The following is a 115343-nucleotide window of genomic DNA, read 5'->3' on the forward strand; positions in this document are numbered from 1 at the left end:
AGGGCCGTTTCAGTTTTAATGTGAAAGGCGGGCGTTGTGAGGCATGCCGCGGAGATGGAATCATAAAAATTGAAATGCACTTCTTGCCGGATGTTTATGTACCATGTGAAGTTTGCCACGGTAAACGCTATAATCGTGAAACATTAGAAGTAAAATACAAAGGAAAAAGTATTGCAGATGTATTGGATATGAGGGTGGAAGAAGCACTGGATTTTTTTGCTCCGATTCCTAAAATAAAACGCAAAATCCAAACTATTGCAGATGTGGGATTAGGCTATGTTCGTTTAGGACAACCAGCAACCACACTGTCTGGTGGGGAAGCGCAGCGAGTAAAACTGGCCAGTGAACTTCATCGACGATCTAATGGAAAAACATTATATATCTTGGATGAGCCGACAACAGGATTGCATGTAGATGACATTAAACGATTGCTTTCCGTGCTGCAGCGTCTAGTGGAAAATGGAGATTCCGTTTTAATCATTGAGCATAATTTAGATGTTATTAAATGCGCGGATAATATTATTGACCTTGGCCCTGAAGGTGGGGATCGTGGTGGACAAATTATCGCTACTGGTACACCAGAAAAAATTGCCGAAGCTGCAGACATTTCCTATACCGGCCGTTACCTCGGAAATGTGCTGGAACGAGATCGCGAACGCATGGAAAAGTTAATTAAAGAAAAGGAAAAGGCAAGTACGAAATAGAAGACCAGCATACCTGTTAAACAGTAGGTATGCTGTTTTTATACATTGGCTCTTTTCGTTGTTTTTTTCCCTTTCGCGTAGATATAATATCCGACTTAGTGAATTACTATTGCGGTTCTCACTTGTTCTAATGATGATGTGTGCTTGCATTCTCCGCAGAATACTTACTGTCTTCTAGTAACGCATCGTAGTAGAATTCATTGGCGTAAGGAACAAAGAAGATTACTCAAGTAGTACCCTCGTTGCTAAGGTCTTTGGATATGTGCTATCCCCATAGGACAAGAAACTCGGTCTGCAGCTATACATCGCAAAAAAAGAAGATATTATTGTATTCTAGAGAAATAAACCCTTTCTTTAATCTAAACAAGCATCGATTAGCAACAATCAGATAGAAAATGAATAGCACAAAACCAGCGGAGGATATACACGGAGACTCCTTGAAAAAGAAAACCGCTTTTTCTGCGTGCGATGTAACGCTGCCGAAATCTTCCTTGTGCTGTGGGAAAAGAGGCATCGGTGAGTCCCCTAAAGAAGACAGTACGAGGAGGCTCACCAGCCGCCCATGGAAGCGAAGTGTATTTCCGGAACGGTATGAGAGTAGTATCATACGTCGAATTTTATAGATTCTGCCAAAGCAGCAAATCTATTAGGTGGGGTGAGTAACCATAGTCTTGTTTTTTTAAAAACAGCCTAATAGAAATTATATAAATACGAGTCAATTTTTTGACTGAAAATGACTACTGGGGTAGAGTTATAATAAGAAGGTATTGGAGGAACGATAATGAAGCCTATTGAAATGGAAAGAGTTCAGCAAACTCTAGACGAATTAAAAAATAAAGAGGTATATGTCCATTTAGAGACAACGAATGGTGCATACGCCAGTCATTTTAATGATAAAGCATATAATGTTGGAGCGTACATACGTAATGCAAAGGTTAGTTTTAATCAGGCAAAAATTGTTGGAGATGGAAAATCGTATCGTGTCGGCCTGAAAATGGAAATGGGCTGGATCTATGCGGAAGGGTTAACAGACTGGACAATGCATGAAGGTTCCAAACTGCTTATGGCAGGACATGATCAAGAGGGTCGTTTAATGGTTTCATTGGAAATTAGTGAAACCCCATTTAGTCATTAATTCGAAAATGGTTTGAAGGAAGGTTATTATCATGGAAAAACATGTCGTTGTTATTTACCCTCATCCAGATGATGAATCATTTGGTGCGGCGGGTACGATTGCGAATTTTCGGCAACAAGGTGTACCTGTTACATATTTATGCGGAACATTAGGTGAAATGGGAAGAAATATGGGTTCGCCTGCTTTCGCAAATCGCGAAACATTGCCTCAAATTAGAAAAGAAGAGTTAACAAATGCTTGTAACGTACTTGATATCGAATTAGAGATGTTGGGCTACAGGGATAAGACAATTGAGTTTGAAGACCGAATGGAAATTGCTAAAAATCTAAAAGGATATTTAGATAAGATTAAGCCAAGTCTTGTCATCACACATTATCCCGCTTATGCTGTTCACCCTGATCATAATGCTTTAGGTGCAGCGGCAATTGAAGCGGTGCGCTTAATGGACCCTGAAAATCGCCCAACAGTTTGGGCTCAAGCGATTTCCAAAGATTTTCCGCAAGATCTAGGTGAACCAGATGTTACAAATGACATAACAGATACTTTTGATAAAAAGTTTGAAGCAATCCTTGCTCATAAGTCTCAAGCAATGGGAGTTTTGGTCCAGCATAAACAAAAACAACCGGAAATGGATGACCTGAAAGAAATTGCGAAACAAAATCTTGGAAAAGAAAGATTTTATATTTGGAAGTATTAACTTAAAGAGGATGTTCAAAAAGTCCGGTGAAAATGACAGATCGAATTTCTTCGTTGGCTCGCTTTTCCGTTGCTCACGTATGGTAAGGAACTTCTACTAAAATCACCCACGTCCTGTGGGCAACGTAAAAGTCACCACATCCTGTGGAAGCCCGCTACTCAAAGCTTCACCGCCTCGAACTTCTCGGTCCTTTTCATCCTCCGCACTTAAAACGAAAAAAGCCTCACTTTCATGGTGAGGTTTTTCATTGTATAAAATGAAACCTTTAAATTTATCATCTCGTATAATATATAAAGAAACAAGAAGGAGGACTCTAAATGAAACGTTTATATAAATCTTCTAATGATCGTATGGTTGCCGGTATACTTGGCGGATTAGGGGAGTATTTTAATATCGATTCCACATTGCTTCGCTTACTTTTTGTTGTTCTGTTATTTGCCAGTTTCTTTACATTTGGCTTGGCTTATTTCATCGGAATATTTATTATACCGAATGACATAGATATTTATTAGTTCGGAAAATTATCCATTAATGAAATACATGCAAATCTCGTAGGTGAAATGCCTACGTTTTTTGTGCTACAATATTAGCAGTTATTGTAGCATAGAAGGAGGCTATTGTTATGGGAACAATGGTACGCACAAAAGATTTGTTGGATAATTTTAATCTGACCCTTGTTGCTGGGAAGGATGGTATACATAGAGAAATTATAACAAGTGATATATCACGTCCAGGAATTGAGATGACGGGATATTTTAAATATTATCCAAAAGAACGTCTGCAATTAATCGGGAAAACAGAAATGACTTATTTTTTGGATTTAACAGAAGAACAGAGAAGAGACCGTGCAGAGAAATTATGTACAGACGTAACACCGGGAATTGTTATTTCCAGAGGCATGGAAGTTCCAAGCGAATTGATCGAGGCTGCGAATAAGGCTGGGGTGCCGATTCTGCTTTCACCAAGAAAAACCACCCGTGTCACGAGCAGGTTAACGAATTATTTAGAGGCCAAATTTGCCCCATTTACGGCCATTCACGGAGTTCTCGTTGATATATATGGCGTTGGTGTCCTGATTACAGGACAAAGTGGTGTTGGTAAAAGTGAAACCGCGTTGGAGCTCGTGAAGCGCGGGCATCGATTAGTGGCGGATGATAGTGTAGAAATTAGACAAGAAGACTATGATACGTTAATTGGTAATTCACCACCACTCATTGAGCACATGCTTGAAATACGTGGTCTTGGCATCATTAATGTTATGACACTATTTGGTGCTGGTGCAGTACGCAGTTATAAAAAGATTGCGATGGTTGTTAATTTGGAGAATTGGGATGAGAAAAAGCAATATGACAGGCTTGGTTTGGATGAGGACCAAATGAAAATTATGGATGTTTCCTTACCGAAAGCAACGATTCCAGTCCGCCCAGGTAGAAACCTTGCAGTTATTATTGAAGTAGCTGCAATGAATTTCCGTTTGAAACGAATGGGTGTGAATGCTGCCGAAGAGTTTTCAGAACGATTGACAAACATGATTGAACAAGAAAAAGATATTACAGAATAAGAGAGGTTAAAATATGATTCTAACTGCACCATTGGATAGAGTATTTTTAGAAATCGGTCCGTTGACGATTTATTGGTATGGGGTTATTATTGCAGCAGGCGCTGCTTTAGGTCTTTGGCTGGCAATGAAGGAAGCTGATCGTTTAGGATTAAATAAAGAGCTGCTTATAGATTTTATCGTATTTGCTGTTCCTATCGCTATTCTATGTGCCAGAATTTATTATGTTACCTTTGAATGGGAAAGATATGCAAATGGTCCGTTTTGGCGTGTGTTTGCTGTTTGGGAAGGCGGTTTGGCCATTCATGGTGCGATTATCGGTGGATTTCTCGTTGCAGTTGTGTTTGCACGGGTGAAAGAGATTTCTTTCTGGCAGCTGCTGGACATTATTGCACCAAGTCTCATTCTTGGTCAGGCCATTGGCCGCTGGGGAAACTTTATGAACCAGGAGGCACATGGGGGGCCACTTCCTGAAGGTTCGGTGATTTATGATATTGTTCCTGACTTTATTTTGAATCAGATGACGATAGATGGGATTACCTATCATCCTACATTTTTATATGAATCGTTATGGAATTTAGTCATCTTTACACTTCTGTTACTATTAAGGAGATATAATCCATTACGTGGGGAATTATTCTTAGCGTATGTCATTGGTTACTCTATTGGAAGATACTTTATTGAAGGGATGCGGACCGATAGCCTATACGTATTCGGTGATCTCCGTACAGCACAATTAGTTTCCATAGCTGGAATCATTGTTGCAATTATCTTAATTATTTACCGTCGCAGAACCGTTACGGAGAAGTATAATGATGTTCCGGCGCAAGGCCAGAATAACCCAGGAAATAAAAATAAGTCAAATAAAAACAATAAATCTAAGAAGAAAAAAAATAGGAAGAATAAAAATAAGAATAAACGAAAATAGCGATGAAATCCCTGCTTCTAGCAGGGATTTATCAAAATGAATGAAGATTACAATATGAAGGAGTTTTGGATATGTCCGGAACACTTTACCGAGGCCTAAAACAAGGCCTATTAACCACGTGGACGTTGGGGAAGGTCATTTTCCCAATAACTTTAATTGTTACGATTTTGCAATTCACTCCAGCTCTACCTTGGGTGATTAACCTATTGGAACCTGTCATGGGTTTACTGGGATTGTCGGGGGAAGCGGCAGTGCCTTTAGTTTTAGGAAATGTTTTGAATTTATATGCAGGAATTGCCGCTATTATATCTTTTGATTTTACGGTGAAAGAAGTATTTATTATGGCTGTCATGCTCTCCTTTTCCCATAATTTATTTGTGGAATCTGCTGTGGCATCCAAGGTGGGGGTCAAATGGTGGGTAATAGTAAGTGTTCGTGTTGGATTGGCATTATTATCTGCTGTATTGATTAACTTACTGTGGAACGGAGGAGCACAAGCAGCTCAATATGGATTTATCTCAGTAGAAGAGGCTGTCCCTAATGGATGGTGGGAAATTGCGTTTCATGGAATGGAAACAGCCGCTATAGCAATTGTTCAATTAGCTCTCATTGTTATCCCATTAATGATTATCATGCAAGTCATGCGTGAAAAAGGCTGGTTAAATGCATTATCTAATCTGCTGGCACCTTTTATGAAGGTTCTGGGAATGAATAAAAACACATCCATGACCATGGTTGCTGGACTTACAATTGGTCTTGCCTATGGTGCAGGCCTAATGATTCAAGCGGTGAAAGAAGATGGTGTATCCAAAAAAGACATGTATTTAGCACTTATATTCCTTGTATCCTGTCATGCGGTTGTAGAGGATACATTAATCTTTATCCCGTTAGGAATACCAGTTTGGCCATTGTTATTGATTCGATTAACAACAGCCATATTATTAACGATGGCAATTTCTATAATTATGAACAAAATGGAAAAGCGTAGAAAGGATGCAGCAAATGAACATTCGTACAATACTATTTGATTTAGATGGCACATTAATTGATACCAATGAATTAATTATCGCATCATTTACCCATACATTTAAGCATTACAATTTACCATATACTAGGGAAGAAATAATCGAATTCAATGGTCCCCCATTAAAAGAAACATTCACGAACATCAATCCGAATCGTGCCGAGGAGATGGTTGATGTTTACCGGGAACATAATTTGCGGGAACATGATAATTATGTGACAGCTTTTCCGAATGTTATGGAGGTGTTGGATGCACTAAAAGAAAAGAACTTTATGCTAGGTATAGTTACAACCAAAATGACAGAAAGTGTAAACCGAGGACTGAAGATTGCAGGTTTGGAAAACTATTTTGATTCGATTGTTACACTGGATGATGTGACCCATCCGAAACCACATCCTGAACCAGTCATTAAAGCAATGAAAGCACTGGATGCAGATGCAGCTTCTACGTTGATGGTTGGAGATAATTCGCATGATATTGAGTCAGGCCAGAATGCAGGTGTAGAGACGGCAGGTGTTGCCTGGTCCTTTAAGGGGAAAGAACGCTTGCAGCAGTTAAATCCAACCTATATGCTGGAGGACATGCGTGACTTGTTAAAAATTGTAGGGGTGTAGAAAAATGCGCAGAACGAAGCGATATCCTGTTAAGAAAGGAAATTCCTTATGGCAAATATATCAAACGGTATCTTTTTGGAAAGTATTTAAAAATACCGTTATTATCATCATTGGAAGATATACCCCATTTATGCCTTTAAAAAATTGGCTTTATCGTACATGTTTACGGATGAAAATAGGCAACGAGACTGCTTTTGCGTTTATGGTTGTTCCCGATATTATGTATCCGGAAAAAATAACTGTTGGAAAAAACAGTATTATTGGTTATAATACAACGATTTTAGCTCATGAGTATTTAATTGATGAATATCGGATTGGTGAGGTAGTGATTGGTGATGAAGTGATGATAGGTGCCAACTCTACCATACTCCCGGGAGTAACAATCGGGAATCGTGCCACCATCTCGGCAGGAACATTAGTGCACAAAGATGTTCCTGCTGGCTCATTAGTCGGTGGAAATCCGATGGAGATTATTTATACGAAGGAAGAGATGGAAGAGAGGAAGCAAAAAGGGGGAAATTAGAAATGGTTGAAATTCCAACAGGGATATTGCCAGCGGTTAGAAAGACAAAGGACTTTGAAAATGCACTTCAAACCTCGTATGAAACGATTGTTTTATTGGAAACAAGATTAACTAATCTAAAAAATATAGTAAGGTATGCTAAAAAGGAGAAGAAAAATATCCTTGTTCACTTTGATTTAATTCAAGGATTAAAAGCAGATGAATATGGTATAGAATTTTTAATTCGGGAAATCAAGCCAGATGGCATTTTGTCGACTCGGGGAAATGTTATTACATTAGCAAAAAAGCATAATTTATTAGCAATTCAGCGGGTGTTCTTGTTAGATAGTATTGCGTTGGAGCACAATTTGAAACAAATGAAGCGATTTAAACCTGATGGTGTTGAAGTACTTCCAGGGCTTATGCCAAGTATCATTAATAAAGTATATACAGAAACAAACATACCTGTAATAGCAGGCGGATTGATTACAAAGAAGGAAGAAATAAATGCAGCATTGAACGCAGGTGCCGTAGCAATATCCACATCAAATAAAGAATTATGGTGATTTTAGTTACATAGTGTGTATTCTTTAAGGCTGCTACCACTTTACTTAGATATTGATTACTTTGTTATTTAACTTTAAGAGGATGTTCAAAAAGTCCGGCGAAAATGACACATCGATAGAGGACCTTCTACTAAAAACCGCCCACGTCCTTGAAAAAGAAAAACACTTTTTCTGCGTGCGATGTATCGCTGACGAAGTGTTCCTTGTCCTGTGGGCAACGTAGAAGTCACCACAACACGCGCAAGCTCGTTGGCTCGCTTTTCCGTTGCTCTTGTATTAACTGCATACGTTCCGCTACTCAAAGCTTCGCCGCCTCGAACTTCTCGGTCCTTTTCATCCTCTTTTTTGAACACGCACTTTAAACTATAAAGATATATAAAGTTATTGACAGCGCTTTCATGTAGTGATAGTATAGCAATACAAGTTAAATTAGTGATGGAGAAATGGAGATCCACGTTAAAGTAATTGTACCAGCCAAAGGTATGATGTTTTAATGTGGGTCTTTTTGCATTCTATTTAACTTGTTTACTAGATTCTAATATTGTAAAGGGGTGTTAGGATTATGTCAGAATTTTTAGCAGAACTTATTGGCACAATGATTTTGATTATTTTTGGTGGCGGTGTGGTAGGTGGTGTAGTTCTAAAAAAATCGAAAGCAGAGGGGGCAGGATGGATAGTCATCACTATCGGCTGGGGACTGGCTGTTACAATGGCAGTTTATGCGGTAGGAACTTTTTCAGGTGCACATATCAATCCTGCTGTAACGCTTGGATTCGCTTCGGTTGGAGAATTTCCATGGGCTAAAGTTCCAGTATATATTACTGCCCAGCTTATAGGTGCTTTAATTGGTGGGATCATTGTATTTCTAAACTATTTACCACACTGGAAAGACACGCAAGATACCTCTGCTAAATTAGCAGTGTTTTCAACAGACCCAGCAATCAGAAGTCCATTATCAAATTTAGTTAGTGAAACAATTGGAACGTTTGTACTTGTTTTAGGTCTGATGTTTATTGGTGCTAATGAATTTACTGAGGGCTTAAATCCTCTAATTGTTGGTGCTTTAATAGTTGCTATTGGAATGTCTTTAGGTGGGACTACAGGTTATGCGATTAATCCAGCACGTGATTTAGGGCCAAGGATTGCCCATGCTCTATTACCAATACCAGGTAAAGGCAGTTCAGAGTGGGGATACTCATTTATACCAATTGTAGGGCCGATTTTAGGTGGTGTATATGGTGCTGTGTTTTATCAAGCGATTTTCCTTAGTAATTACTCCTCTTTATTTTGGATATTAAGTATAGTTATTGGCATACTTATTGTTTGGGCATCAAGAGTAGAATTGAGAAAGAATGAACAGTCAACAAATAATATAAAAGAAAAAATTGGTTAGGAGAGATAACTATGAGTGAAAAGTTTGTATTATCACTAGATCAAGGGACCACAAGTTCAAGAGCAATCCTGTTTAATCATAATGGGGAAATAGTGGGAACTGCACAGAAGGAGTTTGAACAGTTTTTTCCACAACCTGGTTGGGTAGAGCATGATGCAAATGAAATATGGACTTCCATTTTATCTTGTATTTCCGAAGTTTTAAGAAAAGCTGATGTAGAACCAAGTCAAGTAGCTGGTATTGGAATTACTAATCAACGCGAGACGACAGTCGTATGGGATAAAAAAACTGGCAAGCCTATATATCGAGCAATTGTTTGGCAATCACGTCAATCAGAAGGTATATGCAAGGAATTAGCTGATCAAGGATATCAAGACTTAATCAGGAATAAAACGGGATTATTGCTTGATCCCTATTTTTCAGGAACTAAGGTGAAATGGATTTTAGACAATGTTGATGGAGCAAGAGAAAAGGCAGATAATGGAGACTTACTCTTTGGAACCATCGATACTTGGCTCGTATACAAATTATCTGGTGGGAAGAAGCATGTTACTGATTATTCAAATGCTTCAAGAACGTTAATGTTTAATATCTATGATTTGGAATGGGACGATGAGTTATTAGAAACTCTAACTGTTCCAAAAAGCATGCTTCCTGAAGTTCGTCCATCATCGGAAATTTATGCTAATACAGTGGATTACCATTTCTTTGGTCATGAAATTCCAATTGCTGGAATTGCTGGTGACCAGCAAGCAGCTTTGTTTGGTCAGGCATGTTTTGAAAAGGGCATGGCAAAAAACACCTATGGAACTGGATGTTTCATGTTAATGAATACTGGAGAAAAGGCGGTTTCCTCTGAACATGGTTTACTTACAACGTTAGCATGGGGTGTGGATGGAAAAGTTGAATATGCGCTGGAAGGAAGCATTTTTGTAGCTGGTTCAGCAGTACAATGGCTTCGAGATGGACTGAAATTGATTGAGTCTAGTCCACAAAGTGAAGATTTTGCTACAAAGGTTGAATCCACAGACGGTGTTTATATGGTACCTGCCTTTGTTGGTTTAGGAACTCCATATTGGGATAGTGACGCAAGAGGAGCGGTCTTTGGATTAACAAGGGGTACTACGAGGGAACATTTTGTTCGCGCTACATTAGAATCGCTTGCATATCAAACAAAGGACGTACTGAATGCTATGACAGCAGATTCTGGTATAGAATTAAAAACGCTTCGGGTAGATGGAGGGGCTGTTAAAAATAATTTTCTAATGCAATTCCAAAGTGACATATTAGGGGCTTACGTAGAACGTCCTGTCGTTCAGGAAACAACTGCACTTGGTGCTGCATACCTTGCTGGGTTAGCTGTCGGATATTGGGAAGATAAAGAGGAAATCGCAAAACAATGGCAGATTGATCGTACATTTACGAATGAAATGCCAGAAGAGGAAAGAAATGGACTGTATGAAGGATGGAAGAAGGCCGTCCATGCAACTAGAGAATTTAAATAAATAATAGGCTGATTAATTAGCACATATAATTTCATAGATCGGTTTTTATTATTTCGGAATAGGGGTGATTGGATAATGAAAAAAGTAATAAATGACCCAAATGAAGTTGTTCAGGATATGATAAAAGGATTGATAGCAGCACATCCAACATCATTAAGACAAATACCAAATACAACGGCTATAGCACGAAAGGAGGCTCCCGTTTTAAACAAGGTTGGTCTTGTAAGTGGTGGGGGTAGTGGACATGAGCCGGCACATGCTGGTTATGTTGGAAAAGGCATGTTAGATGCAGCGGTAGCAGGGGAAGTATTTACCTCACCAACTCCAGATCAAGTTTATGAAGCAATAAAAGCAGTTAACGGTAATAATGGCGTCTTTCTTATAATTAAGAACTACACTGGTGATGTCATAAATTTCGAAATGGCAGCAGAATTAGCGGAAGCTGATGGTATACAAGTGGAAAAAGTAATTGTAAATGATGATGTAGCCGTTGAAGACAGTTCCTTTACCACTGGGAGAAGAGGTATTGCTGGAACCGTATTTGTTCACAAAATTAGCGGCGCAAAAGCTGAACAAGGTGCTAGTTTAGAAGAAGTTAAAAGAGTAGCAGAAAAAACTGTAGTAAATGTCCGTTCTATGGGGATGGCATTAACTCCTTGTACTGTGCCTGCAGCTGGAAAGCCGAGTTTTAGTTTGGATGCAAATGAAATGGAAATTGGAATTGGAATTCATGGTGAAGCAGGAATTGAAAGGAAAAACATAGCATCTGCTGATGATATTGCCCAAGAGTTGACGGAGAAAATATTAAATGATATTGATTATGTCGAAGGTGATGAAGCTGCAGTTATGGTTAATGGCTTGGGTTCCACACCAGAAATGGAACTGTATATTATAAATAAAAGGGTGTCAGAAATTCTGGAAGAAAAAGGAATACGTGTATACAAAACATTTGTAGGAGAGTTTATGACCTCACTGGAAATGGCGGGTTGTTCTGTAACACTTTTAAAATTGGATGCTGAATTAAAATCCTTATTAGATGCTGAATCTCATGCACCTGCATTTCGTATATAAGGGGAGTGTATTTCATGGAATTAACCGTACAGGACAGTATATACTGGATTAAATTTGCAAATGAGAGAATACAGTCTGAAAAAGAATATCTAACTTCCCTAGATCAAGCAATAGGTGATAGTGATCATGGCATTAATATGGCACGTGGTTTCCAACAATCAGTAAATAAAATATCTGATGGAAGTTATGTCCATGTCTCTGATGTTTTTAAGGATGTTGCAATGACAATGATGTCCAAAGTTGGCGGCGCTTCTGGTCCGTTATATGGTACTGCATTCTTAAGGTTATCCAGTGCCGTGAAAGAAAAAAATCCTTTAGATCATAAAGTTTTTGTAGAAGGGTTAGAAGATGCACTGAATGGTATAAAACAGCGAGGAAAGGCTAATAAAGGGGAGAAAACAATGGTTGATGTATGGGAACCAGTTGTCACCCTCCTAAATAAAAATAATGAAGTAACTGCTGAAGAAATAGTTAACACGGCTAAAGAAGCAATGGAACATACAAAGAAATTAGTGGCTACAAAAGGTCGTGCCTCCTATTTCAAGGAAAAATCCATTGGTCATATTGATCCGGGATCTGCTTCTTCCTTTTATCTTTTTGAGTCACTTGCAAAAGTCTGGAAAAGTGGTGGGCAAGCGTGAATTTTGTTGGAATCGTTCTAATTTCTCATAGTTCAAAAATAGTGGAAGGCATTAAAGAACTTATTCGCCAGGTCATTACCGATGTACCAATAGAAATAGCCGGCGGAACAGAAAATAATGAAATAGGCACAAGTATTGACAAAATTGCTAAAGCAATTCAAGATGCTGATCAAGGAAAGGGTGTTCTCCTTTTCTACGATATTGGAAGTGCCAAAATGAATGCTGAAATGGCAGTTGAATTAGCAGAAACAGATGTGAAATTAGTCGATGCACCGTTAGTAGAGGGTGCATACATGGCCGCTGTTGAGTCCGGAATGGGGAAAAGTTTAGGGGAAATCTATAAAGCTATGAAGGAAGAATTTTAATAACTGCTAATCTAAAACTATATGTATTGTTACAATGTCGGTGGATATGTTATACTTATTATAAGTTAATATTTTGGACGGAGAATTGGAGAAACCGGAGCAACTAATGCTATAAATGCATTAGTATGTTTGCGGTTTTTTTCTTTTTTCGATCTATGTTAAAAAGGAGTGTGTAAGGTGAAGTTATTTTCAAGTCACCAACGCGATACTATAAATCAAAATTTTAAAAAAGTTACCCTGGATCTATTAGTAATAGGTGGTGGAATAACTGGTGCAGGTATTTCTCTCGATGCGGTCACACGCGGTTTGAATACTGGGTTAATTGAAATGCAGGATTTTGCAGCAGGAACTTCCAGCCGCTCGACTAAGCTTGTTCATGGCGGTCTTCGGTATTTGCAGCAATTTGAATTTAAAATGGTTTCTGAGGTTGGGAAGGAAAGAGCAATTGTTTACGAAAATGGTCCACATGTCACAACACCAGAATGGATGATGTTACCACTTTATAAAGGAAGTACATTGGGACCGGTTACAACAAATATTGGCTTAAGAATCTATGATTTTCTTGCCGGAGTTAAAAAGGAAGAGCGGAGGGTGATGCTTAATCCTGACCAAGCGATAGAAAAAGAACCACTCATAAAAAAACAAGGATTAAAAGGTGCTGGATATTATGTGGAATATAAAACAGATGATGCTAGATTAACGATAGAAGTATTAAAGAAAGCAGTGGAAAAGGGAGTTCATGCCATAAATTATACGAAAGCAATTGATTTTCTTTACGATGAGTCAAATAAAATATGTGGTGTATTAGCAGAGGACCAGATTACAGGAGAGAGGCATAAAGTATTTGCCAAAAAGGTGGTTAACGCGAGTGGTCCATGGGTCGATGGGTTAAGGGAAAAAGATGGCTCAAAACAAGGAAAGGCATTGCATTTAACAAAAGGAATTCATTTGGTATTTTCAAAAGAAGTTTTTCCGCTAAATCAGGCTATTTATTTTGATGCTCCAGACGGTAGAATGATCTTTGCAATACCTAGAGGTAAGAGAACGTATGTCGGAACAACTGACACCACGTATAAAGGGGACTTAACAAACCCTCAAGTGACAGATGAAGACCTGGATTATTTGCTAATGGCTATAGATTTTATGTTTCCTTCGTTAAAACTTAATGAAAGTCATGTTGAGTCAAGCTGGGCGGGATTACGCCCGTTAATTGCTGAGAATGGGAAAGGGGACAATCCAAGTGAAATATCTAGAAAGGATGAAGTTTTTGTTTCTGATTCTGGGCTTATTTCCATTGCAGGAGGTAAACTCACAGGCTACCGTCAGATGGCACTACAGATTGTTAACTTGGTTGTTAAACAATTAAAAGAAGAAGAAGGAATTCTTTATTCCGATTCCGTTACTAAAAATTTGCCAATATCAGGTGGGGAGGTCGGCGGTTCTAAGGGGTACCAAAGATTTAAGGGACAAAAATTATCAGAGGGGATGACCATCGGACTAAAAAAAGAAGATGCATTAAAATTAATTGAAACATATGGTTCGAACGTATCTGTTCTTTTTAATCTTTATCAGGACAAATTTGATGAAGCAGTTAAGGAAGGTATGGACCCTATTGTTTTATCGCAACTTATCTATGCAATGGAATATGAATTAGCATATAAGCCAGTGGACTTTTTCATACGAAGAACAGGAGCGTTATTTTTTGATATTGAATGGGTAAACCAACATAAAGAAAAAGTAATAAACTATATGCAAAAATCACTGAACTGGAGTAATAAACAAAAGAATCTTTACAGTAGTGAATTAGAGCAATCACTCCATGAAGCGGTAACACCTCTAAGATGATTAGAAATAGAAACGAAAGGGGAATGACAGAAATATAAATTGTTATTCTCCTTTTTTAACCAGTAAAATAGTTATATAATTAGCGTTTAAATTATGGTATACTTTTTTCGTATGTACGAATAATAGGGGGATACGCATGCCACAGGTAAAGAACAAGAAAAAAAATAAAGGAAATATAGTTCCTTATATTCCTGATGGTGATTTTTATTTCACAAAGGGTGTAGAGGCTTTTCGCAATCGTAAATTTGATATTGCATTAAAATGGATGAAAAAGGCAGTGGAACAAAAGCCAAATGAACCTTTGTATCAATGTCAAATGTCCGTAATTTATACAGAAATTGGTGCTTATCATGCAGCAAATCAACTACTGACAAATGTCCTGCAATCCAGTGATTATATTGATTGTTATTATTTGATAGCCAATAATTATGCCCACTTAGGGCTTTTAAATGATGCGAAAAAATATGCAACGTCATATCTTGATAAAGAACCAAATGGGGACTTTAGCGAGGATGCAAAGCAACTTTTGGAACTAATCGAAATTGATGATGATGAGATTGAAGATTTTGATTTGGAAGATGAAGATGAGTTGCTTATTTATCAGGAAACAGCCTTTTACCATATGGAAAAATTGGAATGGGAACAAGCGATTCCTGTCATAGAGGAAATGATTACATTATTCCCTGAGTATCCAATGCCAAAACATGACTATACACAGGCGCTATTCTTCTCTGGAGACAGGGAGGAGGCCATTCAAAAGGAACTGGAATTGCTCAATGAAGATCCGAATTCATTATATAGTCTTACAAATTTAGCTATATTTTATTACGAAATAAATGAGCAGGAAAAAAGTGACAAGTATTTACAAGCATTGCAAAACGTATACCCTATTCATGAACAACAAAAGCTAAAAATAGCTGTTACATTGGCTAGAACAGCAAATTATGAAGAGGCATACCTTCGTTTTCGCTCAATTTCAAAAGGAAAAGTGAAAAATCATGCTTCCTATTTTCGTTGGTATAGTATTGCAGCCTATCACATAGGCGAGCCTGCAAAAGCATTGGAATACTGGAAAGAGGGATGTAACCTGCACCCACATCTCGCGAAAGAATCGGGGCCTTGGAATGCTTAAGGAAAGTCATGTGTACAGAAAATGAGTACTTTTGAGCATAATAATAGACGTGCTGCGTTTGATTTTATAAGCTAGAGATGTCTAAAATAAATAGAACTCAAAAGGGGCGAATAAAATGTCCGATGAACGTATGTATGATGTGATTATTGCTGGTGCTGGACCTGCTGGAATGACAGCTGCTGTGTACACATCCCGTGCAAATTTATCCACGTTGATGATTGAACGTGGTATTCCAGGAGGCCAGATGGCAAATACGGAAGATGTGGAAAATTATCCAGGCTTTGATCATATATTGGGACCTGATTTATCCAACAAAATGTTCGATCACTCCAAGAAATTCGGTGCAGAATATGCGTATGGAGACATTAAAGAAATTGTTGATCATGGTGACTACAAGGTCATTAAAGCTGGGAATAAAGAGTACAAAACGAAAGCATTCATTATCGCTACCGGTGCTGAGTATAAAAAACTTGGTGTCGAAGGGGAAGAAGAATTAGGTGGCCGCGGGGTTTCTTATTGTGCGGTTTGTGATGGTGCATTTTTTAAAGAAAGAAACTTAGTTGTTGTTGGTGGTGGTGATTCTGCTGTAGAAGAAGGTGTGTATTTGACACGCTTCGCAAACAAAGTTACGATTATTCACCGCCGTGACGAGCTTCGTGCACAAAAAATTCTTCAGCAGCGCGCATTTGATAATGAGAAAATTGATTTCATTTGGGATACCGTTGTGAAGAAAATTAATGGGCCAGAAGGAAAAGTCAGCAGTGTAACCTTAGAAAACACGAAAACAGGTGAAGTGACAGAGTTTCCTGCTGATGGTGCATTCATCTACATTGGAATGGTTCCATTAAGTAGTCCATTTCAATCATTGAAAATTACCAATGACGAAGGTTATATTCCAACAAATGAGATTATGGAAACTAGTGTTCCTGGAATTTTTGCTGCAGGTGACATTAGAGAAAAACAGCTTCGACAAATTGTAACAGCAACTGGTGATGGAAGTATTGCTGCAGAATCAGCTATAAAATATGTCGAAGAATTGGCGGAAAAGTCAAAAGTAGCGAATTCGTAAATTGAAAAAACAGTGTAAAAGCCGAAAATTAACGGAGTCTTAATGCTGTTGTAATATGCACGAAACAATTATGGGGTACACTAAAAATAACTAATTGACCCCCTTTTAATTTATAGATTAGTTACTTGGCACAGGTGATAATCACCTGTGCATTTTTTTGTCTTAAATGACAATTTTTTTATTTTCGACAAAATATTTCGCCATGTTTCGGAGATTTAGTCAAAACTAGGAAATCAGGAAAAACCTTCATTGCATGGAAGTTTCCTGTTATTCATAGTATAATAAAAGAAAGTCAATTTCTGAAACTGACTAAAGAATTTTGATAATATTTATGGTAGAACATCATCATAGCTTAAATAAATCCTTCATTATCAGAGGCCTTTTTAAAGGGGAGAATTAAGATGAATGATAAAAATAGTGGAACGAAATTAGTAATTATAACAGGCATGTCTGGAGCTGGTAAAACAGTTGCTGTGCAAAGCTTTGAGGATCTCGGGTATTATTGTGTGGATAATCTGCCACCTACCTTACTTCCTAAATTTCTGGAATTAATGAAGGATTCCCAGAATACGATACAAAAAGTTGCTTTAGTAATGGACTTGAGAGGTCGGGAATTTTTTGATTCCCTTTTTGATGCGTTGGATACACTAGGAAAAGAAGAGTGGTTAGACGAACATATCCTATTTCTTGATGCTAAGGATGAAAAACTGGTCAGCAGATATAAAGAAACAAGGCGTTCCCATCCATTGGATCCAGGAGGTTTGCCATTAAATGGGATTAGGCAGGAACGTGAGATTTTGGATTTGCTACGAGGAAGAGCACAGCGAATTATTGATACGACTAATTTAAAGCCTCGGGAATTGCGTGAGAAAATTGTTAACATCTATTCAGAAGAAAAACAAGAGATCTTTTCGGTACATATGGTGTCATTTGGGTTTAAATATGGCATTCCTATAGATGCTGATACGGTGTTTGATGTGAGGTTTCTGCCTAACCCGCACTATGTCGGGAATTTACAGCCTTTAACAGGATTAAATCAGGAAGTATCCTCCTATGTCTTTAAATGGTCGGAAACACAAATGTTTATTGAAAAAGTACTCGATCTATTACGATTTATGCTTCCACAGTATAAAAAAGAAGGAAAGTCACAATTAGTAATTGGAATTGGCTGTACGGGTGGGCAGCATCGTTCCGTTGCATTAGCTGAACACTTCGCCAAAGAATTATCTTCCAACTATATTACCCATGTGAGTCACCGCGATATTGAAAAGAGAAAGGGACATTAATTACATGAATGACACAAACCAGCCACGAGTAGTAGTCATCGGAGGAGGTACCGGAATGCCAGTACTTCTAAGAGGACTTAAAAATTTACCTATCGATTTAACCGCTCTTGTCACCGTGGCTGATGATGGTGGAAGTACGGGAAGAATTCGAAGTGAAATGGCGATACCAGCACCAGGGGATATACGTAATGTGATTGCTGCTTTATCGGATGCAGAACCAATGTTATTGGAACTTTTTCAACATCGATTTTCTGTTGGAAATGGATTGTCCGGTCATTCATTAGGGAACCTTCTTTTAGCTGCAATGACCTCTATTACAGGAGATTTTTATGATGGAATAAAAGAAATTTCACGTGTGCTAAATGTGAAAGGAAACATTTACCCGATATCTAATCAAAATATGTCTTTGCATGCAAAGTTTGAAGATGGGACCTATGTATCCGGAGAATCCAATATTCCCAAAGTTAATAAACGGATAGAACGAGTATTTTTGGAACCACAGCCCATTAAACCATTGCCAAATGCTGTTCGTGCGATTGAAAATGCTGATTTAGTCATTATTTCTCCAGGCAGCCTGTTTACGAGCATCATGCCAAATTTAGTTATTCCGCAGATTGATGTTGCTTTAAGAGAAACACAAGGAAAAGTTGTCTATATTTGCAATGTGATGACACAAGCTGGAGAGACAACGGGGTTTACGGCTTCGGATCATGTTCAGGCCATTCAAAATCACATTGGTAAAGGGTGCGTGGATGCAATTGTTGTCCACAATGAACCAATTGAACAGTCGATTAGAGCCATCTATGCAGAAGAAAACGCTGAACCAGTAGTATACGATATTGAAAAATTGGCAGATATGGGACTGGAAATTATTGAGGGTGACATTATTAATCATTCCAATAAGACGGTTAGACATGATAAAGATAAAGTCGCGAAATTATTATATTCCATTATAGCTAAGTAATGGTTTTTTAGGGAAGGGGGGAGTACGATGTCCTTTGCTTCAGAAATAAAAAAGGAATTAACGGCACTGGAAGTAGATAAATGCTGTGAGCATGCTGAGCTTGCTGCACTGATTAGGATGAACGGAGTGATTTCTGTAAATCGGTTGCAGTATTCATTGGATGTTCAGACGGAAAATGCTGCGATAGCAAGAAGAATCTATACATTGATTAAATCTAATTATGATCGCCCAGTTGAATTACTTGTGCGTAAGAAAATGAAATTAAAGAAAAATAATGTTTATATTGTTCGCTTGAAAGAGAAGGTACGTGAGTTGTTAACAGATTTGGGGATTATTAAGGATGCTTATACGGTTGTAAGAACGATATCTGATAAATACTCATCCAAGTCTTGCTGTAAAAGAGCATATCTTCGTGGAGCCTTCTTAGCAGGCGGATCCATTAATAATCCGGAAACATCCTCCTATCATTTGGAAATCTATAATTTTTATCAGGAGCATAATGAAGCATTATGTGAATTAATTAATTCATTTGGTCTACATGCGCGCACACTGGAACGGAAAAAAGGGTATATTGTGTATATTAAAGAAGCAGAAAAGATTACCGAACTTCTAAATATCATTGGTGCACATAATGCGTTATTTAAATTTGAAGACGTTCGTATCGTACGAGATATGCGAAATTCTGTAAATCGCTTAGTTAACTGTGAAACAGCTAATTTGAATAAAACAATTGGTGCTGCTTTTCGGCAAATTGAAAATATTAAACTGATCGAAAATACGGTAGGGCTGGATAAACTGCCGGAAAAACTGCAGGAAATTGCGAAATTGCGTGTGCAGCATCAGGATGTATCGTTAAAAGAGCTAGGAGAATTGGTTTCTGGCGGGAAAATTTCTAAATCCGGTGTCAACCACCGTTTGAAGAAAATAGATGAATTTGCCGAAAAAATTAAGCAAGGTGAGGCATTGAATAATTAATAGTGCTTTATAAGTAATAAAGTTAAAAGGATATATTTCCTTTTAACTTTGTTCATGATATAATACTGATAATTTAAAAGATTTACAGTTTGTTTTTTTTATATAAGCAGGTGCTGTTTAATGTAAAGTGTTAGTACTGTTTTAATAGATGATGATTTTGCCTTGGGGAAGGGAAAAGGAACTAAGGGCTGATATTATGGGCATACTTAATCTGGTATGATTATAAAATCAAAGTTGTTAGCGTTTTCTATTATCAGGGAGGATGAGGAGATTGGTTGAAAGATCAGTAAAGGTAGAATTAGAATCGGGGCTGCAAGCAAGACCAGCAGCACAATTTGTTCAAGAGGCAAACCGCTATTCATCACATTTATTTCTTGAAAAGGAAGGAAAAAAAGTGAATGCAAAGAGTATCATGGGAATCATGAGCTTGGCGATTGCTAGTGGGGAAGAGGTTACACTAATTGCTGATGGTCCGGATGAAGAAGAAGCTATTCATCATCTAAGTAATTTTGTTGTTAAGTGATAAAATCATGTAAAATAAAAGAACCCCTTTCATCTATGTAATGAAAGGGGTTCTTGTTATCGTTTATCACGTGATTAACTGGCTGTAAGACCCTTAACGAGAAGAATTCGAGATACCCCAAGAATTATAAGTGGGGGACGGGCAGCCAGTGAACTCCTGATTCGTTCAGAGGCCTTTAGGTCATCCTTTAGGGCTAACAATCAGTGGGGGATGAAAAAAAAACCACTGATTGAAGGTTCACTTTATTTTTCTGGGTGGCGCTCTAGGATTTTATCGATTAATCCATAGTCAGCGGATTGCTGAGCGGTCATAAAGTTATCACGTTCTGTGTCACGTTCAATAACTTCTAGTGGCTGACCAGTTTTTTCAGATAGAATCTCATTCATGCGTTTTTTGATTTCGATAATACGTTTTGCATGAATTTCAATATCTGTTGCTTGCCCTTGTGCTCCACCTAATGGCTGGTGAATCATAATTTCACTATTTGGCAGTGCATATCGTTTTCCTTTTTCACCAGCAGCCAATAGGAATGAACCCATGGATGCAGCCATTCCGATGCAAATAGTGGAAACGTCCGGCTTAATGAAGTTCATTGTATCATAGATAGCCATTCCCGCTGTAATAGATCCGCCTGGTGAATTAATGTATAGTGAGATATCTTTCTCAGGATCTTCTGCTTCTAAGAAAAGTAACTGTGCAACAATGGAATTTGCGACATTATCATCAATGCCGCTTCCTAATAAAATAATGCGGTCTTTTAATAGGCGTGAATAAATGTCATATGCACGCTCACCACGATTCGTTTGTTCAATAACTGTAGGCACTAAATTCATTGTAAATCCTCCCTTATTAACAATCAATGTTTATCCATATATATTGTAACTAGTTCCATCATATATTAATGGTCAATAAAGGTCAAACAAAAACGTTCGACAAAATGGATACATATTCCATCATACCCATAATTTTTCTTTATAAACCTTTACAGTATATGGCTGTACATAGACTTTATGCAAAAAGAAATATTCTATCACGAAAATGGGACTTGAATCTTATTTGAAACCACGTTATAATGTTCTATGTGTCAAATTTAAATATGCGCCCATAGCTCAGCTGGATAGAGCACTGGTTTCCGGTACCAGGTTTGCCGGGGGTTCGAATCCCTCTGGGCGCGTCCTTTAAAGTTTACAGTGGGAAGGATTTGAGAGTTTCTCAATTCCTTGCCACTTTTCTGTTTTTATAACCATCTTCTAACCATTCGAGTTTCGAAATGAATTTTCAGGGAATGGCTCTTTCTTTCCGTATAATGATTTTGAATAGTTGTTACAGCATTTTCCTGGATACCAGGAATAATATGTGAGTATTTATCCAAAGTTGTTTGAATGGACCTATGACCTAATCTTTCCAGAGCTACTTTTGGATGTACACCTGAATTTAATAATAAGGTAGCGTTTAAACAATGGTGAAAAAAGTCGAAAAATTATTGACAAGATAAAAGTAAGCGATTACAATGTAAATAGCAATCGTACCTTGTTAACTGTTAATTGTTAACAAGACTGATTTATCTGATAATTTATGAAATAAGGGGGCCTGTTTCTAAAGATGAGTATTCAAAAAAGGCATATAAGTGATCAGGTTCTCGCATTTTTACGAAAAAAAATAATGCTAAGAGAATTAAAGGAGGGAGACCATTTAAAAGAGTCGGATTTATCTAAAAAGTTAAATGTTAGTAGAGGACCTATACGTGAGGCGATTGCTAAATTGGAAACAGAAGGCTTAGTTGAAACTCCTTCAAATGGTAGAACAGTTGTTGGCAAATTCTCGATTGAGGATATTAAAAATTTATACGATATTCGAATACTGCTAGAGAAACACGCGTTAACGCAAATTAATGCCGAACAACTAGAAGGAAAAAAGTACTTGCTTTATTCTTATGTTGACCAAATGCAGTATTCGTATAATAAAGAAATAAGAGATATAGAATCAGACTTGGCTTTTCATGCATTACTTGTTGATTTAACCAATAATAAAACACTAATCCAATTATGGAATTCCTTACAAGGGGTTATTCTGACTTTAATTGATGTGACATCAGAGTTTGTTCAACTGCATCAGCAAGAAATTATTGAAGAGCATCGTGTTATTCTTGATGCATTAGTAAACGGGGATTTCGAAAAAGCCCAAGAATTTTTATGTAGACACCTAGAAGGCGCTTCAACTTATTATTCTAGTGCAGTAGTGAACCTAAATAAAGGGGGAGAAAAGTAACATGGCAGAAGAAAAGGTTAAATGTGCAATTATTGGATCTGGTAATATTGGAACAGATTTAATGTACAAATTATTAAGAAGTGAAAAACTAGAACCAACTGTAATGATTGGGATTGACCCAAATTCCAAAGGATTAGCTAAAGCAAAAGAACTTGGATTACTTCCTATTTACAATGGTATTGAAGGATTTATAGAACATGCCGATAAGGCGGATATTGTATTTGAAGCAACTTCTGCAAAAGCACACGAAGCAAATGCACCAATTTTAAAAGAATTAGGAAAAAGGGCAATAGATTTGACTCCAGCAGCTGTTGGTCCTTTTATGGTTCCTTCTGTAAGTTTAGAAATGCATAATATTGAGGAATTAGATAATGTAAACATGGTGACTTGTGGAGGTCAGGCAACTGTGCCAATTGTAAAAGCGATTTCTGATGTTGTTGATGTTGAATATGCAGAAATTGTGGCATCGATAGCCAGTAAAAGTGCTGGACCTGGAACAAGGCAAAATATCGATGAATTTACAGAAACTACGGCAAAAGCGTTAAAAGATGTTGGGGGTGCAAAAGAATCAAAAGCAATTATTGTTCTTAATCCGGCAGAACCACCAATATTAATGAGAAATACAATTTACGCAAAAATTTCCGAGTATTCCCAAGAAATTCATAATGATGTACTAGAAAGTTTGAATAGAATGCTAAAGGTAGTTCAGGGCTATGTAAAAGGTTATCATTTTAAAACAGATCCAGTAATCAAAGACAACGTTGTTTCCGTTGCGGTAGAGGTAGAAGGAAACGGTGATTTTTTACCAAAGTATGCAGGTAATTTAGATATCATTACATCTGCAGCAGTTCGGACAGGAGAGGTTATTGCTGATTCATTAGTTGTGAAAGGGGTGTCACAATGAAAGAGAAAAAAATAGTATTTAATGACGTAACGTTACGAGATGGTATGCATGCCATTTCTCATCAATATTCTGTGGAACAAATCGCTCAATTAACTCAATTACTTGATGAAGCTGGTGTTGACATTATTGAGGCCACACATGGTGATGGGTTAGGTGGTAGTTCTATTCAATATGGTTTTTCAAAGGAATCTGAAAGAGATATTATTACAACCGCCGTTAAAAATACGAAACAAGCAAAGATAGGTGTTTTATTACTTCCTGGTATTGGAACGATTCACCATCTGAACAATGCTAGAGAGTGGGGAGCTTCCGTTGCTCGAGTGGCAACACATTGTACAGAAGCAGACGTATCAGAACAGCATATTAAGGAAGCGGTTAAACTAGGTATGGATACAGTAGGCTTTCTGATGATGTCTCACCGTGTAGAGCCAGAGCAACTGCTTGAAGAAGCAAAGAAAATGGAATCCTATGGAGCAGGCACTATTTACGTGGTGGATTCAGCAGGGGCGCTCACAATGGATGGGGTAAAAAGTAGAGTTTCGCTGTTTAAGGAGAAGTTAAATACAAAAGTAGGATTTCATGCACATAATAATCTTTCATTAGGTGTTGCGAATTCAATTGTTGCTATTCAAGAAGGGGCAGATAGAATTGATGCTAGTTTAGCAGGGATGGGAGCAGGTGCTGGAAATGCATCATTAGAACAGCTTGTTGCAGTAATGAATAAAATGGATATTCCACATTCCATCGATTTATATAAGGCTATGGATGCTGCGGAAAATGCGATGAAACCCATGATGAAACGCCCAGTTCAAATTGATTCATTAAGCTTAACTCTTGGTTACACAGGAGTATACTCTAGCTTTCTATTTTTTGCGGAAAGAGCAGGAAAAGAATATGGTGTTGATCCTAGAGATATTCTAACAAGACTAGCAGAAATGGGGGCTGTTGGTGGGCAGGAAGACTGGATTATTGGAGTAGCTCAGGAACTAGCGAAAGAAAAACAAACTTTAGCAGAAGTTAAATAATCAAATTAAGGGGGATAAATTCTTATGAAATTAAATAGATTACTATTTTTAGTTATGTTAACGTTTACAATGCTTGTTATTGCAGCTTGTTCAGGTGAAGCTTCAAGTGAAGGTGGTAATGATGAAAATGGTGAGTCTAGTGGGGATGGTGAATTTGTAATTAAGGCTGGCCATGCAGCTTCTCAGGATCACTTTCAGCATGCAACGTTTGAAAAATTTAAGGAAGTAGTAGAAGAAAACAGTGATGGACGTATTAAAGTTGAGATTTATCCGAATAGTCAGCTTGGTGGGGAAAGGGAAATGATTGAGGCGATTCAATTAGGTAACTTGACGATGGCAGCTCCGTCAAGTGCACCACTAGCGTCATTCTCTGAAGCAATGCTATTATGGGATCTACCTTATTTATTCCCTGATGCGGAAACGGCACATCGTATTTTAGATGGGGAAGTTGGACAAACCGTTCTTGATTCACTTGAGGAAAATGGGCTTAAAGGCTTGGTATACTGGGAAAATGGTTTCCGCCATTTTACAAATAATGTAAGACCTGTATCTTCTACCGATGATTTAAAAGGAATTAAAATGCGCACATTAGAAAATCCATTACAAGTGGAAGCATGGTCATCTGCGGGGGTAAATGCAACACCAATTGCATTTAATGAGCTTTATTCATCACTACAACAAGGTACGGTAGATGCACAAGAAACACCGTTAGCTTTGATGTATTCCATGAAGTTCTATGAAGTACAAGATTACCTGACTTTAACTGGACATATGTATTCACCTTGGCCAGTTATTATAAGTCCTGCATTTTATGATAGTTTACCAGATGATTTACAACAAGTTGTGTTTGATGCTGCAGTGGAATCTCAGGAGTATAACCGTCAATTGTCAGCAGAAGATGAAGAAAATTCCCTTCAACTCTTAGAAGATGAAGGAATGGAAGTTATAGAGCTAACAGAAGAACAAAGAGACGAATTTAAATCTAAAATGGAAGTTGTTTATGAAGATATAGCAAATCAGGCAGGCCAAGATTTATTTGAACAGTTGATGGATGAATTAGAATAGTAATGAAGGTTAACTAGGTAGTGTTTGCTACCTAGTTACCTCACATATAGGATGGTGAGAAACTATATGAAGCATCTGAGAATATTTGTGAATAATTTTGAAAAGATCTTGATAACTATATTCATGATTCTTATGGTTATATTAATTTTTTTACAAATTTTTACAAGATATATACTAGGAGATGCGGTGACCTGGTCAGAGGAAGCATCTAGATATTTATTTATTTGGCTTATCTTTCTAAGTATTGGAATTGGATTTACCGAACAAAAGCATATAAGTATTGACATTGTAGTAGATAGGCTTCCAGTCATAGGGCAAAGAATATTAAAACAATTTGTTTATTTATTGCTTTTTGCGATAGTGATATTTTTTACGTATCAGGGATATTTGTTAATTGAAAATATGATGGGATTTGGTCAAAAGTCTGCCAATATGCAGATACCCATGTGGATTGTATATATATCATTACCGGTAGGTTTCCTTTTTGCTTCTTTACGATTGGTTCAAACCTCAATCATGCTCTGGAAGGAAGAACAAAATGAAAGCAAAGAGGAGGGACCTATACTATGAGTCCATCAATTATTTTATTCGGTAGTTTGATTATTTTACTATTATTATCCGTTCCTGTTGGATTTGCCCTTTTATTTGCAAGTCTACTAACCGTTCTTATTAGTGATGTATCACTACCGATTAATTTGATAACACAAGTATTGATTACTGCCAATGATTCTTTCCCGCTAATGGCTATCCCTTTTTTTATTCTAGCAGGTGCATTAATGGGAAAAGGTGGAATTTCAGAAAGATTATTTAGAATTGCTAGTAGTTTCGTTGGACATTTTCAAGGTGGCTTTGCAATTGCGGCGGTATTAACTGCAATGTTCTTCTCAGCTATTTCAGGTTCCGGACCAGCAACAGTAGCTGCAATTGGATCGATTATGATTCCAGCAATGGTATCTAGGGGCTATAGTAAAATATTTTCTACGACTATTATAGCTGCAGCGGGAACCATTGGTATTGTAATTCCTCCAAGTATCCCATTAGTCATTTATGGTGTCTCCGCTAATGTATCCATAGGAGATTTGTTTATAGCAGGTATTATCCCCGGTATTATGATGGGGTTAAGTTTAATAATGTGGGCTGTACATCATTCTAAGAAGAATGGATTTGCTGTTTCAGAAAAAGCTTCATGGAAAGAACGGTTTAAGATGCTCAATCAAGGTAAAGGTGCGTTGCTAATGCCAATTATCATTTTAGGTGGTATTTATGGTGGAGTATTTACACCTACTGAAGCAGGGGTAGTTGCAGTTGTTTATGCATTTATATTAAGTGGATTAGTGTATAAGGAACTTAAATGGAAGGAAATTCTTTCTGTAATATATCAAGCTTCTATGACAACTGGATCTATTATGATTATCGTTGCGGCAGCTGCAGTATTTGGTCGTATTCTTGCACTGGAGCAAATTCCTAATCAAATTGCTAATGCAATTACAAATCTGACAGAAAATCCGATTCTATTTTTACTATTAATTAATATTTTATTAATAGTTGTCGGTACGTTTATGGAAACGATTGCAGCAGTAATTATATTAACACCAATATTGTTGCCATTAGCAACCACCCTAGGTATTGATCCGACCCATTTTGGAATTATCATGATAGTTAATCTTAGTCTTGGATTTATAACTCCTCCACTTGGGTTAAATTTATTTGTTGCATCAGGAATATCGGATATTAAGATAGAGAAACTCTCTATGGCAATTGTCCCAGCTTTTATTGGATTAATTATCACACTTTTGCTAATTACGTATGTCGAGAGTTTTTCTTTAATTCTTTTATAAGCGAAAGGGGATAAATAATAATATGTCAGAAGCATTTAAAATAACAATTATTGATCATGAATGGGAAAATACAAAGATAGAGGAAGATTTAATAGATTTATATTCAACTGCTGAGAATCCAATCAAATTATCGGTACTACAATCACAGAATAAGTCTGAAATAATTCAAGCGGCGAAAGAATCAGATGCTATTATCATTATGTATGCAAATATTGATAGAGAAATATTGGAAGCAGTTCCAAACCTTAAACTAGTTTCCAGGTATGGTATTGGTATTAATATGGTAGATGTGGATGCTGCAACAGAATGTAATACAATGGTTGCAAATGTTAACGATTACTGTGTAGATGAAGTTTCTGATCATGCATTGGCAAGTATTATGGCAGCGGCAAGACGTTTAGTTCAGTATAATAATCTTACTAGAAATGGAGATTGGGATTTCAAACAAGTTCCTATACCACTCCGCGCCAATAAGGCAATTATAGGACTTTTAGGATATGGAAAAATACCTAAAAGGTTAGCGGAAAAATTGAAAGCAATAGGTTATCAAGTATATGCTTACGATCCTTTTGTAGATAAAGATACCATGAGTGGGGACGGAGTTATTAAGGCTTCCATAGAAGAAATAATGAAAGAAAGTGACTTTATTTCTGTTCATGTACCATTAATTAAGGACACATACCATTTGATAGGCAAAAAAGAGATTGAGATGATGAAAAGCAGTGCATATATAGTGAATACTGCTAGAGGCCCTATTATTGATGAAAATGCCCTAGTAGAGGCGTTGCAAGAAAATAAAATTGCAGGTGCATTTCTAGATGTCACAGAAGAAGAGCCTCTTCCATCAGAACATATATTAAGGAGTTTAGAACAAGTAGTCTTAACACCTCATTCCGCTTGGTATTCGGTAGATGCTTTTAGAGAAATTAGAGAAAAAGCAATTATGAATGTTATCGAATATTCACAGGGGAAAATACCATCCTACTTAATTAATAAAGATATTTTGGTTAGTAGTTAAGAATGGAGTTATACCACCAATACCAACCATTCTTTTTAAGGACGAGTAATTAGATAAGGTAGGGATGAAAAATGAATAGTATAAACTAAACTCTCCATTTATAAATGTTATTAAGGAGGCCATTAAATTAAGAGGAATAGGAATTTCAACCGATGTTCTAGCTCCTGTAGAAAAGTTATCGAAATAAAAGAGACGGGAAATGAAATCTATATTAGAACAATATTATCCAGAATCTCTTCTCCGGAAAAAATAGATAGTAATAATGCAAAAAAACAAGAATACCTACATTTGATATCTTGTTTTTTGCATTATTATTTATACCGCACCTAGTTCATTGATAACCTTATATGCTGCCTCATCCACATTCAAATGATCTGTGTTTACCTTAACATGATGATTTTTGTAAATTGGCTGCCGTTCATTAAATAATTCTTTAATCTCCCCTAAAGATTTCCCTTGTAAATTTGGCCTCGTACGAGTAAGAAATCCAATCCGCTCTTTCCAGGTATCCCAGGAAATATCAAGAAAAACGACAATACAGTTGGATAGGCATAACTGCTTTACTTCCTCCTGTAAAAATGCACCGCCACCAACAGAAATGACAAGCTGTTTTTGTTGGGTATATTTCTTGATTAATTCTTTTTCTTTCCTCCGAAAGGTTTCCTGACCGTACGTTTGAAAGATTTCGGTTGTTGGTATATCAAATGCTTTTTCTATTTCACTATCAATATCAATGAAATTTCTATTTAACTTATCGGCCACTTCTCTACCAATTGTAGTTTTCCCGACACCCATGAATCCAATTAGCACAATACTTTTTTGCTCCATTTCCAACAAGCCTCTCTATAAATAATTCGTTAGGAGTAGTATAAGCTAATATTTAAATTTTGTAAAAAATAATTTAAAAGTATTCTCTAATTGGTTTTTAATAGAATAGTATGTAAATCCCTTGCGGATGTATGTACCATTTAATTTTTCACGTTAGGAAAGCATGAAATTTCTTTATATTTTAGAGAATCAACTGCAAAATAAAACTTTCCTGCAAATGCAACGGTCTTTTTAATATAAGATATAAAGTATTGACAATTGTACCAATAATGAATAAGATTGAAATGTAAGCGTTTAACCACTAAGCGTTAATTATTAAATTGATTTCTTTATAGGCAAACATAGGAGGGATTTGGATGAAGAAAAAATGGAGTATGTTATGCATGGTGCTGCTTTTAGGAGTAATTCTTGCTGCTTGTGGTGGTGAGGAGAGCTCTTCTGGAGGTGGCGAAGGAGACGGGGAAGGATTAGATACAAATATTGTAACCATTGCTACAGGTGGTTCCTCGGGACCATATAATATTATTGCAACGACATTGGCTGAAACGTATAGTTCGGAATATGGGGTGAATTCCAGAACACAAACAACAGGTGCTTCTGTTGAAAACGTTAACTTAATCAATCAGGACAAGGTGGAAATGGCCTTTGCAATGAGTGATGTTGTTAGTCAAGCAGTGGAAGGGACAGTAAGTTTTGATGAACCAATCGAGAAAGTAAATCAGATTGCAGCACTATATCCCAACTACGTACAAATTGTAACAACGGCAGATTCTGGAATTGAGACGATTGAAGATTTAGTAGGTAAACGTGTTGCAGTAGGGGATCAGAACTCAGGTGTAGAAGTAAATGCACGTACTCTATTAGAAGGACACGGTATTACATATGATGATATCGATGTCGATTATTTAGGGTATGCAGAAGCGGCAGACGGTCTTCGTGCTGGACAGCTGGATGCAGCCTTCTTAACAAGTGGATTGCCAAATGCCTCATTATTGGAGCTGTCTGAGACTTTAGATATTCGTATGGTTTCCATTGATCCTGCTAATGTAGAAAAAATTGCACAAGATAAATCGTACTTTGTTGCTTTGGAAATTCCGGCTGATACATATGGAAATGAAGAACCTGTTCCTACAGCAGCTATTATGAATGCGCTGATTGTACACGCAGATATGAGTGAAGACGATGTATATGAATTGACGAAGACATTTTTTGAAAATCTGGATGCTCTAGCTAACTCACACCAGGCAGCAACAGATATTTCACTGGAAGCGGCACAAGAAGGGCTAGTGGCACCTTTACATCCAGGGGCAGAACGTTACTATAATGAACAAAATGGGGAGTAAAGGATGGAAATGGAGCGCAGGTATACTCGTGCTCCTTTTTTTCCTTTTTTTCAAAATTCCTGTCATTCAATTTGATTTTGAGGACGAAAAGTTATATGTAAAAGAAGATGAGTTCCGCTTAAAGTGGATTCATTCTGTTGAAAAAGAAGAGTGGATCGAACTCTATGAGCGGAGTAAAGATAAACTGATACTTACAGAAACCTATTTTAAAACATTTGGTGCCGGGGTTCCCTCAGATGCGGATGTAGTAAGAACAGAAGATGGATACGTCATGATGAAAATAGATAGAAATTTCCAGGAAATGAATCTCACTGTATCTGAGAATGCTCAGACTACGGTTGAAGCTGGTAGGAAAGAAATACCTTTATATGAATTAACAGAAGACTACGAAAGTGTAAGGATATCCGTTCAGTATGTACACTTTTGGGAGTACATGGGAGGGAAGTTATGATGACAGATAACAATCAAAAGCAGAATCCAGAGCATACTTCAACCGATCCGACGGTTAAAAAAGTATTGGAAAAATTTGATACTGAGTCCAATGTGAGAAAAGTAAATAATAGATCTATTGTTATCTTTATAGCTATTATCGCTATTGCTTATTCTACCTATCATCTATATGTAACCTATAATCCACTGCCAGCTTTACTACAGCGGTCTGTTCATATGTCGGTTGGTATGTCACTCATTTTTCTTCTCTATCCAGTTATGAAAAAACAGGATAAGACAAAAATCCCCTTTTATGATTGGATATTGTTTTTACTTGCGATTTTTACGAGTGTATACTTATTTATAGAATACAATGCGATTGTAACAACCCGTGGTGGTATTCCGAATACAATGGATATCATTGCCGCAATTTTAACGGTTTTATTAGTATTAGAAGCAGCACGACGTGTGACAGGACTTATTCTACCAATATTGGCTTTAATTTTTTTGTCCTACCCGTTTTTTAGTCATATGAGCTGGTTACCTAACATGCTCATGACGCGACCATTTGATTTAGGTGATATTTTTGGTCAGCTTTATTTAAAAACAGAAGGCTTATTTTCTACGGCAATCGGTGCCTCCGTACAATTTATCTTCCTATTTATTTTATTCGGTGCATTTCTTTCCAAATCCGGAATGGGACAGTTGTTCAATGATTTAGCGATGGCTCTTGCCGGAAGCAAGCAAGGTGGCCCTGCTAAGGTTGCCGTTATTTCCAGCGGGTTTATGGGAAGTATAAATGGAGCGGCGGTTGCGAATGTAGTTGGAACAGGATCATTTACGATCCCGTTGATGGAGAAGATTGGCTATCAAAAGAACTTTGCTGGAGCAGTGGAGGCCAGTGCTTCGATTGGTGGTCAAATATTACCTCCGATTATGGGGGCAAGTGCCTTCATTATGGCTGAAACAACAGGAATTGCCTACGGTACCATTGCTTTAGCTGCATTGCTTCCTGCTGTTTTATATTTCCTTGCCGTTATTATGCAAGTACACTTTCGGGCAGGAAGAAGAAATTTAAAAGGCATTCCAAAAGCAGATCTTCCCCGTGTGAAGGAAGTATTAAAAGAGCGGGGACATTTGCTGCTTCCAATTGTTGGTTTAGTCGTTATGTTATTTATGAATATCCCAATTGGATTTGCAGCTTTCTATACAATTATCCTTACTGTTATTGTCGCATCTTTTAGGAAAACAACGAGAATGTCTATAAAAGATATATTAGAGGCAATGGAAAATGGGGCTAGACAATCATTATCTGTGATGATTGCCTGTGCGGTCGTAGGTATCATCATTGGTGTAGTTAGTTTAACAAGCTTTGGAACGGTGATGACTTCTGCAATCACGAGTCTTGGTGCTGGTTCCTTATTCTTTACACTATTCTTAACAATGATTGCATCCATCATTTTAGGGATGGGATTGCCATCTATTCCAGCTTATATCATTACAGCTACTATGACTGCACCAGCCTTAGCGGAATTTGGTATACCAGTATTGGTTGCTCATTTATTTGTTTTCTATTTTGGTATCTTTGCCAATATTACACCACCTGTTGCGTTGGCTGCATTTGCCGGTGCAGGTATATCAGGCGGTAACCCAATGCGTACAGGATTCATTGCCTTAAGGCTTGCGCTAGCTGGTTTTATCATTCCATACCTGTTTGTTTATAACCCGGCTATGCTGTTTATTGACCCAACCGGTCTTCCGGTAAATGCAACAGAGTTTCCATTGCCACCAGTCATGGAAATAGTCCAAATAGCTATCACGTCTATTATCGGTGTTATTGGTCTAGCAGCTTCCCTGGAAGGATATTTTAAAGCAAAAATCAATGTGCTGTTACGAGTGGTTCTCGGAGTGGGTTCACTCCTGTTAATCATCCCAGAAATCGCTACAGATATGGTCGGGCTTATTGTAGTTCTTGCTATCTTTGCTTTCAACTACTTCAAAGATAAAAAAGATAACAATAAAAATATACCTACTGAATCTGCAGGCTAAGCAGTTAGCTTAGCTTGCTTAAATAATAAAAAGGGGGAAAAAGAATGAAGCTTGTCAGCTATAAATTGAAAGAAGTACCGGGAACATATCGAGTGGGCTTTTTACACAATGATAAGATTATTGATGTACAAGAGGCTTATGAAAACTATTTGTTAGAGAATGGTCAGAAGGATTTAGCGAATATTGCAGATAGGATTTTACCTGTAGACCCCATGAAGTTCTTTTTAACAGGCTCTATACTTTTAAAAGAAACAAATGCGGCATATGAATATATGAAAGAAAAAGAAGAACTTGGATTAAAGAGGGAAAGCGTTCACCTTGGGACACCTATTTCGAACCCATCCAAAGTGATCTGTGTTGGGAAAAATTACGCAGATCATGCTGCAGAAATGAATAGTGATGTTCCTGAATTTCCAGTGCTTTTTGCAAAATTTAGCAATGCCATTATTGGGCCGGAAGATGATATAGAGAAGTCAAAGGAAACGAATAAACTTGATTACGAAGTGGAACTTGGGGTCGTAATTGGAAAGGAAGCTTCCAATGTAAGTCGAGACGATGCGTATGACTATATTGCTGGCTATACGATTGGAAATGACATTTCTGCACGTGACTTACAAATGCGTACCCAGCAATGGCTGCAAGGGAAAACACTGGACCGAAGTACTCCAATTGGTCCTTGGGTAGTAACAAAAGAGGAAGTACCTGATCCATCCAGCTTATCGATTCGTTCGTATGTTAATGACGAAGAACGTCAATCTTCCCATACGAGTAAACTCATTTTTGATATACCTTTTCTTATGGAATATATATCCAGTAAAATTACGTTAGTTCCAGGTGATATTATTTTAACTGGAACACCAGATGGAGTCGGTCTTGCGATGGATCCGCCACAATTTTTAAATGACGGAGATTTAGTGACATTAGAAATCGAGAATGTTGGTCGGATGGAGAATAAAGTGGTAGAAAAATAGAATGATTATCTTTAAGTGGAAACAGGATTAGGAAGATTTCTTAATCCTGTTTTCCGTGGATACGAAAGGTTTTCGCTTCATTTGCATATTAGATGGGCGCAGAAAACCTTTATTATACAGATTAGCTATTTGGTTTAACCAAAAGGCAGGGATTCGCTTTGGAAAGAATTTTTTTGTGTAAAATATATCATATGCTTTCTTCAAATCTTCCCATTGTTTACAGCCGTTGGTTTGTTTAAATCTGGCAACATCAATTAGTTTAATCTTTTTTTCTGGAGTGAGGATAATATTACGCAGGTGAACATCAGATGGAGTCAAGCCTGCCTTTCTTGCTTCCAATAACGCTTCATCTGCTTCGGCAATATAGGATTCTTTAATTCGAATACCTTTAGTTATACATTCGAAAAATGTGAAACCCTTAATATAATCGATAACGATATAATTTTTACCTGATCCATATAATTTTGGATAATGGGAGTTACCTTGCAATTGTTGATATATTTCCGCTTCTTCTTGAGCGATATGTTCATGGGGAGGGAAAAATACTTTAAGTGCTTTATTTGTATTTTTGATTTTAAAAACGACAGCACTTCTCCCGGCTCCTATTTGTTCTAACCTGGAATCTTTATTTTTAACAGATATTTTATTTTTCTTTATTTTAAATATGACACTGTTTGCTAAATCGTCATATGGATTCAATGTTATCTCCCTTCTTCGGGTTAAGACATATAGCATCTTATATACCATTATATAATATTTTAAATTTTATATGAAATATTTAATCAAGCCTGATATTCACTTTCGCTTGAAAATAGTGACATTCCACTAAATTAATGGCAAAATATAAGAAAGCCCTTCCATGGAGGTGAGAGTAGTGAAACCAAGATTGATTCAACATCAAACATTGCAATGGAAAATGAATCAATCTCTTATGCAATCGCTTCATATATTGCAATTTACGAGTGTGGAACTTATGGAGTATATTAATCAGGTGTCAAAAGAAAACCCGCTTATTGAAGAAGTGAATTATGATTATGATATGGCGGAATTCCGACGTTCTCATTCTGGGGACTCACCATCAATCGGTGAAATAAATCAGCCCGAACTATCCATGTATGATCAGTTAAAAAAGCAGCTCTTATCTTTAAATTATTCTAAAAAACTGTGGCCTGTTGTGGAATATGGCATTGAATCTTTAGATGAGAGCGGTTACCTAGATGTTGATTTAGAACAATGGTCAGAAGATTGCCGTACGTCTATACATACGGTAGAGGAGGCGCTGGAAGTTATCCAGTCATTGGAACCAACCGGAATTGGTGCGCGGACACTTACAGAATGTATCGTGTTACAATTGAAACAAATGGAGAAGAATTATCCATTTGTTGAAGATTTGTTATCCTCCCATCTGGAGTGGATTGCGAATGAAGATACAGAGGCTATCAGTGAATATTATCAGACAACGGAAAGTATTGCTGAAGATGTCATTGATCATATTAAATTATGTCACCCAAAGCCCGGACAGCTTTTGGATACGAAACCACCTGAATATATTATTCCCGAGGCATCCATTTATAAAGAGGACGGAATCTGGAAAATTAAATTTTATAAATGGGCTTCTCCTACGATTAAAATAAATAGAGAATATGAGAATCTGACTGGATTGGAAAAAGAAGCGGATACCTACCTGAAAGAAAAATATAGACAAATTGAATGGTTAAAACAAGCGGTTGGTTATCGAACAAATACGTTAGAAAGCATTATACAGGTTATCGTAGAAAAACAATTCGGATTTTTTGAAGAGGGAATGGTAATGCTTCAGCCATTAACTTTAAGAGAGATTGCAGCTGAAATAGAAATCCATATATCTACTGTTAGTCGGGCTATTAATCAAAAGTACGTTCAAACCCCACATGGAGTTCTCCCAATTAAATTTTTTCTTCAGTCAGGGATTCGGCAAAATAATGGTAAAAGTACAGCTGCAACTGCTATTAAGCAGATAATATTACAATTAATTAACGAGGAGGATAAATCCAAACCACTATCCGATCAAGCTATTAAAAATAAGCTGAAAGAGGATTTTGGAATTAATATTGCCAGAAGGACAGTTATGAAATATCGCGAGCAGTTACACCTGCCGTCATCAACGAGAAGAAGGAGAAAATCATAATGCTGCATATTAATTTTTATACGAAAGAAAAATGTTCTTTGTGTGATCATGCGGTAACTTTACTATCTTTATTCCAAAAAGACTATCCCCATGAGATTGAGAGAAGGGATATTTATTCTAATGACAAGTGGTTGGAACAATATCATTTATTAATACCTGTTTTAGAAGTAAATGGGAAACAGTTGAATGGTGAACAAATCAATTATGATTCATTAGAACAACTTTTAAAAGAGCAATATGAAGAGGAAATCGATAAATAACGATTTCTTCTTTTTTTGTGGAAGTTGAAGGGTGTTTGAGAAATGCTATAGGTGAAAACTCAGCTCGAACTCCCGTGAAAGGGTCACGTAGAAGCGTTCTAATTGCCCGAATGAAGTTCGACTCGAATTGAAAAGTCACGTAGAAGCGTTCTAGGTGCCCGAATGCAGATTGACTCGCGTTGAAAAGTCACGTAGAAGAGTTCTAGGTGCCCGAATGAAGTTCGACTCGAGTTTGAAAGGTCACGTAGAAGCGTTCTAGGTGCCCGAATACAGTTCGACACGCGTTGAAAGGTCACGTAGAAGCGTTCTAGGTACCCGAATGAAGTTCGACTCGCGTTGAAAGGTAATGTAGAAGCGTTCTAGGTGCCCGAATGAAGTTCGACACGCGTTGAAAGGTCACGTAGAAGCGCTCAAGGTGCCCGAATGAAGTTCGATTCGCTATGAAAGGTCACGTAGAAGCGTTCTAGGTGCCCGAATGAAGTTCGACTCACGTTGGAAGGTCACGTAGAAGCGTTCTAGGTGCCCGAATGAAGTTCGACTCACGTTGGAAGGTCACGTAGAAGCGTTCTAGGTGCCCGAATGAAGTTCGACTCGCATTGAAAAGTCACGTAGAAGCGCTCTAGGTTCCCGAATGAAGTTCGACTCGAGTTAAAAGTCACGTAGAAGCGTTCTAGGTGCCCGAATGCAGCTCGACTCGGGTTGAAAGGTCACGTAGAAGCGTTCTAGGTGCCCGAATGAAGTTCGACTCGCTATGAAAGGTCACGTAGAAGCGCTCTAGATGCCCGAATCTAACTCGACTCGCGTTGAAAAGCCACGTAGAAACTCTTCAAATTCCAAACAGAAAGAGTCAAGATGTATTGTACAGTAAATTCAACATCATCTTAACTTAAATTTACAAATATTATGGAACGTTTTATTTGTTTATTTATTAAACTATGTTATAATAAAAATCGGCTGGGACACAATAGAACCACGCGGGACATATTGTGACCAGTTAGGAAGGGATATTTATGCGAACTTTAGCCGAATTGCAGAAGAAATTAGTACCTGATTTGTTGAAAATCATGCAGCAGCGTTATTTCATTTTACAAAGTGTCGATAATTTTGAGCCTATAGGCAGAAGAGGTCTGGCAGATAAATTAAGTTTAACGGAGCGGCATGTTAGAAGTGAGGTCGACTTTTTACATAAGCAAGGACTTATTGATGTTACAACGAAAGGTATGTATATTTCAAAAGAGGGTAAATTAGTTCTTGAACAATTATCTGACATGATGCGAGAAATTGTCGGTATATCTGTTTTAGAAAAGCAAATTCGGGATAAGTTAAAGGTGAAGAACGTTATTATTGTTCCAGGGAATAGCGATGATTATGAATGGGTAAAACAGGAAATGGGGAAAGCGTGTGTAGCATACCTCAAGAAAATTGTGAACAGCCCTTCAACGATCGCAGTAACAGGTGGAACAACGATGGCAGCTATCGCCGATGTCATGACTCCTTTAAATAATGAATACGAAAGCTTGTTTGTACCTGCAAGAGGTGGAGTTGGGGAAAAGGCCGAAAATCAGGCGAGCAGAATTGTTTCTGAAATGGCTAAAAAAGCAAACGGGGATTACCGTCTGCTTTATGTACCAGACCCAATCAGCGAATCTGCCTATCAAACATTGATTCATGAACCAATGATTAAGGATATTCTCCAGCAAATTAAAAATGCGAATATTGTTATCCATGGTATTGGGGATGCGAAAACGATGGCCAGACGCAGAAAAACAACGGAGGAAACGATGAACAAACTTATTGCCCATCATGCAGCAAGTGAAGCATTCGGCTATTATTTTGACCAGCATGGGAATATTGTTCATAAGGTTCGGACGGTTGGACTGCAGCTTGAGGATTTAGCATCGATTGAACATGTGATTGCAGTAGCAGGTGGCAAATCAAAAGCAGATGCAATCGTATCTTATTTTAAACAAGGGAAAAGTGATTTATTAATTACGGATGAAGCAGCTGCTGAAAAGATTTTAAGAGGGTAACCTCTTATAATATATAAATATAAACATTAGGAGGAATTATAAATGGCAGTAAAAGTAGGTATTAATGGTTTTGGTAGAATTGGACGTAATGTATTTCGTCAAGCTCTTAAAAATGATGAAGTGGAAATCGTTGCAGTTAACGATTTAACTGATGCAAATATGCTAGCACATCTTCTAAAATATGACTCTGTTCATGGAATTTTAGAAGAAGAAGTAACTGTAAATGGTTCAAACATTGCAGTTGGCGGAAAAGAATTTAAAGTACTTTCAGAGCGTGACCCTGCTCAATTAGGCTGGGGAGACCTTGGAGTGGACATCGTAATCGAATCAACTGGCCGCTTCACAAACGCAGAAGATGCGAACAAACACATTGAAGCTGGAGCGAAAAAAGTAATTATCTCTGCGCCTGCATCTAATGAAGATTTAACTATTGTTATGGGTGTTAACAACGATAAATATGACCCAAGCCAACACAACATCGTATCGAATGCATCTTGTACAACAAACTGTTTAGCACCATTTGCTAAAGTACTTAACGATAAATTTGGAATCAAACGTGGTTTAATGACTACTATTCACTCTTATACAAATGATCAGCAAATCCTTGATTTACCACATAAAGACTATCGTCGTGCACGTGCAGCAGCAGAAAATATTATCCCAACAACTACTGGTGCAGCAAAAGCGGTTAGCTTAGTATTACCTGAATTACAAGGTAAATTAAATGGTATGGCAGTACGTGTACCAACTCCAGACGGTTCATTAACGGATCTTGTTGCAGAATTAGATAAAGACGTAACCGTTGAAGATGTGAACAGTGCGTTTAGAGAAGCTGCTGAAGGTGAATTAAAAGGAGTAATGGAGTACAGTGAAATGCCTTTAGTTTCCAGAGACATCGTAGGTAACACGCATTCTTCTATCGTGGATGGTCTTTCTACAATGGTAATGGAAAACAATATGGTTAAAGTTGTTTCTTGGTATGACAACGAAATGGGTTACTCTTCTCGTTGTGTAGACTTAGCTGTATACATGGCTAAACAAGGACTTTAATAATAAAAGCGGAAGTGCCCGTATAGCTACGCTAGTCGCTGGGCACTGGAGCTAGATGAATAAATGCGGCAATGCCCGTTTTTAGAAACAAACACCTAAGGGGGAGGAGGAAGCTCCTCCCCCTTTTCCATTTTTCTATTAAGTCCTATCTATTTTTGGTATATAATGGATAAGGAAGAATAAAGTAGCAGACCCTAAATGAGAAAAACATTTACATATTATGAAATAGGAGGCTGTAACGTGAATAAGAAAACCCTTAAAGACCTTGATGTAAAAGGGAAAAAAGTATTTTGCCGTGTTGATTTTAATGTTCCTATGAAAGATGGAGAGGTAACAGATGACACACGTATTAGAGCTGCATTACCTACCATTGAACACTTGTCTGAAAACGGAGCAAAGGTCATTCTATCCAGTCACCTTGGTCGTCCAAAAGGGCAAGTAGTAGAAGAACTGCGACTAGACCCTGTTGCAAAACGTTTAAGTGAATTAAGTGGTAAAGAAGTTGTGAAAACAGATGCTGTCTACGGCGAAGAAGTAAATGAAGCGATTGCTGGACTAAACGATGGGGATTTATTACTTATCGAAAATGTTCGTTTTGAAGCGGGCGAAGAGAAAAATGACCCACAATTAGCTCAAAACTTTGCTGATATGGCTGATTTTTATGTGAATGACGCATTTGGTGCTGCACACCGTGCCCATGTATCTACTACAGGAGTTGCAGAAAAACTACCTGCAGCAGCTGGTTTCCTGTTGGAAAAGGAAATCGAAGTATTAGGAAAAGCGTTGGAAAATCCGGACCGTCCTTTCACAGCCATTATCGGTGGTGCGAAAGTAAAAGATAAAATCAATGTCATCGATAATCTATTAGAAAAAGTAGATAACCTAATTATCGGTGGTGGACTTGCTTACACATTTATCAAAGCGCAAGGTCATGAGATTGGGAAATCTTTATTAGAAGAAGATAAGATTGATTTAGCTAAAGAATTTATGAAAAAAGCAGAAGAAAAAGGCGTAAATATGGTCCTCCCAGTTGACGCTGTGGTTGCAGATGATTTCTCTGAAACAGCCAATACCAAAGAAGTAGCGATTGAAGAAATCCCTGCTGATTGGGAAGCTTTAGACATTGGACCGAAAACACGTGAAAAATACAGCAAGATTGTTTCTGATTCTAAACTAGTTATTTGGAACGGACCAATGGGTGTCTTTGAATTAAATGTTTTCGCAAATGGTACAAAAGCCGTTGCAGAAGCGTTAGCAAATACAGAAGGATACACAATCATCGGTGGTGGTGATTCCGCAGCAGCAGTTGAAAAATTTGATTTAGCTGACCAAATGGATCACGTATCAACTGGTGGCGGTGCTTCCCTGGAGTTTATGGAAGGTAAAGTACTTCCTGGAGTAGCGGCTCTAAACGAGAAATAAGTTCATTTAATTCTTTTTAAGAGGTGAGACGATGCGCAAGAAAGTAATCGCAGGTAACTGGAAAATGAATAAAGTACTATCTGAAGCAAACAGTTTTGTAGATGAAGTGGTAGAAAAAGTACCCAATAGTGATCAAGTAGAAGCAATTGTTTGTGCACCATTTCCATTTTTAGCTTCTCTTGTTGAAAAGGCGAATGGTTCTAAAGTGAAAATCGCTGCACAAAACATGCATTTTGAAGATAATGGAGCATTCACTGGTGAAGTAAGTCCAGTTATGTTAAAAGACTTGGGTGTCACTCATGTTGTTTTAGGTCACTCGGAACGCCGTGAGTATTTTGCGGAATCAGATGAAACAGTAAACAAAAAGACACATGCAGCATTTAACCATGGTTTAACTCCAATCGTTTGTGTTGGGGAAACATTGGAACAGCGTGAAGCAAATGAAACAATGAATCTTGTGGAAGCACAAGTGAAAAAAGCACTTGAAGGTCTGTCTGCGGATCAAGTGGCGAAAACTATCATTGCATATGAGCCAGTTTGGGCAATTGGAACAGGGAAAACTGCGACAAGTGAACAAGCGAACGAAGTATGTACACATATTCGTAACGTTGTAAAAGAAGTAACTTCCGAAGAAACTGCAGAACAATTAATCATTCAATATGGTGGAAGTGTAAAGCCTGCTAATGTGGATGAATTGCTTGCACAATCGGATATCGATGGTGCGTTAGTTGGCGGCGCAAGCCTTGAAGCAGACTCCTTCTTACAACTTGTGGAGGCAGGTACAAAATGAGTGACAACAAATTAGCTGCATTAATCATTTTAGACGGATTCGCTTTTCGTGATGAAGAATTTGGTAATGCAGTCGCACAAGCAAAAAAGCCAAACTTTGACCGTTACTGGAATCAGTTTGCACACAGTCAATTAACAGCAAGTGGTGAGGCTGTCGGACTACCTGAAGGACAAATGGGGAACTCTGAAGTTGGTCACTTAAATATCGGTGCTGGCCGCATCGTATACCAAAGTCTAACACGGGTAAACCTATCGATTAAAGAAGGCGATTTTTACCAAAAAGGTGCATTCCTAAAATCAATTCAGCATGCAAAGGATAATAACCGTGCATTGCACCTATTCGGTTTATTGTCTGATGGTGGGGTGCACAGTCATATTGAACACTTATTTGCCTTATTAAAATTAGCTAGTGACCAAGGTTTGGAAAAAGTGTATGTACATGGCTTCTTAGATGGTCGTGATGTTGGACCACAAACTGCGGAGAAGTACATCAAGCAAACCGAAGAAAAAATGAAGGAACTGGGCGTTGGCCAATTTGCAACAATTTCTGGCCGTTACTATTCCATGGACCGTGACAAACGCTGGGATCGTGTGAAAAAATCCTATGATGCAATGGTTTACGGAGAAGGCCCGACATATCAATCCGCGATGGAAGTTATTGAGGATTCCTACGAAAATGGCATTTACGATGAGTTCGTGATTCCTTCTGTCATTGTCGATGAAAATGGAGAACCTGCTGGTAAAGTTCAGGATAATGATTCCATTATTTTCTATAATTTCCGACCAGACCGTGCGATTCAAATTTCACGTACGTTCGCTAATGAAGATTTCCGCGATTTTAATCGTGGAGAAGCGGTACCGAAAAATCTGGATTTCGTGATGCTAACGGAATTTAGTGAATCGGTTGATGGATTTGTTGCGTACAAACCGGTTAACCTGGATAATACGATTGGTGAAGTTCTTTCGCAAAATGGTTTAAAGCAATTACGTATTGCTGAGACAGAAAAATATCCACACGTAACCTTTTTCATGAGCGGTGGTCGTGAAAAAGAATTCGAAGGGGAAAAACGTATTTTAATTGATTCACCAAAAGTTGCAACATATGACCTACAACCTGAGATGAGTGCTTATGAAGTGACGGACGCGTTACTAAAAGAACTTGATTCAGAAGATCGTCCAAATGCAATTATCCTTAACTTTGCAAATCCTGATATGGTTGGACATTCCGGAATGTTAGAACCAACCATTAAAGCGATAGAAGCAGTGGATGAGTGTTTAGGTAAAGTTGTTGATAAAATCAATGAACTAGGCGGAAATGCGATTATCACAGCCGATCATGGCAATTCCGATGAAGTGATGACAATGGAAGGTAGTCCAATGACCGCTCATACAACGAATCCAGTTCCTGTCATCGTAACGAAAAAGGATGTAGAATTGCGTGATGGCGGAATTTTAGCAGACTTAGCCCCTACATTACTTGATTTACTGGAAGTAGATAAGCCAGAAGAAATGACTGGAGATTCTTTGATTAAAAAATAATTTTAAAATAAAAGGAGAGAAAATCAATATGCCATACATTACAGACGTATATGCACGTGAAGTATTAGACTCACGTGGTAACCCAACCGTAGAAGTAGAAGTTTACACAGAATCAGGTGCTTTTGGAAGAGCATTGGTTCCAAGTGGAGCTTCAACTGGTGAATATGAAGCAGTTGAATTACGCGATGGAGATAAAGACCGTTACCTGGGTAAAGGTGTTCTTCAAGCAGTGAAAAACGTAAATGAAGTCATTGCTCCAGAACTAGTTGGAATGGATGTTACTCGTCAAAACATTATTGACGCGATGATGATTGAACTAGACGGCACAGAAAACAAAGGAAAATTAGGTGCGAATGCAATCCTAGGTGTTTCCATGGCAGTAGCCCGTGCTGCAGCTGACTTACTTGATGTTCCTTTATACAATTACTTAGGTGGATTCAATGCGAAGACACTTCCAACACCAATGATGAACATCCTAAATGGTGGAGAACACGCAGACAACAACGTAGATATTCAAGAATTCATGGTTATGCCTGTAGGTGCGGAGTCGTTTAAAGAAGCACTTCGCATGGGTGCAGAAATTTTCCATTCCTTGAAAAAAGTATTAGGTTCAAAAGGCTACAATACGGCAGTAGGGGATGAAGGTGGATTTGCTCCAAACCTTGCCTCCAACGAAGAAGCACTTCAAACGATTGTAGAAGCAATTGAAGCTGCTGGATATAAACCTGGTGAAGAAGTAAAACTAGCAATGGACGTTGCTTCCTCTGAGATTTACGAAGATGGAAAATACAATCTTAAAGGGGAAGGTGTCGTTCGTACTTCTGAAGAAATGGTCGATTGGTACGAAGAAATGGTTAACAAATATCCAATCATCTCTATCGAAGACGGCTTAGATGAAAACGACTGGGAAGGTCACAAGCTGTTGACTGACCGTATAGGTGATCGTGTTCAACTAGTTGGGGACGACTTATTCGTAACAAATACGAAGAAGCTTGCTCAAGGTATTGAACAAGGTGTAGGCAATTCTATTCTTGTTAAAGTGAATCAAATCGGTTCCTTAACAGAAACATTTGAAGCCATCGAAATGGCAAAACGTGCTGGCTATACAGCAGTGATATCCCACCGTTCAGGTGAAACAGAAGATTCTACCATTGCTGATATTGCAGTCGCTACAAACGCAGGACAAATTAAAACAGGTGCTCCATCACGTACAGACCGTGTTGCGAAATACAACCAATTACTACGCATTGAAGACGAATTAGCTGGTATGGGTGTATATGGTGGACTAGATTCATTCTATAACCTGAAAAAATAATAAAGTTTTAACACGAAAAAGAGGCAGATTATTTTAATCTGTCTCTTTTTACATCTTAGGAATGAACAACATTTTATCAATGAGTCATAGGACAATAGGTAGAACAAATATCATAGATGTAACATCCTTACAAATAATGGGAGGCGCCATTTGTGACACAAGAAGTCCTAGTATTTGGTGATATTGGTATTGATGATACACTTGCTTTAATCTACGCGTATTTGAATAATGATATAAGTGTGGTGGGTATTGTCGCCGATTATGGGAATATACCAAGAGAAAATGCGGTAGCAAATATTCAATATGTTCGAAGTATTTTTGATACAACAGAAACAGAAGATATGAAAGTTATAGCTGGTGCAGAAATACCCATGCTTGGGGAAATTCCTGAGTATGTTACCGAAATACATGGAGAATATGGGCTTGGACCGATCATTCCTCCAACTAATGGTAATGGTATATTAAGCGAAAACTTTTTTGAAGTGGTGGATATTATTGAAGAACATATTGATGATTTAGTTATTGTCAATATTGGTCGCTTAACATCCTTAGCAACCATGTTTATTTTATATCGGGATTTAATGAAAAAGGTGAAAGGCTATTATATTATGGGTGGTGCATTTTGGGTTCCGGGAAATGTCACTGCTGTATCAGAAGCTAATTTTCATGGAGACCCCGCAGCTGCCCAATTGGTTCTTAATAATGCAAATAATGTCACCATTATCCCTTTAAATGTAACAGAGTATGCTATTGCGACTCCAGAAATGGTGGATTATATCGACCAAGTTGGTCAAGTTCCACTTGTAAAACTTCTTTTAGACTACTACTATGACTTTTACAAAGAGCGTGACCCTAATATTCAAGGTAGCCCTTTGCACGATGTTGTCACGATGATGGCGGTTAATTATGAAGATATATTTACATACAGGTATTTGCCGGTACATATCGTACAAGCAACGGATGGAACGGAACGGGGGCAGAGTATTGCTGATATTAGGCCCTTTGGCAGTTTGGAAGAGGAAACAAAAACAGATGTTAAACGTCACCGCATTGCTTTTCAACTGGACTATCCTACATTTTTTAACCGATTTATGTCCGTGATGACCGGTGAATCATTTGAATAATAGTCCATTTAAATTTGATGATGAACAAGGCAGAATAGGAAAATATGTTCTGTTAGTTAACGATTCATTTTGTTATAATTAACTTGTACAATGAGCTTTCGTGGGTGGTGGCTCACTCCCCTGATTTTAAAAAAGAAAGGGGGTGATGCCTATATGACGGTATATGAATCACTTGTTCTAATGATTTCCTTTGGAACATTGATTGTTGCAGTGCTGTCAAACCAAAAAAAATAACCACCCATAAAAGCTGGCCAGCGTTTGGGTAGTTACTTTTTTCCCATTCTGTGAGTCGCCCCCTTGAGGGCTATTGTACCGACTGCTAGTGTTACCAGCACTAGTGGTCTCTTTTTTAATGTATGCAATAATTCTATATTTATTATACCCTATATTTATTTGAATTAAAAACGTTAAGCATTCTAGGTGATAATCAGATAGTGGGGGCTTTTTTCATCCCTTACTTAAAATTATTAGAAGTGGAAGTCTTACAGCTGTTAATCTTGTGGTAAGTTACCGAATTTTCAGTAAGAAACTGGTTGTTTGTGTTAAAATAGATGGAGAATTTTTGTTTTTATGTAGTTGAAAAGGGAGTGAAAAGGATTAGTATTTTAAATTCAATAAAAGAACGTAGATCCATACATACCTTTAAAGAACGGGAAGTGGATTGGAATATTTTAAAGGAAATTTTTACATATGGCACTTATGCCCCGACGCATTATATGAAGGAGTCATGGAAAATAAAATTGTATCAGAGGAATGGCAAAACAGATTTCATTGACAAAATAATCGCAAGCTACCAGCGGATTGGAATGATAAAAAATGACAGAACAGAAAAAACGTTAAAGATGATTGAATCAATGAAAAGGTTTCTCTTATCGATTCCACATCATGCGGTTATTTATTATGAAAAACCCGAAGACCCAATTCGAAACGAAGAAGAATATGCTTCTGTGTGTGCCTTTATACAAAATGCCCAATTGGCTGCCTGGGAATACGGAGTAGGTATGTTATGGACAATCACACCTTACATGCATGACCCTGGTTTTTTAAATGAATTAGGCTTGGAGCACGATAAAGTGAAAATAGCTGCTGTGTTGCAAATTGGTTATCCTAAAAAGGTGCCTCAAGATAAAGGGAGAACGCCAATTGAGGAGAAAATGGAAGTAATCGAATAGAATGATCGGTCTTGAAAGGAAAAATGGTTGAAAAGGGCGGTCCAAATTAGCTGGTGTATCTAAATCTGAAGTACTTCTTGTCAAAACTCAGTTCCTATGAAACCGCTCGAGCGTGCTCTACATCAAATCAATCGAGCACCACCTCCAATCGATAGAGGCCGCATCGAAATCGCGCGAGCACTACATTCAATCGAACGAGCCCGCCCCGAACTCGCGCGAGCGCCACATCCAATCCGAGCGATCCCACATCGAAATCGCGCGAGCACCAAATCAAATCGAGCGAACCCGCCCCGAAATCGAGCGACCTTCCGTCCAAACCAAGCAAGCTCCACATCATTCCAAACAAAAACACCTTGCCTCCAATCGAGGACAAGGTGTTTTTTGCATTTATGAGTTATTCCGTTTTCTCTTTTATAAATTCAACTACTTCTTCCGCTGTTCCCATGGACAATAGTTTGTCTTTATGGGATGCGATAGTCTTTTGGGATAGCTCTCTAATTTGAGTGCGGGCTGGTAAAATCGATGTTGCGCTCATACTGAATTCATCTAATCCAAGCCCTAAAAGAATAGGAATGGCAATAGGATCACCAGCCATTTCCCCGCACATACCTGCCCATTTTCCTTCTTTATGAGCTGCCTCAATTACGTTATTTACTAAGTTAAGGATGGCTGGGTGATATGGCTGATACAAGTAGGAAACTTGTTCATTCATACGGTCTGCCGCCATAGTATATTGAATTAAGTCATTCGTTCCAATACTGAAGAAGTCCACTTCCTTTGCGAACTGATTAGCAATGACAGCGGTAGAAGGAATTTCAACCATAATCCCAACTTCAATATCATCGGAAACCTTGACACCGTCAGCTAGTAAGGATTCTTTTTCATCTAAAAGAATTGCTTTTGCTTGGTGGAACTCTTCTAATGTTGCAATCATCGGGAACATGATTTTTAAGTTTCCATATGCACTTGCACGGAGCAATGCACGTAATTGTGGTCGGAAAACATCTTCATTTTCCAAACAGAAACGAATTGCTCGGAAACCTAGGAATGGGTTTAATTCTTTTGGAAGATCGAGATAATTTAACTCTTTATCTCCGCCAACATCTAATGTACGCACAACAACAGGTTTGCCTTCCATGCGCTCAAGTACTGTTTTGTATGCTTCAAACTGTTCATCTTCGGATGGTAGTTCGCTTTTGCCCATGTATAGGAATTCAGTTCGGTAAAGGCCGACCCCTTCCCCACCATTGTTCAATACACCATCTACATCATCAGGTGTTCCAATATTAGCAACCAATTCTACTTGTTCCCCGTCTTTAGAGAAAGTAGGTTCATCCTTTAATTTAGCCCATTCTTCCTGCTGTTTTGCAAAGGACTCCTGCTTTTTACGGTAAGTGGCTACCTCTTCATCAGTAGGGTTAATGATTACTTTCCCTTCCAATCCGTCTATAATGACCATTTCATTTTGTTTCACAGAAGATGTAATTTCCTTTGTACCAACAACAGCCGGAATTTCAAGGGACCTTGCCATAATCGCGGAATGAGAAGTTCTTCCGCCAATGTCTGTAGCAAACCCCTTTACATATTGCCGGTTCAACTGTGCCGTATCTGAAGGTGTTAGGTCATTTGCGATAACGATTACCTCTTCATTAATTAATGCCGGATTAGGGAAGGATACACCTAATAAATGTGCCATCACACGCTTTGTTACGTCCTTAATATCTGCAGCACGTTCACGCATGTATTCGTTATCCATATTTTCAAACATTTGAACAAACATCGTGGAAACCTCTTCAAGCGCCGTTTCCGCCATGACTTTGTCCGTTGAAATTTTATCTTTCATAGGGTTAATCATTTCAGGGTCATTTAAAATAAGTAAATGCGCAGAGAAAATTTCTGCATGCTCGTCGCCTAGTGTGTTCTTCGTATGGGCTTTAATTTTCTCCAATTCTGATTTAGAGATTTCTAAAGCCTTGTCCAATTTTTCTATTTCTGCTTCCGGATTATCAATCGCTTTCTTTTCAAATGATAAATCTGGCGTTACCAATTGATAGGCTTTTGCGATTGCAATACCTGATGAAGCTGCAATTCCTTGTATCGAAGTCATATCTATTTCTTCAACCTTTCAATATAATGTTTTATAATTGCTTATATATACAAGCTGTAACGTTTCAAATCTATCACATATTGTGCGAGAGAATCAAACAATAGCAATTTTTGTCGAAAAATATTTATGTTTACGGTTTTAACCTTAATTTAATTGCTGGTTTATCCAATTGTCAATCACAGAATAGACTTCCTTTTTATTTAATTCGTTTAAAAGTTCATGTCTTGCTCCAATAAAAAGGAAAGTAGTTACATTTTCCAATCCCGTTCTTTCATATAATTTTGCAGTTTTCCATACTCCTTTTTCATAGTTACCTACTGGATCCTCGGAACCGCTTATCAATAACATAGGTAAATCTTTGCGGATGGAGTCAGGTTGCTGTTGAATGATATCCAGTCCCGACATTAAATCAACGAAAAATTTAGCTGTTGGCACGTAACCGGAAAGGGGGTCCTCTACGTATTTTTTGACCTCTTCTTCATCCCGTGATAACCAGTCATAGGCAGTTTTGTTTGATTTTATTTTTTTATTATAATTCCCAAATGCTAATTGATTCATTAACTTCGATTGTTTTTTTGCTGGTAGAAGGGATGCAAGTGCTTTTCCTGATTTCGTTATGGAAGGAGGGAACCCCCCTGTACCAGATAAAATAACTCCATCAATTAAATGGCTGTATTTTTGTACGTAATATCTTGCCAGAAAAGAGCCCATACTATGTCCCAAAAGAATAATAGGTGTGTTGGGATGTTTTTCCATAATCATTAATGTAATTTGATGTAGGTCTTCCATCGTTTTTAAAAATCCATCTTCATCAGCAAAATATCCTAATAACCCCTGTTTTAAACCGGTTTGACCATGCCCGCGATGATCATTTCCATAAACGATAAATCCTTTGTCGATCAGATAATTGGCAAAGGATTGATACCTGCCAATATGCTCAACCATCCCATGGGAGAGCTGGATGATTGCCTTTGGGTTAGGGTTTTCAGTATGCCATCTTTTTATGTAAATTTCGGTTTCATCTGATGATTTCATCCAAAAAGTTTGTTCCATGGAAATAATCCTTTCCTTATTTAACGTAATTTGTAAATATATCTTGCTAACCTTTTGATTTTTATGCTAAAGTATGTAATAGTTAGTGTCCGTTATAGGAGGTGTCATGGGAACATGGCTGGTTTGGTAAATACCTTATTAATTATTGATGCAATTGTTATGATTGCTTTCGTTCTGCTTCAGTCAGGAAAAAGTGCTGGGCTTTCTGGAGCTATTTCTGGTGGTGCGGAACAATTATTCGGTAAGCAAAAAGCCCGCGGAATGGATTTAGTACTTCATCGTGGAACAGTGATAACAGGTACTTTATTTTTTGTATTGGCTTTTATAAGTGGATATTTAGTATAATTATAATAGACCCTTATCACAATGAAAAGTGATAAGGGTTTATTTTAGTACGTTAGGAAAGTATAAAATTTTAGCACGAAGAGGATTCGACGTAGTTAAAATTTTAATGTACCAAGTATAAGAAAGTATAGATTTTTTGTTTCGATGTTTAGCTCCAACGCCCAGCGACTAGCGGACTTCCCTCACCTCCGTACGATAAGTCAACATCGACTCACTCCGTTCGTCGTGTTTCCTTTATCTCCTGCGGCTCAGTCCAGTCCGTACGTCGCTAAACGGGCGCTTGCGCTTTTCTAATGTTGTAAACTGGAAAATAAAGGGTATAGTATAGATAAGTTAGGAGATGCAATCATGAAAATAGTAAAACCAAAACCATTTACATTTGAAGCAGGTCCACGTGCTGTTTTATTATTGCATGGATTTACCGGTCATTCGGCTGACGTCCGCATGCTTGGCCGATTTCTGGAGAAGAAAGGGTATACGAGTCATGCACCGATTTACAGGGGGCATGGTGAACCACCAGAAGAATTACTGGAATCAAACTCTAAGCAATGGTGGGAAGATGTGAATAACGCATTAGAGCATTTAAAAGATCTCGGCTATGAAGAGATTGCTGTTGCAGGACTTTCCCTTGGTGGAGTTCTAGGCCTGAAACTTGCTTATTCCACCCAAATTAAAGCAGTGATTCCGATGTGTGCACCAATGTTCTTTGATAATGAGTTCCAATTGTCTAAAGGCTTTAGGGCATTTTCCAAAGAATATAAGAAGTTAGAAGGAAAAGATGAAACAACAATAGAAAAGGAAGTAAACCAGCTCATGACTGATTCCGAAGATCTTTTCAAAGATTTAGGAAAAACCATTACCGAGGTAAAAAATAATATTGATACCATTTATACACCAACCTTTGTGGTACAGGCTCGAAAGGATGAAATGATTAATACGGAGAGTGCTGTATACATTTATGAAAACGTGGAGTCAGATGAAAAAGATATGAAGTGGTATGAAGAATCTGAACATGTTATTACATTAGGTGATGAAAAAGATCAACTGCATGAGGATATTTATCAATTTTTGGAAAAGCTACATTGGAAAGAATGAGTAAAAAAGCCACTAAAGTACATAATAAAACAGAAAGTAGGTGATTCAAATGAAAGATAGAATACTTACATTTTTTAATGAATCAGGTACAAAGCCATTAGCTGTCGAGGAGATTGAACAGGAACTTGGCATTCAGGAGGCTGTTGATTTTAAAGAGCTTGTCATTGCATTAAATCAGCTGGAAGAAGCCGGTGAATTGGTGCGAACTAGAAAGAACCGCTTTGGACTACCTGAAAAAATGAATCTAATCCGTGGGAAAGTTCAAATGCATCAGAAAGGCTTTGCGTTTCTAATCCCGGATGAGGAAGGGCAAAGCGATGTATATATCCATGCATCTGATTTAGCTTCGGCAATGAATAATGATAAAGTGCTGGTCCGAATCGAAAAATATGGGAAAGACGGGGATCGCCCTGAAGGTCAAGTCATTCGGATATTAGAGCGTGCAGTTCATCAGGTTGTTGGTACGTTTGAAGATAATCGTTCTTTTGGGTTTGTTATTGCCGATGATAAACGAATACCAAATGATATTTTTATTCCTAAGGGTAGTACACATGGAGCGGTGGGCGGACATAAAGTCATTGCTCGTATTACGAAATATCCTGAAGGAAGAAAAAGTGCAGAGGGTGAAATTGTTCAAATCCTTGGACATAAAAATGACCCGGGAATTGATATCATCTCCATTATTTATAAACACGGTATTACGATAGATTTTCCGGAAGAAGTACTGGAACAAGCTGCAAATACACCAGAAACGATTGATGAAGAAGAAATCCAAGGTCGCCGTGACTTGCGTGATGAATTGATTGTTACCATTGATGGGGCAGACGCGAAGGATTTGGATGATGCGGTAACCGTCAAAAAATTGGATAATGGGAACTATAAGCTGGGTGTTTATATTGCTGATGTCAGTTATTATGTAGAAGAAGGTTCCCCCATTGATGTCGAAGCGTTTGAACGCGGTACAAGTGTCTATCTGGTAGACCGTGTTATCCCGATGATCCCGCATCGTTTATCAAATGGGATATGCTCCTTAAATCCGCAAGTCGACAGGTTAACTCTTGGCTGCGAGATGGAGATTAATACGAGCGGTCAGGTTGTCAATCACGAAATTTTCCAAAGTGTTATTAAGACGACGGAGCGGATGACCTATACTGATGTGAATAAAATACTGGTTGATAATGATGAGGAATTAAGAAGAAGGTATGAGCCACTGGTCCCAATGTTTGAAGAAATGGAGAAATTGGCTGAGATTCTTCGAGGGAAGCGGATGGGACGCGGTGCGATTGATTTTGACTTTAAAGAAGCGAAAGTATTAGTTGATGAGGAAGGAAAAGCAACGGATGTTATCTTACGTGAACGATCTGTTGCAGAACGGCTTATCGAAGAATTTATGCTGGCAGCGAATGAAACGATTGCGGAACACTTCCACTGGATGGATGTACCTTTTATTCACCGAATTCACGAGGATCCAGACGATGGGAAACTGCAGAATTTCTTTGAGTTTTTAGCAAGTCTTGGTATCGCCGTGAAAGGTACTGCAAATGAAATTCATCCACAAGCATTACAAAAAGTGCTGGAGGAAATTCAAGGTGAACCAGAGGAAATGATTGTTTCCAAATTGATGCTTCGTTCCATGAAACAAGCTAAATATGATCCGAACGGGATTGGTCACTTTGGTTTGGCGACGGACTTCTATACGCATTTTACTTCTCCAATTAGACGGTATCCGGATTTGATTGTGCATCGATTAATTCGAACTTATTTAATTAATAAGCAGTTGGACAAGAAAACGACAAGTCATTGGAAAGAAAGAATGCCAGAAATTGCTCGTCATACATCAGAAAGAGAACGTCGTGCAGTCGATGCAGAACGTGAGACGGATGAATTGAAAAAAGCAGAATTTATGCAGGATAAAGTCGGTGAAGAGTTCACTGGTGTGATTAGCTCTGTAACGAACTTTGGAATGTTTGTTGAACTGCCAAATACGATTGAGGGGCTTATTCACGTCAGCTTTTTAACAGATGATTATTATCATTATGATGACAGAAGTCATGCGCTGATTGGGGAAAGAACCGCGAATATTTACCGTGTTGGAGATGAAGTGAAAGTAAAAGTTGCAGGTGTCAATGTAGAAGAACATGCGGTAGATTTTGAATTAGTTGGTGCTGAACCGAGAAAACGCAAACCCCCAAAAAAAATAAAAACAGAAAATAAGCCGCGCAGTTCCAACAACAAACAAAATAAGCAAAAGAAACATAAGAAAAAGAAGAAGAAAAAATGAGCCTTCCGTCTAATGGAGGCTCATTTTTATGTGTATGTTAATAAGTACCAAGGAAATTATTAAAATAACAGCTCATCCTTTAAGAAAAATAATTTTAAGAACATGAGACAAATGCCCAGCATATACTTTCAATAACGATGGAAGTGAGTTTTGCATCAAGGAAAACTTATTGTTGACATCTAATTTATTGTCCCGTATACTACTTATTGATAATGAATATAATTTTTTAAAATAGAAAAGTATATACATCGGAGAGGAGTAACATCAAATGAATGATGTGTTGCTTGCGTTTTTATTTACATTATTTGCAGGTTTGGCAACAGGTGTCGGTAGTTTACTTGCATTCTTCGCAAAAACGACCAATACAAAATTCTTATCCTTTGCACTTGGATTATCTGCTGGGGTTATGATTTATGTATCCATGATTGAAATATTTTTTAAAGCAAAGGATTCGTTAACCGCTGCACTTGGTGAAACAAACGGTTATTGGTTAACCGTTATCAGCTTCTTTGCTGGAATGCTGCTGATTGGTTTAATTGATAAATTCATTCCTAAATATTCCAACCCGCACGAGGTAAAGAAAGTGGAGGATATGGAGAAATCGAAGTCCGTTGTTAAAGATCCTGACTTGATGAAAATGGGAGTATTTACGGCATTGGCTCTTGCTATTCACAATTTCCCGGAAGGAATTGCTACATTTATCTCAACATTACAAGACCCGACAATCGGTTTTGCCATAGCGGTTGCGGTAGCAATACACAATATCCCAGAAGGAATCGCCGTGTCGGTACCCATATATTACGCGACAAACGATAGGAAGAAAGCTTTTAAACTTTCCTTTTTATCCGGATTAGCAGAGCCTATTGGTGCCTTAGTAGCCTTTTTTATTTTGATGCCTTTCCTAACTGAGGTGATGTTTGGTGTTATTTTTGCAATGGTAGCGGGTATTATGATTTTTATCTCACTTGATGAATTACTTCCGGCGGCAAAAAGATATGATGAAGCACATTTATCCATTTACGGTGTTGTAACCGGGATGGCAGTTATGGCAATAAGCTTAATCCTTCTTGGCTAAATAATTGGAATGAGGATGATTATTTGCTAAAATAGAGGTTACGTGAGCAATAGGAGGAAACGCCTTATGCCAAAAGGACAAGGAAAAGCAATTGCACAAAATAAAAAAGCATCACATGATTATACGATTGAAGATACATTTGAAGCAGGAATCGTTTTAAAGGGTACAGAAATTAAATCATTACGAAATGGCCGCGTAAACCTGAAGGATTCTCATGCAAGAATAGATCGAAATGGGGAAGTACAATTAGTAAACATGCACATTCCCGAATATGAACAGGGGAATCGGTTTAACCACGATCCGACACGTTCCCGTAAATTATTATTACATCGAAAAGAAATAGATAAATTAATTGGATTGACCCAGCAGCAAGGCTATGCACTTGTTCCACTAAAATTATATATAAAGAACGGATATGCGAAAGTATTGATTGGCCTTGGTAAAGGGAAGAAAAAATATGATAAGCGGGAAGACCTGAAGAAAAAACAAATGAAGCGCGATATTGATAGAGCCATGAAGGAGCATTTGAACCGCTAGTATGTAATTTTTGCCAGCCCTTGATTTCTATAGAACGTTTGTTATAATAAGAATACAACTTCATAAATGAATGCTCATTTACTCCAAGAGCGTTTCTCATTTTTATGGGGACGTTACGGATTCGACAGGGGTAGATCGAGCTCAGGTTGCGCGTCGAGGTTACGGCTCGTAAAACGTTATCGCCTAAATATAACTGGCAAAACTAACAATCAACCTGCTTTAGCAGCTGCGTAAGTAGCCTAAAGCGATCCTTCCTGCCATCGCCCGTGTGGCAGTATTGAAGGGTCTCAAATCGAGCGGGCTACTCGCGACAATCCACTGTCTGAGGATGGTCGCTGAATTTAAACAGACTAGCTATCTGGAAGCCTGTTGGTAGGCTGAAGGAATAGCGAAGGATAATATACCAACTACACGTGTAGAAGCCTGAGTGACGATATCTCTGGACGTGGGTTCGATTAGTAAATTAGTCGCCTTTTGTGGTAACACAAAAGTGAAAAATTCGGCTTTATCGGTGAAACCTAAGTTGCTTAATTTATATTAAGTAATAGGGCAATACCGAGTGGTATGTGGAGTAATCCAACAGCCATGTATCGACTTATAGGCTACCATCATGATGGTAGTACTAGGATGCGAAATCCTACCATATTTGGTAAATTTACATTTCGCATAAGACGCCGAAGGACCTTATTTTCTAAGGTTCAAGATATAGTCAGTGCCATGACGAAAGTATGGAAGAGCATGTCCCACCGTCTCCACCAATACATATGTTGGTGGTTTTTTTGTGTTTGTGACTTAAAGCATAAATCTTCCTTTTAGGAAGGTTTATGCTTTATTGGTTTTAGGAAGATTTATGCTTGTATCAAAGAAAATAAAACACTTATATTGTGTTCATAAATCAATGAATATGGAAAAGCCTTTTTCACATACATAAGAAAGATTAGACAGGAGGGAGAGGGATATGCCTTTGGGTGCAGACAATTAGATGAGATTTAGTTTCAAAAAATTTTTACTATAAAAATAAACTAATTTTTTTTCTATGCAATTAATGCTCGTCCATTAAAAGGCTAAAAGTAGTGGTTGGTGTTAGTATAGTAATTGGGGGGGATATTTTTATTTCCTATTTATTCATTTAGGGTATTCATACATAACTATGTCAATTGCATAAGGATATATGTGAATAATATTGACTTAATAAAGGACTGAAAACTTTGTTTATAGTCCTCTATATTCATCTGTAAATTTCATTGAACAAGCTTGCAGTAATTATTGTATTACATAGTAGACTAAATACTGTGCAACAAGAGTCTTTACTTTTAAATAACTTTGTGAAGGATTACACTTAAATTAAAGAAGCAGGGTAGTTTAATAAAGTATTATTCATTATAACAATTTATCTATTGGGTTGAGGGGAGGAGTATAAATGCTAGGAATTAGTATGTTAATTGTTATTTTAATTATTTCATTTGGCAATTGGAAGAGTTACGGGCAATCAAAGAGAAAGAATTATAATACCAATGATACCGCCATATCCCAACATTTTTCCGCAAAGTTTTACATTCAGTTAAAAGGATATTGGTTTTTTAGATGAAGAAAACCATAAAAGGCAAGAGCTAGGGAGAAATTTCACCTAGCTCTTTTTTTGATGGTGAATAGAAAGAAGATATAGACTTTAATTGTTTAATTGCTTTGAGATTTTAAATAAATAGGTCTTTTTTACTATAAAATTAATGTTACTTTATGTCGATATAAAAAAATGCAATATTTAACTATTAAAAACGAAAATATTGCTACTGATATAAAAAATATTTAAAGGGGTGACATATACAGGGTACACAGAAAATCCATATGAGTGTTAATTTTAAAGGGGGAATTTGATGAGAAAGAGCTTTTTAATTTTTATAATCACTACATTATTAATATCAATCGCTATAACGGAATCACTTATTAAGAAGGCATACGCAAACGAAGATAGTGTAATTTCTTTAGGATCAGACAACCTAGTTGATTGGATGATTGATAAGGAGAATAATACTATTTATGCAATTACAACTAATGGCAATTTACATTACATATCTTTGGATTCATTTCAAATTATCAATACTTTTCAAATAGGTAAAAATCCAGTTGATCTTGATCGTCAAGATGGTCAGCTATACATATCCTTACCAGACTTTTCTACAATTAAAGTTTTTGATCTAACAACCGAGAAGGTTGTTAAGGATATCCAAACTTCATATAACCCGTATAGAATTGCGGTTAGTAATGATAAAATTTTTTATGTGGATGACCAAAGTGAAACGCTGTATGACTACAGCTTAGACACAGCCTCGGAAGTGGAAGTAACTGTTCAGGGAGAAAACTATTCGTCATTTTATAAGCCAGTATTACACCTAGAAGACGAAACAAATACATTATACATAGCTGAGACAAACTTATCAGGAACAGAACTAAATGCTATTTCTACCGTTGATTATGCAGTTAAAACCCAATCAACTTTTGACGAAGGATACGGATTCCCTTACCCGAAAAGACATTTGGTACTAGATGGCCAGGAGGTCTTTTTTGCGGGACATAAGATGAATCAGACTAATCTACAAGAGATCTATGGCGTTTATACAGAAGATTACAGCTCAAAAGCAAATAATATTACAGCAGCAGACGTAATTGCTGTTGATGAAAACTATGTTTACTCAACCAAAAGTATATTTAATAGAGATACATATAGGAAAATAGGCTCATTCACTTCCGAGGTTAGTCACATTTTAACAAATGGTCAGGAAAGATACATTTACAATGCCGATGATCATACCATTATCATAAACACTGATACCTATTTAGCTCCTTCTGTTGAGACACAGGTAATGAACAATAAGCTTCTGCTTAACCAACAAATAGATGATTGGGTCATGGATGAAGAAAATAATCGAATTTATGGTATTTCTGAGAGTAGTAATGAACTCATCTTCATCGATACAAATACAATGAGTATTGTTGGAAGACAGTTTATTGGTTCTATACCTACTGAAATTGAATATGTGGATGGAAAGCTATATGTTGCACTTTTTGGTGGTACAAAAGTAGCCGTGATGGAACCTATACCAAACTCACCAGTAACGTACATAACAACAAAGCAAAACCCATTTGAAATTGAAACAGATGGCACGAACTTGTATTATACAAAGGAAGATCAATGGGTTGATATTTATCATATTGACTTAAGCACGAATACGGAAAAAGTTATTGATCCCACTAATACAAATGTTTATAACTATTATGAAGCAAATATTGAACTAGATAGTCAAAATAACCTGTTATATATAGCAGAGTCTGGATTATCAGGTTCAAGTCTATATGTAATGAATTTAGTAGATGGTAGTCATGTGATGGAAACAGACTACGATGGTGGATATGGCTTTCCTTATCCTGGGCGTAAAATGTTAATAGATGATAAGTACGTCTATTATGCTGGATACAGATTACAAAAATCAGACATTACGGTAGAACAGGGGAGCTTTTTTGAGCAAGGTGAAGATTTAGTATCCTTGCAGGGGGATTATGTTTTCTCTACAAATAAAATCTATCATAAGGATACACTGCTACCGGTTTATACTTTTCCTAAGGATATCAAAATTAATCTAGCAAACACCAATAGTAAGGGGGAGATATTTCTATCTGTTCCTGAAAAGAATGCAATTTATAAGTTTGGCTCACTAGAAGAATTACAGCAACGTATCGTAAAGAATATTAGAAATAGTTTAAGTCCTAATGGGAATTTTCAATTGAATTGGGATATGATGACCGGTGACGGCTATAATATCTATGCCAAGAAAATTGATGCAGAAAAAATGAATTTGCTAAATACATCTCCATTATTTGATCAACAATATGTGGTAACTGATTCCCAGTTGAAAAACTGGTATGGGAATACAGTAAAATTTGGAGTCAAATCTGTATTCGGAGAAAGTGAATCTTCTGATATGAATACGATTGAATATACCTTTGATATTCCTGTTCCTTCTAATCTACAATCTAAATATGAGAAAGTACCGGTTGAATTAAAAGATCAATATGGTGAAACATTATTCACGGTATCTTGGGATCCAGTTAGTCTAATAGACGGCTATAATTTCTATTATTATACGAAGGGGAACACGGATAAAAGGAAAGTTAGTAATATACCAGCAGATGACCAAGAGGTTTCCTTCTCAAGCCAATTTTTTGAATCTTGGTATGGCAAAACCGTTTACTTTCAGGTTGCATCTGTTGTAAATGGAAAAGAATCGAAGTTATCTGAAACTCATAGTTATACATTTGAGAAAAAATCAGATACCGCAACTCTAGAAGAGCAACAGGAACAGGATGTACAGGAAGAAAATAAGGATAACCAACAATCGTCGTCTAATCAAACAACTGATAACAATACGGACAATGAGGAGTCACAAACAGATAAACAGCAAAGTGAAAAAACTGAACAATCACCTGAGATTGATTCAGAAAGGGATTCAACTATAACTAACGTAGATTCAGAAACGGAGCAAAATAACGATTCAGAAGAAGACGACATAACCTCGGAACAGAATTCACAGGATGATGGAAATAAAGTATATGTACAACATACAAGAGAAGGAAACATTGTAGTTGTTTCAGAAGAACAATTTAATAAACTTAGGAATAATTCTGAAGTCGTAATCGATTTAACTGACTCTGAGGAACCAACTAGCGAAGTCCTATTTACAACACATCAAATAATGGTATTAAAAAGAACCAATAGCAGTATTTCTATCGAAAAGGATACGACTAGTGTTATTCTCCCATCATCTATTTTCGATGAAAACGCACAAGAGACTAGAATAACACTAAAAAAAGAGGATGCTGTAACTGAGGCTATCAGTGATGTTTATGATTTTACAATCACCCAGGGAACAAATATACTTAGCCAATTCTCCGAGCCGGTATTATTATCGTTTAAGGTTGACACTAGTAAGATAGATAACCCTGAAAATGTAAAAATTTATTACTTTAATGAAGAGGATAAGATTTGGGAACTTATTGGTGGTATTTATAATGACGGTGTTGTGAAAGCAGAAACAAATCACTTTAGTAAATATGCTGTATTTGAAAAGGACCAAACAACATTAGTGGATGAAGATTCTCAAAAGAATGAGAATGTTGAGGAAAAAGGAAATGAAAACATTGATATTGAAGATAATTCCGAAAAAGGAAATTCTTCATCGTCAGTATTTATTTGGATTATTGTAGGGGTATTTGTGATTATTGGGTTAATCATTTTCTATATTAGAAAAAGAATATAAGTTTTTCCTTGAAGTATACTCCATTTTATTGTGGAGTGTACTTTTTTTATATGTATAGAATTTACCAATAATCAACAAAGTAGGTGTTATGAAGATAGCTTTTAGGATGGGAAGAGGGGTATTTTAAATAAGGTTCAAGCTAGTTCCAGCATTAAAAAAACCAGATTATAAACTATATGTGAGAGAAACAATTGAACTTGGTAAAATGTTAGTACGCAAAAACGCTTGGATATATTTAACTATTCAAGCTTTTTTTTGGTTTCATTTATATTGCTTTTTTTAACTAAAATCTCCTCTAAGTTAAGTGAAATACTTCACATTCCTATGAATTATAAGTAGGGACAGCCAGCAGTAAACTGCAGATTCGTTTATCTAGCAAACCGTGGGGATGAAAAAAACTAACTACTAATTGAAGATAATTATTTGACTATAGATGCGTATGGTTTTAAAATAAATAAAAATGATGAGATAACTTGGAATTTTATGATAGTTTAGCACGTTCGTAAATGAGGGGATGATAGGATGATTATACGTGATGCAGCAAAGAGTGAATTAGAACATCTAAAAAAATTAAGGTTAAGTGCATATAAGGAACATGAGAAAAAGCTCCCAAAAGATCATTGGAACGTACTCAAACAACAAATTTTGTCAGATGAAGATTCAAAATTCAATGTGGATCAAATTGTAGCAGAGCTTGATGGGGAAATAGTAGGGACAGTCGTTATGTTTCCGCCAAAAACAGAGTTATACACGGGTTTGCTTGATGAAGAGTTGGATTATCCAGAAATACGGAAGCTGGCTGTTTCGCCAAACTCTCGTGGAAAAGGTGTTGCTAAAGCGCTGATTTCCGAATGTATACAGCGTACAAAGCACAGAGGTTTTCGGAAAATAGGGTTGCATACTGCCGATTTTATGGAGAATGCAGTGAAACTATATGAGGATCTCGGATTTGAACGATTGCCCGAGTACGACTTTGAACCAGCAGATGATGGAATTATTGTGAAAGCTTTTAGGTTTGTTATTAAATAATGTAAAAGGGTTTAGGAGTAGGTTAAAATTAAACAAAAATGACACTTAGGAACTGTAGAGTTTTCTCTGCGGTTCTTTTATTTTGTATATAAATCCCTTTAGTTTTTCAGTTCATATAGTTCATACAAAAATGTTGACAATAACAACTTTCTAATATAAAATTATACTTAATTAAAGATATATTAATTAAAAATAAATGAGTTAACATGAATGAGTTTGGGGAATGCCTTGGTTGGGGGAGTGTGAATTGTCCATATTTCATGGCTTAGCAAAAGATAGACATTTAGCAAGGAATTTTTACCAATTTACCAGAAGATATTAGATGCCATTTTGAACTGAAAGATTGAGAAGACTACTAAAAATAGAATGAATAAGGAGATAAATTAGATGAAAAAAACAGCAGGTATCCATCATATAACTGCAATTGTCGGCCATCCACAGGAAAATGTAGATTTTTATGCAGGAGTATTAGGGTTAAGATTGGTGAAAAAAACCGTGAATTTCGATGATCCGGGAACATATCATCTTTACTTTGGTAATCATGGAGGCAAACCTGGAACAATTATTACCTTCTTCCCTTGGGTTGGAGCCTTTCAAGGGAAGATTGGCGGAGGACAGGTAGGGGTTACCACTTACGCCATTCCAGTTGGCTCCTTGTCCTTTTGGGAAAAGAGATTAGAAAAGCATAACATTGAATTCCGTAAATCTGAACGATTTGGTGAGACGTATCTTAAATTTGAGGATGTTCATGGTCTACAGCTGGAACTTGTAGAACGAGAAGAAGGTGAACCAAATAACTGGGCAGTTGGTGACGTGATGCCAGAAGTAGCTATTAAAGGATTTGGTGGGGCAATTCTATTATCGACCAATCCTGAGAAAACTGGGGAAACCCTTCAGGAAGTGATGGGACTTGAAAAAGTAGGAGAAGAAAATGATGTAGCACGATTTAAGTCCTATGGTGAAATTGGAAATATTATAGATATCAAACAAACTCAAGTTGAACGGGGACAAATGGGAGTAGGGACAGTGCACCATATTGCATGGCGTGCAAAAGATGATGAAGATCATTTGGATTGGCAGCAATATGTAGGCAGAAAAGGCTATGGAGTTACAGAAGTGAAGGATAGAAATTACTTTAATGCAATCTACTATAGAGAGCACGGCGAAATACTGTTTGAAATTGCAACAGACCCACCAGGATTTGCTCATGATGAGTCTTATGAATCAATGGGAGAAGAATTAAAATTACCATCACAGTATGAACAATACCGTGGGCAACTGGAAAATAGGTTAATTCCAATCGAAGTAAGAAATTTGGATAAATAAGGAGGACGATTCATGATTTCCTTTGATCCCAAAAAGAATACAGAGCGGGAAAATTATAAACTGTTAATTGGCAGTATTGTTCCTAGACCCATTGCGTTTGTAACAAGTGTTGCGGAAGATGGGACAGTAAATGGCGCACCATTTAGCTATTTCAATGTTGTTTCATCCAATCCGCCAATGCTGTCCATATCAACTCAGCGGAAAAATGGGGTTCAGAAAGATACAGCGCAAAATATAATAAAAAATAAAGATTTTGTTGTTCATATTGTGGATGAACAAAATGTTGAAAAAATTAATATCACGGCCGCATCCTTACCACCGGACGAAAGTGAAATTGAAAAGGCCGGTTTATCGCTGGTTGATAGTGAAAAAGTTTCGGTTCCAGGTATTAGAGAGGCCAAAGTACGATTTGAATGTACTTTGGAGCATTCACTTGAACTTGGTGAAAATGATTCAGTAGGGACCGATTTTCTCATTGGAAAGGTCGTTCAATTTTATATGGATGAGGCAATATATGAAAACGGGAGAATCAATCACCAAACACTTGGAGCTGTTAGCCGACTCGCTGGATCCAATTATGCAAAAATTGGTGAAGTATTTTCTATAGAGAGACCGAAATAAGGGGGGAGAGTAGGTTGAAAACATCCGGAATCCATCACATTACGGCGATTGTTAATGATCCACAAGTTAATGTTGATTTTTATTCCAGAATTTTAGGGTTAAGACTTGTGAAAAAAACGGTGAATTTTGATCGACCTGAAGTATATCACTTATATTTTGGGAACGAATCAGGGGACCCGGGAAGCATTATTACGTTCTTCCCATGGCCAAAACTTCCTAAAGGACGGGTAGGTACTGGACAAGTAGGAACAACGACTTATGTTGTTCCAAAAGGTTCCATGGATTTTTGGGAAAATCGGTTACGTGAATATGGAATATCACTCACATCAAATACCCGTTTTAATGAAACGTATATCGGGTTTGAAGACCCAGATGGATTAAAACTGGAATTAGTAGAGAGAGAAGAAGGACCAGATAATAGCTGGAGCTCGAAGGAAATCCCAACCAAATATGCCATTAAAGGATTTGGTGGTGCTACATTAAACTCCGTGCAGCCACATAAAACAGCAGATATTCTGGAAAATGTATTAGGCATGGAATTTGTGGCTCAAGAGGAAAATTATTTGCGTTTTAAAACAGATGCTTCTTTAGGAAATAAGCTGGATATCAAATTATCCCCATCCGTACGAGGGCTTCCTGGTGCAGGAACGATTCATCACATTGCATGGAGAGCAAAGGATGAAAAAGAGCATAAAAACTGGAGAACATTATTGGAAGAAAAAGAGTATAAACCGACGGAAATAAAGGAACGTAACTACTTTAAAGCCATTTATTTTTATGAGCCAGGCGGAATCCTTTTTGAAATCGCAACGGATCCTCCGGGCTTTACAGTGGATGAAGCGCCTGAAGAACTTGGTACGAAGTTAATGCTCCCAAGCTGGTTTGAGCCTAAGAGGAAAGAATTTGAAGAGATTTTACCACCAATTGGTGTTCATTTTGGCAAATAGTGCTGAGAGATAAAGTAGTCTTATAGTATTGAACAAAAAGGTAGAGGTGATACAATGGTTACTCTTTATATAACACCGTGCTGTACATCTTGCAGAAAAGCAAAAGCATGGTTTCAGGAAAATGACATTCCGTTTCATGAACGTAATATTTATTCTGAAGCCTTAACCATTCATGAGATAAAAGAAATACTCCAGCTAACTGAAAATGGGACGGAAGAAATTATTTCCACCCGCTCAAAAGTATTTCAGGAATTAGGGGCCGATATTGATGAATTGCCAATGAATGAGCTATATGCTTTCATTCATGCAAATCCTGGAATTTTAAAAAGGCCGATTATTTCTGACGGGAAAAGACTGCAGGTAGGCTATAATGAAGAAGAGATTCGTAGTTTCCTGCCTCGGTCTACTCGGACTCTTCATTTACATGAAGCTCAGAAAATGCTCGATGAATCTGCATAGGGCAGAATAGTTACTAGGTTGTGTTTAGACGTAATGCCGACAAATAAAAAAATACGCATAAAAGGTTGCTTCCTTTTATGCGTATTTTTTATTGTTTCACGCCCACCAAGACGTTATTGCTAGTAGGTGAAAGCTCGACCCAAGTATGCTGTGAAGACGCTTGGTAGCTAAAAAGGAGTCACTGTCATGGTGCAACACTTCTAACCGGACAACAAAAACTATTAATTCTTTACTATCCCCGGCCCAAATAAATGCATAGGATAATTTATAAAATGTGAAGGGATTGATAAAAATGTACTATGTTCCTTATATGTATCCTTGTCAATATCCTATTAATTATAATGTACCAATGTATGATTTCAGAAAGCATTCAGTTCAATGGCAATACGCAAACAGCTCTAATTCTTTTCGCCCTGTCAATGGTGATGGGAGAATAGCACTAACAGATTATGGACCAAGACCATTTGTAGTTAATATTAATGAAGTAACAAAGCAAAACAATACGTTTCGTACTGCTCTATGGACAGGATCACAATTTCAAGTTACTTTAATGAGTCTTGATGTTGGCGAAGATATTGGTTTAGAAATGCATCCTGACGTTGATCAATTTTTACGTGTTGAACAAGGCCAGGGGATTGTTCGAATGGGTGAGAGTAGAAATGATTTGAACTTTGAAAGGAATGTCTATGATGATTCTGCAGTCATCATTCCTGCTGGAACATGGCATAATCTGATAAATACCGGTACTGTACCACTTAAACTTTATTCGATTTATGCTCCACCTAACCATCCATTTGGTACAGTTCATGTTACTAAAGCAGATGCAATGGCTGCGGAAGAAGGTCATGCCAATAAGCAATAAGGCTTTTTATGAATGGCGGTTCTTTTGCCAAAACAGAAGCAAAAGAACCGCCACATTGCTTTTAAACTGGGAGTTTCACTTGATAATTTTTGGCCATTTCCACAGCTGCTTCTGCATGAATATGTCCCCAAGTATCTTGAAGGGTAGGCTGTGAAGTGGCTTTTAAAATACTTTTTACATCATTTGGGCTAAGATTCGGGTTCGCTTCCAACATGAGGGCGATGACACCTGCACATATTGGGGTAGCCATAGATGTACCAGATAATTGAATATAATTTTCATCAATAATTTGTTCAGGTAGTTGGGATTCGATTGCCGACCCTGGAGCTAAAGGAGCGATAATATTAGTACCAGGTGCATAAATGTCTGGTTTGACAAAAGAGTCGATCGTTGGCCCTCTGCTTGAGTAATCAGCTATCACATCATCGCTACGTTCGACTGTATCCTGATCATTAGTAGAACCGACTGTAATAATAAAAGGATCAATAGCCGGTGTGCTAATGGTTGAGGCAGATGGACCACTATTACCTGCAGCTGCACATACGACAATGCCATGATGCCAAGCTTCTTGTACGGCAATAGTTAATGGATCGTCTCGAAAAGATTCATATGCTGGAGCGCCGAGTGAAAGGGAGATGATACGAATTTGATGTTCATCATAGTGATCTACACACCATTCAATGCCTTCAATAATCGTTGATAACCTACCACCACCATTCTTATCTAAAACCTTTACTCCGACAATAGAGGCCTCTGGTGCTGGACTTATATATTTTCCATTGGATAAGTGCCCATTCCCAGCGGCATCACCGGCACAATGTGTTCCATGTCCGTTATCATCATACGGTTCATTTTTTCCGTTGATAAAATCCTGAAAGCTAATGATCCGGTTTGATGGGCTCGTCAAGTCTTCATGCGGATGAACACCAGTATCAATGACCGCAATCGCTACTCCTTTTCCGGTTAAATCATATTCCTTATGAACATTTGCAGCTCCTATATGTTCATTGGCAACATCCAGAAAAGCATTGACTTCCCGGTCATAGAAGATACGATCTACTGCTTCATGGTCTTTAATTTGCTTAATCATTCCGGGTGTTAAATAGCCTCGCATACCATGAATAAGTTTGAGTTCTTGGTCTAGTTTATTGTGGGAATCTACATTACAGGTTTTACAAAGGTCGTCTTGCAAATCTTTGTCACAGTTATTTTTCAAGTGGATAATGACAGGGATTTCATTCGTACTCGTTTCATTCGGATCTTCTTTTCTGTTCACCCTTAGTTTATCTACTAATCCAGGGTCCAATTTTTTACCAGCTTCTTCAAACCAAACTCTTGTCCTATTACTCAATCGTTCTCCTCCTTTAAATAATAGTTTAAGTGATATAGTTCATTAGAAGTTTCTAGTTGTCCTATTAACTCATCAGAAGGTCCTTCAACCTTCTATTTATATCGTATCAATTTAAAGTTGCAGGAACAATCGGACAACTTAACTATCTTTTGAAAAGATAATGTAAAAAAATACTAGATCATTGTATAAAATGGCGAAGAAACGGTTTTTGGCCGTCTTTTTAGTTTTACAGGGATGAGAAATGATAGGTGCTAAATGCTGTTTTAATGGAGTCTATTAGGCTACCAATCTAGTTAATCTCGTTAATATGGACTAGAATAGATAACAGTCTATTTCTCCTATTTTATTTTACATAAGTTAATTTACCATTTATACCAATTTTACATTCTTCATTTATAATAAAGTTGATTTTAAAGCTATGAAACTTTAAAGTATTCCAATTAATTGAAGGGAGTAATTTAAATGAGTAAAGAACGTGAAATGGAACAAATGCTGAAGTCAGAATCGGAACGTCTGTTAAACCATTCGATGGATCGCAGGAATTTTTTGTCACAAACAACGAAGGTTGCCGGTATTGCATTAGGAATGACATTAGCCAGTCAATTTAATGGATTAAAGGTAGACGCTTCTCCACAGTTAACAGGCTATCCATTTACGTTAGGTGTTGCTTCTGGGGATCCACTTTCTGACAGTGTTGTACTTTGGACTAGACTTGCACCTGAACCATTAGCTGATGGTGGTGGAATGCCTCATTCTAATATACCGGTTGAATGGGAGATTTCCGAAGACAAAAATTTTCAGTATATTGTCAATCAAGGATCAGAACTTGCCCGCCCCGAACTTGCTCACTCCGTGCATGTAGAAGTTTTTGGTCTACAGTCTAACCGTGAATATTATTATCGTTTCAAGGTAGGAAATGAAGTTAGTCCTGTTGGTAAAACCAGAACATTGTCTGCTCCAGGTGAAAATCTAGCAAAACTAACCTTTGCTTTTGCGTCCTGTCAGCAATTTGAGCATGGTTATTATACAGCTTACAAGCATATGGCCGAAGAAAAACTAGATCTCGCAATCCACCTTGGAGACTATATTTATGAATATGGGCCTAACGAGTATGTTGCAAGTACAGGTAATGTACGTACACATAGTGGTCCGGAAATTATTTCATTGGACGATTATCGAAACAGATATGCTCAGTATAAAACAGATAAACACCTCCAATCAGCCCATGCTGCATTTCCATGGATCGTGACATGGGATGATCATGAAGTGGAAAATAATTATGCTGATGAGATTCCAGAGAGAGGTCAATCCGTTGAAGAGTTTATTAAAAGAAGAGTGAATGCTTATCAAGCTTATTATGAGCACATGCCTTTACGGGAATCCAGCCTTCCGCAAGGTCCAGATATGAACTTATACCGCCGTTTTACTTACGGGAATCTAGTGGAATTTAATGTACTGGATACACGTCAGTATCGTGATAATCAAGCAAATGAGGATGGAATCAAACCGCCAAACGAGGAGTCCATGGATCCGAACCGTACCTTGCTTGGAGATGAACAAGAACAATGGCTGCTTGATGGTCTTGGGCGTTCGACAGCACGCTGGAATGTGTTAGCGCAGCAAATCTTTTTTAATCAGCTCAATTATGATACGAATGGCTCGGTTCTTTACAACATGGACGGTTGGGATGGCTATTCTGCTAGCAGAGACCGTATTCTTGAATATGTGAAAGGCAATGATGTGAGAAACTTGGTTGTTTTAACCGGTGATGTTCACGCAAATTGGGCAGGGGACATCAAAGAAGATTATGATAATCCAGATTCACAAATACTTGGTTCTGAATTTGTTGGAACTTCCATTTCATCTGGTGGGGACGGAAGTGAAAAGCGAGAGGATACGGATGCGATTCTTGAAGGTAACCCGCATATTAAATTTTTCAATGACTATCGTGGCTATGTGCGCTGTACGATAACGCCTGAGAAATGGACAGCGGATTACCGTGTCGTACCATATGTAAGCCAGCCTGGTGCTTCCATCCATACCCGGGCAACGTTAGAAATTAAGAATAACCAGCCTGGATTAGTTCTCAAAAAGGACAAGCCACTGTCGAATAATAAGAAATCCAATGAAGTGGAGGAAGATCGTATTAAAGCACAGGATCAAGCACATGACAAACAAGTTAACAAGCGTGATCGCATTAAAATAGGAAATGAATAAGCTATTTCAGCAGATAGGGAAGTAAAAACTTTCTTCTTGCATAAGTGCAACTAAGGCTATCGCCTAAAGGCTTGGCGATAGCTAAGTTTTCTAATACGTTAGGAAAGTATAGGAAAAACGAACACATTCACTAAAAGACGAGCGAATGCGAGTTTTTCTAAGATGGTTTAAATGAAAATCATCTGCCTATATTAAAATTTTAACATTTTCTATGATAAAAGGTTCCATTAGGGACTCGATGGGGTCTTTTTAGTAGATAGTTAGTATAAACGAATAATCTAACAGGGCTATTGCTCATCATAGAGACTCCGCGACAGAGATTTTTAATCTATTATAAATGATTCTTTATATAAAATATGAATTAGGGGAAGGTGTATAAATGTTTTCATCGATAGGAATACCTGGTTTAATTTTAATCTTAATCATCGCTCTAGTCATTTTTGGGCCAAAAAAGCTTCCGGAAATTGGAAAAGCAACAGGGCAAACGTTAAAGGAATTTAAAAAGGCTAGCTATGATATTGCCGAAGATGAAAAGAAAGAAGAAAAGAATAGGAATGAAGAGAAGGCTGAGTAATTTATTCGCTTTGAAGATGTAGGGAAACCTGCATCTTCCTTATATCTTTGGAGGGAGCGGTTGAGTTGGGGAAAGAAGTCCATGTAAATAATCACGAAATGGATGTCGTTGGCCATTTAACAGAATTAAGAAATCGAATTATCATCACACTTATCTTTTTCGCTTTGTTCTTCTTAGTGGGATTTCTTTTTGTAGAAGATATTTATTCATTTTTTATAAGCGATACGGAAATAGATTTAATTGTTATTAGTCCCTCAGAGATTATTTGGATTTATTTTCGTATGGCAGGATTAGTGGCACTGACTGGAATCATTCCTGTTCTGGCATATGAGGTTTGGGCCTTTGTGAAACCAGGCTTGACGAAAAGGGAAAGAAAAATTTCTTTGTTATACATTCCTTTCTTATTTCTATTATTTTTAGGAGGTCTAGTTTTTGGTTATACGGTATTTGTTAAATTGATATTTCCTTTTATATTATCCTTATCAGAAGGTATGTTTGAAGTCATGTTAACGGTTGATCGGTATTTTAAATTTTTATTTCGGATTACGGTACCATTTGCTATCTTGTTTGAACTGCCCATTGTTGCTATGTTTTTAACAACACTTGGAATTCTAACACCCGATTATATGAAAAGAATTAGGAAGTATGCCTATTTCGTTTTAATTGTACTTTGTACCATGCTGACCCCGCCAGACCTGTTTTTACCTATTATTGTTTCCTTACCTCTCATCCTGCTGTACGAAGTCAGTATCCAATTGTCTAAACTGGTATGGGCTAAAAAGCAAGAACAGCATGAAGAATTTTTAGAGAGGGAAAGTATATGAGAAGCGTAGGAGAAGGTTAGGAAGTACTGAAAAAAGTCCTCTTAAATAGAGTAACGTAGCACCCTATGAAAAGTGACTTTAACCGCTAATCAAGTGAAATAGAATTTATCACGTGAGGAACTGGCTGTAAGCCCCCCCACTTTAAGAAATCGAGATCCTGATAAATTGGGGGACAGGCAGCCAGTAAATTCCTGATTCGTTCATCTAACTAATAGTGGGAGGAAAACACTGATTTGAAGATCCGTTTTATTAAGAGACTTAAAAAAGATCCTTGTTTACTAGTCTCGGATGGTCTAGTTTGTTTCCTCAGTTAAAGATGTTGGAAGCAGCAGAACCTTCCCATGCTTCTTAATCTAAATAATTGGTGTAGTAAGGATTTTCTCTGTTTTCGGTTTGAACGGATATCCATTGAACCGTTGTAAATTCTTCTAAAGACCATTCACCACCAAAACGACCAATACCAGAAGACTTTTCACCACCAAAAGCAATCAGCGGTTCGTCATTTACACTTTGATCATTTACATGAACCATTCCTGTTACAATCTGTTTTGCTACTTCTACACCTCTTTCAGGAGAACCAGCATGGACAGCTCCACTAAGGCCAAATGGTGTGTCATTTGCGATACGAACGGCATCCTTATCGTCTTCAGCCGGAATAATGGTAGCAACAGGACCAAACATTTCGTTTTTGGCTGTTGAAACATCATTTGTTCCTGTTAGAACATATGGATGCATAACATTTCCTTCGACCTTTCCTTCCAGTTCAATTTTTGCACCTTGGTTTTTTGCTTCATCTATTTGCTCAAGAATTCGATCGATGGCTTCCCGATTAATTAATGGTCCTATTAAAGTATCTTTATCACGAGGATCGCCTACTTTAATTTTTTTCGCTTGATCAACGAAACTCTTTACAAATTCATCATATTTATCTTTATGAACGATAATGCGATTAATTGCCATGCAAATTTGGCCATTGTGCATAAATTTACCAAACAATGCAGAGTTCACAGCCCTTTCCACATCTGCATCACCGAGAACAATCAAGGCATTATTTCCGCCAAGTTCAAGGGCAGTTTTTTTAATATTTCTTCCACAAAGTTCGCCAATATGACGTCCTACAGGTGTAGAACCAGTAAAGGAGATCAGTCTTGGAATCGGATGATCCACAAATGCATCGCCGATTTCTTTTATATTCGGAATAACGACATTCAAAAGACCTTTAGGTATACCTGCTTCTTCAAAAACCTTTGCAAGGAGTATGCCACCAGTTATTGCAGTCTGTTCATCCGGCTTCAGAACAACTCCGTTTCCAGTTGCAAGGGCGGGAGCAACAGAACGCATAGCAAGATACATCGGAAAGTTAAATGGTCCGATTACTCCAACTACCCCAAGTGGTTTCCGGTAAATTCTATTTTCTTTACCAGGAATGAGGGAGGGAACGATCTCACCAGTCATTCTTAGCGGAAAAGAGGCCGCTTCCCTAGTAATAGCTATAACAAAGTCTATTTCAACATTGGCCTTTAGGTGGGATGAACCGCCTTCATTAATCAGGTGTTCAACAAATTCCTCTCTTCTTGATTCCATAATTTGAACCGCTTTTTCCATAATGGACGAACGCTCAAATGGATTTAATTTCATCCATTCTTTTTGCTCTTTTTCAGCAGATTTATAGGCCTCGTCAATATCTTCTTTGTTGGCCATTTTGATTTTTTCCAATACTTGTCCATTATATGGATTGGTCACTTCGTACATCGTTTTTCCATTACCATCTCTCCATTTTCCGGAGATATAATTTTTATTAAGGTTTTCGTAGGTCAAAACAATCTCTCCTTTATCCATCGTTTTCGTCAACTTATGTAATATTTTTACAACTTCTTTAGTGCTTCAATTAAGTGAATCGGAATAAGTTGAAATAAATATCCTTTTTTAATATTTGCCTTTTTGCAGGTATTATACGACTTCTTAAATGAAGGGAGTGTTTTTATCACGTGATTAACTGGCTGTAAGACCCTTAACGAGAAGAATTCGAGATACCTCAGAAATTATAAGTGGGGGTCGGGCAGCCAGTAAACTCCTAATTCGTTCAGAGGCCTTTAGGTCATCCTCTAGGGCTAACAATCAGTGGGATATGGAAAAAAACCACTGGTTGAAGATTCACTTTAATACAAAAAGCTGATATTCCAAATATGGATTGGAAAATCAGCTTTTTTGAGACTTCTCACTATTCAGTGGTTGAGGGTCCAAGTTGAAAGGAAGAGTTGCCAGTATTAACGGACATTAGCTTGCACTACCACTCATATAACCCTCTAAATCTATCTTCTGTGTAGAGTGAATACAAAGTTTAAATATATGAAATTAGTAAACCACCAATTGCCCCCGTTAACACGATAACCCAAGGTGGCAGTTTCCAGTATACCAGCATACTAAATAGAACTGCTGCAAGGGCAAAATCGATTGGTGCCAAAATAGAGCTAGTCCAAATTGGATGATAAAGTGCTGAGATTAATATACCTACAACAGAAGTATTTACTCCAATTAAAGCACCTTTAACTTTCGGATTACTGCGTAGTGCATCCCAAAAAGGCAATGTACCTAATATAAGAAGGAAAGCAGGTAAAAAAATTGCAAATGTAGCAAATAATCCACCTTGCCAGCCGTTAATCACAGCACCAATATAGGCTGCAAACGTAAATAATGGTCCTGGTACTGCCTGTGCTGCACCGTATCCTGCAAGAAAGTCCTGTTCACTTAACCAGCCTGCAGGAACAAATTCCTGTTCTAATAGCGGTAACACAACATGGCCACCACCGAAAACAAGGGAACCTGACCGATAGAAACTATCCAGTAAAGCGACCCATTCCATGGATGTTAGGTTACGGAGTATAGGAAGAAATACTAGTAGTCCGAAGAAAATCGTTAAGCAAATATAACCAAAACGGCGTGATACAGGAAAATTGGTAACCGATTGTTCTTCCTGAATCGTTTGGTTTCGATAAAGTAGAAAACCGACAACACCTGCTAATAGAATGACACCAATTTGTGTGTAGGCTGTTTGCCATAATAACGTGACGACTAAAGCAAATAAAGCAATCGTTTTTCGCTGTAAGTCAGGAGTTAAATTTCTTGCCATACCTAAAACCGCATGTGCAACAACAACAACAGCTATAATTTTTAATCCATTAAACCAGCCTGCGTCTTCGATTCCAAACGTATGAAGCACGGATGCAAATATAATTAGTGCAATGACAGATGGAAGGGTAAAGCCAAGAAAGGAAATAAATCCTCCTAATATTCCCCCTCGCATAACGCCAATACCAATCCCAACCTGACTGCTGGCAGGTCCCGGTAAAAACTGACAGAGCGCAACTAAATCAGCGTAGCTTTTCTCGTCCATCCATTTTCTTCTTCGGATATACTCTTCATGAAAGTACCCTAAATGTGCAATGGGTCCACCAAATGAAGTGAATCCAAGTCTGGTGGAAACCAATAAAATTTCTAACCATATTTTCAATCTATTATCTTTATGATTCATCACTTGCACCCTCCTTAACTATTCTTTAATTTCTTTAAATAATTCATAGGCTTTAGCCCGTGCTTGATCCAAAATCTCCTCCCCTTTGCTGGTTGCGGAGTAATATTTTCTTATTTTTCCTTCTACATTTCTCTCTTCCTTATGTAAAAGCCCATCTGATTCCATGTTGTGAAGGATTGGATAAAGTGTTCCAGCGCTGATTTCATACCCATGTTCCTGCAGTTCTTCATGCATCCAGGCACCGTAAATAGGGTGTTCTTTTGCATGATGAAGAATGTGGATTTGAATAAAGCCTAAGAAGAGTTTTCTTAATATTTTATCTTCCAGTTTTATCTACCTCTTTCTGTAATCGAAAATTAATATCGGAAATCGATATCGAAATTAGATATTTTTAAATTAACATACCCTGTTTTGCCTAACAATAACTTTTACTAAACGAAAATAATTTTAACATTTTCTTAATATATGTCGGTTGAATAAAGATATTTTGGGCGAGGGCAGCCGTGGTTTGTTTAAATACAGTATTGGTATAGGATTATGCATGAAATTTTTGGTATTCAAACCTGTTTATTTTTGGAAAAAATAGAGGTTTTAAGTAATTCTTGATACGTAGAATATAACGGAGGAATGGGTAGCACCTTTGCAATAGTGTGTTCGCCCCCTTCATTTAGACGAGTCTCTATATAATAAGTCCAGTTTAGGTTAAATCCAATAAATACTCTTATGATTATCTCATAGGAGTATTTATAATAGAAATTTGTTTATGAAGAGAAACCGATAAACAAGATGAGGATTAAGATGCTATAATTTTGCTTAAATCCTGTATTTCATCATAGATCTTCTCTTTTAAACTTTTGTCAGGACATTTTTGGTATTCATTTATTAATAAGTAGATTTCTCTAACAAACAGAGACATCTCTTCTTCAGAAATCATAGATATCACCTATCTTATCTTAATAATTATATTTTAGTTATTTTGAACTACTTTTTCAAGTCTATTAACATACAAATAAGTAATATATAGTATATATATTGTAGGAAATAATTAATAGTAGCAAGCCAATCATTAAAAAAAACTGATATCCTGCAAATATTTATTATATGACTAACTGGCTGTAAGACCCGAGCAGGATACTTTAAGTGCGTGTTCAAAAAGGAGGATGAAAAGGAACGAGAAGTTCGAGGCGGCGAGGCAACGAGCTTCCACAGGATGTGGTGACTTCTACGTTGCCAACAGGACGTGGGCGGTTTTAGTAGAAGGCCTCTATCGATGTGTAATTTCACCGGACTTTTTGAACATCCTCTTTAAGAGTTATAAACAGCGAATGGGCAACAGTATATTCCTAATCTATTCAAAGGCCTTTAGGTCATACCCTTGTGGTACTAACAATCAGTGGAGGATGAGTAAAACACCTCACCCACTGATCTAAACTTTATGAAATAGCCAAGAACACTCGTGACTTTAGTCATGAGAGGTTCAGACTAAATCTAAGTTGTTACTAAATAGTATTACGATAAGTAAGAGGATAATGACTAAACTGACAAATAGAATGGATAGCTTACGGGATGTTTTTGCTTTATCTACTTCGTTCCATTTTACTGGGCGGATTCCGCTTAGTGAAAAAATGATGATTGCAGCTAAGATTACTGAAGCGATATTTCCCACTAGTAATAGCGTGGAACCATAAGCCTCCTGCCACATTCCTGAACCAATGGTCATCCCTACTACAACGGTGGGTGGTAAAAGGGCCACAGCAACCATCACACCGACTAAGGAACCTGGTAATCGATTGAGAATTGATAATGCTCCAGCTGTTCCTGATGCCAATGCTAAGACAATATCTGATACATTTGCATGCGTTCTTGATGAAAATTCACTGCTTTCCATTGGAACAGGAAAAAAGAAGGTAAAACATATGGATATTCCTACTACAATAATAATAGCGTACAGTAAAGTAAAGGAAGAACTTCGCAATAACTGGAAATCACCTAAAATGGAAGAAAAAGCCATGGAAATAACAGGACCGAGCATCGGAGCAATCACCATGGCACCAATAATGACTGCTTGGCTATTCTGGATAAAACCTATCGTAACAACTATTGCTGATAATATAATAAGCAATGTATAGGTTAGAGTGATATGACTTGACTTTTGTATCGTTCCAATCAGCTCCTGACGACTGGCTCGTTGAAGCTTATTGGTTTCTTCCTCTACTTCTTTTCTTTTTTGTTCCTTTTCTTCCTCTGTCGTTCTGGTAATATACGTTTGAACAGGGAATAGGAGGACTTCAAATCCGTCAATTAGATGAGTTAAACTTTCCAGATAGTTCAGGATTTCTTCCGTGTTTTTAGTTTCTACAAGAACACGAATCAAAGTCCTGTCTTTTGATTCTATGGAAACCCAGTAGGAAACGTGAGGATATTCTTTTAAAGATTCGTCCACTTTATCAAAATATTTATCAGGAACATATGCTTCTACAAGTTGTAAATCCACAATTCCATCTCCCATAATGAAAGGTACATACAATACTTATAGGTTTTCCATTAAAAGCAGTTTATAAAAATAAATATTGATTTATCACGTGTTTAATTGGATATAAGACCCTTGACGAGAGAAATTCGTGATCCTTCTACATGATAAGTGAAGGTCAGGTGGCCAGTAAACTTGTAATTCGCTTTCTAACAATCAGAGGGAATGAAAAGAACTTTCAATTATTCAATATTCACTTTATTTTAGGGAGGCATCAAACCTTTATTCCTTGATATCATTTTCAGTAAACGATTCATTTGATTCATTTAAATAATGATTTTCATTTGTAGCGAAAGAAACGGACTGTAAACTGTCCTCAGCATCCAATCCATAAAATTTGTATTTTTTAGCGAGTGTTAGTTCTTCATTTTTATTTTTCTTTCCACTTTTTCTATCCATCATAGTTTCCTCCTCTTCTTCTACATTTTGATTATAAGTTTTAACATGTCCATTTCATGAATAATTAATCCAGACTCTTTTACAAAGTTTGTTTTTATAAGACGGATGTAAACTTTATATAGTAGCTTTCGCTTGTTCTAATGAAGATAGCGTTCATGTGTTGGCTCCGGCACGTATTCTGCCTACGCTAGTACTAGTTTCCTGATTAATGTGTAGACATAACCTAAAAAGAATGGTTAAACATACACGATAAAAAGACACCTATTTAAAAAGGTGCCTATGCTTATGGGATCAATTTTCTTGTAATTTATTGACGCTCTTACTAGGTAAACGCCATCCAAATCGATGTGATGTGATACGTAATAGAAGGATGGCTATAAATAGGCTGTACAGCTGATAAGCTTCAGCTGCCCATCCCATGCCGATAATAAATCCAGCGAGAATGGCCCATAAAAGGTAGATTTGTTGGCGGAATACGATTGGTTTTTGTTGGGCTAACACATCTCGAATGATTCCTCCACCAGCTCCTGTTATAGCAGCTGAAAACATAATGGCAATGAGTGGAAGATTGATAGAATGTGCATGCATCGCACCTTGAACGGCAAATGCAGAGAGGCCAATCGCATCAAAGATACTCCACTCCTTTAATTTGTGAACCGTACTATTGGGTAATAATAATATGATGGTAATCGTGATAATCGCAATAATAAAAAGGAATGTTTGCTGCCATAATTCAATAATCGGGATACCGATGAAAAGGTTTCTAATAGCTCCACCACCAAAAGCAGTAATTAACCCTAAAACGTATGTGCCAATAATATCGTATTTTACCTCCATTGCAATAATTGCACCACTCATTGCAAAAGCCATGGTCCCAATTGCGTTCAAAACATCCCAAACCATAAAAAAACCTCCCTAATCATTATGTAACAACACCAAATACAAGAAACCATCTCTCTGTCCTTGTACCTGAGAGTTTTACCTAATGCTTAGTAGGTCTCCCCCTTGGGTGGCATAATGCGCTCTCCAGAGAAGCATCCTGCTGTGGTCCTTTAACCTGAGAGATTCATCTTTTTAAGATTTGCCCCTTCGGTGACGGTCATTAATTTACGTTCTCTCCCACAGCAGATTTTCGCTCGTATTCTTTTACATAAATACAATAGGGGATGATAGCTTGACTTGTCAATAAAAGATTGAAAGAATATTAGAATGTCTAAATAAATTAACATTTGAACCAAGTTTTTTTGATGAATAGCTCCTTTGTTTATAGATAAGAAAGTATAAATCTGCGCTTTGATGTCTAGCTCCATCGCCTAGCGACTAGCGGACTTCCCTCACCTCCGTACGATAAAGAAGACTTGCCGATTGGTGAAACCAGAGGCTTAGTCGCACTTATACCTTGCGGTAAAAGTCAACATCGACTCAAGTTTAGGCAGGCCGACTAACAGCGGGCTAGCGCTCAGGCGTCGGCATACCCCTATGAAGGGGCATGTTTCCTTTTCGCTAGCATAAGATTCACTAAGATTACTACATTCGTAAAAATCAAGATCATCTAATCTCCTACGGGGATTGTTCGGCTAAAACCGCCGCCTTGCACGGCAACACCGAACCACCTGGCGTGGCCAGGCGCAGTCCGTACGTCGCTAAACGGGCGCTTGCGATTTTCTTACACGTTAGGAAAGTATAAAATTTTAGCAATGAAGTTTTTCGATGTAGCTAAAATTTTAACGTCCCAAGTATACGAAAACCTACCCATTCGCTAAAGGACAAGCGAATGAGAGTTTTTCTAATGAGAACTTAAAACAAATAAGTGTGGAGTTATGTGTGTTTTTCGTTATAATAGGGTTAACTTAACTAGAAAGTAGTAAAGGTGTGTGTATAAGATGATTCCCATGGTAAACCTTTCTCATTATTTAATGGAACATGCAGAATCTTTAGCAATAGAAGTTGTCGAAGGTGTTATTCAACGGATGAACTTAAATATACCAGAATGGGAAGAGGAGCAAGCAATTAGAACATATCTTGATCTTTGGGAATTTTTAGGACAATATCTGAAGGATAGAGATAAAGGGTCGATTCCCGAATTTTTTCTTGAATGGAGCAAAAAAAACTCGGAGATGCAAGTACAATCAGGTGGAGATATTTCCGAAATTGTGAAGCGCTATCCTCCAACAAGGGATGTATTCAACGATATCATAACTAGAATTAGTATGAAATTTGGTTTGTCTGTTAAGGAAAATGCTTCTATCATTAAATGGATTAATAATACTCTGGATATTAGTTTAAATGAGACCTTTTCCTGGTTCAAACATCTTAATGATAAGTATAAAGAAGAGGCAGAAAAAGAACTGCTGAATTTGTCAGCACCTATTGTGCCCATCCAAGATAATATTGTTATTATCCCTTTAATTGGAAAAATTGATGACGACAATACTCGGCATATAGAGGAAAATGTCGTTCCAAAAATTGCAGAAATGCAGGTTAATTATGTTATAGCCGATTTTTCAGGGGCGTTAATAGACAATCAGAGAATATTAGATCTTCTTGATCGAATAGGAAAAATGCTGGGATTAATGGATATACGTCTTGTTTTTACCGGTTTACGTCCAGATTTAGTAAAGCTCATTGTAAATAGTAATTTTGAAATTTCCAACGTGGATTCCTTTGCGACTGTTAAGCAAGCTGTTGAAAACATACATAACAAAGTGCAAATGGGGGAGAGTTAGTACTATTTCTTTAAAAAGAAAAAAATAGAATACAAAACATTACAATACGCTTTGATTTAGTTGCTAAGTAATGTTTTGTTTTTATGTTAAGCAATTCCTTATATAAAGGTTCTATTCAAATAGCATAGGAATTAACAAGATATTCTTCAATAAAATCTGCAAGACCGTCTTTTTCATGATGCCCCGTGACAAAATCAGCAGCTTCTTTCACTTTTGGTGCGGCATTGGCCATTGCAACACCTGTTCCAGCATGACGAAGCATTTGTATATCGTTTGGTCCATCTCCTATCGTCACTATTTCTGTTTGCTTAATTCCGTAAACACGAAGTAATGTCTTAATAGCTGACCATTTGGAAACTCCATGTGCAACAATTTCAAACCCATCCTTCCAATGGATGATATCTCCTTCTTTTGTAAAACATTTTGATAGAGAAGGGTTAGAACTTCCTGTACGTATATCGTATTTTAGTGCATATTTATAATTCGCTTTTCGTAAATTACCAATATAACGCGGTGGTACGCGACCTTCTCGAGTCCATTCGTACATTTCTTCATTCATCTGATTAGAGTAAAGCCCATCAGAAGTGTGTATGAGAACGTGACATGGATTTTCGCCAGTAAACTGGTGAAATCGTTCCTTATCCAACATAATCGGTTTGATTTGAATCGGATTTCCTGTTCTCCCATCGTGTATAGAAGCTCCATTTAAACAAATCATTGGTGTTTGCAATCCAAGTGCTTGATGATAAGGAGCAGTAATCTCATATTGCCTGCCAGTTGCCAAAAACACCTTAATGCCCTGGTTGATTATCTTATATATAGCCTCAGCATTTCGCTTGGAAATACTGTTATTGGCTGTTAGCAGTGTCCCGTCCATATCTATAAATATCGCACGTACATCCACTATTATTCCTCCCTTTAACTTCATAAGCAAATCGTATCATCTTAATGTAAAGACCACTTTAACTAAATGTATTATTTAGATGAATTTTTTTCACGTTAGGAAATCGTTCATTTCAGCTTAGAAGTGGGTGCGAGGTAGCTAAAGGCTTAATGTTCCAAATATAGAGGCTGGGAGCCGGAAAGAAATATTTTAGTCGAAGAAAAATCCGAACTACCTTTCTACGTTAGAGATTCAGAATTAGTTCGGAATTTCCCTTTTAGTGAGGATGTTTTCTGAAAAGTTGGGACCTTCAGTTACTCGTCCGATCGAAAAAAATTTGTTGTCTTTTGGGGATTATAAGCTTCTATAATCTGCAACCATTCGATTTTAGGGTTGTGTATTTTAGTTATGTTCCTGCCTCAATAATTTTTTCTTTTATGCAGCATATGTTTCGTTCCCCATTCATGCATGGCATGTAAAATCGGCTCTAGTGTCTTTCCATATTCCGTAATCGAATACTCTACTTTGGGAGGAACCTGTGGGTAGACAACACGTTCAATAATGTCTTCTTCCTCTAATTCGCGCAGCTGTTTCGTTAACATCTTTTGAGTGATTCCAGGTAGACTTCTTTTAAGCTCACTAAACCTCTGTGTGCCTTCCTTCAGTAAATGCAGTAGGATAATCGGTTTCCATTTGCCAACTAATATGCCTAATGCATCTTCTACTCGACATAATTCAGGTTCAATTTCCATTAAACTTCTCCCTTCAATAGTATCCTTTTGTATACTTTACCATAAAAAAGTATGTACTAATAATAAAGATAATTATCAACTATAATAACATTAAAAAGGTAAAAATATAAGGTGAATAATAATATAGAAATCTTCTTTTTAAAGTTCTTTTCGTAAGTTTTTTGCTTTATAAACCTTATAATTAATTTTATAATTTTGATGGAAAGGTTGATGATGAAATGGAAAAATATCGTATAGATTCCAGTAAAGGATTAGAGTTTGGTATTTACACATTGGGAGATCATATCTCAGATCCGCACATAGGGAAGAGAATCTCTGCTCAGCAGCGGATTCAGGAAATTATAGAATTAGCACAGCTAGCTGAACAAGCAGGTATCGATTTCTTTAGTGTTGGGGAAAGCCACCAGGAGTATTTTACAACACAGGCACACTCTGTTGTCTTAGGAGCGATTGCTCAGGCTACGGAAAAAATTAAGATTTCCAGTTCTTCCACCATTATCAGTACGTTGGACCCGGTTCGAGTATACGAAGATTTTGCAACAATTGATCTCATCTCCAATGGACGTACGGAAATTATAGCCGGTCGTGCTTCAAGGGTAGGAGTTTTTGATTTATTAGGTTATGACCTTCGTGATTATGAAGAATTATTTGAAGAGAAATTTGATCTGCTATTGAAGATTAATGAGGAGGAAGTAGTTAATTGGAATGGACAATTTCGTGCTCCATTAAAAAATGCTAAAGTTCTTCCCCGTCCTCTAAATGGTTCATTACCAATTTGGCGAGCAGTTGGTGGACCACCTGCTAGTGCAGTTAAAGCTGGTTATGCTGGGGTTCCCATGTTTCTTGCAACTTTAGGTGGGCCTGCAACTAGTTTTAAGTATTCCATAGATGCCTATCGTGAGGCTGCCAGAAGTAGGGGCTTTGATCCGAAAGAGCTTCCAATTGCGACGGCTGGATTGTTCTATACGGCTGAAACAACCCGGGAAGCTCAAAGAGAATACTACCCTCATATTAATGGAGGAATGAAGCTAACGAACGGACGTGGTTATCCGAAACAGCAGTTTGCACAAGGAGCAGATAAGCGTGATGTGATGAATGTAGGAAGCACACAGCAGATTATTGAAAAAATCCTTTATCAATATGAGTTGTTTGGGCATCAACGTTACATTGCACAAATGGACTTTGGTGGTGTGTCTTTTGATAAACAAAAGAAAAACATCGAGTTGATTGGTTCTGAAATCTTACCAGCAATCAAAAAATATACAGCAAAACATTAGGAGGTAACAATCATGCAGGTGGTTGGATTATCGGGTTCAAAGGTGGGTACGAAAACAAGAACTGCGATGGAATATACGGTGAAGAGTCTCCGTAAAAAATATCCAGATATACAGACAACATTGATAGACTTGGCAGAATATGATGTTCAGTTTAGTGATGGGCGCAATTATTTGGAATATGAAGGAGATACGAAATATGTCGCACAAGCCATCATGGAAGCGGATGCGATTATTATTGGAACACCCATTTTTCAGGCGTCTATCCCGGCAACGCTAAAGAACATATTTGATTTACTTCCCGAAAATGCCTTTCTTGATAAAGTGGTAAGTATCCTTGTTACAGCTGGTTCATCCAAGCATTATTTGATTGCGGAGCAGCAATTAAAACCGATTTTGTCCTATATGAAAGCACAGCTTGTTCAAACGTATGTATTTATCGAGGAGAAAGATTTTTACAGAAAAGAAATCACTAATGATGATGTATTGTTCCGAATCGATCGTTTAGTGGAAGATACGGTTATTTTAACTGAAACCTATACGCAAATTCGTGAAGAGAAAGAAGCAAAATATGGTTTTTAAATAACTTTCTTTATAAGGTTTGTTGTTTGATGTTCCTTCACAATGATATTGCTCTCCCACCGATACGGAAATACATTTTTCAAGAGGCCGAAGTGTTGCCACGGTGAAAGCCGCTGCCAGAGCGGAAATTAACAGCATTTAGGCCAGGGTTTTGGTTTTGTGGGAGTAACTATAATCTTTTGGGACAGTCTTAAATAAAAATCCAGAATTCCTTATGAAAGGAAATTCTGGATTTCTTCATTTAAATAGGAAATCGTTACTACACAGCATGAACAATTCATCATATGCTATATTAGTTTAATAAAAGAATGGGAAAAAGAACCGGCGAATTCTAAAGAATGGGAAAGGGAACCGGCGGAATCTTCTAAACCTTCTTGGGAATCGGCCATAACCTCCATATGGGGCGCCAAATCCTGCACCATAACCATATCTGGCTTCTTCATTTTCATCTAACTCTTCCTCACGTTGGTCTCCTACGGGCATTAAAATAACTACATTGTCCGCCTCTACATTAAGAACGATTCCGTCATATACTTGCCCATCATCTGTTTCGAACATGACATAATGATCTCTGTGTCTCATACAAAAATCATGCATTTCCCTTCCGTGATCATAATGTGACATAGAGTCACCATGCATAGGATTGTGAACCTGCATACCATATTGTGGATACATTTCAATAAAACCTCCTTTTCTTTTTACATGTTTATACTATGCTCCACTGTTGTCCTAAGTACTGGGCATTTGTCCACTTTTTTTAATAATTAATTCAATTTAAAAAAATATAGTAGGTAACTAAGGACAAGATTTAAGAAAGGAAAATAGAAAGTGCGCTGGAAATTAAATAAATATCGAAAGGTCCCAAGTAGGCAGTAACAAAATCTGCATAAAAAATGGATACTTTATTGATAAACTAAAATTAGCGCTGCTTGCTCATGGATGGCAGTTAATCAATTAGATTGGACAAGTAAAGTGAGTAGATGACTCTTTCTTTTCCTTGTTCATTTTCTAATCTCATATTTTGGTAGGAGTGATACAATATTTGGGAAATAGGGATGGCTGTTAAAAAAATAGCAGGTAGATTTATTCTGCTGATTGGTGTTTTGGATACGTTAACTTATTGGTTAAAAGGAGCGTATGATGTTTAATAAACTATCATTAAAAATAGGGTTATTATTTTTTCTATTTATTTTAATCATTGAGGCACTTCTATATTTTATTCTTTACACGAACATAGCAAATGAACGTATTAATGAAGTGATGACCAGCTTGTTAGCTCGGGGAGATACCCATAGTGAAGTATTGGAAGAGAACTTTACTGAATCAACTATGGAACATGTCAGTGTCATGGAGTCCGTCTCTGATTTTGCCGTCATCATCACGGACGCTAAAGGGAATGTTTTAATCCATTCGGATCCAATTGGGAAGGAAATGAGAGAGGTCATTGAACATATGGATTATGAGATACCTACCGAGGGTAAAATCATAGAAAATCGTTGGACAGAGAAAGAATACATAGCTACAGATAGCCCAATTACAATGAATGGAGAGCATCAAGGTCACGTATTTATGTTTGCAGATACTAGCAATGTGAAAAAAATTGTCAATCATTTAAGTGATCAATTCATTATTATAGGTCTCCTAACTATCATGTTAACTATAATTACCGTATTCATTTTATCGCGGTTTATTACATTACCACTTATTAAAATGAAGGAAGCAACAGAGCAGCTTAGCCAAGGAAATCATAAAGTTGAATTACATACAGAGAGAAAAGATGAATTAGGTGAATTGGCTGAATCCATTACAAAACTATCTAATGATTTAGATCGTTTGAAAAGTGAAAGGAACGAATTTCTTGCCAGTATCTCACATGAACTCCGGACTCCGTTAACCTATGTAAAGGGATATGCAGACATTTTAAATAGAGATGATATATCTGATGATGAAAAAAAAGAATACATTGAAATTATTCGTGAAGAAACTGAACAATTGACAGAGCTGGTAAAGCATTTATTTGAATTAGCCAAGATGGATCAAAATAAGTTCAGCATTTATCGAAGAACTGTTGACTTTGGTGAATTGACTAGTAAGGTTACAGAAAGAATTCGGCCTGCATTATCTGAAAAGGATATTCAATTTACGGTCGAATGTCCGGATAACATTCTGTTGCGTATTGACCCAGAACGCATTCAACAGGTTTTATTAATCGTATTAGACAATGCCAAAAAACATACTCCAAATGGAAAACAAATTTTATTAGAAGTTATGCAAAATCATCAGGAGATCATGATTTCTATTACAGATGAAGGGGAAGGGATACCTAAGGAGGACTTGCCATATGTATTTGAACGGCTATATCGAGTTGAAAAATCCCGTTCAAGACAAAGTGGTGGAACCGGGCTAGGATTAGCTATTGCAAAGGAAATTATCGTGTCGCACGGTGGAAGTATAGATATACAGAGTGAACCAAGTAAAGGGACAACCGTTATGATTAAATTAACTGGAGGTGAGAAGGATGAAAAAGGTTCTACTCATAGATGATGAGAAGCGGATGCTGGATTTATTAGCACTGTATTTAAGGCCTCATCAATATATTTGTAAAAAAGCAATGGGAGCTAAAGAGGCCTTAGAGTATTTTAAAAAAGAAACCTTTAATATTGTGTTACTGGATATTATGATGCCAGAAATAAATGGCTGGGAGCTGTGTAAGGAGATTAGAAGTTTTTCAGATGTTCCAATTATTATGGTGACAGCCCGTGAACAGAAAGATGATATTGTGAAAGGCTTGAAACTAGGTGCCGATGATTATATAACCAAACCATTTGATGAAGAGGAACTTTTAGCCAGAATGGAAGCATTGCTGCGGAGAACTAATCCAACAGATAATATAGAAATAAACGGACTACTATGGGATGAGAAGCGGTATGAGCTGTCCTATCATAAGAAACTAATCAAATTAACCCCAAAGGAATTTGCTATGATTGGATATTTAATTAAAAATCCAAATCAGGTTTTTACTAGAGAACAGTTAATTGACTTAATCTGGGGGTACCATTCCAAAACAGAAGGCAGAACGGTTGATTCCCATGTAAGAAATATGAGGGAGAAGATACGCCAGGAAGGATTTCCGATTGATGAGCATTTCATCACGGTATGGGGAGTGGGGTATAAGTGGGTTTATTAGGCTTTCGGATTTTGGAAGGGTAGTTTAAAATCTGAAATCTACCGAAATATGGATTTAATTAGACATGTATCCTGCATTGATATGGTCTTGAATGGTTTGTATTAGACGAAATTTTAGCTGGCTGTAAAACCCTTAACTAGAAGAATTCGTGATACTTCAAGAATTATAAGTAGGGATTGGTTATCCTTTAAATTCTTGATTCGTTCATCTAACAATCAGTAGGGGATGAAGAAACCACTGATTAAAGATTTACTTTATTTTGTAGACAAAAAGGTATTACAAAAATAAAACTAGCTAATCCCTAATATGTATTAGCTAGTTTAATTTTTAGCAGATAAGACAAGAGTTAAGTAACTTTTTCACTAACTAGGTGCTGAACAAAATCATGTGCACTTTCGACAATGACATCCTTGTCATTATCCAGGGATGCTACATGATAGGAATTTGGCAAAACAGAGCTTTCCTTTATATCAGATCCAATATGTTCTATAATATATTCGGTATTTTCTGGTGGGACAACGTGATCTTCCACTGACTTAAAACCTAGGACAGGACAATGAATATCCGGCAAAATGGCAGGGGTTTGCTCCATTAAATTTTGCAACTCATGAATGGCTTTTATAGGAACTTTTTGATATGTTATTTCATATGTATTTTTAGCTTTGATATCTGGCACTCCTTCATTAAAATATCTTGGTTTTGATTTTTGTTTTAACGGTTCAAATTCAGGAATCGTTAAAGCCGGATTAATTAAAATAACTCCATTAATCTCTTGATGTCTATGAGCAAGCCAAAGTGCCAATGTTCCACCCATGGATTGTCCCATTACAAAGACAACTTTACATTGCTGTTTTAGCTTTTGATATGCTTTTTCTAAAGAATCAAACCAATCCTCATGGGAGCATTTCTCCAAATCCTGATAATGGGTTCCGTGACCTTTTAATCTAGGTGCGAAAACCGTATACCCAAATTGTCCAAGTCTCTCACCGATATAACGAACACTTTGTGGAGTGCCCATAAAACCATGTGAAACAAGAATTCCAATTTCATTTCCTTTAATATAAAACATTTCTGCTCCTAGGATAACTGGAAATTTTTCATTCATTTCCTGTTCCTCCTTATGTTCATTTCAAAAATATCCATGTCAATTTTTATTCCAATTAATTATACCATTTTACTGCGGATTAACCAATAGGGAAAATTAGATACACATGGATAGGAAGTTTTCCTATCCATGTGGTTTTAGCTTAATGCCGTTTCATGCCCTTCAATATCGGTTGGTAGCTCTGCTTCATTCCTTGCTGGTCGATTAAATTATCCACCGTTTCTTTGTCTGATTGCGTCCCCAAAAGAAAATTTTGCTGATAGGTTTCATGTCCTTTTCCGGTTATTACAATCCAATCTCCTTCACTACAATGATCCATTGCCCATTTAATTGCCATGGTTCGGTCGGCAATGATTATTCCATTTTCATTCCCATATTGTTCATGTAGTTCTTCCAGTGTTTCAAGCATTTCCATTGGCTCAACAGAATTCAAATCATCCATTGTTAATATATAATAATCACTCAACCTGGAGGTAAGAGAAAGCATTTCTTTTCGTTTCGCCTTATCCCTATCCCCTCTAAAACCAAATATATGAATGATGCTGGAAGCTCCACGATGCTTTGCCGCGGTTAAACAATGGGATATGGCATCTGTTGTATGGGCATAGTCTACTACGACTGTGGCATTGTTAGACAACTTAGTCATTTCAAATCTTCCATTAATCCCTTTTAGAGCGGTAAAAGCATCACAAATGAAAGGACCGTCAATCCCAATACATGCTGCTGTTTGAAAAGCAAAAGCAGCATTATACATATTATGAATGCCAGGAATGGGCATGGAGATTTGATAGGATTCCTTCTGATTAACCGTAAAATGAACGGTTGCTGTTTTCCCATCCATTTCGGTTAATTGCAAATGGTTCGTTTCTTCCTGACCAATCGCGTGGACGTGTTTGTTTTTATTCTGTAAATGTTGGGCTGCTTTCATTCCCCATTCATTATCTGTATTGATAATTGCATGCCCATCCTCTTTTAAGTAATTGAACAAGGTCATTTTTACTTTGAAATAGTTTTCCATGGATTCATGGTAATCCAGATGTTCGGGTTCCAGATTAGTAAAGAGGCATATATCAAACTCAAGTCCTTCTACCCGAGATTGAGCCAACCCATGGGAGGAGACTTCAATAATTACAACATCATCCCTGCTTTTACTTATAAGTTCTTGCAAGATCAAGGAACTTGGTGTTGTATTCAAGCTTTTTACTGTCTCTCCATTGATGATGTATTCTATAGTTCCAATTAGTGTACATGATTTTTGATTTTTTTCCAGGATATTTTTAATAAAATAACTTGTTGTTGTTTTACCATTTGTTCCAGTAATTCCGATGACAGTCTTATCTTGTGACGGATTTCCATAAAATTCTTTAGAAATATATCCTAATGCTTTTCTGCTGTCCTTTACTTGAATGTAGGGGACAGACACATCGGTTAATTCATTTTCCCCAATGATGATTCTTGCTCCCTTTTTAATGGCATCACCTATATAGTTATGTCCATCCGATTGAACCCCTTTAATAGCAACAAAAATATAATGATGATCTACATTCATGGAATTATCGGAAATTCCTTTTATTTTAGCTTCTAATGGAATGGAATGGATTGTATTTATTATATCAAGTTTATTCAAAAAATCTTTGACCTTCATTATGCTTACCTCACTTGAATGTTAAGCCTTAATACATTTCTATGTTGAAAAATACTATCCTGAGTAGATGTTTGTCGTTACCCTATATTTAATATGTGTATTTTCTTTTATCTCATACTGAAAGACTATGTATTTGCTTGGAGGATAAGAAAGTAAATTTAGCCAGCAAGTGGGGGTGACAAGGTAAAATGTTAGCGTCCCAGTATAAGAAAAACGAACACAAATGTGCTCGTCGTGTTGCAAAATGATTTAGTGAAGCAGCACTTCTCGAAAAGTATTAGATAGTGATTCAGCTAAGAAAACATACAGTAACCCAAGGAGTTCTTTGACTTAGAAAAGAGTATTTTACAAAGGTATTTCAGCGGATATTTCCACTCCATCTAAAATAAGCAGTGTTGAATCTAGTGCATGTTTTTTAACTTTTTCTAAATCCGCATCCTCTTTAATTTGGTAGGAAACATGGAAGAAAGCTTCATCATTGGCAGGGAAATAACCAGGACTTCCACTTCCTAAAAGACGCATTTTTTTATATTCTGTATGGTCTTCCATTTCCATCAAGCTGGCTAATTCATCATTTGGTTTGACGACGAGTTCAATGCCAAATAACTGATATCCTGGGTAATCAAAATCACTTTTAATTAGTTCCTCGCCAGTATTTTCTATAGTAAAGTCATATCGTAGTTCATGGTTGGGTTTAATGATAGTGGTTTCTACATCTTTTAATTTAAGCTGATCCGCATGTTCGAAGCCTGTTAATAGTGTGAGCGCGATGATAATAAGTATAAATAACCGCATGGTGTTAACCTCCTATTTGCTGTATTTATATTAGTGTCAGGAAATAGGGAGAAATTATTCATTCATTAGAGAAACGGATTTCTTTTACGGAATGTGATTCTCTGTCTTATACTTGTGTCTTAAAAGATGCTTTCCGCTTGTGGGGTAACACTGTCGCAGCCTACCTTGCCCTCCACATACGAAAAAAACGCTTGAAATCAAGCGTTTTTACAGAACATATGAATATATACAAATGAAATGAAACAGGCTTCCAAACATAATAAAGATGTGGAATATCTCATGGAATCCCCAGTTTTTAAAGTGTAAAAATTTTGGTTTGAAACCGTAAATGATTCCACCAATCGTGTAAAAGGCTCCACCCAAAATTAAAAATGTCATTCCACCTATACCTAATGCCGGGGCAAGTTCACCGGTAAAGAAAATAACCAACCATCCCATACCAAGATAAATAGCGGTGGAAAGCCAGCGAGGGGAGTGAAACCAGGTTAATTTAAAGGTAACACCAAGCAGTGCAAGACCATTTACAATAAAGAATAATACCCAGCCCAGTGTTGTTCCCTGTAATGTAATTAAACAGAATGGCGTGTAGGTTCCAGCGATAAGGACAAAAATCATGGAATGATCAATTTTCCTTAGAAATGCTATCACTCGGTCTCTGGCAATTACCATATGATATGTTGCTGATACAGAATATAGTAGAATCATACTGACGCCAAAAATAATCACTGATGTGACTACTAGTGCAGAATTGGTAGTGGTTGCAGCTTTGACGATAAGCGCTATTAAACCAAACAGGGCTAAAACGGCTCCAATTAAATGAGTTAGTGCATTAATGGGTTCACGAATGTATGTGTTCAAAATTATCAACCTTCCACTTTATTAAGTAGTTTTGAAAACTATATGATAATCATAACCGTGTTTTGATATGTAGTCAATGTTTTACTTGATGATTTAAGAATTGTATAATAAGTGAAAATAACAATTGGAGTTTGATGATGAAAAATATACATGAATTAATGGATGACTTACACGTAGATACGTATTTGACCATCGATGATATTCCGGACTTGGATTTGTACATGGATCAAGTGATTCAGCTGTTTGAAAAGAAATATGCTGCAACGAAACGGAACGAAGAAGAGAAAATACTGACGAAAACGATGATCAACAATTATGCAAAGGGTAAGTTATTCTTTCCCGTAAAAAACAAAAAATATACGAAAGAGCACATCATGCTAATTAGTATGATTTATCAAATGAAGAGTTCCTTATCAATTAATGATATTAAGAAAATGTTGAGCAAGCTAAATGAAAAAATCACAGAAAAGGAATTTCATTTAGAAGAACTTTATAAAAAATACGTAACATTGAATGAGAGTAATGTCGGTCGTTTTAGAGAAAATAGTGTAAAAATAAATGAAGAAGTGATGGAAGAAGCAATAGATGGGGACGATGATTTATATATGAAACAACTGCTTTTAGTGACTGCTTTTACACATATGAGCAACCTTTACCGTAGAGCTGCTGAAAAACTTGTAGATGAAATCGAAGAACAGGAGCATTTCAAAAAAGAATAGGGTTAGTTGTTTCATGAGTAAATTAGCGATAAAATGAGGTTGGATTTGGCATGAGAGGAGATAGAACATTGAGTACGTATCCTAATGTACAGGAAACGAAGGAATTGATTAAAGAACTTGTATCGATACCTAGTCCGTCTGGGAATACAGCTAAAGTAATCCAATATGTGGATGACATGTTAAAAGGATGGAATGTAGAAACAAAGCGTAATCGAAAAGGTGGGTTAATAGCAACGCTTTCTGGTGAAAATAATCAAGAGCATCGGATGTTAACGGCACATGTCGATACACTTGGTGCGATGGTAAAGGAAGTAAAAAACAATGGCAGGCTACGTTTGGATCTAATTGGCGGATTTCGCTACAACTCCATTGAAGGAGAATATTGTAACATACATACAACGGGCGGAAAAACTTATACCGGAACCATCCTCATGCATCAAACATCTGTACATGTGTATAAAGATGCAGGAGATGCCAAAAGAAATCAGGAAAATATGGAGGTTCGGATTGATGCAAAGGTAGAAAATGCCGAACAAGTTCGGGAGTTAGGAATAGAAGTAGGAGATTTTATTTCCTTTGATCCCCGAGTACAGATTACCGATAATGGATTTATCAAATCAAGGCATTTGGATGATAAAGCAAATGTGGGTATTTTACTGCAGTTGATTAAACGATTAAAAGCGGAAAACATTTCTCTTCCATATACTACACATTTCCTTATTTCAAATAATGAAGAGATAGGTTATGGAGGAAACTCCAATATTACACCTGAAACAGTGGAATATTTAGCTGTGGATATGGGAGCAATGGGAGACGGTCAGTCAACGGATGAATATACTGTTTCGATTTGTGTCAAGGATGCAAGTGGTCCATATCACTATGAGCTGCGTAAGCATTTGGCAGAACTTGCTGAGAAACATAATATCGGGTATAAGCTGGATATTTACCCATATTACGGATCGGACGCTTCTGCGGCTATTCGTGCTGGTCATGACATTGTTCATGGATTAATTCCCGGAATCGACTCTTCCCATGCCTTTGAACGGACACAAGAAGATTCCCTGAAACATACGGAGAATCTGCTATATTACTATGTACAATCTCAAATGGTTTCTGTATAAAGGTAATCTTCAATAGGCCAGGTTTTCTACTCACTTATTAATTCTGAAGCGAATTATTGAAGGAAGGTCTTACAGCCGGCTAAACTGAACTTACCAAGATAAAGGGTAGGTTCTTTTTCTATCACATAAGGGAGGTGTTACCTATGAAATTAAGCATATTGGATCAGGCACCTATTTCAAAAGGAGTAACGCCTAAAAAAGCATTAGAAGCAACGATTGAGCTTGCCCAGCTAGCTGATCAGCTCGGCTACACCAGGTATTGGGTAGCAGAGCATCATGATTTAAATGGGCTCGCATCACCAGCACCAGATATTTTACTTGGAATTATTGGTTCAAAGACAAAAAGAATTCACATTGGTTCGGGTGCCGTGTTACTGCCAAATTATAGCCCTTATCATATTGCTGAACGGTATAATGAACTAGCAACCCTTTTTCCTGGAAGAATAGATCTGGGGATTGGCCGGGCACCTGGAGGTTCTGCAGAAGTATCCATTGCCTTGGCGGGAAATTTTCTTGAACAGGTGCGGAAGTTTCCGGAATTAATTGATGAATTGGTTCACTTTTTGCATCGGGATTTTCCAAATAATCACATGTTCAGCAAAATATCTCCGTCCCCTGTACCGGAAACACCACCGATACCATGGCTATTGGGAACAAGTAAGAAGAGTGCTGTTTTAGCTGGGGAAAAAGGATTACCCTATGTGTTTGGACATTTTATGAGTAATGAAAATGGTCCAGAGATTGTGAAAAGTTATGTAAAAAGCTTTTCAAAAGGGAATCCGAAAGCTTTTGTAACGGTATCGGTAATTTGTGCAGAAACAACGGAAGAAGCAGAAGAGCTTTCCAGAAGTAACCAGCTTTGGAAGATTCTGCAGGATAAGGGAGAAGGAAAATCGGGTGTCCCATCTGTTGAGGAAGCAAAAGCCTATGATTACTCCGGTGAAGAAAAAGCTAAAGTGGAGAAAATGAAACAGAATCAGATAGTCGGGAACCCTGCTGAGGTTCGTGCAAAATTGGAAGAACTTCAAGCTGCCTATCAAGTGGATGAATTTATGATTGTGACGATTACACATAGTTATGAGGCCAGGAAGAAATCGTACGAGTTGTTAGCCGAGGAATTTGGGCTATAGTATGTAGATTACAAATGATTACATCATGTCATCATTGCAAGAGGCACTTCTGTCTATGACAGTCCTCTTGCAATGATGTTTTTTGTAAGACCTTTAACATTACTAAGTTTGATAAGCATCTTTTTTTACCTGAAGTGAGACCTTACATAATTCTAAAAATAAGTTCTCCACCAGATTGCTTTTTGCTTGTAAAAATTCTAGTTAGCTGTTTTAATAGAACACCCGTTACAAATGAAAATGTACTTTAGAGAAATAAACTGTTTTCTAATCCAATCAAACATCGATCAGCAACAATCATAAAAAGTTAAATAGCACAAATCAGCGTAATGATTTCCGGAGCGGTTAAACGCACCAGATTGATCTGGTTTTGAAGAAATTGCCAAAAGTCGACAAGAAGAAATTTCTTTCATATAATCATGTGAATGAGAAACATAGGAAAATCGATAGGACGATTCAAATTGCTTTTATGATTGTTTTAGTGCTTGGGTTTATTATTAATGTAATAGCTGGCCCTTTCAGGAGGGTCTGGTTTTTGGAGCCGTGCCATTGATCTTTATTGTAGTCTCTGAAACAGCTAGGGCTGTAATAGAGTGGAAATATGGAGAAAATCGAAAGGCTTATATCGTAACCATTTGCGAATTGGCATTTATCGCTATTGCTTTAACATCCATGATTACAACTAACTTTTTCGGCTGGTTTGGATAATACATAAAAAATCCTGTCCTAGTCCTTTTGTTATTCTCCATCCCCTTGTGATGTAAATACATCTCAATTAAACCCACGAAATTCTCTGCTTTGAACCCTTCTATTTCCAGTCATAACCACAGTCTTACCGCAAATAAGCCTCAAGACCTATTCGAAAATATTTCTCAAGCTCATTATTAGAAATCTTCTTTCTCGGTATGATGGAATCAAGATAAGGAAAGGAGGCAAAACATGAAAAAGTTTATGCTGTTTATTGGTGGATTAGTTGCCATAATCGTTTTATTAGCAAACCTTGGTCCAATGGTCTTGCTTGGGCTCAGTATCTGGCTTCTGTATATCATCTTTAAAAAGTTTAAGAGGAGTGATTCAACCGCTGCAAAAATTGGATGGATTATCCTTGGTCTGTTGGTGGCCAGTATCGCTTTTTCCAATATATACGCGGTGATAGGATTAGTTGCAGCATATGCATTATACCTCATTTATAAAAACTGGAGAAATCATGATGATTCCGTTGTAGAAGTTGTAGATGATGATGATCCATTTACCAATTTTGAACGTCAATGGGTAGAGTTAAATAAATAAAATTTTTAGAGGAGCGGAAGGAAATGGCGAATATTTTTACACGTATTAAAGATTCGGTAGAGGCAGATTTGCATGACGTATTGGATAAGAAGGAACAGAAGAATCCAATTAAGGCACTCAATCAGTACTTGCGACAAGCAGAACAGGAAAAAGAAAAGGTTCGCAAACTAATCGAACGTCAGTATAAATTAAAAGAGGAGTTTACCAAGGAATATCTAAAAGCGAAAGAGCTCGCGGAAAAGCGTTTGATACAAGCAAAAATTGTAGAAAAAGCGGAAGAAGAAGAAATGTATCAATTTGCGATGCAAGAACATAAAGAATATCAAGCAAGAGCTGAACGAATGGAAATTTCCCGGAAAGAAGCGACAGAACAATTAGAGAATCTGGAGCAAAAATATGAAGAGATGAAGCATCGTTTAAAGGATATGCATCTTAGAAGAATGGAACTAATGGGACGTGAGAACATTGCTCATGCTAATCACCAAATGAATAAAGTGATGGAAGAAGTCGCAGAAAAACCATTTTCTAAGTTTGCGGAAATGGAGCGATATATTGAAGGCTTGGAGTATAAGGTAAATAGTTCATATTATCGCAGCACATTTGACAGTAAGATAACCAAGCTGGAAAAAGGAATGAAAGAAAGCGGTATTTAAATCTGCCGTACAGGTGATAAAATCATGATATACTAATACAGGTGCGACTGCACCTGTATTTTACACGGAAGGAGGGTGCTTTTATGTTCAAGCGTTTTCAGACAGATACATTAAACTGGATATTGATCATTGGAGTTGTCCTCCTTGTTTTTGAATTTATCTTTTTCCAGGGCGGATCTTTAATACATGCTCTATTTTCAGCGATTTTTATTTATATTGGCTGGAAAAATTTTCATAAATTATGGGGGAAAATACTATTTTGGATTTTCCTCATTAGCTTTATCTTTTCCGTATTTAACATACTGGCTGTTCGATTCCTTATTGCAGCGATATTAGTATTATGGATTTTGGAATACGCGAGGAATAAAAAAGAAGTGGAGTTTATCGCACCCACTCCTTCTGCATCAGAGATAAAGCAAGGAACTATAATCGAAATGGAGCCATTGTTTGATCATAAATGGTTTGAAGATCAAAAAACAGATGATACCGCATATGGCTGGCGTGATATTAATATCCATAGCGTTTATGGTGACAAGGTGATTGACTTGAGCAATACGGTATTGCCTAATGATACTGCAGTTATTTCCATCCGCCACGTTATGGGGAAAATCGAAGTGCATGTACCTTACGAGGTGGAGGTAAGCATTCATCATAGTTCTGTGTTCGGTCGTGCACATATTTTTGGAAAACATCATTGGAAATTAATGAATAAATCGTTGTTATATCAAACAGAAAATTATGATACCACCTTCCCAAGAGTTAAAATCATCACGTCTGTATTCTCTGGAGATATTGAGGTGAAGCGGATATGAATCTTATTATTCGCCATGTTCTCACTTCGGTTATGTTCTCCCTATTAATTGCGTTAATGATACTTGGGATAACCTTTTTATTTTTTCCGTTAGAGGATTGGACGTTAATCTGGAACCAGAAGTTCGGAAATGTATCTTATTTATTCTGGATTTTAGGTACGGCAATTGTAATTGGAATTATTGTTGGATTAACGATTGGATTTTATTGGAAACAACGGATCTATTACGTGGATCGAGGGCTGGATGAGTTAGTGAAAGGACAAAAACTATCAACCGATAGTGATTCCTATAAAGAATTAGAAGGAATATTTCAACACATGAACGATTTACAGGATAAAATGAAAAGGCAAGTTGAATTATCTCAGCGCCTGGCCACCGAGCGTGCCGAAGAACGGGAAAAAAGATTGCAGGAAATTCTAGAACAGGAACGCAGCCGCTTAGCCAGAGAACTTCATGATTCCGTTAGTCAGCAGCTGTTCGCTTCTTCCATGATGATGTCGGCAATTAATGAATCCAACTCGCCAAAAGATGAAACAATGAAAAGGCAATTGCAAATGGTAGAAAAAATGATTCATCAATCCCAACTTGAAATGCGTGCGTTATTGCTGCATTTACGACCTGTCGCCTTAATAGGAAAGTCACTGCAGGAAGGGGTAAAAGAATTACTGAAGGAGCTTACTCAAAAAGTCCCGATGGAAATGAAACAAAAAATCGAGTCTTTTCCGATGGATAAGGGAGTGGAGGATCAGCTGTTTCGAATCCTTCAAGAATCTTTATCCAACACACTACGACACGCTAAAGCAACCACTTTGCAAGTGATGTTAATTGAACGGGATGAAACAATCATCTTACGTGTAGTGGATAATGGAGTTGGATTTGAAATGGAAAACATGAAAACCGGCTCTTATGGTTTACAAAATATGCGTGAACGTGCTTATGAAATAGGTGGTACGTTTAAACTGATCAGTCTGCCGAATCAAGGTACACAGCTGGAAGTGAAAGTCCCGATAATAGGAAAGGAGGAAAACGAAGATGATTAGCGTATTATTTGCTGATGATCATGAAATGGTACGTATCGGTGTTTCATCATATCTATCTGCGCAGTCCGATATTGAAGTCATTGCAGAAGCGGATGATGGCGCACCAGCAGTGCAATTAGCGCTGGATCTGAAGCCGGATATTATTTTAATGGACCTGGTGATGAAAGACATGGACGGAATTGAGGCAACGAAGCGAATTATCAAAGCATGGCCAGAAGCAAAGATTATTATTGTGACAAGTTTCCTTGATGATGAAAAAGTATATCCAGCATTGGAAGCCGGGGCAACAAGCTATATGTTAAAAACATCCAAGGCAGAGGAAATTGCCAAAGCGATTCGGGCTACTTTTGAAGGGCAAACCATTCTCGAGCCAGAGGTAACAGGGAAAATTATGACCAAAATGAGGAAAAAGCCTGATAATGAATTATATCATAAGTTAACTGAACGGGAAATGGAAGTTTTATTGTTAATGACCCAAGGAAAGACGAACCAGGAAATCGCGGATGAATTATTTATATCTCTTAAAACAGTGAAAGTCCATGTCAGTAATATTTTAGGAAAACTAGAAGTACAGGACAGGACGCAGGCGGTTATTTATGCGTTTAAACATCGTTTGGTGGAGTAGAAAAACATGCAAAATTAAAACCTCTGCCAAACACTCCATTTCATTTGTAAAAGTGTGGCTGTGTTAGGAAAGCGAAAAAAATTGTAGATGCTAAAGGATGAAAAGAACACCTTCGCTAAAGGCTGAGCGAATAACTGTTACCCATCCATCAAATTTGAGAACTGTTCTAGGATATAACCAATATATGAATCGTAGCCAAAAAAGCTAATTCATCTTTCTATTCATCAGTTGCTTCCTTGCTGTCTTCTTCCAGATTTTGAAAAGATTCATCCACCAATTCATAAATCGATAACAGTTCATATAAAATGATTAACTCCGCTGGAAATGTAGTAGGATGGATTTCATTATTTCTTGTTATTTCCGCGTTATCTTCCCAAAAAACTTCCATTAGTTCATATTGCTTTTCATGATAATTTTCCTTGTCATAGCTTGAAGGATCACGAAAAACAGTTACTAGCTGCCTCACTGCCTTCATAATCACCATTCGCTCTTCTTCTGACCATGACAAATTATCTATAGGTGTATAAATTAAATTTTCAATATGATAATGAATCAAACGTAAATTACTTAATTGGGACTCGACATGATGAAATTCTTCACGTTCACTTTTAGCAAGTGGATGGTACGCTGCTTCATCTCTCTGGAAACGGATAAGTATTTCTGTTTTTGAGATTTCTTCTTCTAATTCATAAAGCATTTTTTGTTTCAGGCTGGACGGGTCCCTGTTCTCTAACATAATACGGAAAAGTGTTTCAATGACAATCCCTGTTTGCTTGGAAATATGCTGTACATGCTTCGCGATATGTTCCCGGTAATCTGGCGGAAGAATGAACATATTTATAATCGTTGATACACCCAGCCCGATAGTCGTCGTACCTAATCGAATAAAAAAGGAAATGAGAAAATTACTGTGAATCACTTCAATCATTGCAACAGATGTTAAAGTAGCAACAAGTAGCCCAGCGTGTAATTTCAATTTATAACACGTTGTAATCGTACAGACAGCAGCCAACATATAGGTAAGTGATGAATTGCCAAATAGGGATATAAATAAAACGGCATAGGCAGAACCAATGGCAGAAGCAGGAAAACGTATTAGTCCTTTTTTGATGGAATCGGATACGGTTGGTTCTATGGTAACGATGGCTGTTATAACCGCAAATACGGGCGGCCAACCAATTAACTTGCAAATGAATGCCGTTAAAAAAACAGCAACACCTGTTTTTACAATTCTGCTGCCAACAAATCGATATCTCTTCAACTACATTCAACTCCAATAATATCCACTGTCCATCCTATTATTCCTTTTTTTATTCTCCTACAAACAAAAAAATTTTTCAAATAAATTTTAAAAAAGGGTTGCATTTTTCAAAATAATCGAATAGACTGTATTATAACAATAAACAGATAATATTTTTCTGTTATATAAAAGGGGTGAAATAAATGAAAACAATCAAATGTCCAGAATGTGGAAAAGAAGTAGATGCAAAAAGTTATTCTATGGTTTGTGATTATTGTCTATCGAAAAGAGAGGACTAATTTTTTTGCACATCATGTTATATAACAATATATTTAATTGTTATCTATAATATAACAGGGAGGCTGTAAGATGTTAAAAAACTCCGAGATACAAATTGAAAATGAGCTGAAATATGAGGAAATTCTTACACCAGGAGCACTAGAATTTATAGAAAAACTGCATCTTCATTTTGATGAACGAAGAAGAAATTTGTTGAAAAGAAGGATGGAAGGACAGCAGGAACTAAATAGAGGAAAGAAATTACATTTTCTATCTGAGACGACATCCATTAGAGAGACCGAATGGACGATTGCCCAAATTCCGAAAGATTTGCAGGATCGCAGGGTAGAAATTACCGGACCTGTGGATCGGAAAATGATCATTAATGCGTTAAATTCCGGAGCGAAAACCTTTATGGCAGATTTTGAAGATGCTACATCACCAACTTGGGAAAATATAATGCAAGGACAAATAAATTTAAAAGATGCGATTAGACGGCAAATTGATTTTACGGCTGCAAGCGGCAAACAGTATACATTGAATGATGAAACAGCAGTATTAATTGTTCGACCACGAGGGTGGCATCTGGAAGAAAAGAATTTAAGCGTTCAAGGGAGACCTGTGTCTGGTAGTTTAGTAGATTTTGGACTTTATTTTTATCATAACGCAAAAGAACTCCTGCAGCGGGGGACCGGACCATATTTTTATTTGCCAAAGCTAGAAAGTTACTTAGAAGCAAGGCTTTGGAATGATGTCTTTGTCTTTGCCCAAAATGACCTTGGTATTCCACCAGGAACAATTAAAGCAACTGTACTCATTGAAACGATAACAGCTGCATTTGAAATGGATGAGATTTTATATGAACTTCGGGAGCATTCTGCCGGATTAAACTGTGGCCGCTGGGATTATATTTTCAGTTACATTAAAAAATTTCAAAACCATCCAGATGTAATTTTGCCAGATCGTTCGGTTGTAACGATGGAAGTCCCGTTTATGCGATCCTATTCTTTACTGGCAATTAAAACCTGTCATAAACGACATGCACCAGCTATTGGTGGAATGGCCGCACAAATTCCTGTGAAAAACGATGATCAAGCAAATGAAAATGCTTTTCAAAAAGTTCGGGCAGATAAAGAAAGAGAAGTAAGGGATGGTCATGATGGAACGTGGGTTGCCCATCCAGGAATGGTACAACTGGTAAAGGATGTTTTTGATGAAGGGATGCCTACACCGAATCAAATTTTTAATAAACGAGATGATATAGAAGTTACGGCAGAGGATTTAGTGGAAATTCCAACGGGGGATATTACTGAGGATGGAGTGCGGACCAATATAAATGTAGGTATTCAATATACGGCAGCATGGTTGAGAGGAATGGGGGCTGTTCCATTAAATCATTTAATGGAGGATGCAGCAACGGCTGAAATTTCCAGGGCTCAAATCTGGCAATGGATTCGTCACCCTAAAGGAAAGATGAATAATGGATTGGATATTACACTGGATTTAGTTGAAGGAATTATAGATGAAGAACTTGCAAAAATAAAAGCGCAAGTTGGAGAAAAGGCATTTAATGATGGCAGCTATGTAAAAGCAACTGATATTTTCCGTGATTTGGTGAGTCAAGATGAGTTTGTGGAGTTTTTAACATTACCAGCTTATGATCAATTAAATGATAACTAATATAAAGGGGGAAATGAAAAATGGGGATGAATCGTGCAGAAGTATTAAAACGGGAGTGGGAAAATAACGAGCGTTGGATGGGAATTGAACGCCCCTATTCGGCAGAGGATGTCATTCGTTTAAGGGGATCGATTGATATCGATTATACACTCGCAACCCGTGGCGCAAATAAACTATGGGAATCTATTAATGGGGAAAGTTACGTGAATGCCCTTGGAGCACTTACTGGGAATCAGGCCGTTCAGCAAGTCAAAGCTGGATTACAGGCAATTTACCTCAGTGGATGGCAGGTAGCGGCTGATGCCAATTTAGCAGGGCAAATGTATCCCGACCAAAGCTTATACCCTGCAAACAGTGTACCACATGTGGTTAAACGGATTAATCAGGCATTGCAGCGTGCGGATCAAATTCATTATGCAGAAGGAAAGGAAGACATTGACTGGTTTGTGCCGATTGTGGCAGATGCTGAAGCAGGATTTGGCGGCCAGCTGAATGTATTTGAATTAATGAAGTCGATGATTGAATCTGGAGCAGCTGCAGTTCACTTTGAAGATCAATTGTCATCCGAGAAAAAATGCGGGCATCTTGGTGGAAAAGTGTTACTACCAACCCAAACGGCTATACGTAATTTAATTGCTGCCCGGTTTGCTGCAGATGTGATGGGAACACCAACCATTATTATTGCTAGGACCGATGCGAATGCTGCAGACTTAATTACCAGTGATGTAGATCCGTATGATGAACCGTTTATAACCGGTGAACGAACTGCAGAAGGATTTTTCCGTACACGTTCAGGCATTGACCAGGCGATTGCTCGTGGCCTTGCATATGCACCGTATGCGGATCTGATCTGGTGTGAAACCTCAGAACCAAATCTCGAGGAAGCTAGAAAATTTGCCAATGCCATCCATGAAAAATATCCCAATAAACTTTTGGCATATAATTGTTCTCCATCATTCAACTGGAAACAGAAATTATCAGACTCAGAGATTGCCAATTTTCAAAAGGAATTAGGAGAGATAGGCTATAAATTCCAATTTGTAACATTAGCTGGGTTCCATGCACTGAATCACAGTATGTTCGAATTAGCAAGAAAATATAAAGAGGAAGGAATGGCAGCATATTCTGAATTGCAGCAGGAAGAATTTGCCAGTGAACAGTATGGATATTCGGCAACACGGCATCAGCGTGAAGTCGGAACAGGTTATTTTGATGAAGTAGCTCAGGTAGTATCTGGCGGTACATCGTCCACTACTGCATTGAAAGGCTCGACAGAAATCGAGCAGTTTACTAGTTAATGTTCTTATATTTTGTAAAAAAAGCACCTATTCTTTTTACAAGAATAGGTGCTTTTTTTAGTTGTTTATGACGGTTTATGTCGCATTTTGAAATATAATTGTAACATTAATATAATATGTGTGAAATTTTTACATGATATACTACGAAACGTCAAGTATTTTTATAGGATAATATTATTATAGATACATATAGTGACATAAGACTATTTACATAAAGTAGGACTTTGGGAGTGGGGATTACGATGAAAAAGATAGGTATAGTACTATCAACCGTTGCAATAATGGGATTTTCTAGTTTTTTTGGTACAACAGTTGTAGATGCTGCTAATAATATAGATGACGTGAAAAATGAAAGGTCTGAGCTTAAGAAGGATTTATCAGATACTGAAGCTAAAATTGCTGATGTTTTAATTGATTTAAAAGAACTTAATAAAGAGATTGAACGTGTAGAAGAATCATTAAAACAAAATGAAAAAATGCTCGATGAGGCAAATGAGGAAATTGAAGATACTGAAAATGAAATTGAGAAATTAAAAGAAGAGATAGCAGAAATAGAGAAGTCTATTGAAAGGCGTTATGAAATTTTGAAAGATCGGGTTGTATCTTACCAGAAATCGGGAGGGACCATAACCTATTTAGAGGTGATTTTTGGTTCTGAGAGCTTTGGAGACTTTATTAGTAGGGTAACAACAGTTAATAAGATTACGGAGTCTGATAAGAATCTAATTGATAGTCAAGAAGCGGACAAAAAGTTAGTGAAAGAGAAACAAGATGATTTAGTTGACAAGCTCGAAGAATCCAAACAATTAAAAGCAGAACTTGAAGAAATGCAGGCATTGATTGAAGACCAAAAGGCACAAAATGAAAAGAAAAAGGACGAATTAAAAGTTAAGGAACAAGAATTACAAAAAAAGAAAGAAGAATTAAAGATAAAAGATAGTGAACTTGCGGAAATTGAGGAAAGTATAAATAATTCTTCACAGCTGACAACACTTTCTTCTGGTACTTCTGGTTTCAATAGTTCAAGTAACTCAGACAGTGGACAACAGAAATCTAGTGGTTCACGCGGTGGACTCTTTGCATGGCCAACAGATGGTGGCTATATTTCTAGTGGAATGGGGCCAAGATGGGGGCGTAGTCATAATGGAACAGATATCGCACGCACGGATAGAAGTACTATACCTCCAATCTATTCAGTGTTGGAGGGTGTAGTAGAGTCTGCTAGTTTTAATAATGGCGGGTACGGTAATACAGTAGTAATACGACATAGTAATGGTATGAAAACCTTATACGCTCATCTGTCATCTATTAGTGTGAGTACTGGACAGAAAGTAAGTAAAGGACAAAAAATTGGTGTTATGGGATCGACTGGTAGATCTACTGGTATTCACTTACATCTTGAAGCATACAAAAACGGAACACGTGTAGATCCTGAAGACTATTTATAATAGCTTAAAATAATATTTCAAAAAAATCCACCTTATTGGGTGGATTTTTTTGAAATTAGTAGAGGTTAAGAGAGGGGGCTGTTCTTGCTTCATTCGCCCATTATGTCAGTGAGATTAGATTATCGCGGGTTAACTGGCTCCAAGATCCCTACTTCAGGAATTCGAGGGGAATCCAAGAATGGAAAGTGGGGACGGGTAGCCAGTAAAAGCCCGGTTCGTTCAAGGGACTACGAGGTCTTTCTCTCCTTGTAGTAATAACAATCAGGAACCCCCCCACTGGTTGAAGGTTCACTTTATCTAAAAGTTTTAAGCTAGACTTTATCATAGAGAAAGGTGAGTTGGATGTTGAGTATTATAATGAAGCGATGGGACGGTTCTTTTTGCTTCATTCTCTAATGATGTCAGTAACATTGGATCTAAATTCTACTTTGATAATAGTGAATGACTTTCTATTTATAATACAGTAAATTTCTATTTTGATTTTCTTATGCGCTTTCCAAAATTTTTTCTGCTTTTATTTAATCCTTCTTGAATCTTCTTGGACCATGATATTGACCAGGTTTAAAGATAGTTACAAAGTTGTCTCTCCTTCACATGAATTTATCCTTTCAACTGCCTATTGTTTTTATCCGAATGTAATGTTTAGTATAATGGTTTACGGGGAAAGTTACTAATACTGAAACAGGGGTATTCCAGATTCTCTTTCTCTAAAATAATTGTTACATAAAACATTTAACTCTCTTAGGAAAGGAACTGTTATGAAGAAAAAACAGAAAAAACGAGCTTATCATAATTCAGTATTTTACGTATCATCTATTATTGTAGGATTGCTAGCACTTACTGGAGCAATATTTCCGGTAAGGTTTGGAGAAGTTGCTCAATCGTTATTTAATTTTACAACAACTAATTTCGGTTGGTTTTACTTGTTAGCTGTTTTCATTATTACGCTATTTTTAATTTTGTTATCCGTAAGTAAGTTTGGAAAAGCGCGGCTTGGTCCTCAGGATTCACGACCAGATTTTCCATTTTTTACATGGATTGGAATGTTATTCTCTGCAGGATTTGGGATTTCCCTTGTTTTCTGGGGGGTAGCGGAGCCAATGAGTCACTATTTTATTAGTCCGTACCCCGATATAGAGGGGCTTACTCCAGAAGCGGCAAGGGAAGCGATGAGTTATTCTTTCTTCCACTGGGGGATTAGTCAATGGTCTGTTTTTGCCATTGTCGGTTTAGTTATTGCCTATCTTCAATTTAGAAAAGACGAAAAAGGATTAGTATCTGTTGCGATTGAACCGGTTGTTGGGAAAAATAAAATTACAGCAAATACGATTGATTCCCTAGCTGTGATAGCAACTGTAATGGGGGTAGCTACATCATTAGGACTAGGGATTATGCAGTTAAATGGTGGGTTAACTGCAGTTGCTGGTATTCCAAGTTCTACTTGGGTACAAATAGCTATCGCTGTAGTAATGCTTATTGCTTATTTAGCATCGTCAAGTACAGGATTAAATAAAGGGATTAAATGGTTGAGTAATCTTAATTTAGGGATAGCTTTAGTACTCATGGTTTTCGTATTTATAGCAGGACCGACTGTATTTATTTTGGATACATTTGTATTAGCCTTAGGTGACTATATATCTAATTTCCTGCAGTATAGTTTACGTATGACCCCTTATACGGATGAAACATGGGTACACGACTGGACGATATTCTATTGGGCTTGGGCCATTGCCTGGTCTCCCTTTGTCGGAGCTTTTGTTGCCCGCGTCTCAAGAGGACGAACGATTCGCGAGTTTGTTTTTGGTGTGTTAATTGTACCGCCAGCAATTGCATGTTTATGGATCGCGACATTTGGTGGAACGGCATTATACAGTGACTTATTTAATGGGACGGAAATCGCGCAGGCAGTAAACGCGGATGTTACCGTTGCCTTGTTTGAAACTTTTGAAGTACTGCCTTTAACAACGATTTTATCCCTATTGTCGATTTTATTAATCTTTACATTCCTAGTGACTTCTGCTGACTCGGCGACTTATATTTTGGGAAGTATGACTTCGAAAGGTTCTCTAAATCCATCCTTGATGGTAAAAGTGATTTGGGGTATCTTAATTACTGCGATTGCAGTAGTATTACTCGTTGCCGGCGGGCTGGAAGCATTACAAACTGCTTCTCTCACATCAGCACTGCCATTTACGGTTATTCTTATGGTGATGGTTTTATCCATTTGGAAGTTGTTAACTAGAGATTATAAACGATACAAAGCAAAGAAGAAGGAAGCAGAAAAAAAAGCAGCTGAAGGATAAGAGTCCTAGCTGCTTCTTTTTTTGTACGAGAAATTTTTAATGATTATGGAAGTGGTAAATGCGATTGTAATCACCATACATGCGGAATAGAAAATAGTAACTTTTGGTATGATAAAGGAACCGATAAGTAAAACGAAGCAGTCAATCCAAAAAATTAATATGCCAGCATTGATTGCCGTTATATTGGAAATAATCAAAGCAAGCAATTCGGAACCACCTGTACTAATGTCGTTTAGAAGCATAATGCCAACGCCTGTACCAATCAAAACCCCACCAATAACGGCCCCTACTACAATTGGGCCCCCCTCGGGATTCCAGGAGGAAACTGGACGGAAAAGGTCGATAAAAAAGGACGATACTAAAAGTCCATGGATGCCATTATAAAAGTACACCCGCTTGTAATAGAAGGCGATTACGTATAACGGAATGCTTAATAGAATAATCGTTAATCCTGGCCTGACGCCAAACATATATTTTGCAAGCAGACCAATTCCGATAATCCCACCATCTAATAAATGGTTCGGTATGATGAAGAAATTTATAGCAAATGCTACAAAAATGCTTCCAATAATAATTGCCAATCCCTTTTTAAACATGCTATGGCCACCTTGTCCAAGTTTCATACTATTAATAATATGATTGGCAGATAATTCTAGAATGGTTTTTAAGAAAAAGAAGGATGACTAATGTAAGAGGAACTTTAAGAATGTTTAAAATAAATTTATTTTCGGAAAAGTGCGTTGACATTTTTAAATGTACTGTATAAAATATCCAGTAACATCTGATTTTATTTATATAGAGGTGGAGGGCAAGGCCCTATGAAGCTTCGGCAACAGGTTTTGATAAACACTGTGCCAATTCCACCAGGCAAGTGACCTAAAGATAAGACATGATTTTTGTGAACAAAATCTTCTTATCTTCTAATAGGTAAGGAGATTTTTTCGATAATAAAAATAATTGAAGGAGGAGTGAAATGTCTCATCAAATGCTGTCCTATGAAAATTTCACTGGAGATCCTTTTGTGAATTTAGCTCCAGCAGGTGATGATACAAAAGGTGCTCACCAAATATTAGATTGGGCATATACTACCTATGGGGACTCGATAATTTATTCGTGCAGTTTTGGTGCGGAAGGAATGGTATTAATCGATTTAATTTCCAAAGTGAAAAAAGATGCAAAAATTGTATTCCTTGACACAGACCTTCACTTTCAGGAAACGTACGATTTGATTAACGAAGTAAAGGAAAAATACCCAAGTCTTCGCATCCAGATTAAAAAGCCTGATTTAACATTGGAAGAACAAGCAAAAGAACATGGCTCTGCACTGTGGAAAAGGAATCCGGATCAATGTTGTTTTATTCGAAAAATAAAACCACTTGAAGATGTTTTATCTGGTGTTCCAGCCTGGATTTCAGGTTTAAGGAGAGAGCAGTCACCGAGCCGAAGAAATACCAATTTCATTAACAAGGATGAACGGTTCAAGTCGGTCAAAGTGTGTCCACTTATTCATTGGACCTGGGATGACGTTTGGGATTATATTAAAGCGAATGAATTACCTTACAATCCGTTGCATGATCACAATTATCCGAGTATTGGATGTATACCATGTACGTCCCAAGTAAGCGATGCTGGCGATTCCCGTGAAGGAAGATGGGCCGGAATGAATAAAACGGAATGTGGTCTTCATACGGTTGATGGAAGTTCAAACTAATGTAAAACGAATAAATAACTATTTTTTTAACCATATACCTGAGTAAAGCAGTGGGAATACAATGTGTTTAACGGGGCTTTATTTACATTAGAAAAATATATTTTAGCAGAAAGCGAATTCGTTTTTCTAATGAACGATTGCAATAGAGTGGCATTATTTCCTGTTTTTATTTTTTAAAAAACCCGAGTAAAAAGGTTTGTATACTCCATTATGAAAGTCCCGTTACACACGGACTAGGTATTAGGTGAGTAATCTTAAAAATTCTATAGTGAGGTGATAATCCTTGCAGTTAACTGTAACGAATAGTCCATTTAGCAAAGAGCAAACCGAAAATCTTAACCAACTGCTTCCCACCTTATCCGTTGAACAAAAAATTTGGCTTAGTGGTTATCTGTCAGCGCAGCAAGTTGAATCTATTCCAGCAAATGGTACAGCTGCTCCTCCATTAACCGAAGTATTGCCGAAAAGTGCAAAGAAGCAGGAAACCAGGGAAGTTACCATCCTTTTTGGTTCTGAAACTGGTAATGCTCAAAATCTAGCAGAAGAGATGGTCCGTAAATTAGAAGAAAAGCAGTTTCAGGTAAAGGTATCCGCACTGGACGATTTTAAACCAAAAGAACTAAAGAAAGTTCAGGATTTGCTGATAGTCAGTGCAACACATGGGGAAGGGGATCCGCCAGACAATGCAATTTCCTTCTATGAGTTTCTTTACAGCAGAAAAGCACCAAAGTTGAATGGAGTACGCTTTTCCGTCCTTTCTTTGGGGGATGAGTCGTATGAATTTTTCTGTCAAACAGGGAAGGACTTTGATAAACGCTTAGCAGAATTAGGTGCAGAAAGACTGTATGATCGGGTGGATTGTGATTTGGATTTTGATGAGCCTGCTGCAGAGTGGATGGAGGGTGTCTTAGCTGAATTAAATCAGTCTGGAGAAGACGAGTCCAATCTTGCGGGTCAGGAAGCAGCGGGATCCCTTGCTGTTGAACAGACGGTATATTCCAGAACCAATCCATTTATGGCAGAAGTGTTGGAGAATATTCGTTTAAACGGTCGGGGGTCTAACAAAGAAACAAGGCATATTGAATTAGCCTTGGAGGGATCCAACCTGCAATTTGAACCGGGAGATAGTTTAGGTGTATATCCTACAAATGATACAGGACTGGTAGATTCTCTCATCCAAGCCTTGAATTGGAATCCGGATGAAACAGTAGAGGTGAATAAACAAGGTGAGATACGTTCTATAAGAGAAGCGCTTATTTCACATTTTGAGATTACTAGATTAACGAAACCATTGTTAACGAAAGCTTGTGACTTGTTTGGAAATGAGGAACTAAATCATTTGCTCCAACCAGATCAGGAAGAGAAATTAAAGGGTTATCTGGACGGAAGGGACTTACTGGACTTAGTAAGAGATTATCCGCCACAGCAAGTGGAACCAGGTGATTTTGTATCCATACTTAGAAAAATTCCTGCCCGCGAATATTCGATTGCGTCTAGCTATCAGGCAAATCCGGATGAGGTGCATCTTACTGTTGGTGCTGTCAGATATCATGCACACGGTAGAGACCGGGCTGGAGTATGCTCGGTTCAGCTTGCGGAACGTGTTCAGCCGGGCGATCATTTACCGGTATATGTTCATCGTAATCCGAATTTTAAATTTCCATTTGATGAAGAAAGACCAGTTATTATGATTGGTCCTGGAACTGGTGTAGCACCATTTCGATCTTTCCTCGAGGAGAGAGAAGAGTTAGAAATCAAAGGGAAAACCTGGCTATTCTTTGGTGAACAGCATTTTACAACCGACTTTCTTTATCAGGTTGATTGGCAGAATTGGTTAAAAGAAGGTATTTTAACTCGGATGGATGTTGCCTTTTCCCGTGATACGGATGAAAAAGTGTATGTACAGCATCGTATGGTGGAACAAAGCAAGGATTTCTATCAGTGGCTAAAAGATGGTGCAGCGGTATTTGTATGTGGAGACGAAAAAAATATGGCCAAAGATGTTCATCATACGATTATCACGATTTTAAAACAAGAGGGAGATATGAGCCAGGAGGAAGCAGAAAATTATGTGAGTCAATTAAGAAAAGAGAAGCGATATCAGCGTGATGTTTATTAACGAAACGAAAGGAGTTATCGTGAATGGCTAGTCATAAAGATATTAAGAAACAAGAACAGCTGGATGAAATGGAACGCATAAAAGAAGATAGTAATTATTTGCGGGGAACGATAAAAGAAGGTCTGGCGGATTCGATTACTGGTGCGATTTCAGAAGAGGATACAAAACTATTAAAATTTCATGGCAGCTACCAGCAAGATGACAGAGATTTACGAGATGAGCGCCGCAGACAGAAATTAGAACCAGCTTATCAGTTTATGATTCGTGTTCGAGTCCCAGGTGGTGTGGCAACACCGGACCAATGGTTAGTAATGGATGAAATTGCTCATAAATACGCCAATGGTACCCTCAAGCTGACAACAAGGCAGGCGTTTCAATTCCATGGGATTTTGAAGCGAAATCTAAAAAAATCGATGCAGGATATTAATGATACATTACTTGATACTCTAGCGGCCTGTGGCGATGTGAACCGTAATGTTATGTCTAATCCTAATCCATACCAGTCAGAGGTTCATGCAGAGGTTCATCAGTTGGCTGGGGATATAAGTAATCATCTCTCTCCAAGAACAGGAGCATATCATGAGATTTGGCTGGATAAAGAAAAGGTAGTGGATACGAGAGATGAGGAACAAGTCGAACCAATTTATGGAAAAACATATTTACCTCGTAAATTTAAGATTGGTATAGCTGTTCCCCCGTCAAATGATATTGATGTGTTTTCACAGGATCTCGGATTTATTGCAATTATAGAAGATGGAGAGCTTGCTGGCTTTAATGTGACGGCTGGTGGTGGTATGGGAATGACACATGGAAATACGGATACATACCCACAGCTTGGTCGTGTTATTGGCTTTTGTCCAAAAGAGAAAGTGGTGGAAGTGGCTGAGAAGATTGTAACCATTCAGCGGGATTATGGGAATCGTTCGGATCGGAAAAATGCCCGATTTAAATACACGGTTGATGCTAGAGGAGTAGATTGGCTAAAGGGGGAGCTTAATGAAAGGTTAGGTTGGAACCTGGAGGAAGCACGTCCTTTCCACTTTGAGCATAATGGGGACCGATATGGATGGACCAAAGGGAATGGCAGATGGCATTTTACGTTGTTTATTCAAAATGGAAGAGTAAAAGACACAGAAAATTATCAACTTATGACAGCATTACGGGAAATTGCCAAAATCCACACAGGTGATTTCCGCTTAACTCCAAACCAAAATTTAATTATTGCCAATGTAACGAGTCATAAAAAGAAACAAATTAATGAGTTGATTGATAAATACGGAATGACAGAAGGGAAACATTACTCTGGTCTTAGAAGAAATTCGATGGCATGTGTTGCCTTTCCGACTTGCGGGCTTGCGATGGCAGAATCAGAAAGATATCTCCCATCTTTAGTAGATAAGATGGAGGATATTTTGGATGAAGCAGGATTAACAGAAGAAGAAATCGTAATTCGTATGTCGGGTTGTCCAAATGGCTGCTCCCGTCCTGGATTAGCAGAAATCGCTTTTATCGGGAAGGCCCCTGGAAAATATAACATGTACCTAGGTGGCGGTTTTGCAGGGGAGCGTTTGAATAAATTATACCGTGAGAATATTGGGGAGGCGGAAATATTAGAAAGCCTGCGTCCTATATTGTTTCGCTATGCGAAGGAAAGGGAAGTAGGGGAACATTTTGGTGATTTTGTCATCCGTGCCGGTTATGTGGAAGAAGTACATTCAGGATTGGATTTCCATCGTTAATATGACATGAATGAGGTGAAAGGATGGGGAAAGTATATTTGGTTGGTGCTGGTCCTGGTGATCCAGAACTGATTACGGTAAAAGGGTTAAAACTAATCCAACAAGCAGATGTGATTTTATACGACCGTTTAGTGAATGAAGAATTATTAAGTTATGCTCCTAAGGCAGCAAGGCGAATCTACTGCGGAAAACGTCCTGACCATCATTCATTAAAGCAGGAAGAAATTAACGGCCTGCTTTGTGAGTTTGCAAAGAAGGGAAATGTTGTAATAAGACTAAAAGGAGGCGATCCATTTATTTTTGGCAGAGGTGGAGAAGAGGCAGAAGTTCTGGCGAAGAATGGTATTGCTTTTGAAGTCGTTCCTGGCATTACCGCTGGATCTGCTGCTCCCGCTTATGCAGGAATACCATTAACACACCGTAACTATAGTTCATCGGTAGCCTTTGTTTCGGGTGTAAAGCCACTGGAATCGAACGCGGATGAATATTGGAAGCATCTGGCCCTTGGTCCGGAAACATTATGTATTTATATGGGGGTTAAAAATCTTCCGGACATTTGTGAAAACTTAATTAGATATGGTCGCTCACCTAAGACACCTGCTGGATTAATCCATTGTGGAACAACAGAGGATCAGCAAACCGTAACCGGAACACTGGACAATATATTAGAAAAAGCGGCGGGCATTGAAAATCCAGCTATGATTGTAATCGGGGACGTTGTTCTCCTCAGAGAAAAAATTCAGTGGTATGAACATATGGTAATTCAAGATTCATTTCCCGCAAAGATTGTTTCTGGTTAATAAGGGGGAGAAACGTTGAAAGCAGTTTTATATGTCAGTCATGGAAGCAGACTTTCGGAAGCACGTGCAGAAGCATTGTCGTTTATTGAAGCAGTCAAATCAAAGGTAGATATCTCCCTGCAGCAAATTTGCTTTTTGGAATTAGCAGAGCCTGACGTGGAACAAGGAATTGAAAATTTAATTCTTCAAGGGGCAACTCAAATATCGATTATTCCAGTATTGCTTTTAAGTGCCGGACATTATTTTCATGATATTCCCGAGGAAATACGACATTTAAAGGAAACATACCCACAGGTAGAATTCATTTATGGGAAGCCGCTTGGTGTACAAGATCGTTTAACGGCTATTTTAAAAGAAAGAATAGAAGAACAGCTTATCCCAGTAAATAAGGACGCAACAATATTAGTTGTTGGGAGGGGAAGCACGAATCCACAGACGAAGGTTGATATGGAATCCATTCGTCAACGGCTTGAGAATATAACAGGATTTAGCGATGTAGATGTTTGTTATTTGGCTGTCTGTAAGCCTTCATTTGAGACAGCATTGCAGAAAGCCCTGGAAGAAGAGACATCGCAAGTATTTGTCGTTCCATATCTATGGTTTACTGGTGTGCTCATGAACTTTATTAATCAAAAAGCAAATGATGTAAAAACAAAAAAACAAATAGTGGTTTGCCGTCATCTAGGTGATCATCCAATGATGAAGCAGGCGCTATTGGAGCGTGTTTATGAGTCATTCAATTCGGATTATCGTTTTTGAAAGACTGGAAATATATAGGTGTTGTAAAAGGATGTGAAAAAAATGGCCCGCATACCACTCATGCTAGACCTAAATGAGAAAAATATTGTAATTGTTGGGGGTGGTGTGGTAGCCCAACGGCGAGTCTATTCCCTTGTCGAAAGCGGGGCTTTTATAACGGTGATCAGCCCAGAGGTTAGTGAAGGAATTTATATCATGTGGAAACAGGGTTTATTAAGTTGGATGAAAAAATATTTTGAACCGGAAGATATTCATGATGCTTTCCTCGTGATTGCAGCTACCAATCACACAGAAGTTAATCAATCCATTAAACAGGTAGTTCCTGCAGATACCTTGTTTAATATGGTTGAAGATGTTGAACAAGGAAATATTGAGTTTCCAGGATATTTTAAACGGGGGAAATTATCGATTAGTGTTTCAACCGGTGGATCCAGCCCAATACTCACTTCTAAAATTAAGCGTGATTTGGAAAAGGTTTATGATTGGCGCTATGAGGAATATGTAGATTTTTTGTATGAATGCAGGAAGCTAATTAAAATTTCTTCTATTGACAGAAACGAAAAAAAAGAGCTGTTAAATAACCTGTTATCCGATGAATTTTTAAATGAAGATAAGCAGGAGAAAGCTTTGGAATATCTAAAGAGAAGGCTGGAAAGATAGATTAAGGCTGTTTTCAAAAAGTTGGGACTGCGATTACTAGTCACATAGAAAAGAACGTTGTTTTTGACGCAAAAAATATAATCTTCGGACTAACTTTAAATGATGTTGGAGCATCAACTTACCGCTACGGAAATACACTACGACTTCCGCGGGTGACCATAAAAGAAGCAGATGTCAACCGTTGTGCAAAATATCAACACAACGCGGGCACATATCAACTAGTGTATGCGGGATATCAACCATTAGAAGGCATTTATCACTCGTGTCTAGACTTTAGCGGCGCGGGCACTACTGAGTAATCTTCTTTGTTCCCATGCGCCGAGAAAGCTTACTACGGAGCGTTAATAGAAGCCTAGAGGCGCACTTACGGTTTTCCTTGATGAGGCTTTAGGTAGTGCCCACGAACCGTAAGTATTCTGCCGAAGCGAATGAAGTCCGCTATCATCATTAGAATAAGCGAGAGCATCACCATATGAATTTTCATTAGTCAGGAGTTTATATCAACTACGAATATGAAAATGCAATCAAACGTAC

Annotated in this window: 106 protein-coding genes, 1 tRNA gene, 1 other RNA gene and 3 riboswitches (1 of these 111 only partly in view); of the genes, 87 read left to right on the top strand and 21 right to left on the bottom strand. The window is 37.5% G+C overall.

Annotated elements, in window-relative coordinates:
• From uvrA to GMJ66_RS00580, 22 genes are all read left to right on the top strand, one after another.
• Window positions 1–704, top strand: partial view of an excinuclease ABC subunit UvrA gene (gene uvrA, locus GMJ66_RS00475; RefSeq protein WP_156288638.1) — the final stretch only. 2176 nt of this gene lie to the left of the window's left edge; 704 of the gene's 2880 nt are visible here — the last part of the coding sequence; its start codon lies beyond the left edge, outside the window; it ends in the stop codon at window positions 702–704.
• 781 nt (window positions 705–1485) lie between these two features.
• On the top strand, window positions 1486–1839 hold the full coding sequence (locus GMJ66_RS00480) for a YojF family protein (protein WP_156288338.1): 354 nt from the start codon (window positions 1486–1488) through the stop codon (window positions 1837–1839).
• 31 nt (window positions 1840–1870) lie between these two features.
• A complete protein-coding gene (bshB2, locus tag GMJ66_RS00485) occupies window positions 1871–2536 on the top strand; it encodes a bacillithiol biosynthesis deacetylase BshB2 (protein WP_156288339.1) in 666 nt (221 codons plus the stop codon).
• Between the two features lie 317 nt (window positions 2537–2853).
• Window positions 2854–3048, top strand: a complete 195-nt coding sequence (locus tag GMJ66_RS00490) for a PspC domain-containing protein (RefSeq protein ID WP_156288340.1) — start codon at window positions 2854–2856, stop codon at window positions 3046–3048.
• 110 nt (window positions 3049–3158) lie between these two features.
• Complete coding sequence (gene hprK, locus GMJ66_RS00495; RefSeq protein WP_156288341.1) at window positions 3159–4097, top strand: HPr(Ser) kinase/phosphatase; 939 nt, start codon at window positions 3159–3161, stop codon at window positions 4095–4097.
• 13 nt (window positions 4098–4110) lie between these two features.
• Complete coding sequence (gene lgt / locus GMJ66_RS00500; RefSeq protein WP_156288343.1) at window positions 4111–5022, top strand: prolipoprotein diacylglyceryl transferase; 912 nt, start codon at window positions 4111–4113, stop codon at window positions 5020–5022.
• Window positions 5023–5093: 71 nt separating this feature from the next.
• On the top strand, window positions 5094–6050 hold the full coding sequence (locus tag GMJ66_RS00505; protein ID WP_156288345.1) for a nucleoside recognition domain-containing protein: 957 nt from the start codon (window positions 5094–5096) through the stop codon (window positions 6048–6050).
• Window positions 6025–6660, top strand: a complete 636-nt coding sequence (gene ppaX, locus GMJ66_RS00510) for a pyrophosphatase PpaX (protein ID WP_156288347.1) — start codon at window positions 6025–6027, stop codon at window positions 6658–6660. Before GMJ66_RS00505 ends, ppaX begins: the two co-directional genes overlap by 26 nt.
• A 4-nt stretch (window positions 6661–6664) precedes the next feature.
• Window positions 6665–7183: an acyltransferase gene (locus GMJ66_RS00515; protein ID WP_156288349.1), complete on the top strand. Its 519-nt coding sequence runs from the start codon at window positions 6665–6667 to the stop codon at window positions 7181–7183.
• 2 nt (window positions 7184–7185) lie between these two features.
• Window positions 7186–7728 carry a glycerol-3-phosphate responsive antiterminator gene (locus GMJ66_RS00520; protein ID WP_156288352.1) on the top strand — a complete coding sequence of 181 codons (543 nt, stop codon included), beginning with the start codon at window positions 7186–7188 and terminating at the stop codon, window positions 7726–7728.
• 562 nt (window positions 7729–8290) lie between these two features.
• Complete coding sequence (locus tag GMJ66_RS00525; protein WP_156288354.1) at window positions 8291–9121, top strand: MIP/aquaporin family protein; 831 nt, start codon at window positions 8291–8293, stop codon at window positions 9119–9121.
• A gap of 11 nt (window positions 9122–9132) precedes the next feature.
• Entirely contained in the window at window positions 9133–10626 is a 1494-nt protein-coding gene (glpK, locus tag GMJ66_RS00530) for a glycerol kinase GlpK (RefSeq protein WP_156288356.1), read from the top strand.
• A gap of 75 nt (window positions 10627–10701) precedes the next feature.
• On the top strand, window positions 10702–11697 hold the full coding sequence (gene dhaK, locus GMJ66_RS00535) for a dihydroxyacetone kinase subunit DhaK (RefSeq protein WP_156288358.1): 996 nt from the start codon (window positions 10702–10704) through the stop codon (window positions 11695–11697).
• 14 nt (window positions 11698–11711) lie between these two features.
• Window positions 11712–12338, top strand: a complete 627-nt coding sequence (gene dhaL, locus GMJ66_RS00540; RefSeq protein ID WP_156288361.1) for a dihydroxyacetone kinase subunit DhaL — start codon at window positions 11712–11714, stop codon at window positions 12336–12338.
• Window positions 12335–12703, top strand: a complete 369-nt coding sequence (gene dhaM, locus GMJ66_RS00545) for a dihydroxyacetone kinase phosphoryl donor subunit DhaM (protein ID WP_156288363.1) — start codon at window positions 12335–12337, stop codon at window positions 12701–12703. The genes dhaL and dhaM overlap by 4 nt, the downstream gene beginning before the upstream one ends.
• Window positions 12704–12880: 177 nt before the next feature.
• On the top strand, window positions 12881–14548 hold the full coding sequence (locus GMJ66_RS00550) for a glycerol-3-phosphate dehydrogenase/oxidase (protein WP_156288365.1): 1668 nt from the start codon (window positions 12881–12883) through the stop codon (window positions 14546–14548).
• Between the two features lie 136 nt (window positions 14549–14684).
• On the top strand, window positions 14685–15680 hold the full coding sequence (locus GMJ66_RS00555; protein WP_156288367.1) for a tetratricopeptide repeat protein: 996 nt from the start codon (window positions 14685–14687) through the stop codon (window positions 15678–15680).
• 115 nt (window positions 15681–15795) lie between these two features.
• On the top strand, window positions 15796–16749 hold the full coding sequence (gene trxB, locus GMJ66_RS00560) for a thioredoxin-disulfide reductase (RefSeq protein ID WP_156288369.1): 954 nt from the start codon (window positions 15796–15798) through the stop codon (window positions 16747–16749).
• Between the two features lie 401 nt (window positions 16750–17150).
• Window positions 17151–18035 (top strand): RNase adapter RapZ, encoded by an 885-nt coding sequence (gene rapZ / locus GMJ66_RS00565; protein ID WP_156288370.1) that lies wholly within the window; start codon window positions 17151–17153, stop codon window positions 18033–18035.
• A gap of 4 nt (window positions 18036–18039) precedes the next feature.
• The gene (locus GMJ66_RS00570; RefSeq protein WP_156288371.1) at window positions 18040–18999 is read left to right on the top strand and encodes a gluconeogenesis factor YvcK family protein; all 960 of its coding nucleotides are present in this window, start codon (window positions 18040–18042) and stop codon (window positions 18997–18999) included.
• 27 nt (window positions 19000–19026) lie between these two features.
• On the top strand, window positions 19027–19974 hold the full coding sequence (whiA, locus tag GMJ66_RS00575; RefSeq protein ID WP_156288372.1) for a DNA-binding protein WhiA: 948 nt from the start codon (window positions 19027–19029) through the stop codon (window positions 19972–19974).
• 271 nt (window positions 19975–20245) lie between these two features.
• Complete coding sequence (locus GMJ66_RS00580) at window positions 20246–20497, top strand: HPr family phosphocarrier protein (RefSeq protein ID WP_156288373.1); 252 nt, start codon at window positions 20246–20248, stop codon at window positions 20495–20497.
• Between the two features lie 242 nt (window positions 20498–20739).
• Here GMJ66_RS00580 and clpP read toward each other — a convergent pair whose 3' ends face one another.
• The gene (clpP, locus tag GMJ66_RS00585) at window positions 20740–21330 is read right to left on the bottom strand and encodes an ATP-dependent Clp endopeptidase proteolytic subunit ClpP (protein ID WP_156288374.1); all 591 of its coding nucleotides are present in this window, start codon (window positions 21328–21330) and stop codon (window positions 20740–20742) included.
• Window positions 21331–21595: 265 nt separating this feature from the next.
• Here clpP and GMJ66_RS00590 point away from each other — a divergent pair.
• The 8 genes from GMJ66_RS00590 (at window position 21596) to GMJ66_RS00625 (ending at window position 28615) form a co-directional block, all read left to right on the top strand.
• Window positions 21596–21671 (top strand) — tRNA-Arg (locus GMJ66_RS00590).
• 428 nt (window positions 21672–22099) lie between these two features.
• Window positions 22100–22765: a GntR family transcriptional regulator gene (locus GMJ66_RS00595; protein WP_156288375.1), complete on the top strand. Its 666-nt coding sequence runs from the start codon at window positions 22100–22102 to the stop codon at window positions 22763–22765.
• Window position 22766: 1 nt separating this feature from the next.
• Window positions 22767–23669 (top strand): acetaldehyde dehydrogenase (acetylating), encoded by a 903-nt coding sequence (locus tag GMJ66_RS00600; protein WP_156288376.1) that lies wholly within the window; start codon window positions 22767–22769, stop codon window positions 23667–23669.
• On the top strand, window positions 23666–24694 hold the full coding sequence (dmpG, locus tag GMJ66_RS00605) for a 4-hydroxy-2-oxovalerate aldolase (protein WP_156288377.1): 1029 nt from the start codon (window positions 23666–23668) through the stop codon (window positions 24692–24694). Before GMJ66_RS00600 ends, dmpG begins: the two co-directional genes overlap by 4 nt.
• Window positions 24695–24718: 24 nt before the next feature.
• A complete protein-coding gene (locus GMJ66_RS00610) occupies window positions 24719–25759 on the top strand; it encodes a TRAP transporter substrate-binding protein (protein ID WP_156288378.1) in 1041 nt (346 codons plus the stop codon).
• Window positions 25760–25891: 132 nt separating this feature from the next.
• Window positions 25892–26329, top strand: coding sequence for a TRAP transporter small permease (locus GMJ66_RS00615; RefSeq protein WP_269321856.1), 438 nt, complete (start codon window positions 25892–25894; stop codon window positions 26327–26329).
• Window positions 26326–27597, top strand: coding sequence for a TRAP transporter large permease (locus tag GMJ66_RS00620; protein WP_156288380.1), 1272 nt, complete (start codon window positions 26326–26328; stop codon window positions 27595–27597). The genes GMJ66_RS00615 and GMJ66_RS00620 overlap by 4 nt, the downstream gene beginning before the upstream one ends.
• Window positions 27598–27619: 22 nt before the next feature.
• Entirely contained in the window at window positions 27620–28615 is a 996-nt protein-coding gene (locus tag GMJ66_RS00625; protein WP_156288381.1) for a C-terminal binding protein, read from the top strand.
• Between the two features lie 315 nt (window positions 28616–28930).
• On the opposite strand, the gene GMJ66_RS00630 is transcribed toward GMJ66_RS00625, so the two are convergent.
• Entirely contained in the window at window positions 28931–29443 is a 513-nt protein-coding gene (locus GMJ66_RS00630) for a shikimate kinase (RefSeq protein WP_156288382.1), read from the bottom strand.
• A 356-nt stretch (window positions 29444–29799) separates the two neighbouring features.
• Here GMJ66_RS00630 and GMJ66_RS00635 point away from each other — a divergent pair, with 356 nt between their 5' ends.
• Genes GMJ66_RS00635 through GMJ66_RS00650 form a run of 4 tightly spaced genes read left to right on the top strand, consistent with a single transcriptional unit; the run spans window position 29800 to window position 34235 of the window.
• Entirely contained in the window at window positions 29800–30786 is a 987-nt protein-coding gene (locus GMJ66_RS00635) for a TAXI family TRAP transporter solute-binding subunit (RefSeq protein ID WP_156288384.1), read from the top strand.
• A complete protein-coding gene (locus GMJ66_RS00640; RefSeq protein WP_231514772.1) occupies window positions 30767–31237 on the top strand; it encodes a DUF1850 domain-containing protein in 471 nt (156 codons plus the stop codon). The genes GMJ66_RS00635 and GMJ66_RS00640 overlap by 20 nt, the downstream gene beginning before the upstream one ends.
• Window positions 31237–33264 (top strand): TRAP transporter permease, encoded by a 2028-nt coding sequence (locus GMJ66_RS00645; protein ID WP_156288386.1) that lies wholly within the window; start codon window positions 31237–31239, stop codon window positions 33262–33264. Before GMJ66_RS00640 ends, GMJ66_RS00645 begins: the two co-directional genes overlap by 1 nt.
• Before the next feature lie 44 nt (window positions 33265–33308).
• Complete coding sequence (locus tag GMJ66_RS00650; RefSeq protein ID WP_156288388.1) at window positions 33309–34235, top strand: fumarylacetoacetate hydrolase family protein; 927 nt, start codon at window positions 33309–33311, stop codon at window positions 34233–34235.
• Between the two features lie 27 nt (window positions 34236–34262).
• On the opposite strand, the gene GMJ66_RS00655 is transcribed toward GMJ66_RS00650, so the two are convergent.
• A complete protein-coding gene (locus GMJ66_RS00655; RefSeq protein ID WP_231514773.1) occupies window positions 34263–34934 on the bottom strand; it encodes a protein kinase family protein in 672 nt (223 codons plus the stop codon).
• A gap of 175 nt (window positions 34935–35109) precedes the next feature.
• Here GMJ66_RS00655 and rpoN point away from each other — a divergent pair, with 175 nt between their 5' ends.
• The 11 genes from rpoN to GMJ66_RS00705 all read left to right on the top strand — a co-directional run bounded on the left by rpoN (window position 35110) and on the right by GMJ66_RS00705 (window position 47103).
• Window positions 35110–36402: an RNA polymerase factor sigma-54 gene (gene rpoN / locus GMJ66_RS00660; RefSeq protein WP_156288392.1), complete on the top strand. Its 1293-nt coding sequence runs from the start codon at window positions 35110–35112 to the stop codon at window positions 36400–36402.
• Window positions 36402–36662: a glutaredoxin family protein gene (locus GMJ66_RS00665; protein WP_156288394.1), complete on the top strand. Its 261-nt coding sequence runs from the start codon at window positions 36402–36404 to the stop codon at window positions 36660–36662. Before rpoN ends, GMJ66_RS00665 begins: the two co-directional genes overlap by 1 nt.
• Window positions 36663–37672: 1010 nt before the next feature.
• Window positions 37673–38692 (top strand): sugar-binding transcriptional regulator, encoded by a 1020-nt coding sequence (locus GMJ66_RS00670; RefSeq protein ID WP_156288396.1) that lies wholly within the window; start codon window positions 37673–37675, stop codon window positions 38690–38692.
• Between the two features lie 42 nt (window positions 38693–38734).
• Window positions 38735–39742, top strand: coding sequence for a type I glyceraldehyde-3-phosphate dehydrogenase (gap, locus tag GMJ66_RS00675; protein ID WP_156288398.1), 1008 nt, complete (start codon window positions 38735–38737; stop codon window positions 39740–39742).
• A 240-nt stretch (window positions 39743–39982) separates the two neighbouring features.
• Complete coding sequence (locus GMJ66_RS00680; RefSeq protein ID WP_156288399.1) at window positions 39983–41164, top strand: phosphoglycerate kinase; 1182 nt, start codon at window positions 39983–39985, stop codon at window positions 41162–41164.
• Between the two features lie 31 nt (window positions 41165–41195).
• Window positions 41196–41954 carry a triose-phosphate isomerase gene (tpiA, locus tag GMJ66_RS00685; RefSeq protein WP_156288400.1) on the top strand — a complete coding sequence of 253 codons (759 nt, stop codon included), beginning with the start codon at window positions 41196–41198 and terminating at the stop codon, window positions 41952–41954.
• Complete coding sequence (gene gpmI, locus GMJ66_RS00690; RefSeq protein WP_156288401.1) at window positions 41951–43492, top strand: 2,3-bisphosphoglycerate-independent phosphoglycerate mutase; 1542 nt, start codon at window positions 41951–41953, stop codon at window positions 43490–43492. The genes tpiA and gpmI overlap by 4 nt, the downstream gene beginning before the upstream one ends.
• 28 nt (window positions 43493–43520) lie before the next feature.
• Complete coding sequence (gene eno / locus GMJ66_RS00695; protein ID WP_156288402.1) at window positions 43521–44807, top strand: phosphopyruvate hydratase; 1287 nt, start codon at window positions 43521–43523, stop codon at window positions 44805–44807.
• A gap of 152 nt (window positions 44808–44959) precedes the next feature.
• Window positions 44960–45931 carry a nucleoside hydrolase gene (locus GMJ66_RS00700; protein ID WP_156288403.1) on the top strand — a complete coding sequence of 324 codons (972 nt, stop codon included), beginning with the start codon at window positions 44960–44962 and terminating at the stop codon, window positions 45929–45931.
• A 153-nt stretch (window positions 45932–46084) separates the two neighbouring features.
• Complete coding sequence (locus GMJ66_RS21115) at window positions 46085–46165, top strand: putative holin-like toxin (RefSeq protein ID WP_407939181.1); 81 nt, start codon at window positions 46085–46087, stop codon at window positions 46163–46165.
• Window positions 46166–46482: 317 nt separating this feature from the next.
• On the top strand, window positions 46483–47103 hold the full coding sequence (locus GMJ66_RS00705; RefSeq protein WP_156288404.1) for a nitroreductase family protein: 621 nt from the start codon (window positions 46483–46485) through the stop codon (window positions 47101–47103).
• 394 nt (window positions 47104–47497) lie between these two features.
• Here GMJ66_RS00705 and ptsP read toward each other — a convergent pair whose 3' ends face one another.
• Window positions 47498–49210 (bottom strand): phosphoenolpyruvate--protein phosphotransferase, encoded by a 1713-nt coding sequence (gene ptsP, locus GMJ66_RS00710; protein WP_156288405.1) that lies wholly within the window; start codon window positions 49208–49210, stop codon window positions 47498–47500.
• A gap of 144 nt (window positions 49211–49354) precedes the next feature.
• Window positions 49355–50263, bottom strand: coding sequence for an alpha/beta hydrolase (locus tag GMJ66_RS00715; RefSeq protein ID WP_156288406.1), 909 nt, complete (start codon window positions 50261–50263; stop codon window positions 49355–49357).
• A 114-nt stretch (window positions 50264–50377) separates the two neighbouring features.
• Between GMJ66_RS00715 and secG the strand changes: the two genes are divergently transcribed.
• The 14 genes from secG to GMJ66_RS00785 all read left to right on the top strand — a co-directional run bounded on the left by secG (window position 50378) and on the right by GMJ66_RS00785 (window position 66152).
• Complete coding sequence (gene secG / locus GMJ66_RS00720) at window positions 50378–50608, top strand: preprotein translocase subunit SecG (RefSeq protein ID WP_156288408.1); 231 nt, start codon at window positions 50378–50380, stop codon at window positions 50606–50608.
• A gap of 348 nt (window positions 50609–50956) precedes the next feature.
• Window positions 50957–51703: an alpha/beta hydrolase gene (locus GMJ66_RS00725; RefSeq protein ID WP_156288410.1), complete on the top strand. Its 747-nt coding sequence runs from the start codon at window positions 50957–50959 to the stop codon at window positions 51701–51703.
• Between the two features lie 49 nt (window positions 51704–51752).
• Window positions 51753–53984 carry a ribonuclease R gene (rnr, locus tag GMJ66_RS00730; protein ID WP_156288412.1) on the top strand — a complete coding sequence of 744 codons (2232 nt, stop codon included), beginning with the start codon at window positions 51753–51755 and terminating at the stop codon, window positions 53982–53984.
• 268 nt (window positions 53985–54252) lie between these two features.
• Entirely contained in the window at window positions 54253–55059 is an 807-nt protein-coding gene (gene zupT / locus GMJ66_RS00735) for a zinc transporter ZupT (protein WP_156288414.1), read from the top strand.
• Window positions 55060–55125: 66 nt separating this feature from the next.
• Entirely contained in the window at window positions 55126–55596 is a 471-nt protein-coding gene (smpB, locus tag GMJ66_RS00740; protein WP_156288416.1) for an SsrA-binding protein SmpB, read from the top strand.
• Between the two features lie 114 nt (window positions 55597–55710).
• Window positions 55711–56054, top strand: a transfer-messenger RNA (tmRNA) gene (gene ssrA / locus GMJ66_RS00745).
• A 962-nt stretch (window positions 56055–57016) separates the two neighbouring features.
• A complete protein-coding gene (locus GMJ66_RS00750; RefSeq protein WP_156288418.1) occupies window positions 57017–57184 on the top strand; it encodes a hypothetical protein in 168 nt (55 codons plus the stop codon).
• Between the two features lie 286 nt (window positions 57185–57470).
• The gene (locus GMJ66_RS00755) at window positions 57471–60908 is read left to right on the top strand and encodes a YncE family protein (protein ID WP_156288421.1); all 3438 of its coding nucleotides are present in this window, start codon (window positions 57471–57473) and stop codon (window positions 60906–60908) included.
• Between the two features lie 522 nt (window positions 60909–61430).
• A complete protein-coding gene (locus tag GMJ66_RS00760; protein WP_156288423.1) occupies window positions 61431–61937 on the top strand; it encodes a GNAT family N-acetyltransferase in 507 nt (168 codons plus the stop codon).
• A gap of 387 nt (window positions 61938–62324) precedes the next feature.
• Complete coding sequence (locus GMJ66_RS00765) at window positions 62325–63263, top strand: ring-cleaving dioxygenase (protein ID WP_156288425.1); 939 nt, start codon at window positions 62325–62327, stop codon at window positions 63261–63263.
• A 12-nt stretch (window positions 63264–63275) separates the two neighbouring features.
• Window positions 63276–63884, top strand: coding sequence for a flavin reductase family protein (locus tag GMJ66_RS00770; RefSeq protein WP_156288427.1), 609 nt, complete (start codon window positions 63276–63278; stop codon window positions 63882–63884).
• Window positions 63885–63898: 14 nt separating this feature from the next.
• A complete protein-coding gene (locus tag GMJ66_RS00775; protein WP_156288429.1) occupies window positions 63899–64831 on the top strand; it encodes a ring-cleaving dioxygenase in 933 nt (310 codons plus the stop codon).
• 54 nt (window positions 64832–64885) lie between these two features.
• Window positions 64886–65290 (top strand): transcriptional regulator SpxA, encoded by a 405-nt coding sequence (spxA, locus tag GMJ66_RS00780; protein WP_156288431.1) that lies wholly within the window; start codon window positions 64886–64888, stop codon window positions 65288–65290.
• Window positions 65291–65582: 292 nt separating this feature from the next.
• Window positions 65583–66152: a cupin domain-containing protein gene (locus GMJ66_RS00785; protein ID WP_156288433.1), complete on the top strand. Its 570-nt coding sequence runs from the start codon at window positions 65583–65585 to the stop codon at window positions 66150–66152.
• A gap of 61 nt (window positions 66153–66213) precedes the next feature.
• Here the strand turns inward: GMJ66_RS00785 and GMJ66_RS00790 are convergent, their stop codons facing one another.
• Window positions 66214–67503, bottom strand: a complete 1290-nt coding sequence (locus GMJ66_RS00790) for a S8 family peptidase (protein WP_156288435.1) — start codon at window positions 67501–67503, stop codon at window positions 66214–66216.
• A 462-nt stretch (window positions 67504–67965) separates the two neighbouring features.
• Here GMJ66_RS00790 and GMJ66_RS00795 point away from each other — a divergent pair, with 462 nt between their 5' ends.
• From GMJ66_RS00795 to tatC, 3 genes are all read left to right on the top strand, one after another.
• Window positions 67966–69720 carry an alkaline phosphatase D family protein gene (locus tag GMJ66_RS00795; RefSeq protein ID WP_156288437.1) on the top strand — a complete coding sequence of 585 codons (1755 nt, stop codon included), beginning with the start codon at window positions 67966–67968 and terminating at the stop codon, window positions 69718–69720.
• Between the two features lie 379 nt (window positions 69721–70099).
• Window positions 70100–70294 (top strand): twin-arginine translocase TatA/TatE family subunit, encoded by a 195-nt coding sequence (gene tatA, locus GMJ66_RS00800; RefSeq protein ID WP_156288438.1) that lies wholly within the window; start codon window positions 70100–70102, stop codon window positions 70292–70294.
• A gap of 65 nt (window positions 70295–70359) precedes the next feature.
• A complete protein-coding gene (gene tatC, locus GMJ66_RS00805) occupies window positions 70360–71118 on the top strand; it encodes a twin-arginine translocase subunit TatC (protein ID WP_331279649.1) in 759 nt (252 codons plus the stop codon).
• A gap of 348 nt (window positions 71119–71466) precedes the next feature.
• Here tatC and GMJ66_RS00810 read toward each other — a convergent pair whose 3' ends face one another.
• The 6 genes from GMJ66_RS00810 to GMJ66_RS00830 all read right to left on the bottom strand — a co-directional run bounded on the left by GMJ66_RS00810 (window position 71467) and on the right by GMJ66_RS00830 (window position 78482).
• Entirely contained in the window at window positions 71467–72957 is a 1491-nt protein-coding gene (locus tag GMJ66_RS00810) for an aldehyde dehydrogenase family protein (RefSeq protein ID WP_156288439.1), read from the bottom strand.
• A gap of 502 nt (window positions 72958–73459) precedes the next feature.
• On the bottom strand, window positions 73460–74650 hold the full coding sequence (locus tag GMJ66_RS00815) for a chromate transporter (RefSeq protein WP_156288440.1): 1191 nt from the start codon (window positions 74648–74650) through the stop codon (window positions 73460–73462).
• A gap of 18 nt (window positions 74651–74668) precedes the next feature.
• Window positions 74669–74977 (bottom strand): PadR family transcriptional regulator, encoded by a 309-nt coding sequence (locus GMJ66_RS00820; RefSeq protein WP_156288441.1) that lies wholly within the window; start codon window positions 74975–74977, stop codon window positions 74669–74671.
• Window positions 74978–76127: 1150 nt separating this feature from the next.
• Entirely contained in the window at window positions 76128–77144 is a 1017-nt protein-coding gene (locus GMJ66_RS00825) for a TIGR00341 family protein (protein ID WP_156288442.1), read from the bottom strand.
• A 258-nt stretch (window positions 77145–77402) separates the two neighbouring features.
• Complete coding sequence (locus GMJ66_RS20350) at window positions 77403–77579, bottom strand: hypothetical protein (RefSeq protein ID WP_197046563.1); 177 nt, start codon at window positions 77577–77579, stop codon at window positions 77403–77405.
• Between the two features lie 291 nt (window positions 77580–77870).
• Window positions 77871–78482: a trimeric intracellular cation channel family protein gene (locus GMJ66_RS00830; RefSeq protein ID WP_156288443.1), complete on the bottom strand. Its 612-nt coding sequence runs from the start codon at window positions 78480–78482 to the stop codon at window positions 77871–77873.
• A gap of 50 nt (window positions 78483–78532) precedes the next feature.
• Window positions 78533–78613, bottom strand: a riboswitch (glycine riboswitch).
• A 1-nt stretch (window position 78614) separates the two neighbouring features.
• Window positions 78615–78711, bottom strand: a riboswitch (glycine riboswitch).
• Between the two features lie 751 nt (window positions 78712–79462).
• Between GMJ66_RS00830 and GMJ66_RS00835 the strand changes: the two genes are divergently transcribed.
• On the top strand, window positions 79463–80305 hold the full coding sequence (locus tag GMJ66_RS00835) for an STAS domain-containing protein (RefSeq protein ID WP_156288444.1): 843 nt from the start codon (window positions 79463–79465) through the stop codon (window positions 80303–80305).
• Between the two features lie 115 nt (window positions 80306–80420).
• On the opposite strand, the gene GMJ66_RS00840 is transcribed toward GMJ66_RS00835, so the two are convergent.
• On the bottom strand, window positions 80421–81209 hold the full coding sequence (locus tag GMJ66_RS00840; protein WP_156288445.1) for an HAD family hydrolase: 789 nt from the start codon (window positions 81207–81209) through the stop codon (window positions 80421–80423).
• A 398-nt stretch (window positions 81210–81607) separates the two neighbouring features.
• A complete protein-coding gene (locus GMJ66_RS00845) occupies window positions 81608–81940 on the bottom strand; it encodes a winged helix-turn-helix transcriptional regulator (protein ID WP_156288446.1) in 333 nt (110 codons plus the stop codon).
• 218 nt (window positions 81941–82158) lie between these two features.
• Between GMJ66_RS00845 and GMJ66_RS00850 the strand changes: the two genes are divergently transcribed.
• Both GMJ66_RS00850 and GMJ66_RS00855 read left to right on the top strand, forming a co-directional pair.
• Window positions 82159–83217 (top strand): LLM class flavin-dependent oxidoreductase, encoded by a 1059-nt coding sequence (locus GMJ66_RS00850; protein WP_156288447.1) that lies wholly within the window; start codon window positions 82159–82161, stop codon window positions 83215–83217.
• A 12-nt stretch (window positions 83218–83229) separates the two neighbouring features.
• A complete protein-coding gene (locus tag GMJ66_RS00855; RefSeq protein ID WP_156288448.1) occupies window positions 83230–83796 on the top strand; it encodes an NADPH-dependent FMN reductase in 567 nt (188 codons plus the stop codon).
• Window positions 83797–84093: 297 nt separating this feature from the next.
• Here the strand turns inward: GMJ66_RS00855 and GMJ66_RS00860 are convergent, their stop codons facing one another.
• Window positions 84094–84471 carry a hypothetical protein gene (locus tag GMJ66_RS00860; RefSeq protein WP_156288449.1) on the bottom strand — a complete coding sequence of 126 codons (378 nt, stop codon included), beginning with the start codon at window positions 84469–84471 and terminating at the stop codon, window positions 84094–84096.
• Window positions 84472–84936: 465 nt separating this feature from the next.
• Between GMJ66_RS00860 and GMJ66_RS00865 the strand changes: the two genes are divergently transcribed.
• Both GMJ66_RS00865 and GMJ66_RS00870 read left to right on the top strand, forming a co-directional pair.
• Entirely contained in the window at window positions 84937–86340 is a 1404-nt protein-coding gene (locus tag GMJ66_RS00865) for a sensor histidine kinase (protein WP_156288450.1), read from the top strand.
• The gene (locus tag GMJ66_RS00870; RefSeq protein ID WP_156288451.1) at window positions 86315–86983 is read left to right on the top strand and encodes a response regulator transcription factor; all 669 of its coding nucleotides are present in this window, start codon (window positions 86315–86317) and stop codon (window positions 86981–86983) included. The genes GMJ66_RS00865 and GMJ66_RS00870 overlap by 26 nt, the downstream gene beginning before the upstream one ends.
• Before the next feature lie 346 nt (window positions 86984–87329).
• On the opposite strand, the gene GMJ66_RS00875 is transcribed toward GMJ66_RS00870, so the two are convergent.
• From GMJ66_RS00875 to trhA, 4 genes are all read right to left on the bottom strand, one after another.
• Complete coding sequence (locus tag GMJ66_RS00875; protein ID WP_156288452.1) at window positions 87330–88088, bottom strand: alpha/beta hydrolase; 759 nt, start codon at window positions 88086–88088, stop codon at window positions 87330–87332.
• A gap of 142 nt (window positions 88089–88230) precedes the next feature.
• Complete coding sequence (locus tag GMJ66_RS00880) at window positions 88231–89733, bottom strand: UDP-N-acetylmuramoyl-L-alanyl-D-glutamate--2,6-diaminopimelate ligase (protein WP_156288453.1); 1503 nt, start codon at window positions 89731–89733, stop codon at window positions 88231–88233.
• Between the two features lie 345 nt (window positions 89734–90078).
• Window positions 90079–90528 (bottom strand): hypothetical protein, encoded by a 450-nt coding sequence (locus GMJ66_RS00885; protein ID WP_156288454.1) that lies wholly within the window; start codon window positions 90526–90528, stop codon window positions 90079–90081.
• A gap of 207 nt (window positions 90529–90735) precedes the next feature.
• A complete protein-coding gene (gene trhA, locus GMJ66_RS00890) occupies window positions 90736–91386 on the bottom strand; it encodes a PAQR family membrane homeostasis protein TrhA (RefSeq protein WP_156288455.1) in 651 nt (216 codons plus the stop codon).
• 137 nt (window positions 91387–91523) lie between these two features.
• Between trhA and GMJ66_RS00895 the strand changes: the two genes are divergently transcribed.
• The 10 genes from GMJ66_RS00895 (at window position 91524) to GMJ66_RS00940 (ending at window position 98773) form a co-directional block, all read left to right on the top strand.
• Window positions 91524–92105, top strand: a complete 582-nt coding sequence (locus tag GMJ66_RS00895) for a DUF1836 domain-containing protein (protein WP_156288456.1) — start codon at window positions 91524–91526, stop codon at window positions 92103–92105.
• 68 nt (window positions 92106–92173) lie between these two features.
• Window positions 92174–93226 carry a M42 family metallopeptidase gene (locus GMJ66_RS00900; protein WP_231514774.1) on the top strand — a complete coding sequence of 351 codons (1053 nt, stop codon included), beginning with the start codon at window positions 92174–92176 and terminating at the stop codon, window positions 93224–93226.
• Between the two features lie 143 nt (window positions 93227–93369).
• Window positions 93370–94356 (top strand): LLM class flavin-dependent oxidoreductase, encoded by a 987-nt coding sequence (locus tag GMJ66_RS00905; protein WP_156288458.1) that lies wholly within the window; start codon window positions 93370–93372, stop codon window positions 94354–94356.
• Window positions 94357–94723: 367 nt separating this feature from the next.
• The gene (locus tag GMJ66_RS21120; protein ID WP_197046564.1) at window positions 94724–94906 is read left to right on the top strand and encodes a DUF4181 domain-containing protein; all 183 of its coding nucleotides are present in this window, start codon (window positions 94724–94726) and stop codon (window positions 94904–94906) included.
• On the top strand, window positions 94903–95061 hold the full coding sequence (locus tag GMJ66_RS20865; RefSeq protein ID WP_197046565.1) for a DUF4181 domain-containing protein: 159 nt from the start codon (window positions 94903–94905) through the stop codon (window positions 95059–95061). Before GMJ66_RS21120 ends, GMJ66_RS20865 begins: the two co-directional genes overlap by 4 nt.
• 231 nt (window positions 95062–95292) lie before the next feature.
• A complete protein-coding gene (locus tag GMJ66_RS00920; protein WP_156288460.1) occupies window positions 95293–95643 on the top strand; it encodes a lmo0954 family membrane protein in 351 nt (116 codons plus the stop codon).
• Between the two features lie 23 nt (window positions 95644–95666).
• On the top strand, window positions 95667–96296 hold the full coding sequence (locus GMJ66_RS00925; protein ID WP_156288461.1) for a PspA/IM30 family protein: 630 nt from the start codon (window positions 95667–95669) through the stop codon (window positions 96294–96296).
• Window positions 96297–96379: 83 nt separating this feature from the next.
• Window positions 96380–97108: a cell wall-active antibiotics response protein LiaF gene (liaF, locus tag GMJ66_RS00930; protein WP_156288462.1), complete on the top strand. Its 729-nt coding sequence runs from the start codon at window positions 96380–96382 to the stop codon at window positions 97106–97108.
• A complete protein-coding gene (locus GMJ66_RS00935; protein WP_156288463.1) occupies window positions 97105–98148 on the top strand; it encodes a sensor histidine kinase in 1044 nt (347 codons plus the stop codon). Before liaF ends, GMJ66_RS00935 begins: the two co-directional genes overlap by 4 nt.
• A complete protein-coding gene (locus GMJ66_RS00940; RefSeq protein WP_156288464.1) occupies window positions 98141–98773 on the top strand; it encodes a response regulator transcription factor in 633 nt (210 codons plus the stop codon). The genes GMJ66_RS00935 and GMJ66_RS00940 overlap by 8 nt, the downstream gene beginning before the upstream one ends.
• 217 nt (window positions 98774–98990) lie before the next feature.
• Here GMJ66_RS00940 and GMJ66_RS00945 read toward each other — a convergent pair whose 3' ends face one another.
• The gene (locus GMJ66_RS00945; protein WP_156288465.1) at window positions 98991–100034 is read right to left on the bottom strand and encodes an aromatic acid exporter family protein; all 1044 of its coding nucleotides are present in this window, start codon (window positions 100032–100034) and stop codon (window positions 98991–98993) included.
• A gap of 348 nt (window positions 100035–100382) precedes the next feature.
• On the opposite strand from GMJ66_RS00945, the gene aceB reads away from it, so the two are divergent.
• From aceB to GMJ66_RS00965, 4 genes are all read left to right on the top strand, one after another.
• Window positions 100383–101972 (top strand): malate synthase A, encoded by a 1590-nt coding sequence (aceB, locus tag GMJ66_RS00950; RefSeq protein ID WP_156288466.1) that lies wholly within the window; start codon window positions 100383–100385, stop codon window positions 101970–101972.
• Between the two features lie 20 nt (window positions 101973–101992).
• Window positions 101993–103270: an isocitrate lyase gene (aceA, locus tag GMJ66_RS00955; protein ID WP_156288467.1), complete on the top strand. Its 1278-nt coding sequence runs from the start codon at window positions 101993–101995 to the stop codon at window positions 103268–103270.
• A gap of 242 nt (window positions 103271–103512) precedes the next feature.
• Entirely contained in the window at window positions 103513–104718 is a 1206-nt protein-coding gene (locus GMJ66_RS00960; RefSeq protein ID WP_156288468.1) for a murein hydrolase activator EnvC family protein, read from the top strand.
• Window positions 104719–105476: 758 nt separating this feature from the next.
• The gene (locus GMJ66_RS00965) at window positions 105477–107021 is read left to right on the top strand and encodes a BCCT family transporter (RefSeq protein WP_156288469.1); all 1545 of its coding nucleotides are present in this window, start codon (window positions 105477–105479) and stop codon (window positions 107019–107021) included.
• A gap of 5 nt (window positions 107022–107026) precedes the next feature.
• On the opposite strand, the gene GMJ66_RS00970 is transcribed toward GMJ66_RS00965, so the two are convergent.
• On the bottom strand, window positions 107027–107617 hold the full coding sequence (locus GMJ66_RS00970) for a YitT family protein (protein ID WP_156288470.1): 591 nt from the start codon (window positions 107615–107617) through the stop codon (window positions 107027–107029).
• 188 nt (window positions 107618–107805) lie between these two features.
• A riboswitch (SAM riboswitch) is annotated at window positions 107806–107910 on the top strand.
• A gap of 84 nt (window positions 107911–107994) precedes the next feature.
• Here GMJ66_RS00970 and GMJ66_RS00975 point away from each other — a divergent pair.
• The 6 genes from GMJ66_RS00975 (at window position 107995) to GMJ66_RS01000 (ending at window position 114809) form a co-directional block, all read left to right on the top strand.
• Window positions 107995–108732, top strand: a complete 738-nt coding sequence (locus GMJ66_RS00975; RefSeq protein ID WP_156288471.1) for a phosphoadenylyl-sulfate reductase — start codon at window positions 107995–107997, stop codon at window positions 108730–108732.
• A gap of 283 nt (window positions 108733–109015) precedes the next feature.
• A complete protein-coding gene (locus GMJ66_RS00980) occupies window positions 109016–110851 on the top strand; it encodes an assimilatory sulfite reductase (NADPH) flavoprotein subunit (protein WP_156288472.1) in 1836 nt (611 codons plus the stop codon).
• Window positions 110852–110874: 23 nt separating this feature from the next.
• Window positions 110875–112590 (top strand): assimilatory sulfite reductase (NADPH) hemoprotein subunit, encoded by a 1716-nt coding sequence (cysI, locus tag GMJ66_RS00985; RefSeq protein WP_156288473.1) that lies wholly within the window; start codon window positions 110875–110877, stop codon window positions 112588–112590.
• Between the two features lie 23 nt (window positions 112591–112613).
• Window positions 112614–113390 carry a uroporphyrinogen-III C-methyltransferase gene (gene cobA / locus GMJ66_RS00990; protein ID WP_156288474.1) on the top strand — a complete coding sequence of 259 codons (777 nt, stop codon included), beginning with the start codon at window positions 112614–112616 and terminating at the stop codon, window positions 113388–113390.
• A gap of 15 nt (window positions 113391–113405) precedes the next feature.
• Window positions 113406–114149 (top strand): sirohydrochlorin chelatase, encoded by a 744-nt coding sequence (locus GMJ66_RS00995; protein ID WP_156288475.1) that lies wholly within the window; start codon window positions 113406–113408, stop codon window positions 114147–114149.
• A gap of 42 nt (window positions 114150–114191) precedes the next feature.
• Complete coding sequence (locus GMJ66_RS01000) at window positions 114192–114809, top strand: NAD(P)-binding protein (protein WP_156288476.1); 618 nt, start codon at window positions 114192–114194, stop codon at window positions 114807–114809.
• The last annotated feature ends 534 nt before the right edge of the window (window positions 114810–115343 follow it).

The sequence above is a fragment of the Oceanobacillus salinisoli genome, assembly GCF_009733865.1.
GTDB lineage: Bacteria > Bacillota > Bacilli > Bacillales > Amphibacillaceae > Oceanobacillus > Oceanobacillus salinisoli.

What these genes read in the sequence shown, in the direction of transcription:
- GMJ66_RS00770 (WP_156288427.1), top strand. Translation starts at nt 63,276, where the DNA reads ATGATTTCCTTTGATCCCAAAAAGAATACAGAGCGGGAAAATTATAAA.
- GMJ66_RS00880 (WP_156288453.1), bottom strand. Translation starts at nt 89,733, where the DNA reads ATGAAGGTCAAAGATTTTTTGAATAAACTTGATATAATAAATACAATC.
- GMJ66_RS00490 (WP_156288340.1), top strand. Translation starts at nt 2,854, where the DNA reads ATGAAACGTTTATATAAATCTTCTAATGATCGTATGGTTGCCGGTATA.
- GMJ66_RS00815 (WP_156288440.1), bottom strand. Translation starts at nt 74,650, where the DNA reads ATGAATCATAAAGATAATAGATTGAAAATATGGTTAGAAATTTTATTG.
- dhaK (WP_156288358.1), top strand. Translation starts at nt 10,702, where the DNA reads ATGAAAAAAGTAATAAATGACCCAAATGAAGTTGTTCAGGATATGATA.
- GMJ66_RS00860 (WP_156288449.1), bottom strand. Translation starts at nt 84,471, where the DNA reads ATGTATCCACAATATGGTATGCAGGTTCACAATCCTATGCATGGTGAC.
- GMJ66_RS00525 (WP_156288354.1), top strand. Translation starts at nt 8,291, where the DNA reads ATGTCAGAATTTTTAGCAGAACTTATTGGCACAATGATTTTGATTATT.
- trxB (WP_156288369.1), top strand. Translation starts at nt 15,796, where the DNA reads ATGTCCGATGAACGTATGTATGATGTGATTATTGCTGGTGCTGGACCT.
- GMJ66_RS00750 (WP_156288418.1), top strand. Translation starts at nt 57,017, where the DNA reads ATGCTAGGAATTAGTATGTTAATTGTTATTTTAATTATTTCATTTGGC.
- aceA (WP_156288467.1), top strand. Translation starts at nt 101,993, where the DNA reads ATGGGGATGAATCGTGCAGAAGTATTAAAACGGGAGTGGGAAAATAAC.
- GMJ66_RS00845 (WP_156288446.1), bottom strand. Translation starts at nt 81,940, where the DNA reads ATGGAAATTGAACCTGAATTATGTCGAGTAGAAGATGCATTAGGCATA.
- GMJ66_RS00905 (WP_156288458.1), top strand. Translation starts at nt 93,370, where the DNA reads ATGAAATTAAGCATATTGGATCAGGCACCTATTTCAAAAGGAGTAACG.
- dhaL (WP_156288361.1), top strand. Translation starts at nt 11,712, where the DNA reads ATGGAATTAACCGTACAGGACAGTATATACTGGATTAAATTTGCAAAT.
- GMJ66_RS00970 (WP_156288470.1), bottom strand. Translation starts at nt 107,617, where the DNA reads ATGTTTAAAAAGGGATTGGCAATTATTATTGGAAGCATTTTTGTAGCA.
- GMJ66_RS00940 (WP_156288464.1), top strand. Translation starts at nt 98,141, where the DNA reads ATGATTAGCGTATTATTTGCTGATGATCATGAAATGGTACGTATCGGT.
- whiA (WP_156288372.1), top strand. Translation starts at nt 19,027, where the DNA reads ATGTCCTTTGCTTCAGAAATAAAAAAGGAATTAACGGCACTGGAAGTA.
- GMJ66_RS00765 (WP_156288425.1), top strand. Translation starts at nt 62,325, where the DNA reads ATGAAAAAAACAGCAGGTATCCATCATATAACTGCAATTGTCGGCCAT.
- GMJ66_RS00650 (WP_156288388.1), top strand. Translation starts at nt 33,309, where the DNA reads ATGAAGCTTGTCAGCTATAAATTGAAAGAAGTACCGGGAACATATCGA.
- clpP (WP_156288374.1), bottom strand. Translation starts at nt 21,330, where the DNA reads ATGAATTTAGTGCCTACAGTTATTGAACAAACGAATCGTGGTGAGCGT.
- GMJ66_RS00895 (WP_156288456.1), top strand. Translation starts at nt 91,524, where the DNA reads ATGAAAAATATACATGAATTAATGGATGACTTACACGTAGATACGTAT.
- rapZ (WP_156288370.1), top strand. Translation starts at nt 17,151, where the DNA reads ATGAATGATAAAAATAGTGGAACGAAATTAGTAATTATAACAGGCATG.
- secG (WP_156288408.1), top strand. Translation starts at nt 50,378, where the DNA reads ATGGCTGGTTTGGTAAATACCTTATTAATTATTGATGCAATTGTTATG.
- aceB (WP_156288466.1), top strand. Translation starts at nt 100,383, where the DNA reads ATGTTAAAAAACTCCGAGATACAAATTGAAAATGAGCTGAAATATGAG.
- GMJ66_RS00875 (WP_156288452.1), bottom strand. Translation starts at nt 88,088, where the DNA reads ATGAATGAAAAATTTCCAGTTATCCTAGGAGCAGAAATGTTTTATATT.
- glpK (WP_156288356.1), top strand. Translation starts at nt 9,133, where the DNA reads ATGAGTGAAAAGTTTGTATTATCACTAGATCAAGGGACCACAAGTTCA.
- GMJ66_RS00665 (WP_156288394.1), top strand. Translation starts at nt 36,402, where the DNA reads ATGCTGCATATTAATTTTTATACGAAAGAAAAATGTTCTTTGTGTGAT.
- tatA (WP_156288438.1), top strand. Translation starts at nt 70,100, where the DNA reads ATGTTTTCATCGATAGGAATACCTGGTTTAATTTTAATCTTAATCATC.
- GMJ66_RS00480 (WP_156288338.1), top strand. Translation starts at nt 1,486, where the DNA reads ATGAAGCCTATTGAAATGGAAAGAGTTCAGCAAACTCTAGACGAATTA.
- bshB2 (WP_156288339.1), top strand. Translation starts at nt 1,871, where the DNA reads ATGGAAAAACATGTCGTTGTTATTTACCCTCATCCAGATGATGAATCA.
- GMJ66_RS00810 (WP_156288439.1), bottom strand. Translation starts at nt 72,957, where the DNA reads ATGGATAAAGGAGAGATTGTTTTGACCTACGAAAACCTTAATAAAAAT.
- GMJ66_RS00760 (WP_156288423.1), top strand. Translation starts at nt 61,431, where the DNA reads ATGATTATACGTGATGCAGCAAAGAGTGAATTAGAACATCTAAAAAAA.
- GMJ66_RS00870 (WP_156288451.1), top strand. Translation starts at nt 86,315, where the DNA reads ATGAAAAAGGTTCTACTCATAGATGATGAGAAGCGGATGCTGGATTTA.
- hprK (WP_156288341.1), top strand. Translation starts at nt 3,159, where the DNA reads ATGGGAACAATGGTACGCACAAAAGATTTGTTGGATAATTTTAATCTG.
- GMJ66_RS00920 (WP_156288460.1), top strand. Translation starts at nt 95,293, where the DNA reads ATGAAAAAGTTTATGCTGTTTATTGGTGGATTAGTTGCCATAATCGTT.
- GMJ66_RS00645 (WP_156288386.1), top strand. Translation starts at nt 31,237, where the DNA reads ATGACAGATAACAATCAAAAGCAGAATCCAGAGCATACTTCAACCGAT.
- GMJ66_RS00795 (WP_156288437.1), top strand. Translation starts at nt 67,966, where the DNA reads ATGAGTAAAGAACGTGAAATGGAACAAATGCTGAAGTCAGAATCGGAA.
- GMJ66_RS00615 (WP_269321856.1), top strand. Translation starts at nt 25,892, where the DNA reads ATGGTTATATTAATTTTTTTACAAATTTTTACAAGATATATACTAGGA.
- spxA (WP_156288431.1), top strand. Translation starts at nt 64,886, where the DNA reads ATGGTTACTCTTTATATAACACCGTGCTGTACATCTTGCAGAAAAGCA.
- GMJ66_RS00630 (WP_156288382.1), bottom strand. Translation starts at nt 29,443, where the DNA reads ATGGAGCAAAAAAGTATTGTGCTAATTGGATTCATGGGTGTCGGGAAA.
- GMJ66_RS00755 (WP_156288421.1), top strand. Translation starts at nt 57,471, where the DNA reads ATGAGAAAGAGCTTTTTAATTTTTATAATCACTACATTATTAATATCA.
- GMJ66_RS00935 (WP_156288463.1), top strand. Translation starts at nt 97,105, where the DNA reads ATGAATCTTATTATTCGCCATGTTCTCACTTCGGTTATGTTCTCCCTA.
- GMJ66_RS00785 (WP_156288433.1), top strand. Translation starts at nt 65,583, where the DNA reads ATGTACTATGTTCCTTATATGTATCCTTGTCAATATCCTATTAATTAT.
- GMJ66_RS00715 (WP_156288406.1), bottom strand. Translation starts at nt 50,263, where the DNA reads ATGGAACAAACTTTTTGGATGAAATCATCAGATGAAACCGAAATTTAC.
- GMJ66_RS00975 (WP_156288471.1), top strand. Translation starts at nt 107,995, where the DNA reads ATGTCTCATCAAATGCTGTCCTATGAAAATTTCACTGGAGATCCTTTT.
- cysI (WP_156288473.1), top strand. Translation starts at nt 110,875, where the DNA reads ATGGCTAGTCATAAAGATATTAAGAAACAAGAACAGCTGGATGAAATG.
- GMJ66_RS00850 (WP_156288447.1), top strand. Translation starts at nt 82,159, where the DNA reads ATGGAAAAATATCGTATAGATTCCAGTAAAGGATTAGAGTTTGGTATT.
- cobA (WP_156288474.1), top strand. Translation starts at nt 112,614, where the DNA reads ATGGGGAAAGTATATTTGGTTGGTGCTGGTCCTGGTGATCCAGAACTG.
- smpB (WP_156288416.1), top strand. Translation starts at nt 55,126, where the DNA reads ATGCCAAAAGGACAAGGAAAAGCAATTGCACAAAATAAAAAAGCATCA.
- GMJ66_RS00835 (WP_156288444.1), top strand. Translation starts at nt 79,463, where the DNA reads ATGATTCCCATGGTAAACCTTTCTCATTATTTAATGGAACATGCAGAA.
- GMJ66_RS00670 (WP_156288396.1), top strand. Translation starts at nt 37,673, where the DNA reads ATGCGAACTTTAGCCGAATTGCAGAAGAAATTAGTACCTGATTTGTTG.
- GMJ66_RS00960 (WP_156288468.1), top strand. Translation starts at nt 103,513, where the DNA reads ATGAAAAAGATAGGTATAGTACTATCAACCGTTGCAATAATGGGATTT.
- GMJ66_RS00725 (WP_156288410.1), top strand. Translation starts at nt 50,957, where the DNA reads ATGAAAATAGTAAAACCAAAACCATTTACATTTGAAGCAGGTCCACGT.
- GMJ66_RS20350 (WP_197046563.1), bottom strand. Translation starts at nt 77,579, where the DNA reads ATGGATAGAAAAAGTGGAAAGAAAAATAAAAATGAAGAACTAACACTC.
- GMJ66_RS00705 (WP_156288404.1), top strand. Translation starts at nt 46,483, where the DNA reads ATGGAGAATTTTTGTTTTTATGTAGTTGAAAAGGGAGTGAAAAGGATT.
- GMJ66_RS00600 (WP_156288376.1), top strand. Translation starts at nt 22,767, where the DNA reads ATGGCAGAAGAAAAGGTTAAATGTGCAATTATTGGATCTGGTAATATT.
- gpmI (WP_156288401.1), top strand. Translation starts at nt 41,951, where the DNA reads ATGAGTGACAACAAATTAGCTGCATTAATCATTTTAGACGGATTCGCT.
- GMJ66_RS00885 (WP_156288454.1), bottom strand. Translation starts at nt 90,528, where the DNA reads ATGCGGTTATTTATACTTATTATCATCGCGCTCACACTATTAACAGGC.
- GMJ66_RS00625 (WP_156288381.1), top strand. Translation starts at nt 27,620, where the DNA reads ATGTCAGAAGCATTTAAAATAACAATTATTGATCATGAATGGGAAAAT.
- lgt (WP_156288343.1), top strand. Translation starts at nt 4,111, where the DNA reads ATGATTCTAACTGCACCATTGGATAGAGTATTTTTAGAAATCGGTCCG.
- GMJ66_RS00965 (WP_156288469.1), top strand. Translation starts at nt 105,477, where the DNA reads ATGAAGAAAAAACAGAAAAAACGAGCTTATCATAATTCAGTATTTTAC.
- dmpG (WP_156288377.1), top strand. Translation starts at nt 23,666, where the DNA reads ATGAAAGAGAAAAAAATAGTATTTAATGACGTAACGTTACGAGATGGT.
- zupT (WP_156288414.1), top strand. Translation starts at nt 54,253, where the DNA reads ATGAATGATGTGTTGCTTGCGTTTTTATTTACATTATTTGCAGGTTTG.
- GMJ66_RS00570 (WP_156288371.1), top strand. Translation starts at nt 18,040, where the DNA reads ATGAATGACACAAACCAGCCACGAGTAGTAGTCATCGGAGGAGGTACC.
- GMJ66_RS00855 (WP_156288448.1), top strand. Translation starts at nt 83,230, where the DNA reads ATGCAGGTGGTTGGATTATCGGGTTCAAAGGTGGGTACGAAAACAAGA.
- GMJ66_RS00640 (WP_231514772.1), top strand. Translation starts at nt 30,767, where the DNA reads ATGAACAAAATGGGGAGTAAAGGATGGAAATGGAGCGCAGGTATACTC.
- GMJ66_RS00515 (WP_156288349.1), top strand. Translation starts at nt 6,665, where the DNA reads ATGCGCAGAACGAAGCGATATCCTGTTAAGAAAGGAAATTCCTTATGG.
- GMJ66_RS00635 (WP_156288384.1), top strand. Translation starts at nt 29,800, where the DNA reads ATGAAGAAAAAATGGAGTATGTTATGCATGGTGCTGCTTTTAGGAGTA.
- gap (WP_156288398.1), top strand. Translation starts at nt 38,735, where the DNA reads ATGGCAGTAAAAGTAGGTATTAATGGTTTTGGTAGAATTGGACGTAAT.
- GMJ66_RS00520 (WP_156288352.1), top strand. Translation starts at nt 7,186, where the DNA reads ATGGTTGAAATTCCAACAGGGATATTGCCAGCGGTTAGAAAGACAAAG.
- GMJ66_RS00830 (WP_156288443.1), bottom strand. Translation starts at nt 78,482, where the DNA reads ATGGTTTGGGATGTTTTGAACGCAATTGGGACCATGGCTTTTGCAATG.
- rnr (WP_156288412.1), top strand. Translation starts at nt 51,753, where the DNA reads ATGAAAGATAGAATACTTACATTTTTTAATGAATCAGGTACAAAGCCA.
- ppaX (WP_156288347.1), top strand. Translation starts at nt 6,025, where the DNA reads ATGAACATTCGTACAATACTATTTGATTTAGATGGCACATTAATTGAT.
- GMJ66_RS00610 (WP_156288378.1), top strand. Translation starts at nt 24,719, where the DNA reads ATGAAATTAAATAGATTACTATTTTTAGTTATGTTAACGTTTACAATG.
- liaF (WP_156288462.1), top strand. Translation starts at nt 96,380, where the DNA reads ATGTTCAAGCGTTTTCAGACAGATACATTAAACTGGATATTGATCATT.
- GMJ66_RS00555 (WP_156288367.1), top strand. Translation starts at nt 14,685, where the DNA reads ATGCCACAGGTAAAGAACAAGAAAAAAAATAAAGGAAATATAGTTCCT.
- GMJ66_RS00620 (WP_156288380.1), top strand. Translation starts at nt 26,326, where the DNA reads ATGAGTCCATCAATTATTTTATTCGGTAGTTTGATTATTTTACTATTA.
- GMJ66_RS00595 (WP_156288375.1), top strand. Translation starts at nt 22,100, where the DNA reads ATGAGTATTCAAAAAAGGCATATAAGTGATCAGGTTCTCGCATTTTTA.
- ptsP (WP_156288405.1), bottom strand. Translation starts at nt 49,210, where the DNA reads ATGACTTCGATACAAGGAATTGCAGCTTCATCAGGTATTGCAATCGCA.
- GMJ66_RS21115 (WP_407939181.1), top strand. Translation starts at nt 46,085, where the DNA reads ATGACGGTATATGAATCACTTGTTCTAATGATTTCCTTTGGAACATTG.
- tpiA (WP_156288400.1), top strand. Translation starts at nt 41,196, where the DNA reads ATGCGCAAGAAAGTAATCGCAGGTAACTGGAAAATGAATAAAGTACTA.
- GMJ66_RS00865 (WP_156288450.1), top strand. Translation starts at nt 84,937, where the DNA reads ATGTTTAATAAACTATCATTAAAAATAGGGTTATTATTTTTTCTATTT.
- GMJ66_RS00505 (WP_156288345.1), top strand. Translation starts at nt 5,094, where the DNA reads ATGTCCGGAACACTTTACCGAGGCCTAAAACAAGGCCTATTAACCACG.
- GMJ66_RS01000 (WP_156288476.1), top strand. Translation starts at nt 114,192, where the DNA reads ATGGCCCGCATACCACTCATGCTAGACCTAAATGAGAAAAATATTGTA.
- eno (WP_156288402.1), top strand. Translation starts at nt 43,521, where the DNA reads ATGCCATACATTACAGACGTATATGCACGTGAAGTATTAGACTCACGT.
- GMJ66_RS00925 (WP_156288461.1), top strand. Translation starts at nt 95,667, where the DNA reads ATGGCGAATATTTTTACACGTATTAAAGATTCGGTAGAGGCAGATTTG.